Raw genomic sequence first — 83,022 nt, forward strand, 5'->3', positions numbered from 1 at the left:
CCTGGGGCCGCCGGCGCTCTTCTCGCCTGGCGTCTTGTTTGGGCCACCTGCCGATATTGGTCGGTTCGACATATGAGAGTCTGCTAGTTGCCTGTAAGGTCTCCCCACTGTCTGCGGGAGGGGGTCTGTCTTGGGCAACGAAGCGCTTGTCATGGGATATGAAACGGCTCTGGACTTCTGCACAGGGCCGCCGCGCCCGGGGTCGTCTTGCCCGGGCCTTCCGCCCCCAGCGCCTGTCCGTGCGCGCAACGCGGGAGAAACGAAGAAACCGCAGATGGCTGCTAGAATGAATATTTACGCCTGCGGTCCCACGCGTCCCGACCGCGGGCGCGTATAGGAAACCCGACCAAGGAGGTCGCGCATTCGCGCATGGACGTAGCAATTAGCATTGTCGTCACATTTCTGCTCACCCTCGTCAACGGCTACTTCTCTGCCTCGGAGATGGCCGTGGTCAACGCCAAGAGGGCCGTACTAGAACCCGAGGCAGACGAGGGGGACAAGCGCGCCAAGAGCGCCCTGGACCTCTCCTCCGACTCCGGCCAGTTCCTGGCCACCATCCAGGTTGCCATCACGCTCGTGGGCTTTGCCTCCTCGGCCTTTGCCGCAACGAGCCTGTCCGACCCGCTCGGCTCCTGGTTCGTGAGCCTTGGCATGCCCGCGGGCATTGCCGCTACGCTCGCGCCCGTCATCATCACGCTCGTCGTGGCCTACTTCTCCACGGTGGTGGGCGAGCTGGTTCCCAAGCGCATCGCCCTCTCCGACGCCGAGCGCGTCTCCAAGTCCGTCGCCGGTCCCATCCGCGCGTTCATGCACGTCGCGGCCCCGCTGGTCTGGCTCACCTCAAAGTCTGCCGATGGCCTCTCCAAGGTCATGGGCATCAAGTCCGCCGACGAGCGTCAGAACGTCTCCGAGGAGGAGCTCAAGTACATGGTCACGGACGCCGAGGAGCTGTCCGACCAAGAGAAGTCCATGATCCACGAGGTCATTGATCTGGGCGACACCATCGCCCGCGAGGTCATGGTCCCCCGCGTTGACATGACCGCCATGGAGGACGCCTCGACGCTCTCCGAGGTCCTGGCCACCATGCGCCGCACCGGCTACAGTCGCATCCCCATCTACCGCGGCTCCGTTGACCGCATCGTGGGCATTGCGCACATCAAGGACATCATCTCTCCCATCCTTGACGACGGCGAGGGCGCCGCGGCCATCTCGGGTCACATGCGCACGCCCGACTACGTGCCCGACACCAAGGACATCATCCCGCTGCTCTCCGAGATGCAGACCAGCCACGACCAGATGGTCATCGTGGTGGACGAGTACGGCGGCACCGCCGGCGTCATCACCATCGAGGACATCGTGGAGGAAGTCGTCGGAGAGATCGAGGATGAGTTTGACCCCGACAACAAGTACATCACGCAGCTCTCAGACCGCGAGTGGCTCGTCGACGGGCGCTTCCCCCTGGACGACGCCATTGACCTTGGCTGGCCCATCGAGGACAACGAGGAGTACGAGACCGTCGCCGGCTTCGTCATCGAGCGCGCCGACAAGCTCCCGCGTCCCGGCGACGTCGTGGAGAAGGACGGGTACCGCTTCCTCGTCCAGTCCATGCGCGGTCGCCGCATCGCCATGCTGCGCGTGACCGCCCCCGAGCCGCCTACGGACTCCGACCAGACCGCTCCCGGCCAAGCACCATCCGCTGGGGGCGAGAAGGACGTGGAGCCTGCGAGCAATTAGCGCCCCTCGCCGCCGGGTCGCTACAATGGTTTGAACGAAACGAATGCCCGCAATACGGGCCAGAAGGAAAGGCAGCCGCCGCATGGCTCAGCTGTTTGACATCAAGAAAGTCACCGTCGGCCCGCGCACCCTTGCGGCTGAGGTCGAGGTGGCGCCCAATGCGCCGCTGCTCACGAGCGATGACCCCGAGGGCACGCGCCTCATGGTCGAGCTCATGCCCCAGATTGCGGACCACGTCTGCCTGGGCGACGCCGGTCCCCACTTTGGCGAGGTCGTCGAGCAGACCGAGCTCGCCCACCTGCTCGAGCACGTGACCGTGGAGCTTCTCGCCCGCACGGACATTGCCGGCGACATCTCCACGGGGCGCACGGTCCAGACCGGCGAGCGCAGCTTTGAGGTCGAGCTCTCCTGCCCGGACGACGTGCTGGTGGCGGGCGCCCTCTCCAGTGCCGTCTGGATTATGCAGTGGGCCTACTCCGGCGGCGGCGACCCCAAGCCCGACGTGGACGCCATCGCAAGCGGCCTCGTGGACCTTGTAGCAAGCGTGAGCGAGCAGGAGCCTGCGGCGGACGAGCCGTCTGCCGAGGAGGAGCCCGCTGGGCAGCCCGTCTCGCCGGAGGCTGCTCCTGTCTCTGAGGAGGAGCCTGCCGCCGAGCCCGCCCCCGTCGAGGAGCAACCGGCGCCCGCGCCGGAGCCCGTGCCCGCGCAGGCCGAGCAGCCCGCGCCGGAGCCCGCTCCCGCGCCAGAGCCGGCCCAGGTCCAGGACGGCTGGGGTGCCTACAGCGGCCCTCGCCCCAAGTCAGTCAGGTAACACTCGCGGCCCTGCGGGGCCGCGTGGAGTTTGAACCACCGCGCACGGCGCAGCATACGTAGGACCAAAACAAGGAGGAACTCATGAGCAAGAAGGCACTCTACTTCACCCTCGGCACGCTCTTTGGCACCGCATCTGGCATCCTTGCCGGCATGCTGCTGGCTCCGCGCTCCGGCGCCGAGAGCCGCGCCATGGCCGCCGACGCCATGAACGACGCCTGGGACTCCGCCGTGGACACCTACGAGCGCGGCGCCCAGACCGCTGCCGACAAGTTCAGCGGCGTCCGTCCCGTCGTCGACGCCAAGACCGACGAGCTGCGCGCCAAGGTCGACCTCGCCCGCGAGCGCATGGACCAGCTGCGCGACTCCCTCTCCGACGTGGTGACCACCACCTCCGCCCAGGTCCAGGACGCCGTCAACGCCGTTGCCGACCAGGTGGCCGCTGCTGCCGAGGCCGCTCCCGCCGCCGAGACTCCCGCCGAGGCCGTCCGCGTCGAGGTCGTCGACGCCGAGGCTCCCGAGACTGGCGCCGAGGCCTAGCCCGTGGCCAAGATCGACGCCTACCAGGGCGTAAGGGTCTTTCTGACCAAGAAGGCCCGCAAGGACAAGAAGAACCCGGACGCCCCCACCGAGAAGCTCAGCAAGCTGGGCAAGATCCACATGGCGGTCTTTGCGCCCAACGGCCACCAGCTGGTGGGCTTCCTCGTGGCGCGTCCGGACGTCGTGGGCATGGTCAAGCGCGAGGATGCCTTCCTGGCGTGGGACTCGTTTGAGCCCTGCGAGCGCGGCGTTGTGGTGACCCGTCCTGACGACGGCCTTGACGATGCCGCTCGCAAGCGCCTTGGTCTTGACTGGGACAAGTGCATCATGTGGGCGGGTATGGACGCTCGCACCCGCTCCGGCAAGGTCCTGGGCTACGTCAACGACGTGGAGTTCGACCTCAAGACCGGTCGCGCCAAGACCTTCTATATCGGTGACGGCGGCATGGCCCGCGCCCTGGTGGGCAGCTTTGAGATTCCCGCCGAGATGGTCATTGGCTACTCGGCCGCAGACCAGTTCATGGTGGTCTCCGATGACGCCGAGAACCTCGCCGTGGACGGCGGCGTTGCCGCCAAGGCGGGCGAGGCCTGGGCAAGCGCCAAGGTCAAGGGCGCCGAGGTCGGCCACAAGGCTGGCGCCGCCGCGTCCGAGGCCGTGGACAAGGGCTCCTTCCAGGTGGGGCGCCTCATTGGCAAGGCAAAGCGGGCCATCGCCGACGCCACCGCCGAGGAGCCCCAGCCGACAGACCCGGCCGAGATTCCCGCGGCCGACGTGAGCGTCTCTGCCCCCATGGGGACCCTGCGGGCCTCCGAGGGGGAGCGCGCCGCCAGCGGCGAGCCCGTGACCTACGTCCCGGCGCCCCAGACGGCCGCGCCCCGGACGGCCGATGCCGCCCCCAAGGCGGACGCGGCCGCCAAGCCCAAGGTCAAGAAGCCGACGGAGGCCCAGAAGGCCGCTGCCAAGAAGAAGGCCGCCCAGGCCAGCACCGATGCAGCCCGCATGGTCGGCAAGGGCCTCGGCCGCATGGGCAAGATGTTCGGCTCCTTCAAGGAGGAGTTTGACAAGGCCAGCAAGTAGCGGCGCAAGTCCCGCGGCAACCCATCAAACATAAAAGCGGCCCGGACCTTCACGTGGAAGTCCGGGCCGCTTGCTTTGGCGCGAGGGCGGCTGCCTGCCGGCTACATCCCCATGGCCTGCAGCACGAACATCACGATGGTCAGGATGACCACGGCGATGATGGTGAACCACGTGAGGCCGTTCCAGATGCGGCCGTTGGCAAACCTGCCCATGACGTGGCGGTCCCCGGCGATGAGCACCATGAAGACCAGAAGCACCGGTAGCAGCACGCCGTTGATGACCTGGGCCAGCATCATGATGCCAAAGAGGTTGACGTTGGGCACGATGACGATGACCGCGGACAGGAAGATGATTGCGGTGATGATGCCTCGGTAGACCGGGGCCTCCTGCCAGCTGCGGTCTGCGCCGCGCTCCCAGCCAAAGGCCTCGCAGATGGCGCTGGACGTGATGCCCGGCAGCACGCAGGCGGCCAGGAAGCTCGCGCCCACCAGGCCGGCGCCAAAGAGCGCCTCGGCGTAGGGGCCCACGAGCGGCGCCAGAGCGCTGGCCGCGTCCTCGGCGCCGTTGACCGCAATGCCGGCGGGGAAGAGCACGGCGCCGGTGGTGAGGATGATGAACCAGGAGATGGCGCTGGCCACAACGGAGCCGGTTACGGTGTCAATGCGCTGGTAGGGAAGGTCCTCTGCGTGCGCGTTCTTCTCGACGACGTTGCTTTGGGCCAGGAAGATCATCCAAGGCGCGATGGTGGTGCCGACGTTTGCCACCAGCACGCTGAAGTACTGCGGGTCGGTGGAGAAGCGCGGGATAAGCGTGGCGTTGAGGGCGTCTCCCCAGTCGGGACCCACCATGACGCCGGCGACCACGTAGGTCACGAAGGCGCAGCTGATGAGAAGCAAGATCTTCTCGATGCGGTGGTAGGAGCCGCTCATGGTGAGCGCCCAGATGGCCACCGCCGCAATGGGCACGCTGACGTAGGCGGGGATGCCAAAGAGGGCAAAGCCCGAGGCAATGCCCGCGAACTCAGAGAGCGTGACCGTGGTGTTGGAGATAAGAAGCGCAAGCATTGCCAGCGTGCTCATGCGCACGCCGAACTGCTCGCGGATGAGCGAGGCAAAGCCCTTGCCGGTGACGCAGCCCATGCGGGCGGCGGTCTCCTGCGCCACGATGAGCAGAAGGCACATGACCGGCACGGTCCAGAGCTGGCCGTAGCCAAAGAGGGCGCCGGCGCTCGAGTAGGTCGCCACGCCGCCGGCGTCCGCGCCGGCAAGGGCCGCCACCATGCCCGGGCCCATGGCCGCGAGCACACGCTTGGGGTCAAGGTGCCTGCGCTCCGGCTTCTGCGTGTCGGCCGCGGCCGCCTGCGTCTTTGGCGCCTGGCCCTGCGGCTCCATCTGGTCTTGGTGCGCCACTACGCAAACACCCCAAGGATGCCCATGACGTTGGCAAGCTGGCCCACGGCAAAGCAGAAGACCAGGCAGGCAATGACCATGGCCGCCACAGAGAGGGCAAAGCCGGAGGTGTCCTCGTTCTTCTCGTCGCGCTTGCGCAGGACGAGAAGCCAGACGGGGCAGAGCACGAAGGCAACCAGCACCGCAATGGCCGCGGCAATGAAGCCGGCGTGGAGCGGCTTGGGCATTGAGGCGCCCGCGGCCGCCGTGACGACGCTGTCCAGTGCCATCTCGACCAGGACCACCAGCGTGGCAAAGGCAATGCCCAGGGCAAGGCTCTTGATGGTGAAGCCCAGCATGGAGGGGGAGTCCTCGTCGTCTGGGTCGTTCTCGAGGAAGAAGTTGGTGACGTAGCTCACCGAGTCGTCCGCCAGTACCAGCGCGATGGGCAGTGCCGAGCAGACCAGAAGGACCTCGTGCAGCGGCGCCTGGAAGGCCGGCGTCAGGTGAGAGAGGGCCACGAAGAGGCCCGCGCCCACCATCCAGATGAAGAACCAGGCGTTGCGGCGCAGGAGCCACAGCAGGTCTCCGCCGTGGGCGCTCTCGTCGTCGGAGGCAATGCCGCCCGCAATCTGCAGGTCCTCGGCGTGCTCCTCCTCCAGGACGTCAAGCGCGTCGTCGACGGTGACGATGCCCAGCAGGTGGCCGTCGTCGGCCACGACGGGCATGGCGAGCAGGTTGTACTTGGCGATGTCCTCGGCCACGTCCTCCTGGTCGTCCTCGGGGCTGGCGGTGATGACCTCGCGCGTGCAGATGTCTGCCAGCGGGGTCTGCGGCTCGGACACGATGAGGCTGTTGAGCGTGACCACGCCGGAAAGCTTGTTGTCCTCGTCGGAGAGGTACACGTAGCGGACGCTCTCGAAGTCCTCGTCCAGGCCGCGCAGTAGCTCCACGGCGTCGGCGACGGTCTTGCCCTCGGGGAGGGCGGCAAACTCGGAGGTCATGATGCGGCCTGCGGTGTCCTCGCGGTACCCCAGCAGCTGGCGGATGGCGCGCTGCTCCTGGACGCCCATGAGGCGCAGAAGCTTCTCGGCCTTGTCGTAGTCCAGCTCGCTCACGAGCTCGGCGGCGTCGTCCGGGTCCATCTCGGACAGCATGCGGGAGGCCTCGCGCTCGTTCATGCCGCCCATGAGCTCGGCGGCCATGGCGTCGTCGTCGAACTCGGCCATGGCGCCGGCGCGCTGCTCGTCGTCAAGCTGCGCAAAGACCTGGCCGCGCAGGCGCGGGTCAAGGCGCTCGATGATGTCGGCGATGTCGGCCGGGTGCATGTCGTCGAGCGTCTTGTGCGAGACGGAGAGCTTGACGTTGGAGAGGTCGCGCTCGACCAGGTCCATGTAGCTCCAGGCAATGATGCGCTCGGGGATGGGGTGGCCGAAGGTGCGGGCCACCTTGAGGGCAACGTGCTCCAGGGCGGGGGAGAGCGAGCGCAGGATGCCGCGCGCGCCCACCTCGGCGCCGAGCAGGCGCAGCTGGGTGGAGCTGGTGTCGGAGAGCTTGAGGTCGTTCACGCGGACGACGCGCATGCCGCGGGTGTCCACGATCTGCTTGTTGAGGATGTCCCGGGCAATGAGGACCTCGTCGGGCTGCAGGTACGAGAAGCGAATCTCGACGGCGGGCACCTTGAGGTGGATTTCCTTCTCGTCGTACGTGTCCACGTACTTGCGCCAGGAGATCATGAAGGGCGTGCGGCCCGGGCCCTTGAAGGCAAGGCTCGTGACGCGCGGGAAGACCTCGCCCGTGGCAATGCCGAGGTCAGAGACGGTGCCGATCTTCTCGCCGTCTGCGGCGTAGACCGGGTTTCCCATGAGCTGGGAGAGATAGATCATCTGTGCTCCTAACGGTTTCCCGGCATGGAGCCGGGTCGTTGGCGTCTTGCGTCCTGGGCACGCCCGTTGACGCAGAAAATCACACCCTCACGGCGTGACCTCGGGGGAGCACACCGCTTGGGTCATCGACTGGCAGGTCGAGGTTTCATGCGGACCCTTCTCTTTGCAGGCTTGACGGCGGCGCACGGTGCGCCGACCGCCCGCTATTTTACACGAGCCACGCCGCGCCCGTCCCACGTCAACATGCCTTTACAGAGTCAATACGCGCGGCTGTCGGGGGCGCTGACGTGGGTACTATCATTACTTCACGGTTGTTGTCAGGAGGTCGTGGTTTGCTTGGGAGCAAGAGGAACGCCAAGAAGGACGCGGGCCAGAGGGACGCTGGTCAGGAGGGCCAGAAGCGCGTGAGGCGCCGGGCCCTCGGGCGGCGCGTGGTGCGCGTTGGGTCTCGCGTGCTGGCGGTGGCGGCCGTTGTCGGCGTGGTGGCCGCAAACGTGGCCATGGCCCTCATGGGAGACACCGTCGAGTCCTACCTGGGCGGCGACAAGATCGAGGTCACCTCGGAGGAGAAGGACGCCACCATGCAGGCCGGCGCCCAGCTTGCCCAGCGCATAGAGGGCGAGGGTCTGGTCCTTCTCAAGAACGACGACGAGGCCCTGCCCCTTCCCGAGGGCTGCACCCAGGTCAACGTCTTTGGCTGGGCCTCCACGCAGTGGGTGGCCTCCGGCTCCGGCTCCGGCCAGGTCTCGGGCCAGACCACGGACCTGCTGGACGCCCTCAGCGAGGCGGGCGTCTCGTACAACACGCAGCTTGCGGACATGTACCGTAGCTTCTGCGGCGAGCGCCCGTACAAGAGCGCGGGCGCCCTCTCAAGCCGCGCTTCGGAGTTCTGCCGCCTGTACGAGCCCTCCATCTACGACAAGAGCTGCTACTCCGACGACCTCCTGTCCAACGCGCGGAAGTACTCCGACACGGCGCTGGTGGTCATCTCGCGCACGGCGGGCGAGAGCATCGACTGCCCGCGCGCCCAGTACAAGGTGGACGCCCGCGGCGGCGTGGTGGACATCGACGTCACCCGCAGCTACCTGGAGCTCTCCCAGGAGGAAGAGGACCTGCTGCGCTACGTGGGCAAGAACTACGAGCACGTGGTGGTCCTGGTCAACTCGACAAACGCCATGGAGCTGGGCGAGCTCGAGACCACGCCCGGCGTTGACGCCGCGCTCCTGGTGGGCTGCACGGGTGGCGAGGGCACGCGGGCCGTGGTGGACGCGCTCTGGGGGCGCACCAATCCCTCCGGTCGCACGACCGACACGTACGCATACGACCTCTCCACGGCCGCGAGCTGGGCAAACTCCGGCGCCATGGGCGAGGGCATCTACACCAACGGCCAGGGCCTCTACCCCGCCGACGGCACCATGAACGCCAACGTGGGCGTCTCGGAGCCCTATGACGCCGTGCGCTTCTGCGACTACGCCGAGGGCATCTACGTGGGCTACCGCTGGTACGAGACAGCCGACGCCGAGGGATTCTGGGATGGTGTGAGCAACCAGTACGGCCAGGGCTACGACGGCGTGGTCCAGTACCCGTTTGGCTACGGCCTGAGCTACACCAGCTTCAAGTGGGAGGTCACGGGCCGCTCCCCTGGGCAGGGAACCACCGTCGGCCGCAAGACCGACTTCAGCATCCGCGTGAAGGTCACCAACACCGGTGACGCGGCCGGTCGCGACGTGGTCCAGCTCTACTGCACCCCTCCCTACAGCAAGGGCGGCATCGAGAAGAGCGCGGCGGTCCTGGTGGCCTACGAGAAGACCCGCCTGCTCAAGCCCGGCGAGACCCAGGAGATCTCGCTCTCGTTCTCCATGGACGACGTGGCCTCCTATGACTTCGACGACGCCGATGGGGACGGCTTCACCGGCTACGAGCTGGAGCGCGGCGAGTACATGGTGGAGCTTCGCAGGGACGCGCACACGGTTGCCGACTGCGAGTTTGCCAGCACCATGCTGTGGATTCCGCGCACCATCCAGTGCCCCGACGACATCAAGACCGGCGCCGCGGTGCAGAACCGCTTCACGGGAGACTCCGCCTGGGACGGCGTCTCCATCGACGGCTCCAACTCCGGCGCGGGCATCACGTGGCTCAGCCGCACGGACTTTGCGGGCACCTTCCCGCGCCGTGGTGACGCGGACCGCGAGATGGCGGGCAACGTCGCGGCGCTCAACCTCTACGCGGACGGCCAGGCCCTTGTCGAGGCGCTCTCCGCGGAGCCGGACGCCTCGGTCAAGACCGAGTACCCGCTGACCACCACGTCCAGCGAGAGCCACCTGCTCTCCGACGACGGCGAGCTCACGGAGCTTGGCCGCCAGCTGGGCCTGAGCTACTCCGACGAGGCTTGGGACGACCTTCTCGACCAGGTCTCCATTGCCGACATGGAGCGCATCGTGCTCCACGGCTACATCTCCACGGGAAAGATCGACGGCATTGGCAAGCCGCGCACCAAGGAGGTGGACGGTCCCTCGCAGGTGGGCTCGTTCAACCAGCTGAGCACCGGCGTGGCCTACCCGGGCGCCACTGTTCTGGCGCAGACCTGGAGCAAGGAGCTGGCGCGCGAGTACGGCCGCCAGGTGGGCCTTGAGTGCGCGACCATCGGCGTGGACGGCTGGTACGCGCCGAGCGTGAACGTCCACCGCACGCCGCTGGGCGGCCGCAACTACGAGTATTACTCCGAGGACCCGCTGGTCTCCGGCGCCATGGCGTCGCAGGTGGTGGCGGGCTCTAAGGAGGCCGGCACCTATTGCTTCGTCAAGCACCTCGTGGCAAACAGCCAGGACACCTACCGTGACTCCCTCTACGAGTGGATGACCGAGCAGACCCTGCGCGAGGTCTACCTGCCTGCCTTCCGCATGCTGGCCCGCAGCGGGGCCACGGGCATCATGACCTCGTACAACCGTCTGGGGGCAACCTGGGCGGGCGGAAACGCCGGCCTCATCACCGACGTGCTGCGCGGCGAGTGGGGCTTTGCCGGAACCGTCATCACCGACTACGCCGACCACCACGCCTACATGAACGCAGACCAGATGCTGCGTGCGGGCGGAGACCTCTTCATGGACGGTGTCTTCCGCAACGGCGCCTTTGAGTTTGGCTACACGCAGAGCGAACTCTCGTCTGCCGCGGCGGCGGGCGGGGAGGAGGCCACGGACGCCATGACGTTTGCGGCCAACCTGCGGCGGGCCACCAAGGACGTGCTCTACACGTGGCTGAACGCGCGCGCCACCAACCTGACCTACAACCAGGAGGCCGCGCTGGACGGCTCTGCTCAGCTCACACGCCCCGTCAAGATCCCGGGCGTGCAGTACGTGAGCGTTGCCCTTGCCTGGGCCGACCTCGTCTGCGCCGTCGCCGTCATCAGGTGGGCCCACCGAACCTGGCTCCGCCACCGCAGCCGCCAGGCCGGAGCTGGCGAGAAGAACCCGGAGCGGTAGGCGCTAGGAGGCCGGCTGCTCCGTCGGGTCTGTGATGGCCTCCGCGCCGGCTTGGGCCTTTGCGGCCTTGCGGGCTTCTCGGCGCGCACGGAAGAAGGCGCGGAGCTGGCTTGCGGCCTCGTCGGCAAGGATGCCGGGCGTGACCTCAAACTCGTGGTTGAGCCGCGGGTCATGGCTGACGTCGTAGAGGGTGCCCAGGGCGCCGCCCTTGGGGTCTGCGGCGCCAAAGACGCAGCGGTCTATGCGGGCGTTGACCATGAGGCCGGCGCACATGAGGCAGGGCTCCAGCGTGACGTAGACGGTGCAGCCGGAGAGCCGCCAGCGGCCAAGGACGCGCGAGGCCTCCACCATTGCGCTGAACTCCGCGTGGGCCGAAGGGTCAAGGTCCAGCTCACGGCGGTTGTGGGCGCGCGCGACCACCTGGCCGTCGCAGACCACCACGGCGCCGATGGGCACCTCGCCCTCGGCCGCGGCGGCGTCCGCCTCGGCGAGCGCCAGGCGCATGTACTTCTCGTCGTCGGACATGTGTTGGGCTCCTCGGGTCTCTTGGGGTTCAAACGCGCTTCCATGGGGTACGATAGTACCGCTCAAACCACGGAGGAGTGGCAGAGTGGTTGAATGCAGCGGTCTTGAAAACCGTCGAGCGGTAACCCCGTTCCGAGGGTTCGAATCCCTCCTCCTCCGCCATAGAGCCCCTGTTGCCGGGCCATTGGGCTCACGGGCCGTGGCCGCCCCTAAGGAGGACCACCATGATTGTCGGAATCGTTATTGTCGCCCTGGTCGTAGTCCTGTTCTTCATCTGGGTGAGCATCAACAACGGCATCGTCCAGAAGAACAACAAGTGCGACGCCGCCTGGCAGACCATTGACGCGCAGCTCCAGCGCAGGAACGACCTCATCCCCAACCTGGTCGAGACTGTCAAGGGCTATGCCGCCCACGAGTCTGGCACCCTCGAGGCCGTGACCGCCGCCCGCAACGCCGTGGCTACCGCCACCACGCCCGAGGCCAAGATGGAGGCCTCCGGTCAGCTGACTCAGGCGCTGCGCGGGCTTCTGGCCGTCTCCGAGGCCTACCCTGACCTCAAGGCCAACGCCAACTTCTCTCAGCTGCAGGCCGACCTCACCGACACCGAGAACAAGATCAGCTACGCCCGCATGAGCTACAACGACATGGTCCTTGACTACAACGACGCCATCCAGACCTTCCCGGGCACGCTCGTGGCCGGCAGCAAGTACAAGCCGCGCACCGGCTTCACCGTGGAGGACCCGGCCGTCCGCCAGGCCCCGCAGGTCAAGTTCTAGGGGCTTTTGGCCGGGCCGGTTGCCTGGGCTTATCGCCTTAAACGAGGGGCGCGTCGGTCACTGCGACCGGCGCGCCCTTTTTGCTGCCGGCCGTGAATGCCTGGCGTAGCAAAACAGCCGTTCAGTGAACGCCTCAATTGAAGACAGGCGTTCACTGAACGGCTGAACTGAAGCCTCAGGCGTTCACGCCCGCGGCAATCTGCATCACCGCGGCGAGAAGCCCTTCTCGCCGGCGCCCTTACGCCAGGACGAGGGAGCCCACAAAGACCAGCGCGGCCATGGCGATGGCGAAGCCGAAGGCGTACTTGGCGATCTTGCCCAGGATCTCTCCGTCCTTGCCCACCAGGCCGCAGGCGGCGCAGCCGATGGCGATGTTCTGCGGGCTCAGCATCTTGCCGGCGCTGATTCCCAGGGAGTTTGCGGCCACGAGCCAGGTGCTGTCGGCGCCGATGGAGCTGGCGGCCTGAAGTTGCACGTTGCCAAAGAGCACCTCGCTGGAGGTGCCGGAGCCGGTGACGAAGGTGCCCAGGGCGCCCAACAGCGGGGCCACCACGGGGTAGGCCGCGCCGAGCGTGCCCACGAAGAACGCGGCTATGCTGACGATCATTCCGGAGTAGCCCATGATCTTTGCGCAGGCCAGGACGCCAAGCATAGTGACGACGGTCTTGCTCATCTGCTTGCAGGTGTCGCGGAAGACCTGGAGCATCTCGGGCGCGGGGCACTTCTGGATGACGCCGCCCACAATGCCGCAGAGCATGATGAGCACGCCCGGGGTGTTGATCCAGGTGAAGGTCAGCGTGGCCGTGGGGTCGCCGGCATAGATGTTGACCGTGCTGGCAATGCTGGAGAGCGGCCCGTTGATGAACGGGAAGAGCTTGCTGGTCAGGAGCAGCACCACAAAGATGAGGATAAACGGGCTCCAGGCGCGCACGTCCTCAGTCACGGTCTCGTTGATGCCGTCGTCGGAGAGGCTGGCGCGCAGGCAGTACTCCTCGGGCGCCTGGGCGCCCTTCTGGAAGAGCGCGAAGGCAAAGGTGATGACCAGGGAGCACACGGCGGCCACCACGTCGGTGAGGGCGGGGCCGATGAAGTGCGCGGCCGCGATCTCGGGCAGCGCGAAGGAGAGGCCGGCCACCAGCGTGACGGGCCAGGCGCCCTTGAGGGCGCGGGTGCCGCCGCCCACCAGCATCACGATGAGGATGGGGCAGGCGATGACGAACGGGAAGACCTGCAGCGCCTGGGTGGTGGAGAGCTGGATGGCGTCGATGCCCGTGATGGAGGCCAGGGTGGTGGTGGGGATGCCGATGGAGCCGAACATGGTGGGCACGCCGTTGGCGATGAGGCAGGCCAGGATGGCCGTCACCGGCTGGATGCCCAGCGCCACCAGCATGCTGGCCGGAATGGCCACGGCGGTGCCGAAGCCCGCCATGCCCTCCAGGAAGGCGCCAAAGCACCAGGCAATGAGTAGCGTGAGGACGCGCTTGTCGCTTGAGACGGAGCACAGCATGTGCTTGATGGTCTCCATGGCGCCGGTGTGCACCGTGAGGTTGTAGGTAAAGACCGCGGCGATGATGACGATGACGATGGGCCAGATGGCCATGGCAAAGCCCTCGAGCGCGGCGGTGGCCACGTTGACGGCGCTCATCTGCCAGCCGAGCAGGGCGCAGGCAACGGCCACCACCAGGGCGCCGACGCTGGCCTTGTAGGCCTCCATGTGCAGGCCGCACAGGGCAACGACGAGCCAGATGATGGGCAGAAGGGCAAGGACGAACATTCCCAGCAGTTCGAGCATGGCGACTCCCGAGGGCGTTGGAGTGTGCAGAAGGGGTGACGCTTGGCGAGAAACCCGCCGTTCACCGATGGTATCACGCCGTCTGTCGCTTATCCGTCTTGTGTCGCGTATAAGAAACAGGCGAGAAGGGCCGGCCTTCTCGCCTGACGTTGTGCCGCTAGACCACCTGGAAGGTGAGGAAGTCCAGATAGTGGGTCTCGGGTGCGCCCCAGAGGATGGGGTGGTCCGGCGCCTGCTGACGCTCCTCGATCTGCTTGAGCTGCACGTTTGCCTGGTGGGCGGCGTCGGCGATTGCGCGCTTGAGCAGCTCGGTGGTCATGAAGTGGCTGCAGCTGCACGTGGCTAGGTAGCCGCCGCGCGGGAGCAGCCTCATGGCCGCGTAGTTAATCTCGCGGTAGCCCTTGCTGGCGTGCTCCACGGTGCCGCGGCTCTTGGTGAAGGCCGGCGGGTCGAGCACGATGAGGTCGAAGGGGCCGCCCTCCTCGCGCAGGCGCTTGCGGTCGCGCGCCAGCTCGGGCAGGTACTCAAGAACGTTTGCGCAGGTGAAGTCCATGGTTGCCTCAAGGCCGTTCAGACGGGCGTTGGCGGCGGCCAGGTCTATGGCCGTCTGGCTCACGTCCACGCAGCGGACGAACTCCGCCCCGCCCGCAGCCGCGTTGAGGCCGAAGGGTCCCACGTGGCAGAAGCAGTCCAGCATGCGACGGCCGCCGGCCAGCTCGCGCACGGCACGGCGGTTGTACTTCTGGTCAAGGAAGAAGCCGGTCTTCTGGCTGTTCTCTATGTCCAGGCCAAACTTGAGGCCGTTCTCAACCACCATGATGCGCGGGGTCTCGGGCACCTCGGCGCCCTGGCCCTCCCACCAGCCCTTGTACTGGTCGAGGCCCTCCTTGGCGCGGGACGGGGAGTCGTTGCGCTCGTAGATGGCGCGGACGTCCTGGCCGTCCTCCCGCAGCGTCTTGAGCAGCAGCGGGTAGATGACGGGGCGCAGCAGCTCCATGCCGACGGTGCCCACCTGTGTGACCAGTACGTGCTCGTAGCGGTCCACGATGAGGCCGGGCATGCCGTCCGCCTCGGAGAAGAGCACACGGCAGCAGTTGGTGTCCGGCTCGCAGCCGGGCAGCGCGCGACCGCCCATGGCCACGCGGCGGTGCTGCCAGGCCCAGGCCACGCGACGCGCCCAGAAGGCCTCGTCAATGCGGTCGTTTGCGTTTCTCGTCACCATGCGCACGCGGATCTTGCTGTTCTGCGAGATGAGGCCCGCGCCCTGCCAGGTGCCGTTCTCCTCAAAGACGTCCACCACGCCGCCGTTAGCGAGGGGCGTGCCGTCCGCGGCCGGCTTCGCGCGCACGACCTCGCCCTCAAAGACCCACGGGTGGCCGGCCTTGAGCGAGCGGGCCGCCTTTCTGCTGATGACGACCTGGGGATACGGACGCGCCTGCTTCACGATGTGACTCTCCTTTGGGCTCTTTAGTAGTGCCTGCCGTAGCGGCCGCCGCTGATGCCGCGTCCACGGGCGCGCGACCCGCTGAACATGGTGCGGCTGGGCTTCTTGGTTGAGCGGCCCTCCTGCGGCACGATGCGCCCGGCGTCGTAGGAGAACCCAGGCAGGTCCCACACGGGGACGAGCTTCTTGGTGAAGTACTCGATCTCCCTCAGCGGGCTGATCTCGTCGGGAGCCACGAAGGTGTAGGCGTGGCCGGTGGCGCCGGCGCGGCCCGTGCGGCCGATGCGGTGCACGTAGTCCTCCGGGTCCATGGGCACGTCGAAGTTGACGACCGCGTCCACGCCCGCCACGTCGATGCCGCGACTCATGACGTCGGTGGCCACGAGCACCTGGACCTTGCCCTCGCGGAAGCGCTCCAATGCGCGGGCGCGGGCCTGCTGTGGGCGGTCTGCATGCATGACATCGACCTTGACCTGGGCGTTCTTGAGCATGGCGCTCACATCGTCCACGCGGTGCTTGGTGCGGCAGAAGACCAGCACGCGCTCGGGTCGCTGGCCGGAGGCGCCGCCGGTGTCCAGCAGCGCGCGCAGCAGCTCGGGCTTCTGCGCCTGGGTCACGGGGCAGAGGTGCTCCTCCACGGTGTCGGCCGTCTCGCCCACGCGGGAAATCTCCACCACGGCAGGCTCGTGCAGCATGGCATCGATGGTGCTCTTGATGGAGGGCGGAATGGTTGCCGAGAAGAGCAGCGTCTGGTGCTGCTCCGGCAGCGCGTGCATGATGCGGCGCACGGAGGGCCAGAAGCCCATGTCCAGCATGCGGTCGGCCTCGTCCAGGACGAGGACCTCCACGCCGGCCAGGCTCACGTGGTTGTGCTCCATGAGGTCAAGCAGACGGCCGGGGGTGGCGACCAGCAGGTCGCAGCCCTTCTCCAGCGCGGCGATCTGCTTGTCGAACTTGGCGCCGCCCATGACGATGACGGCGCGCTGCCCGGTCTTCTGGCAGACGACCTTCACTACGTCGTCAATCTGCGCGGCAAGCTCGCGCGTGGGGGTCACCACCAGCGCGTGGGGGCCGCGGCCGGACTTGTCGGCAATGCGCTGTAGCGTGGGCAGGGCAAATGCGGCGGTCTTGCCCGTTCCGGTCTGGGCGGAGGCAACGACGTCCCTGCCCGCCAGGATCTCGGGGATGGCGCCGGCCTGCACCGGCGTCGGCATGGAGAAGCCAAGGGCGTCGACCCCGGCCAGAATCTGCTCGTTTAGCCCGAGCTCGGCAAATGAAGTAGTCATAGCTGCAAGTATCCAACAAATCCGCAGCTCCTGCACGCGAGAAGGGCTTCTCGTCGTGCGAAAGAGAAAAAGGGACAGTCCCTATTTCTCATTCGCGGTCCGACAGCACGCCCGGGCGGCTCGCTATACTAGGAAGGCTGTAACTCGAAGCCGGCGGAGGACCGACCGGCGCATCGGGCGGCGGCGTGGTCCCATTTGCCTCGCCCGCGGCCCCGGAAAGGTACCCCGCACCATGCCCATCAACATCCCCGACGGACTCCCCGCCAAGCAGATCCTGCACCAGGAGCGCATCTTTGCCCTGGAGGAGGAGGTCGCCGAGACCCAGCAGATCCGCCCGCTTCGCGTCGCCATCCTGAACCTCATGCCCAAGAAGGTGGAGACCGAGACCCAGATCCTGCGCCTCATCTCAAAGTCCCCGCTGCAGGTGAGCTGCGACTTCATGCGCGTCTCCAGCCACGAGTCCACGCACGTCTCGGCCGACCACCTGGTGAAGTTCTACGACACCTTCGAGTCCTTCCAGGACAAGTATTACGACGGCCTCATCATCACCGGCGCCCCCGTGGAGCACATGGCCTTTGAGGACGTGGACTACTGGGACGAGTTCTGCAAGATCGTGGACTGGAGCCAGACGCACGTCTTCTCCACCATGTACCTGTGCTGGGGCGCGCTCGGCGCCCTGTGGCACCTGTACCAGATTCCCAAGCGCCCGCTGGGTGCCAAGCTCTTTGGAGTCTTCCAGCAGAAGCTCTGCGACGAGTACAACTTCCTCACCAACGGCTTTGACGAGGTGCACTACATGCCGCACTCCCGTCATGCCGCCATCGACACCACCGAGCTGGCCAAGCACCCCGAGCTGCACGTGCTTTCCGAGGGCTTCACCAGTGGCCCGGCCATCCTGGCCACGCGCGACTTCCACGAGGTCTACGTGACCGGCCACTTTGAGTACGGCCGCGACACCCTGGCCGACGAGTTCTGGCGCGACTTCCACAAGGGTCTGCCCATCCGCGTGCCCGAGAACTACTTCCCCGAGGACGACCCCGAGAAGCAGCCGCTCTTCACCTGGCGCGCGCACGCCAACCTGCTCTACCGCAACTGGCTCAACTGGATCTACCAGATGACGCCCTATGAGGTGGAGAAGATCCCGGAGGCCATCGCCGACCTGCGCGGCCGCGCCAACGGCCTCGTGGACAAGTTCTAGGGACTCAGGCATCAACTCCACCGTGGTCTACGACATCTTTGCTGGCAAGAGCCGCCCGCGCGGGAACCACGCCATCATGCTGGCGTTTGGCCTGCGCTGCGACCTGCGCCAGACCCAGCGGCTGCTCCGCCTGGCCGACGTCGCGGAGCTGTGGTGCAAGCAGCGCCGCGACGCGATTCTGATCTGGTGCATAGAGAACGGCCTCACCCGTGCGGAGGCCGATGACGAGCTCTTCCGCCTTGGCGAGAAGACCCTGCTGGGCACTGACCAGCTGGGCTAGCCCTCTTGCCTATTCAGCTGCCAACTGAGGAATCCCGCTGGTAAGGTGACTACGATTCAGGATTGGCCGCACGGCGGCCCGGAGTCACGCTGGATGGGGGAGAGCTTGAACGACGCTCAGGTCATGCATGCCATGGCGCTTGACGGCATGTACCACGTCCAGCGCGTGCTGGCCCGGGGTGCAGGAGAGCTCACCGAGCTGGTGACCATCGAGGACGCCGGGCCCTTCGTGCGCAAGAAGATCCCGGGCGAGATGGCCCGTCGCGGCGTCTGGTCCGCGCTGGGCCAGTGCTGCTCTCCGCTGGTGGCTCCAGTTTGCAAAATACGCCTTTCTCTCTAAATTTCGGTTTGCAAAACACAAGAATCAGGGCAAAATTAGGTTTGCAAAATACAGTTTCAAAGCCGTTTTTTGGTTTGCAAAATACAGTTTTGCGAGGTAGATATGCTTAAGCGTAAAGCCTGGGACAAAATGCTCTCGTGGAAGCAGAACCACACTGCACAGGCGCTTCTCGTCGCGGGTGCTCGACAGGTTGGCAAGACGTATCTCATTAGGCAATTTGCGGAGCAGAACTACCGTCATGTTGTTCACTTTGATCTTATTGACCAGAGCGATCTGCGAGATGCGCTCAACCTGGCAAGAAGCTCGCGCGAGTTGTTCCTGACGCTCTCCGCCTATGCGGGCGAGCAAATGGTTCCTGGGGAGACCGTGATATTTATTGACGAGGTTCAAGAGTGCTCGGAAGCTCTGACCCTTGTGAAGTACCTCGTTCAGCGTGAGGGGTTCGACTATATCCTCTCTGGCTCTCTTTTGGGTGTCGAGCTGAGAGACGTCCGCTCGCTGCCGGTCGGCTATCTGCAGATCGTTGATATGTACCCCTTGGATTTTGAGGAATTTTGCTGGGCGAATGGCCTAGGAAAAGAGGCGTGGGAAGAGGCTCGCGCGGCATTCCTGGAGGTGCGTCCCGTCTTCAATGCCGTTCATGAAAGGCTGGTATCCCTATTCCATTGGTATCTTCTGGTGGGGGGGATGCCTCAAGCGGTGTCGGCGTTTGTCGAAGACGAAAACATCGCTCAAGTCCGGGAGCTTCAAAACTCTGTGCTTCGTCTCTATAGATATGACATTTCAAAGCATGCGCCTGAGTCTCGTAGGCTGGCGATAAAGGAGATTTACGACCAAGTGCCGGCGCAGCTCGACTCGCAGTCAAAGAGGTTTAACTTTTCGGCCCTCGCGCCAAGGGGAACATACGAGCGGTATTCTGAGGGCTTCCTTTGGCTTGTCGACGCGGGCGTGACCATTCCGGTGAGGAACGTGTCTGAGCCGAAGCCGCCCCTGCGTCTTTCTGAAGATAGAAGCTTCTTTAAGCTCTTTATGAATGACGTGGGTCTTCTGTCGGCCGCCTGCGGCATGGAGGCGGCAAGAAGCATTCTTGCCGACGACGTGAACATCAATTACGGGTCCATATACGAAAACGCGGTTGCCCAGGAGCTGGTGGCCCATGGACGGGGGGCGCGGTTCTTTAGAAATCGCAAGCAGGGGGAGCTCGACTTTGTGACCGAGGTCTCTGGCAAGGTGGTTCCCGTTGAGGTCAAATCCGGAAAGAGCTACAAGCGGCACAGCGCTCTGACAAATGTCCTTGCAACGGAGAACTATGGAATCGAGAGGGCCATCGTTTTGTGCGAAGACAACGTGAGCAGTGAAGGAAGAATTACGTACTATCCAATCTATATGGTTGCGTTCATTTAGCCGGAAGGACACCCACATGAAGCTCGTCATTGCGTCTGACATCCACGGTGCCGCGGAGTGGTGCGAGCGGCTGATGGCCCAGGTCGAGGAGCTGAACCCCGACCGCGTGGTCCTGCTGGGAGACCTTCTCTACCACGGCCCGCGAAACGACCTGCCGTCCGACTACGCGCCCAAGCGTGTCATCGAGATGCTCAACTCCATTGCCGACCAGGTCATCGCCGTGCGCGGCAACTGCGAGGCCGAGGTCGACCAGATGGTCCTCTCCTTTCCCTGCATGGCTGACCACAACGCGCTGATTGACCCCGCCGCCGGCAGCAAGACCCTTTTCTTCACGCACGGTCACGTCTACGGGCCGGGCCTTCACAACAGCGTGGACAAGTGGCCCGCGCTGCCTGCTGGCTCCGCGCTGGTCTATGGCCACACGCACAAGAAGGTCCTGCAGGAGGTCGAGGGGCACCCGGGCATCACCGTCTTCAACCCCGGCTCGGTGGGCATTCCCAAGGACGGCACCCACAGCTTTGGCGTCTACGAGAACGGCGTCTTCTCCCACCGCATCCTCGGCGAGTAGCTCACAAATTGGGGACGTGTTGGGGGTGCGGACAATTTCTTAGACACTACGGAGAGAGTACCCCAGGTCCCTGCGGTACTGCTCCGGGCTCCTCCACCCCAGGCTCCGCTTGATCCTGCCCGAGTTGTAGTAGGCGAGGTAGCCCGCCAGGCGCCGCCGGAACTCCTCGAAGCCCACCCCGGACCAGTCCCTGCCGTGGTAGAACTCCTGCTTGAGCCGGCCGAAGAAGCCCTCGGCCGCGGCGTTGTCGGGGCTGCGGCCCTTCCTCGACATGCTGCGCACCAGGCCGTGGCGCTCGCATATCGCCGCCCAGCCCGGCCACCTGTAGTGGCAGCCGCGGTCGGTGTGGACCACGGGCCGCTCGCCGGCCGCGAGCGTCGAGGCCGCCGCCTCCAGCATCGAGTCGGCCATGCGGGCGTCGGGGGACTCCGACAGGGTCCACGCCACGACCGCCCCGTCGAAGCAGTCGACCACCGGCGACAGCCAGCAGCGCCCCGACCCTATCGTGAACATGGTGACGTCGGTGACCCACAGCTCGTTGGGGCGCGAGGCGGAGAAGTCGTGGGTGCCGTCGGGGCGCAGCGGCAGGTTGGGAGGGGCCTCGGAGACCTCGCCGGCATAGCTGCTCCAGCGCCTGCGGCGCCTCAGGTAGCGCACCTCGAGCCCCTCCTCGCGCATGACGCGCCTCACGACCTTCTCGGAGACCGCCAGGGGCTCGTCGGGGTCCAGGCGCAGCCTCGCCCATATCGTGCGGTAGCCCCAGGCCCCGCCCCCGGCCTCGAACAGGGCGCGCACCCGCGCCCTCAGGGCGGCCAGGCGGTCGGGGGCGCCCCTGCGGGCGCGGTGGTAGTAGTAGGTGCTGCGCGCCACGCCGGCCGCGCGCAGGGCGTCCTCCAGGCCGAACCCGGGCCTAAGGGCGTCGGCGACCAGCGCCCTCTCCGCCGCCGTCAGCGAGTCCGGGCCCCGCCCCGGGCCGCCTCCTTTTAGGACGTCCAACACCGCCTCGGCCCTGGCGAGCTCCAGCCTCAGGGCCCGGTTCTCGGCCCTGAGGGCCTCCAGGTCCCCGGGGTCGGCCGGCGGCGGCACGCGCGGGGCGCCCCGTCCGTTCGCGAGCGACACCTCGCCCTCCCTCCCCGCGGCGCGGGCCCAGCCGCGCACGGTCTCCGGGTGGCAGCCGATCGACGCGGCGACCTCGGCGGGGTCCTCCCCGGCGAGCGCCCTGCGCGCGGCGTCGGCCCTCTGGGCAAGAGTATAGGGGGCGTGCCAGCCGACGCCCAGGTCGCCGGACGCCCAGCGCCTGATCGACTCGGCGGAGGCGAGCCCCGACTCCCTGGCGAACCTGTGGGCCGGCCGGCCGGACTCGCGCCAGAGCCCCAGGATGGCGTCCCTCTCGTCGCTCGAGTACATTGCGGGCTCCAATCCGGACGCCTGTCGGCGTCCAACTTTTCGTCCGCACCCCCAACACGTCCCCAATTTGTGCGTCGCTACGGGCGGGAGGTTGAAGGCGAGGGTTGCAATGGCTCAGGCGGATGCGCTCCTTCTCGCTCAGTGAGGGGGGCGTTGATCTCCTGGTCAGAAAGATCATCGGAGAGACGTTGAGTGGGGTCGCCGGTCACGAGATCGTCAAGCGTGCAGGCAAAGAGCTGGGAGATTTTGATGAGCTTGTCCATCTCTGGGCAGCTCATCTCGGCCTCCCATTTTGTGACCGACTGGCGTGAAACGCCTAGCAGCATGGCGAGCTGCTCTTGGGCCATGTTACGCGTGGCGCGCAGGTGAGGGGTGAATTGCGACATTTGGAGGCCATGGGCATAACGTGCAGGCCGTTGGGGCGTCCGTCGGGCGGATGGGTGTCCAGGAGCTGCGCAGAAGTGGCCTTGGTGTGAGTCTGCGGCGCAACTTTGCGCGGAAGTGGCCTTCGTGTGAGCCCCTCTCCGGCGTCTCCGGAGCGGACCGGAGCAGTTTATGCAGCCGGACCTTCGCCGACCTGCTGTTTCAGCCTAATGTTATTCATTGATATTTTGATAATTGCGGCAGAATCAAATAACGGGCTCACACGAAGGCCACTTCTGCACGCTGCCGCTGAAAATGCTCACACCAAGGGGACTTCTGCGCAAGGCTAGGGTCCAATTCCGGCGCCGTCCCCGCCCCTAAAATCACGCCCTCAAAAAACCTCATGTGAAGAGACTTAGATTATGTATAGAATCAGAACGCAGGGGGCATAACCTCAAGCGTTAAGAGATTAAAAGCGCGCAAGGAGCGACCTCGGCCGCCCGCAAGCGCAGAAGGAAAGGACCACATCATGGGCAAGATCCTTGGCATCGACCTTGGCACCACCAACTCCGCCATGGCAGTTCTTGAGGGCGGCGAGCCCACCATCATCGTCAACGCCGAGGGTGACCGCACCACCCCGTCCGTCGTCGGCTTCCGCGCTGACGGTGACCGCATCGTCGGCAAGGCCGCCAAGAACCAGGCCGTGACCAACCCCACTAACACCGTGTTCTCCATCAAGCGCTTCATGGGCCGTCGCTACGACGAGTGCACCTCCGAGCTCAAGACCGTCCCGTACAACGTCAAGTCCGGCACCGGCAACCGTGCTGTCGTTGAGATCGAGGGCGAGGACTTCACCCCCGAGCAGATCAGCGCCATGATCCTCTCCAAGATGAAGGCCGACGCCGAGAAGTACCTGGGCGAGCCCGTTACCGACGCCGTCATCACCGTCCCGGCCTACTTCAACGACGCCCAGCGCCAGGCCACCAAGGACGCCGGCAAGATCGCCGGCCTGAACGTCCAGCGCATCGTCAACGAGCCCACCGCTGCGGCCCTGGCCTATGGCCTGGACAAGCAGGACAAGGACCAGAAGGTCCTCGTCTTCGACCTGGGCGGCGGCACCTTCGACGTCTCCCTGCTCGACCTCGCTGACGGCGTCGTCGAGGTCCTGGCCACCAACGGCGACAACCACCTCGGCGGCGACGACTGGGACCAGCGCGTCATGGATTGGATGGCCGACAAGTTCCAGCAGGAGAACGGCGTTGACCTCCGCAAGGATCCCATGGCCCTGCAGCGTCTGAAGGAGGCTGCCGAGAACGCCAAGAAGGAGCTCTCCGCCGCCCAGCAGGCCACCATCAACCTGCCCTTCATCACCATGAACCAGAGCGGCCCGCTGCACCTCAACTACACGCTGACCCGCGCCGAGTTTGAGAAGATCACCCGTGACCTGCTCGACCGCTGCAAGACCCCGGTCACCAAGGCCCTCAAGGACGCCAACCTCCAGATCTCCCAGGTTGACGAGGTCATCCTCGTCGGCGGCTCCAGCCGTATGCCCGCCGTCCAGGAGCTCGTCAAGCAGATGACCGGCAAGCAGCCCAACATGTCCGTCAACCCGGACGAGGTCGTTGCCGACGGCGCCGCCGTCCAGGGCGGCGTCCTGACCGGCGATGTCTCTGGCATCCTGCTGCTCGACGTCACCCCGCTTTCCCTGGGCGTCGAGACCATGGGCGGCGTCATGACCAAGATGATCGACCGCAACACCACCATCCCGACCTCCAAGACCGAGGTCTACTCCACCGCTGCGGACAACCAGACCTCCGTCGAGATCAACGTCCTGCAGGGCGAGCGTGAGATGGCCGCCGACAACAAGTCCCTCGGCAAGTTCAACCTGAGCGGCATCCCGGCTGCCCGCCGCGGCGTCCCGCAGATCGAGGTCACCTTCGACATCGACGCCAACGGCATCGTGAAGGTCACCGCCAAGGATAAGGCCACCGGCAAGTCCCAGCAGATCACCATCTCTGGTTCCACCGCCCTGTCTGACGACGAGGTCGACCGCATGGTGAAGGACGCCGAGTCCCACGCCGAGGAGGACAAGAAGCACAAGGACGAGATTGAGGTCCGCAACCAGACCGACTCTTTGGCCTACAGCGCCGAGCAGACCCTCGCCGACCTGGGCGACAAAGTCCCCGCTGACCAGAAGAAGGAGGTCGAGGACGCAATCGCCGAGGCCAAGAAGTCCCTCGAGGGCACTGACATCGACGCCATCAAGGCCGCCGGCGAGAAGCTGACCGCCGCCAGCCAGAAGCTCGCGCAGGTCGTCTACTCCGCCACGCAGGACGCCACGGCCGCCGGTGCCGACGCCGCCCCGTCCGACGACGACGTTGTCGACGCCGACTACGAGGTCGTCGACGACGACAAGGACAACAAGTAAGACCAGCTGCCGCGAGGCCGGCCCCGCGCCGGCCTGCGACTGAACTTCTTGGGGCGGCCGCAGGGCCGCCCCTCACTTCTACGAGGAGGGTGACGTGAAGGTGCCCATCGAGGTTGAGGGCGAGGAGCCCATGGACAAGGACGAGCAGGCCACGCAGGCCGCGGCCGAGCAGGACGTCGCCGAGGAGCCCGTCGCTCAGGACGTTGACCCCAACGACGAGCAGGCACTTATCGACGCGGCAAAGCGCGCGGGCGAGGAGGCTGCCGAGAAGGAGCTCGCCGCCGACGCGAGCAAGATCCGTGCCGAGCGCGACGAGCTGCAGAAGAAGCTCGCCGACGTCGAGGACCAGATCGAGGCGGCAAAGAAGCAGGCCACGGACGCCTCCGAGCGCTTGGTCCGCCTGCAGGCCGACTGGGACAACTACCGCCGCCGCACGGCGACGGAGCGCCTGGCCGAGAAGGAGCGCGCGGCAGAGAAGCTGGTCTGCGCGCTTCTCCCCGTGCTTGACGACATGGAGCGCGCGCTGGACCACGCCGGCAACGCCGACGGCGACGACCAGATGCAGAGCTTCGTCGACGGCGTCTCCGCCGTGCACGACAAGATGCTCGACATCCTGGCAAAGGAGGGCGTCGAGCCCATCGACCCCGCCGGTCAGGCCTTCGAGCCCCTCTCGCACCAGGCCGTCGGCCGCGTCGAGGACAAGGACGCCTACGACGAGACGGTGGCCCAGGTCTACCAGAAGGGCTACAAGATGGGCGAGAAGGTCATTCGCACCGCAATGGTGACCGTGACCTTCGGCGGCCCCAAGCGCCCCGCCGAGGAGCCTGCGGCCGAGGGCGACGCCGCGGACGCCGATGCCAGCAATCAGTAACGTTTAATCGGCGCCCGGGCCACGTGACCTGGGCGCCATCTTTGAGAGGGGGCTCGTGCAGAGACCATGGCAGGCAAGAGGAACTACTACGACGTTCTGGGCGTGAAGCGCGACGCCACCGATGATGAGATCAAGAAGGCCTTCCGCAAGCTGGCGGCCAAGAACCACCCGGACGCCGGCGGCGACGAGAAGAAGTTTGCCGAGATCAGCGAGGCCTACACCACGCTGTCCGACCCAAAGAAGCGTCGCGAGTACGACCAGCTGCTGATGTTCGGTGGCATTCCGGGCGCCGACTTTGGCGGCTCGGGCGGGCGCAACCGCGGCGGCTACACCTACACCACCAACATGGGCGGCGACTGGTCGGACATCTTCGGCGGCTTTGGTGGCGGGCAGGGAGGCTTTGACTTCTCGTCCATCTTTGGCGGGGCGGCCGGCGCCCGCGCGCAGAGCAGGCCCACCAAGGGCAGCGACCTCACCATGTCCATCGACGTGACGTTTGACGAGGCCTTCCACGGCGCCCAGCGCAAGGTGAGCTACCGCGTGCCCTCAACGGGAGAAGAGCACAACATCACGGTCAAGATTCCCGCGGGCGCCGTCTCTGGCGGCAAGCTGCGCTATCGCGGCCGCGGCGAGGTGGGCGCCAACGGTGGCCCGCGCGGAGACCTGGTCATCACCACCAATGTGGCCAACCACCCCGTCTTCAAGCGTGACGGCGCCGATGTGCGCATGGACTTCCCCGTGAGCATGTACGAGGCTGCGCTGGGCACCAAGGCCAGCGTCCCCATGCCGGACGGCAGCGAGGTCAGGCTCTCCATTCCGGCGGGCACCCAGCCCGGACGCACCTTCCGCATTCCCGAGAAGGGCGCGCCGGACATCAAGAACAAGGGCAAGATCGGCTCCGTGTACGTGACGGTGCAGGTCAAGGTGCCCACGATGCTCTCCAAGAAGGAGCGCGAGGCGCTTGAGTCGCTCCAGGCGGCGGACGGGCGCAACTACAGAGAGGAAGGCCACAATGGCGCGTAGCGACGGCGAGGGGCGAGACAAGCCGCTCTACATGATCAGCGTGGCCGCCGAGCTCACGGGCATGCACCCGCAGACCCTGCGCGTCTACGAGCAGAAGGGCCTGGTCACGCCCGGTCGCTCGCGCGGCAACACGCGCCTGTACTCCCAGAGCGACATCGACCGCCTGAACCTCATCTCTAAGCTCACGGACGAGGGCATCAACCTGGCCGGCGTCATCCGCATCCTGGACATGCGCGAGCGCGAACTGGAGCTTGAGCACGAGCTCGAGACTCTGCGCGCCCGCGTGCGCTCCCTCGAGGAGGAGGTTCGCGAGTACCACGTCCAGGAGAAGATCACGGCCCTCGCGCGCTACGAGGGCAACCCCGAGCAGGTCATGCACCGCTTGCTGCTCAATGGGAGCAGTAGGGAGTAGAGACGCAGGCACTTCTCGCCGCGCAGTGTACATTTACATGACCCGGTACCCTTCAGGCCCCGCATCGCCCCAGTTGGCGATGCGGGGCTTTGTGTTTATGTGCGCCGGCCACCGTCCGCACCCCTCCCACCCCTCCCAAAATCTAATATGAACAGACTTAGATTTGCGTTTATCGCCACACGTGCCTGGGAACAATAGGTCTTGATAAACAAGAAGACCCAAAAGGGGTGACCAGTATGAGGTTTGATAAGTGGGCAGTGACGGCCCAGGAGGCCCTGCAGGCCGCCATCGGCATTGCCACGGACGCCAACGCCGGCCAGGTGGAGCCCATCCACCTGCTGAAGGCGCTGCTCAGCTCTGGCGAGCGCAACCTGCGTGCCATCATCGAGCGCGTGGGCGCGGACCCCGCAGCCGTTGAGTCCCAGGTGGACGACGCCATCGCTCGTGCGCCGCAGGTCACGGGCGATGCCAGTCAGATGGGCGTCGGCCAGGCCCTCGTGCGCGTGGGTGACGCCGCGGAGAAGCTCGCCACCAAGCTCGGAGACTCCTACGTGACCTCCGAGCACCTGCTCTGCGCACTCGCCGACGACAAGACGGACGCCGGCAGCATCCTCAAGTCCGCGGGCGTCACGGGCAAGCGCATCCAGGAGGCCTACGACAACCTGCGTGGCGACGAGCGCGTGACCAGCCAGGACTCCAAGCCGGAGTTCGAGGCGCTCTCCAAGTACGGTCGCAACGTGACCGACATGGCGCGTCAGGGCAAGCTCGACCCGGTCATCGGCCGCGTCGAGGAGATTCGCCGCACCATCCAGGTGCTCAGCCGCCGCACCAAGAACAACCCGGTGCTCATCGGTGAGCCTGGCGTGGGCAAGACGGCCATCGTCGAGGGCCTGGCCCAGCGCATCGTCAACGGCGACGTGCCCTCCACGCTGCGCGACAAGGAGCTCGTCGAGCTCGACATGAGCGCCCTGGTGGCCGGTGCCAAGTACCGCGGCGAGTTCGAGGAGCGCCTGAAGTCCGTGCTCAAGGAGGTCGGCAAGTCCGACGGCCGCATCATCCTGTTCATCGACGAGCTGCACACCATCGTGGGCGCGGGTGCCACCGAGGGCTCCATGGACGCCGGCAACATCCTGAAGCCGGCCCTTGCCCGCGGCGAGCTGCACGCCATTGGCGCCACCACCCTGGACGAGTACCGTAAGTACATCGAGAAGGACCAGGCCCTTGCCCGCCGCTTCCAGACCGTCATGGTCTCCGAGCCCACCGTCGAGGACACCATCTCCATCCTGCGTGGCCTGAAGGACCGCTACGAGCAGCACCACCGCGTCCGCATCACGGACTCGGCGCTGGTCTCGGCCGCGGACCTCTCCAACCGCTACATCTCTGACCGCTTCCTGCCCGACAAGGCCATTGACCTGGTGGACGAGGCCGCAAGCCGCCTGCGCATGGAGCTTGACTCCATGCCGGCCGACATCGACGCCGTCGACCGCCAGCTCACCCAGATGCAGATCGAGGAGCAGGCCCTCATGAAGGAGGAGGACGAGGCCTCCAAGGAGCGCCTGGTCACCCTGCGCAAGGAGATTGCCACCACGCGCGAGAAGCTCGACGGCATGAAGGCCAGCTGGGAGAACGAGAAGGGCGCCATCGACCGCGTCCAGGACCTCAAGTCCAAGATCGAGGACGCCAAGACCGAGATGGAGCGCGTGACCCGCGAGGGCAACCTCGCAAGGGCCTCCGAGCTGCGCTTCTCGACGATTCCCGCGCTGCAGCACGAGTACGAGGAGGCCGAGCGGGCGCTGACCGCCAAGCAGGAGGCCGGCGGGCTGCTCAAGGAGGAGGTCACGAGCGAGGAGATCGCCGAGGTCGTGAGCGCCTGGACCGGCGTGCCCGTCTCCAAGATGATGCAGGGCGAGCTGGACAAGCTCAAGAACCTCGAGGGCGAGCTGCACAAGCGCGTCGTCGGCCAGGACGAGGCCGTCAGCGCCGTGGCGGCGGCCGTGCGCCGCAGCCGTGCCGGTCTGTCTGACCCCGACCGCCCCATCGGCAGCTTCTTCTTCCTCGGCCCTACCGGCGTGGGTAAGACCGAGCTGGCAAAGGCCCTGGCAGAGTGCCTGTTTGACGACGAGCGCTCCCTCGTGCGCATAGACATGTCCGAGTACATGGAGAAGTTCAGCGTCCAGCGCCTCATCGGCGCACCTCCTGGATACGTGGGCTATGACGAGGGCGGCCAGCTCACCGAGGCCGTTCGCCGTCACCCGTACTCCGTCATCCTCCTGGACGAGATGGAGAAGGCGCATCCCGACGTCTTCAACATCCTGCTGCAGGTGCTTGACGACGGTCGCCTGACCGACGGCCAGGGCAGGGTCGTGAGCTTCAAGAACACGATCATCATCATGACGTCCAACGTGGGCAGCCAGTTCATCGCGGGCGCCAACGCCAAGAGCGACCCGGACGAGGTCCAGCGCCAGGTCAACGAGGGCCTGCGCCAGACCTTCAAGCCGGAGTTCCTCAACCGCATTGACGACGTCGTGGTCTTCCACGCCCTGGGTCTCTCCGACATCGAGAAGATCGTGGACATCCAGCTCAAGGACGTCCGCAAGCGCCTTGACCGCGACCGCATCAAGCTCGAGCTCACCGGCGCCGCCGTGCAGTCCCTGGCCCTTGACGGCCTTGACCCGGTCTATGGCGCCCGTCCGCTCAAGCGCCTCATCCAGCGCCAGGTGGTGGACAACGTCGCCAACCTCATCATTGACGGCAAGCTCCACGAGGGCGACACGGTCCGCATCGACGTGGGCAGTGACGACCAGCTCTTTGCCGAGCGTGACGACGCGGCGTCCGACGCCGCCGCGCCCTCCGAGCCTGACGGCGAGGAGCCCGTCGAGCCGGATTCCGTGGAGTAAGCGGCTCGCTTTGACGATTTGGGTTCGCGGTTTTGGGGCACGCCGCGAGCCTGTGTGATAAAAGCCCAGGTAGGGGAGTCGCGAGTTTCTCGCGGCTCCCCTTTTGCTGCTGGGGCAAACCCAAATCGAGTTGCGATTTGGGTTCGGGCGGGGGGTGCGGACAATTTCTTAGACACTACGGAGAGAGTACCCCAGGTCCCTGCGGTACTGCTCCGGGCTCCTCCACCCCAGGCTCCGCTTGATCCTGCCCGAGTTGTAGTAGGCGAGGTAGCCCGCCAGGCGCCGCCGGAACTCCTCGAAGCCCACCCCGGACCAGTCCCTGCCGTGGTAGAACTCCTGCTTGAGCCGGCCGAAGAAGCCCTCGGCCGCGGCGTTGTCGGGGCTGCGGCCCTTCCTCGACATGCTGCGCACCAGGCCGTGGCGCTCGCATATCGCCGCCCAGCCCGGCCACCTGTAGTGGCAGCCGCGGTCGGTGTGGACCACGGGCCGCTCGCCGGCCGCGAGCGTCGAGGCCGCCGCCTCCAGCATCGAGTCGGCCATGCGGGCGTCGGGGGACTCCGACAGGGTCCACGCCACGACCGCCCCGTCGAAGCAGTCGACCACCGGCGACAGCCAGCAGCGCCCCGACCCTATCGTGAACATGGTGACGTCGGTGACCCACAGCTCGTTGGGGCGCGAGGCGGAGAAGTCGTGGGTGCCGTCGGGGCGCAGCGGCAGGTTGGGAGGGGCCTCGGAGACCTCGCCGGCATAGCTGCTCCAGCGCCTGCGGCGCCTCAGGTAGCGCACCTCGAGCCCCTCCTCGCGCATGACGCGCCTCACGACCTTCTCGGAGACCGCCAGGGGCTCGTCGGGGTCCAGGCGCAGCCTCGCCCATATCGTGCGGTAGCCCCAGGCCCCGCCCCCGGCCTCGAACAGGGCGCGCACCCGCGCCCTCAGGGCGGCCAGGCGGTCGGGGGCGCCCCTGCGGGCGCGGTGGTAGTAGTAGGTGCTGCGCGCCACGCCGGCCGCGCGCAGGGCGTCCTCCAGGCCGAACCCGGGCCTAAGGGCGTCGGCGACCAGCGCCCTCTCCGCCGCCGTCAGCGAGTCCGGGCCCCGCCCCGGGCCGCCTCCTTTTAGGACGTCCAACACCGCCTCGGCCCTGGCGAGCTCCAGCCTCAGGGCCCGGTTCTCGGCCCTGAGGGCCTCCAGGTCCCCGGGGTCGGCCGGCGGCGGCACGCGCGGGGCGCCCCGTCCGTTCGCGAGCGACACCTCGCCCTCCCTCCCCGCGGCGCGGGCCCAGCCGCGCACGGTCTCCGGGTGGCAGCCGATCGACGCGGCGACCTCGGCGGGGTCCTCCCCGGCGAGCGCCCTGCGCGCGGCGTCGGCCCTCTGGGCAAGAGTATAGGGGGCGTGCCAGCCGACGCCCAGGTCGCCGGACGCCCAGCGCCTGATCGACTCGGCGGAGGCGAGCCCCGACTCCCTGGCGAACCTGTGGGCCGGCCGGCCGGACTCGCGCCAGAGCCCCAGGATGGCGTCCCTCTCGTCGCTCGAGTACATTGCGGGCTCCAATCCGGACGCCTGTCGGCGTCCAACTTTTCGTCCGCACCCCCGCGGTATGGGGTTTGGGCTGCCCTCTCTTGGGGGTAAGCCTCTGACCTGGGATTTTGCTGTGGTGGCATTCTCGTGGTCCCCGGTCGGCGAACCCAAATCAGTTTTGGGCGCCCGCCGCGCTAGGATTAGGGGCGACAAGAGACGCCTTCTAGCGACCCTGGAGGCCGCCATGAGTTCCGAAGACCTGGACAAGACCGTTCTGGTCAGCCCCGACGCCAGCCCCGATGGCGCTGATGCCGATCCAGACGCCACCGTGCTCGCCGAGCCGCCGGCCGCCGCCGACCCAGACGCTACCGTGCTGGCTGACGCCCCCGCAGAAGTCGCCGATCCGGACCCGGACCCGGACCCGGACGCCACGCAGCTCGCCGACGCTGCCGCCACGCGCCTCAACCTCGCGCCCGGCACGCATAAGCTGGAGTCCCTGCCCACCATCGTGCTGCCGGAGATAGACCCCGCCGACCCGGATGACGTCATCGCCTCGGACGGCATTGACGCCCTGGATGACCCGTACTTCTCGCCGGCGGTGCCGGAGGACCTGACGGAGGCGCACGCCCCCGTGCAGATAGAGTCCCCGGTGCAGAGCCTGCCGGAGCGCAAGAAGCGCATGCCCAAGTGGGCCGTGGCGCTCTTGGTGCTGGCCCTGCTGGGCGCGGCCGGCGGAGCCGCCTGGTACACCTATCAGCAGGAATACTGGGGCGGCAGAACCGTCCCACAGGTGGTCGGCCTCTCCGAGGAGGACGCGCGCACGGCGCTCGAGGCGGCCGGCTTCAACGTGGAGGCCTCCTATCAGCTGGCGGACGACGGCTTTGGCAACGTGATTGCCTGCAGCCTCACCGCCGGAGAGCGCGTTGACCCCTCCGCGGGCGCGACCATAACCGTCGCCGCCCAGCGCATGGTTCCGCAGGTCGTGGGGCAAGACAGGGACGCCGCCCGCCAGGCGCTCCTGGACGCCGGCGCCCAGAACGTGGTCTTTGCCTACGTCAACTCCGACGCTCCCGACGGTACCGTCGTGGCCGTTGACCCCGCCGAGGGCTCGCCCTTTGTCTCCGCGGACACCATCACCCTCTCCGTGGCCGAGCCCTATGTGGTTCCAGAAGTGATGGGCCTCTCGGCTGACGCCGCCAAGGCCGCCGTGGAGAAGGCCGGCCTCACCGCAAAGATCACCTACGTGGAGTCCGACCAGCCGCACAACACCGTGGTAGCCGTGAGCCCCGAGGCCGGCACCCAGACCAGCGAGGGCGCCGAGGTCGAGCTCTCCGTCTCCAGCCCGTACCCGTCCGACCCCTTCCACCTGCTGCAGTACTTTGACTGCACCTCTCGCGAGGCGGCAACGTTCCTGGGGCAGGAGAGCTACGCGCTGGCCTTTGGCGGTACCCACTCAAACGGCGACGCCAACGCCTCCTACACCAGCCCCGCCGGTGACGTCTTGACCTTCACGGACAAGCCCGAGGCCCCCGCGGCCGGCTCCGGCGCAGACGACGTCCTCGCCAACGGCGCCACCATCGGCGGCGTGCGCCTGGCCTTCTCGGCGTCGTCGGTGCCTGCGGGCGGCACGGCGGAGACCGAGGCAGGCGTCCGCGCGGTCATGGAGGCCTGCGGATTCTCTACGCTCAAGACGCTCACCACGCAGGACGACCTCATTGCCCCCGAGCCCGCCGACGGCAAGCACTTCATCTGTGGCTACGGTGAGGACGGCGACTGGTCCTGGGCCGTCATCATCGGCGGAACAGATGAGGCCTCGCAGGTCATAGCCCTGGCCTGCCCCAAGAATCGCTTCAACGGCGGCGTCAACCTGTCGTCCTTTGGCGGCTACGCCGCGGACTACATTGCCTACACCAGTCTGTTCTAGGAGGCCGCACAAACATGAATGGCGCAACCAACTCCGTCCCGTCCCCAGGCGAGAAGCCCAACCTCCCCAAGCCCGCTGCCAAGGCCGATTCCACGCCCGAGGAGCGCGAGTTCATCCGCGCGGAGAACGAGGACGACGACGGCTACGATCCCTACTCCGACCGCCGTCCCGTCTCGGAGCCGCTCTTCGAGCGCGATCCCTGGGCGTAGGGGCCACCCAACCAGCTCCGGTCCAAAACAAAGCCGCCCGGCCACAACCAAATGCGACCGGGCGGCGTCTTGATGTAGCGATAAAATCGCCCTACCTGACGGACCCCCACGTGTTGGACATGAACTCCCAGAGGAAGAAGACCACCACCGCGAGAATGGCCAGCACCACGATGCAGGCAATGAGCGAGCGGCGGCGGCTCTTGCGCTCGCGCGAGACAAAGATGTCGCGCCTGCCCTTGGGAATCTCCAGGTACTGGCCGTAGTGCAGGTCTCGGCGCAGCTGCTCTCCCTGCTCGCGGGAGCGACGGTAGGAGCGGCCGCCCATGCCGCGGCTGCCTACGTAGTCGGAGTCGTGCGTGGTGGCCTCGGGGGCAATGTCTCCGGCGGCAAAGTCATCTATGGGGTCAACGGAGCGGTGCTGGGCGCGCTGGCGCACGTAGGGCGCGGGCTCTGCGGCGGGCACGGCAGGCGCGGGTGCCGGCTGCGGGGCCTGTGCCTGCGGGTTTGGCGTCTGCGCCGCGTCCTGGAAGTTGTTCTCGTCGTTCACTGGTGCCTCCCGTGGGTGGGCAGTTGAATCGCGTGTACCTGCGTAATGATAGTTGAGCCGGCACGCGAGCGCACTCCTGACCTGCGTAAACCCGCAAGGGTCGCACGTATCCAAATCTAATACGTACACACTTAGATATGATGAGTATGTGACGCTAAGAAAACCTTTGTTTTGAGGTATAAACCCCGCGAGCCGGGGAACATACAACAGTGTTCAAAGAGAGTGTCGGAGCAAGCAAAAGCCAAGCTCAAGGCACCCACAAGTCCGCTAAGGAGTGATCGTTATGGCTAGCATGATTCCGTATGACCGTTACGCAAGGGGTCTTCGCACGTGGCCGTTCGACGCTATCGATAACTTCTTCGACGCGCCGCTCGCGTCTCTTGCCACCGACGCCGGCTTCAAGATGAACGTCGAGGACGCGGGAGAGAAGTACGTTGTCACCGCCGAGCTTCCCGGCGTCACGCGCGACCAGATTGACGTCGAGCTCAACGAGGGCCGCCTCTCCGTCAGCGTGGACAAGAAGGAGTCCGACGAGGAGAAGGGCAAGAACTATCTGCACAAGGAGAGCTGCGAGTGGAGCGCCACGCGTGGCGTCTACCTGAAGGACGCCGCCACCGCCGGCCTGTCCGCCAAGCTCGAGGGCGGCATCCTGACCGTCAACGTCCCCAAGCAGGACGAGAAGGCCAACGTCACCAAGATCTCCATCGACTAGCTCGGCTGACGTGGCGCAGCGCGTCGGCCTTCTCCCTGGCAGACCGCATGTCGAGAAACGCAACGGGCCCGAAGGCAAGCCGCCTTCGGGCCCGTTTCTCTTCTGGGCGAGAGCCGTCCCTAGAGCTTGGACACCTGGACCGAGCCAAAGACCTCGTCCCAGCGCTCCATGGGCAGGTGGCCGGTCTTGGGGTCCATGGCGTTCAGGGTGCCGCAGGCGTTGCCGCAGCGCAGGACCTCGGCAGGCTCGGCTTCCGCGGCGATCGCGTGCGCGAAGCCGGCAACCGTGGAGTCGCCTGACCCCGTGGCGTTCACGCAGTCGATGCGCGGGGGCACGGCGCGGAAGATCTCTCCGTCGTGGAAGGCGGCGGACCCGGCGGCGCCCATGGACACGATGACCCAGGCCACCCCGTCAAACCGCCCATCGGACTCGATCGCGTCCCTGATGCCAAGCACGTCGTCGCTCGAGAGCTCGCGGCCGAGCAGCGCGCTCAGCTCGCTCAGGTTGGGCTTCACCAGGTAGGGCTTCACCGTGCCGACGAGGGCGGCGTCGAGCGAGGCGCCGGAGGTGTCGAGAAGCACCTTTGCCCCTAGCTCTCCCGCGATTTCCGTGAGACGGGCATAGCAGCCGGCGTCGACGCCGCGCGGGAGGCTGCCGGACATCGTGACGACGTCGGCCTTCGCCGCGAGGGCGCGGAACTTCTCGGTAAAGGCCTCAAGCTCCTTCTCGCTCACGACCGGGCCGCTCTCCAGGAACTCGGTCTGGCATCCCTCGTGAAGTACAGCGATGCAGATGCGAGACTCGCCGGTGATGGGAGCGAAGTCGTGCGTCACGCCGTCGGCGTCCATGAGGTCGGCGAGAAACTCGCCCATGTGGCCGCCCAGAAGGCCAGTCGCCACGACGTCGTCGCCCAGCTGCCCGAGAACGCGCGTGACGTTTAGCCCCTTGCCGCCGGCGGTCTTGACCGGCTCGACGCGGTTCACGTCGTCCACGGCGAGCTTCTCGAGGTGGTAGGCCGTGTCGATGGAGGGGTTCATGGTTACGGTGAGGATCATCTTTGCTCCTTAAGAAGACGGGCGGCCTCGCTCGACACAAGACCGCCCGCTTGGTATTTCTGGCTCGAGGGCCGGGCCGCTACGCCTTGTTGCTGGAGCCCAGGTTGTCCATGTGGGAGGCCACGACGGCGTAGATCTCGTCCATGCCGGGGCGGTTGGGCTTCTTGGGGTCGAAGCAGTCGGGGTTCTGATCCATGTAGCCCATGAACCCGCGGGTGAAGGCCTGACGGAGCTCGGTGGCGTAGTTCACCTTGCAGATGCCGTTGGCGATGGCCTCAGCGACCTGGTCATCGGGCACGCCGGAGGTACCGTGCAGCACCAGCGGGATGTCGAGGCGGGAGCGGATCTCCTTGAGGACGCCCTGCTCGATGTGCGGGGTCCCCTTGTAGACGCCGTGGGCGGTGCCCACGCCGACGGCGAGGGAGGTGCAGTGAGTGCGGGCAACGAACTCCTCGGCCTCGTCGGGGTCGGTGTAGGGGTTCTCGCCCTCGACGGCGGGGCCGTCGTCCTCCTTGCCGCCGACCTTTCCGAGCTCGGCCTCGACGGGAATGCCGATGGGGCCTGCGACCTTGGTCACGGAAGCGGTGAGGGCGATGTTCTCCTCAAAGGGGACGTGCGAGCCGTCAATCATGACGGAGGTGTAGCCGGCGTGCATCGCCTGGATGCAGCGGTCGAAGCCGTCTCCGTGGTCGAGGTGGATGGCCACCGGGACGCTCGCCTGCTCGGCGGCCACCTTGCACATGGCGGCGAAGTAGTCGAGGTTCGCGTACTTGACGGTGCCGGGAGTGGTCTGCATGATGACCGGGGACTTGCGGTCCTCGGCGGCCTTGATGACGGCCATCACGAACTCGAGGCTCTCGACGTTGAAAGCGCCCACGGCATAGTGGCCGGCCTGGGCATCGAGCAGCATTTCCTTGGTGGTTACGAGCATCTGAACTCCCTTCGTCTGCCGTTGTTTCGGCATCGGGTATCCCTGGCCGCAATTGTATGTGCGCGAGGGTCCCCCGGCTTGGCGCACTTGGCGCGGGTGTCACCAAATGCCTGCTAAACGGCACGCCAAAAGCAAAGAGAAGCACAGTGCCGCCGTTGGGCGAGAAGATTGAATCTTGGCCTTATTCGAGTCCGCCCGCGTGGTATTTTTCCAAGAGCAAGAAAAGGAAAAGCGCTGATTTACCTCTAGCGTAAGCAAACGAAAACACATTTCCATCACATTTGTGAGTCCGGCGACCAAGGGAGAAGAGCATGACCGCGTTGTCACCCGAAGAGCGTCGCATTGCCATTCTCCAGATGCTCGAGAGGGACGCCTCGGTGCAGGTGACCCAGATCGCCGATGCGTTCGGTGTCTCCCGGGTGACTGCGCGCACCGACCTCGACGCGCTCGCGCGCGATGGAAAGCTGCGACGCACCCATGGCGGCGCCACGTCCCTCTCCCGTACCCTCACCGTCTCGGTGCAGGACAGGCGCATCAATCTCAACGTTGACGCCAAGCGCAGGATTGCCCGGCGTGCGGCGTCCCTCGTGGAGGAGGGGGACTCCATCCTCGTCGACTCCGGGACCACCTCCCTCGAGTTTGTGAGGGCGCTTTCCGGGCTTGCCGGCATCACCGTGGTCACGGACGACTTCACCATCGCCGACTTCGTGGACCGGTCCATGCCGGCAACCGACGTCATCATGCTCGGCGGAGTCCTTAGGAAGGGGCACCGCTACACGGACGGCCCCTTGGCGCTGGCCTCCCTCGCGCGTCTCCACCCTGACAAAGCCTTCGTCACGCCGACGGCATACGCGCCTGGCCGGGGGCTTCTGACCAATAACCAGGCCATGGCGGAGCTCAAGCGGGCGTTTCTGTCCTGCGCCGAGAAGACCTACATACTCATGGACGCCAGCAAAGTGGGCGCTCGCGGCCTCATGTGGTTCGGCACGCTGGCGGAGTGCGACGCCGTTGTCATGGACGCGGACCCCGAGGGCAGGGTTGCCGCGGAGCTGGAGGAGATGAGCACGGAGCTGCTGCTCTAACTGGCCGTTTGCGTTTCTTTGTCTTTTGCTTCTCGCATTGTCCAAAAAGCAAAGCTAGGGCCGACATGGTTCTTTTCAGGTTGCCCTGGGCGGGCAACAAACGCCAGTCCATGAGCGTGCAGTCAATCATTTTGCAGGTGAGAAAAGATACCAGTTAGTGTCAACCTCTTCATAAAATGCAAAGAATAGGCAAGCTCACTTACTTGTCTTTTCTAATAAAAATCAAATCAAGACAAAACGTATCTAAGTAAAAGTACCAGTTAAATAAGCCAGTCCACCTGAACGGTATGAATTTAGCCGCAAGCGGTCAAAACGCAGAAATTTGCAGTTCCCGTGAAGATGGGGGCTCTGGTTCGGGCCATAATGGCACCACTGAGCATGACGTTATAACCAGTTAACAGCCACTCAACACAGGGAAACGTTCGGGGTACTTGCTTGAAACCAGGGTCCCGTAGGTTCTTCTCGTACAGCAGCTACGCGCTATCGGCGTTGAAGGAGACAAAGAATGATCGGATGCATTCTCACGGGACATGGTTCGTTTGCAGATGGCCTGGGTGGCGCCCTCGAGATGGTGGGCGGCCCCCAGCAGTGCTTTGAGACCGTGACCTTCTACGAGGACGAGGCCGCCGAGTTCCCCCAGAAGATCGCCGACGCCATTGCGAGCCAGGCTGCCGCCTGCGACGGCGTTCTGGTCTTCTGCGACCTGATGGGCGGCACCCCCTTCAACCAGGCAATGATGAACGCGGCAACCACTCCCGGCGTCGAGGTCGTCACCGGCGCGAACCTGCCCATGCTGCTGGAGACCCTCTCCTGCCGCATGCCCGAGAGCACCCTCGAGGAGCTCGTCGACTGCGCCGTGCAGGCCGGCAGGATGGGCGTCGACCATCGCAAGCTCGAGGCCGAGGATGACTCTGAGGACGACTTCAGCGAGGAGGATGGTCTCTAATGCCCGAGAACTTCATGGAGAACATCCTGGCCTCCTCCATCGTCTTCCTGGTCTTTCTCGCCGTCATCGGCGTCATCTTCACGGTTCTGAACTACCGCCGCATGAGCAAGCAGAAGGACTACTACAAGGACGTCCACACCGAGCTTGAGGTGGGCAAGAGGGTGGCCTTCTCCAATGGCCTCATCGGCAAGCTCGTCCGCGTGGGCAAGGAGACCTGCGACATCGAGGTCAAGTCCGGCGCGGTCATCGAGGTCTCCCGCTACGCCATCCAAGAGGTCATCAAGTAGCTCGCAGGCCCTACGCAGGGCAGAGCACGTCAGATACCGCCCCAAAAGGGTGCAAGGAGAGAGAGGAACACATTATGGCAGAGCCCAACATCGTTCTCGTGCGCATCGACAACCGCCTCATTCACGGCCAGGTCGCCACTCAGTGGACCAGCACCGTGGGCGCCAACCTCATCCTGGTGGCCAACGACGAGGTCTCCGGCAACAAGATGCGCCAGAACCTCATGAACATGGCCGCCCCCCAGGGTGTCGCCACGCGTTACTTCTCCATCCAGAAGACCATCGACGTCATCCACAAGGCCGCTGCCCGTCAGCACATCTTCATCGTGGTGGAGAACCCCGAGGACGCCCTGCGCCTCGTCGAGGGTGGCGTGCCCATCAAGAAGCTCAACATCGGCAACATGCACATGTCCGAGGGCAAGCGTCAGGTGGCTACCTCCGTGGCCGTCGATGACGCCGACGTTGCCGCGTTCAAGAAGCTCCAGGAGCTGGGCGTTGAGCTTTCCATCCAGCGCGTCCCGTCCACTCCCGTTGAGGCGACCGACAAGCTCTTCTCGTAGCCGCCTACCAGCGTAAATAGCTCCAAGAAGGAGGGGATAAACACCCCACCTGCGCGGTAGCTTACGCTTTTTACTTTAGGTTTTGATTCGCGAGAGCGGTCAAACATAGCACACTGGTTTCCCGGAAGGGAAAGACAAAAGGAAAGGAGGAGCAAAGATGGAATACTCAGTCATCCAGGTCGCACTGGTCTTCGTGGTCACGTTCATCGCGGCTATCGATCAGTTCAGCTTCCTCGAGTCTCTGTATCAGCCGATCGTCACTGGCATGGTGGTCGGCCTCATCCTGGGCGATGTCACCACCGGCCTCATCGTTGGCGGCACCTACCAGCTGATGACCATCGGTAACATGCCGATTGGAGGTGCCCAGCCCCCCAACGCCGTCGTCGGCGGCATCATGGCTGCGGTGCTCGCGATCTCCCTGGACCTCGACCCGAACGCGGCCGTTGCGATGGCCATTCCGTTCTCGCTCCTGGGCCAGTACGGCGTGACCCTGATCTTCACCATCATGTCCCCCCTGATGTCCAAGGCCGATCAGTACGCTGCTGAGGCCAACCCCAAGGGCATTGAGCACATCAACTACCTCGCCATGTGCCTCCTCGGCCTCATCTTCGGCGTCGTCGTCACCCTGTTCTTCATCGGTGGCGCCACCATGGGCCAGGCCGTCGTCAACGCCATCCCCAAATGGCTCTCCGCTGGCCTCTCCGCCGCCGGTGGCATGATGCGCTTTGTGGGCTTCGGCATCCTGCTCAAGTTTATGATGAGCCGCGATATGTGGGGCTTCTACTTCATGGGCTTCGGCCTCGCCCTCGTCGTGGCCAACATCCCGGCCCTTGCCACCCCTGCTCTGCTCATCCTGGCCTTCATCGGCTTCGGCATCGCTTTCTGGGACTTCCAGCAGCAGACCGAGCTGAAGGGTGCCGTTGCTCTTGAGGACGGAGGTGAGGAGGATGGCATCTAACGCCACGACCTATAAGAACCTCACGCCGGCTCCTGATCTCGATCAGAAGACCCTGAACAAGATGGCCTGGCGCTCCTGCTTCCTGCAGGCGTCCTTCAACTACGAGCGCATGCAGGCCGCTGGCTGGCTGTACTCCATCCTCCCGGGCCTGGAGAAGATCCACACCGACAAGGATGACCTTGCCACCTCCATGACCCACAACATGGAGTTCTTCAACATCCACCCGTTCCTGGTCACGTTCGCCATGGGCATCTGCCTGTCCCTTGAGCAGAACAAGGCCGACATCCCGACCATCCGCGCCGTCCGCGTCTCCCTCATGGGCCCGCTTGGCGGCATCGGCGACGCCCTCTTCTGGATGACCCTCGTGCCCATCCTGGCCGGCATTACCTCCCAGATGGCCATCGCTGGCAACATCGCCGGCCCAATCATCTTCCTGCTCATCTTCAACATCATCCAGTTCGCCATCCGCTTTGGCCTGATGAACTGGTCCTACAAGATGGGCACCCAGGCGATCGACGCCCTCATGGACAACATGAAGGCGTTCACCCGTGCGGCCTCCATCCTCGGCGTCTTCGTCGTTGGCTGCCTGACCGTCACCATGGGCGGCACCCAGATCGCCCTGACCATCCCCAACGGCTCTTCTGAGTCCTACGTGGCGCACACCGCCGTCGTCTCCAACGACGAGGTCTCCGACTTCGAGGTCATCTCGAAGAACGATGAGGGCGTCACCACGTCCGGCATGGTCGACGCCGAGGGCAACGCCCTCAAGACTGTCGATGCCGAGGGCAACAAGGTCGTCGCCGGCGCTACCGACCTGGGCAACGGCATGAGCGAGATCACCTACATGGAGATGGTGGAGACCCCGGTCACCGTTGACTTCGCCTCCATCCTCGACAGCATCTGCCCGAAGCTCATCCCGCTCGCGCTCGTCATGCTGCTCTACTACCTCTTCGCCAAGCACAACTTCACGCCTATGAAGGGCATCGTCCTCATGCTCGTCCTGGGCATCGTTGGCGGGTTCTTCGGAATCTGGGCTTAGCGACTAGGCTTTGCACCAATGGGAGGCGCGTGGGTTTCTCCCCACGCGCCTCTATTTTTCCTAATCGGCATTGGCCGCGCGGTATATTCAGACAGCACGCGTCGTAGCTCTCGGCACAAGACGAGAAGCCCGCGTACGGGGCGTGCTCTGCATATATGCGTGCAGAGGAAGAGAGTGGCTGGAAGGAGGTTCCGTGGGTACGGGGGCAAGGAAGCAGCCGCTGTACGACCAGCTCGTTGACGTCTTGACCGACAAGATCGAGAACGAGCTCGAGCTGGGAGACATGCTGCCCTCTGAGCGCGAGCTCACCATTCGCTATGGGGTCTCTCGCACTACGGTGCGCCTGGCGCTGCGCGAGCTCGAGGACATGGGACTTGTGGTGCGCAGGCATGGCAAGGGGACGTTCGTCGCTAGCAACTCGAGGAAGCCGGCCGACCTTGCCGGCACCTACAGCTTCACGGAGCAAATGAGAAGCATGGGCCGAGAGCCCAGAAGCCAGGTGCTCGAGTTCGAGGTGCGCGAGGCCACCAAGTTCCTGGCCGCCCAGATGGGCGTGAGCCTGGGTCAGCGCGTTTATCGCATGCGCCGCCTGCGCCTGGCGGACGACGTGCCCATCATGGTTGAGCGTACCTATCTGCCGGCGGCGCAGTTCATCGGCCTCACGCGCGAGCGCCTTTCCAGCAAACCGCTTTACGACGTGGTGGAGCAGGAGTACAACCAGAAAATCAAGGTCGCCGAGGAGGCCTTCAGCGCCCGCGCCGCCAACGCGGACGAGGCGAGGCTCCTGGAGATAGGGGAGGGCGACCCGGTCCTGCACCTGGTTCGCACCACCTACAACGACAAGAACGAGATCATCGAGTACACCCGCAGCGTCGCGCGGGCTGACCAGTTTGAGTACACCATCAAACACGTGCGCGGATAGCCTGCTCAAGCACGCCGCGCCGCGTAGATAGGCCATAGTTTCCGGATCCGGGCCCCGCCCGGCCAGGAGGAGGGAGTTTCAATGTTCGAGATCGATGCGGAGACCCTGAAGACCATGGGTGCCGAGATTACCACCCGCGAGATCAGGCAGCAGCCCGAGCTCTGGGAGGACACTCTCAAGATCTATGACGACAACGCCGAGGCCATCGCCGCCTTCCTGCAGCGGGCGGAGGCCCTGGGCGGCGCCGAGCGCACCCACGTCGTCTTCACCGGCGCGGGTACCTCTGCCTATGTCGGCGACACCTGCACCCCCTACCTGCGTCACCACGGGGACAACTCCAAGTTCCGCTTCAGCGCCATCGCCACGACCGACATCGTGTGCGCCCCTCTCGACTACCTGCGTCCCGAGGATCCCACCGTGCTGGTCTCCTTTGCCCGCAGCGGCAACAGCCCCGAGTCCCTTGCGGCGGTCGAGCGCGCGGGGCAGGTCGTGAACAACATCCTGTTCCTCAACATTACCTGCGCCCCCGAGGGCAAGCTCGCCCAGCAGTTCAAGGACGACGACCAGAACCTCACCATCCTCATCCCCGGCGCCAACGACCAGGGCTTTGCCATGACCGGCAGCTACTCCTGCATGGAGCTCATGGCCACCATGATCTTTGACACCGCCCCCCACGACGAGAAGGCCGCTTGGGTGGCCCAGATTGCCGCCATGGGCCGCGACGTCGTCAAGCGCGAGCCCGAGATCCAGAAGTGGGTCAGCTCCGACTTCAACCGCATCACGTACCTGGGTTCCGGCTCCTTCGCCGGCGAGGCCCGCGAGTGCCAGCTCAAGATCCTCGAGCTCACCCACGGCCTCATCGCAACCTCCTTCGACTCCTCCATGGGCTATCGTCACGGGCCGAAGTCCTTCGTCGACGACAAGACCCTCGTCTTTGATCTCGTCCACAACGACCCCTACACCCGCCAGTACGACCTGGACATCCTGAACGAGATTGCTGGCGACGAGATCGCCCTGCACACCGTTGCCATCCAGCAGGACGGCGCCACCAAGTTCGAGGGCGAGTCCTTCACCTTTGGTGCCGAGTACGCGGCGCTTCCCGAGGCCTACCTCGCCCTCCCGTACGTCATGGTCGCCCAGACCGTGTCCCTGCTGACCTCCGTCAAGGTCGGCAACACCCCGGACACCCCGAGCCCCAGCGGCACCGTCAACCGCGTGGTCAAGGGCGTTACCATTCACCCCTTTGAGGCTTAGGGAGGCAAGAGCATGAGCGCGTTTGCCGTCAAGGCGGACAAGTTCGTCCTCCCGGGATGCCTTAAGGGGCCGGGCTACCTGACCGTGGCCGATGGCGTCTTTGGCACGTACGCCGAGGAGGCTCCCGAGGGCGTCGAGGTCGTTGACCTCTCCGGGAAGTGGGTGGCCCCCGGCTTTGTAGACACGCACATCCACGGCTTCTTCAACCACGCGACCACGGACTGCGACCCCGAGGGCATCAACATCTCGAGCCGCGAGCTCGCCCGCCGCGGAACTACGAGCTGGCTGCCCACGACCTTCACCGAGTCAGTTGAGAGCATCGGCCGCGCCTGCAGGGCCATCGCGGAGGCCGACGAGTCTCGCGGAGACGACTTCGTGGGTGCCCACATCCAGGGCGTCTACCTTGAGGGCCCCTTCTTCACCAGCAAGCACGTTGGCGCGCAGAACCCCGCGTACCTCATCGACCCCAGCTATGAGGCCTTCTCCGAGTGGCAGCGCCTCTCGGGTGGTCGCATCAAGAAGAGCGCCCTGGCGCCCGAGCACGACGGGTCCATCGAGTATATCTCCGCGCTTGCCGCGGAGGGGGTCGTCACCTGCATCGGCCACTCGGACGCAACGTATGCCGAGTCCCTGGCGGCCGTCAACGCCGGCGCGTCCTGCTTTGTGCACACCTACAACGGTATGCGCGGCCTTCACCACCGCGAGCCGGGCATCGTCGGATGCGCAATGACGACTCCGGAGACGTTCGCCGAGGTCATCGCCGATGGTCACCACGTCATGCCCGCCGCCGTCAATGCGCTCGTGCGCGCCAAGGGCTGGGACCACGTCGTGCTCATCACCGACTGCCTGGGCTGCGGCGGCATGCCCGAGGGCGAGTACATGAGCGGCGGGCTGCCCGTCGTCATGCGCGACGGTGCCTGCTACCTCGCAAACGGCAGCAGCCTCGCCGGTTCCATCGCTACGCTTGACAGCGTAGTCAAGAACGTCTTTGACTGGGGCATCGTCACCGCCGAGCAGGCCATCCGCATGGCAACCGAGGTCCCGGCTCGCTCCGCCCACATCGACGACGTCTGCGGTGCCATCGCGCCGGGTCGCACTGCCGACTTCGTGGCGCTCGATTCCGACCTCACGCTCTCCGCGACGTATATGGCGGGCAAGCTCGTGGAGTAGCCCCACGCAGGTCAAAGTAGGCCCTGCAGAGAAGAGCGCCTCCCCGTGTCCTTGGGCACGGGGAGGCGCTCATTCACTCTTCTTCGTAGGCGCCGGGGCCAGTGGCCCCGGGCGTGTTTGTTAATGGCGGTCGATGAAGCCGAAGATGGTTCCGTAGTAGAGCTCGGGGTCGGCCATGGCGGCGCAGCAGTGGCCGGCGGAGGGGACCTGCAGGAGCTCGTGGTCTATGCCGGCGGCCGTCGCGGCCTCGTCAAGACGCACGGCGTTGTAGGGAGCGACCAGCTGGTCGTCCGCACCGTGGATGATGAGGACGGGAGCCTGCGCGTGCGCGATGGCTGCGACGGCGCTGGGCTCGGCGATGTCGTAGCCGCCCTTGCGAGAGCGCAAGATGAGCCGGACCACGTCCAGGAGCGGGTGCGCCGGAAGCGCCTTGCCGTTTGCCCCGAGAGTACCCATGGCGTGGATGGCCTCATTCCAGAAGTCGGCGAAGGCCGAGTCGCTGACAACGGCCTTGACCTGCTGCGGAAGGTCCTTCTCGCCAGCTGCTTCGAGGGCCGCGGCGCCGCCCAGGGAGCTGCCCATAAGAACGATGCCGGAGCCCTCGTCGGATCGCTCGGCGAGCCAACGGCACCACTGGACGAGGTCGCGGCGCTCGAGGTGGCCGCCACCGATGACGGTCCCGCCGGAGTCGCCTTGCGCGCGCATGTCGATGAAGAGCAGGTTGTAGCCCCTCTCGGCAAAGTGGCGAGCAATCCCGAGGCCGTTCTTCCAGCCGCCGCCAAAGCCGTGGGCGTAGATGAGCCAGTTCGCGGATCTGGGGTTCGACTCGAGGAGGTGCCCCACGAGGCGAAGGCCGTCCTCGGAGGTGATGCTCACCTCATCGAAGCTCGTGCGGACGTCGTCGAACCAGGCCTTCGTTGCCGCGGACTCGGTCTTGCGGTTGGCCTCGGCCACCGCGAGCTCGGGCTTGCTCAGAGCTTTGTTCGCGATGGCGAACGCCTTCTCGGCCTCGGGCCCAAAGCTCTCTGCGGAGGCCTGGGGAAAGAAGGCGCCCCTCGTGCCGTCCATGAACTGGGTCACGACGTTGTTTGCCATGGCAATGATGGCCAGGCAGGGGACGATGCCAAAGACGATGAGGCCGATGCCTACCGCGACCTGGCCCGAGGATATGCAGAACGCGCCGGCGGCAACGAGGCACGCCGTGAAGCCGGCGAGGCTTGCTACGCTCGACCAGCTCGCTTTTTCGACGGGCGTCTTCCCGGCGTTCTTTATGCGGTCCTCGTAGAGCCTGGAGCTCTTCTCCACGGGTTTCCTGCCAAATGGCCTCCCGATGGGCATGGTGGGTCCTCTCGTCGGGGATTAATAAGCAAACTATTAGTATACCCTCGGGCCGCGGCGGTCGAGGGGTGGTCGCGGTCACCGGGCGTCCTTGGCTGGCTAGCGAACAAAATAACGGACGCCCTTCTCGCCAGCTGCGCAAACGCAGGCGAGAAGGGCGTCCTGGTCGTTATTTTGTACGCTAATGCAAGTGCTGGCTCCAATGGCAGGCTGCCGTCCGCGTGGCCGCTCCTACCACACCGTCATGGGCCAGTCCTGGGCGGCGGCGCAGATGGTGAGGTGGCCGTCGGGCGTGCGGGCCTCGGTGAAGGCGTCATTTGCGGCGGCAGCCCCCACGGCCTCGGCCAGCGTGCGCACGCAGGTGCTCGGGCGGTTGTTCTCTTGCGAGAGGTGCATGGCAACCACGGTCTCCGTGTCCTCGCCCACGAGCTGCGTCAGCGCCTGGGCCGCCTGCGCGTTGGAGAGGTGGCCGCAAGCGCCGCCTACGCGCGCCTTGAGGTAGGCGGGGTAGGGGCCGCTTGCCAGCATGCGCTCGTCGTGGTTGGATTCCAGCGCCAGGATGCGCACGCCGTGGAGCGCCTCCAGGGCCTCTTTGCCCAGGTGGCCGGTGTCGGTGCAGTAGCCCAGGGCGTCGTCTTCAGTCTCAAAGCGGAAGCCCATGGGGTCGGGCACGTCGTGGTAGGTGGGAAAGGCCTGCACGCGCATGCCGGCCACCTCAAAGGCGTCCGAGTGCCCCACCAGCTCAAACGGAAGCTCGGCGAGGTACTTGCGGGCGCCCACGGTGCCCGCCGTGGCAATGAGCCGCCCGTCAAAGTGGTTGCAGAAGACGGAGAGGCCCGCCACGTGGTCGGAGTGGTCGTGCGTGAGCACCACCGCCTGGACGCGGCCCATGTCGACGCCCAGCTCCGCCGCCCGCTGCATGAGGGCGCGGCGAGAAATGCCGCAGTCCACCAGGACCGAACCCTCGGGCCCCTCCACCACGGCGGCGTTTCCCTTGGAGCCGCTGGCAAGGACGTGCAGGTGAATCTGTGGGGTCATGGGGGACTTCCGACCTTTCTGCCCGGCGGGCGCGGTTGCCGTACACTCAAGAGGTGCCCCTTGGGCGGGGCGCGGCCGCGGGGCTGCGCACTTCCTGCCAGGGGCACGCAAACAGGTTACACGTAGGGGAGGACAAGATGCCGAGCGTTTCTAGGCGCTACCCGGCGGGGGGCAGCCGCTTTGAGCGACCGAGCGCCCGCGTTGACCAGGGGCTGCGCGCCCCCGTGGTGCTCATGGTCTCCGGTGGCGCGGACTCCACGGCGCTGCTGGTGCTGGCCGCCACCTCCTCCCTGGACATTGACGACGGCCGTGGCTCCGCCCGCATTGCCCGCGAGCGCCTGCACGTCCTGCACGTCAACCACCAGCTGCGCGGCATTGACGCCGAGGAGGACGAGGAGTTTGTCCGCGGGCTGGCGGACCGCTACGGCATTCCCTGCACCGTCTGCCGCGCGGACGTGGCGGCGCTTGCCGCCCAGACGGACGGCAACGTCGAGAACGCCGGCCGCGAGCTGCGCTACCGCGAGGCAAACCGCCTGGCAAACGCCCTCTCCGCGGAGTTTGGCACGCCCCGCTCCGCCGCGCGCATCCTGACCGCCCACACGGCCGACGACCGCGCGGAGACCTTCTTCATGAATGCCATCCGCGGCACGGGCGCCTCCGGCCTCTCGTCCATTCCGCGGCGGCGCAACCGCATCGTGCGGCCGCTGCTGGACCGCACCCACGAGGACCTCTGCGACCTCCTGCGCATGCGCGGCATCATCTGGCGAGAAGACCAGACCAACTCCGACACCCGCTACCTGCGCTCCTTTGTGCGCCATGAGGTCATGCCCCGTGTGAGGGCCAGGAACCCCCGCGTCACGGCGAGCCTGGCCAACACCTGCGACATCCTCTCGGAGGAGGACGCCTACCTCACCGCGGTCTCTTCCCGCACGCTGCGCGAGCTAACGCGCCGCAGCTCGGAGGGGGTGCTCACGCTAGACGCGGCCCGTCTGGCGGCATGCGAGGTGGCCATTGCCCGTCGTGCGGTGCGCCAGGCCATCCTGCTGGTGTGCCCGGACGCGCGCCTTGAGGCTCGCCACGTGGCCGGGGTCCTCGAGGTGGTCTCTGCGGGGACGGGGTCGCTCACCATCCCCATGGGCGTGGACGCCCGTGTGGAGCACGGCCTGCTCACGCTGAGGGCCCGCGGGGCCGCGCCGGTGCCGGAGTCCGGCTGGCTGGACGTCCCCGGCCGCATGGCGCTGCCGGACGGCCGCGTGGTTGCGGCGCGCCTGCTGCCTGCGCCCGAGGCCACGGACGTCCCCGCGCTGGCCCGAAGCCACGGGCTTGAGTGGGAGGGCCAGTCGGTCCTGCTGGACGCGCAGGCCGCGGGCGTGGACGCCTCCCTGGGCGGCCGCCTCTGGGTGGACGTGCCGCACCCCGGCGACGTCATGTGCCCCCTGGGCATGCACGGGCAGAGCAAGAAGCTCTCGGACCTCATGGGCGAGGCGCACGTCCCGGTGGCGGAGCGGGCGGCCCAGCCCGTGGTGCACACCTCTCCCACCGGCTCGGTGGTGTGGGTGGCGGGCCTTCGCGCGGACGAGCGTATGCGCTGTACCCCGGCAACCAAACAGCTGCTAGAATTAAGAATCCTGCCCGCCTAGCGGACCGGTGTCCGACAGGCGCGGTATCCTAGGCACGCACGGCCGCCCAGGCGGCACGCAGAAACGCAGACCATCCCAGGAAGGGGACCTCATGGAGGCACTGCACCCGGACGTTTCCGAAGTCATTCTGAGCGAGGAGGACATCAAGTCCATCGTCAGCCGCATGGGTGCTGAGATCACGCGTGACTACAAGGACAAGAACCCCCTGCTGGTCACCGTCCTCAAGGGTGCCGTCATCTTCACGGCAGACATCATGCGCGCAATCGACTGCCCGGTGGCCGTGGACTTCATGGCCGTCTCCAGCTACGGCGACGGCGTGAAGAGCTCCGGCGTGGTTCGCATCCTCAAGGACCTGGACGCCAAGATCGAGGGGCGCGACGTCCTCATCGTGGAGGACATCCTCGACTCTGGCATTACGCTGTCCTATCTCATCAAGATGCTCGAGTCCCGCAATCCCAAGTCCGTCAAGGTGGCCGCCTTCCTGGTGAAGGACGTCGAGGGCAAGAAGCCCGCCGTCCACCCGGAGTACGTGGGTACCCACGTGCCCGACGCCTTCATCGTTGGCTATGGCCTGGACTACGCGGAGCGCTACCGCAACCTTCCCTACATCGGAGTGCTCAAGCCTGAGGTCTACAGCTAACAGACACCACGACCCGCTCCGGCGGGTCGTTTGCTTACCTGGGCCTTCCGGCGAGAGGCACTTCTCGCCTGGCGGGCCGTCGCAATCACGTGCAGCAAGGAGCTCCACCAGTGTCAGACAAGAACGACAGCAAGCTTCCCAACATCCCGGGCGGCGAGGGCCCCAAGGACCCGCGCGTCAACGCCATCACGGCCATCCTGCTTCTGGCCGTGCTGGGCTACCTCGTCTTTGGCATGGGATCCAACCCCTTTGCCGCCAGCGGTACGGACACCCTAGCCACCAGCGACTTCGTAGCCGCCGTCAAGGACGACCGCGTGAAGGACGTGACCTTCAAGTACGCCGACGGCAGCCTCACGGGCACCTACTGGGCAAACGGCTCCGACAAGGACTCCTCCTCGGCGCTCAAGAGCTTCAAGAGCGTCTACGTGGGCGCGGACTCCCTGGCGGAGCTCATGGCCGACCACCCCGGCACCACCTACCGCATTGACACCAGCTCCGATGAGGTACTGCAGACGCTGCTCTTCTCGGTGCTGCCCACCGTCATCATGCTGGTGGTCTTCATCTACTTCATGCGCCGCATGGGCAGCCAGAACGGCCAGACCATGTCCTTTGGCAAGACCAAGGCGCTGACAGCCGAGGGCGAGCGCCCCAAGGTCAAGTTCTCTGACGTCGCGGGCATCGACGAGGCCGTGGAGGAGCTCCAGGAGGTTCGCGACTTCCTCTCCGAGCCCGAGCGCTATCGCAAGATGGGCGCCAAGATCCCGCATGGCGTCCTTCTGGTGGGCCCTCCGGGAACGGGCAAGACCCTGCTGGCCAAGGCCGTGGCCGGCGAGGCAGGCGTGCCGTTCTTCTCCATCAGCGGCTCTGACTTTGTGGAGATGTTCGTGGGCGTGGGAGCCTCCCGCGTGCGCGACCTCTTCAAGCAGGCCAAGGAGGCCGCCCCCTGCATCATCTTCATCGACGAGATCGACGCCGTGGGACGCCAGCGCGGGGCCGGCCTGGGCGGCGGCCACGACGAGCGCGAGCAGACGCTTAACCAGCTGCTGGTAGAGATGGACGGCTTTGAGGACAACTCCGCCGTCATCCTCATTGCCGCCACCAACCGCCCGGACATCCTGGACCCGGCCCTGCTGCGCCCGGGCCGCTTTGACCGTCGCGTTACGGTGGACCGCCCCGACGTCTCTGGCCGCCAGAAGATCCTGGGGGTCCACGCGGCCAACAAGCCGCTGGCCTCCGACGTCGACCTTGAGCGCATTGCCAAGATCACCCCGGGCTTCACGGGTGCCGACCTGGCAAACCTCATGAACGAGAGCGCCCTTCTGGCCGCGCGCAGGCGCAAGGAGAAGGTCGGGCGCGACGAGGTGGAGGAGGCCATGGAGCGCGTCATGGCCGGCCCGGAGCGCAAGAGCCGCGTGATGAGCCAGAAGGAGCGCGAGGTCATCGCCTTCCACGAGAGCGGCCACGCCCTGGTGGGCCACGTGCTGGAGAACTCCGACCCCATCCACAAGATCTCGATCATCGCTCGCGGCCAGGCGCTTGGCTACACCATGCAGGTGCCGGAGCAGGACCACTTCCTGAGCTCGCGCGACGAGATGCTGGACCAGATCGCGGTGCTGCTGGGCGGCCGCACAGCCGAGGAGCTCTTCTGCGGTGACATCACCACCGGCGCAAGCAACGACCTCGAGCGTGCCACCAAGATCGCGCGCGAGATGGTCACCCGCTACGGCATGAGCGAGGAGCTGGGCACCCAGGTCTTTGGCGAGGCCCAGCACGAGGTCTTCCTGGGCCGCGACTACGCCCAGAAGAACGACTACTCCGCCGAGACCGCAAAGCGCATCGATGACGAGATCGAGCGCATCATGCGCGAGGCGCATGACCGCGCGCGCGAGGTGCTCTCTGCCCGCGGCGACCAGATGCGCACCATGGCCGAGGTGCTCCTTGACCGCGAGACCGTGGAGGGCCCGGCCGTGAACGCCCTTCTCGACGGCACCTGGGACCAGTACGTGGCCGAGCACCCGGAGGAGGGCGGCAAGCCCAAGACGGCTCCCGGCCAGATTGACGAGGACCTCGTCGCCGAGGCCGCCGCAGCCGCTGCCGAGCGCGAGAGCCAGTAAACGGGGACGTTGTTGGTTACCAGGTAAAAGGGACACCCCTTGCATTCCAGAGGCCCCGCGGGTACGCCGCCCGTGGGGCTCTTTGTTGCCCGTGCTGGTGGCATTTGGGTCTTGGTTTCTACAACATTCGGATTTTGGTATCTGAGCGATTCGGATTCTGGTATATATTTGATTCGGGTTTTGGTATAACCAAGGGTGAAGAACCGTGCGATGGGGGGTAAGCGTGTCGAACGGGAAGACCATTGGGGTGCCCAGACCGGCTGCATATACGCCAAGAATCGTCGACAGACAAATAGAGAAGTACCTCGGTCTGTTTGGTGCCGTTGAGGTGTCGGGCGCCAAGTGGTGTGGCAAGACCTGGTCTTCCCTTGCGCACGCGGCGTCCGTGACCTACGTCGATAGGGGCGCTAACCTGCAGATTATTCAGGCGGACCCTGCCTATGCCCTTGCGGGCGACCGTCCACATGTCATCGACGAGTGGCAGCGCGTCCCGGCCATTTGGGACACGGTGAGACACGCCTCAGACGAGCTGGGGGAAGCGAAAGGGGCTTGGATACTGACGGGCTCCTCGACTCCAAATAAAGACAAGACGGCTCACAGCGGCGCCGGGCGCATTGGACGAGTCAGGATGCATCCCATGACGCTTGCCGAGACTGGGGAGTCGAGCGGCCGAGTCAGTCTTGCGGGCCTCTTCCGCGGCGAGTTTGAGCCATGCCAGTGCGATAACGGCATTGAGTCCTTGGCAAGGCTTGCTGTCCGCGGCGGTTGGCCTGCAGAGCGCACAGCTCAGCCAGGGGATGCGCAGATTGTCCTCAGGGACTACATGGAGTCCATCTTTATCCAGAGCATTCCACGCCTGGGCGGAAACGAGAGCACGGCGCGGCGGCTTGCGCTGTCGCTAGCCCGTAATCTCGGCCAGTCCACCAAGGCAGATACGCTCATCCGGGATACCTACGCGTTGGGTTCAGCCGAAACGACTTCGGAGAGCCAGCGCAAGGAGGTGGCCGGTCTCCTGGATATATTCACGCGCCTCTTCCTTGTTGATGAGGTGCCGGGCTGGGTCCCGGCATCTCGTTCGCCCAAGCGCATGCGGGTCAAGCCAAAGCGATACTTTGCTGATCCGTCCCTTCCGGTTGCACTTCTCGGTTTGTCCTGTGAGGCACTTCTGCAGGATTGGCAGAGCTTCGGCCTTGTATTTGAGAACCTTGTTATGCGTGACCTCGACGTCTATTCCCGTGCACTGGACTTTGGCATGTCCTCTCCGCTGCGCTACTACCGTGATGATTCCGACCTTGAAGCCGACGCAATCATTGAGAGGCCCGATGGAAACTGGGCTGCCATCGAGATCAAGGTGAGCCTCGATAAGGTCGACGAGGCCGCGTCGCAGCTTTTGAGGATTCGGAAAAAGGTCTGTGGAAGCGCCGTCGCGCGAGTGAGGGAACCGGCGTTCCTGGCTGTGGTAACTGGCATGGGCGAGGTGGCATATCGCCGCTCCGACGGCGTATATGTGATTCCGATTCGCGCGTTGGGGGCATAGCGCGCCCGTCTGGTCGGAGGCTCTCCTTGCCAGGCAACTTGTGTCGGGTGGGTTGCGCGCCCGCTGGCGTGGGCGCCTGCTGCGCGACGCACGCCTACAATTGGCCCATCAGGCCATCAGAACGGAGCACCCATGACCATCAACGAGAAGAGCTACGCCTACGGCGCGCAGAAGTCCTCCATCCGCGAGATCGCCGCCTACGGCAGCGCCCGCAAGGCCCAGATCGGCGCGGAGAACGTCTTTGACTTCGGCCTGGGCAACCCCTCCATCCCGGCGCCGGAGTCCGTGCGCTCCTCCATCGCCCGCGCGCTGGAGCTGCCGCCCACGCAGCTGCACGGCTACACGCCGGCCCCCGGCCTGCCCGCCGCTCGCGAGGCCGTGGCCGCGAGCCTCAACCGCCGCTTTGGCACCAGCTACGCCGCCGGTGACGTCTACCTCACCTGCGGTGCCGCCGCCTCGCTCTCCATCAGCTTCCACACGACGGTGAACGTGGGCGACGAGGTCATTGTGATCGCGCCGTACTTCCCCGAGTACCGCGTGTGGATCGAGACCGCCGGCGCGACCTGCGTCGAGGTCATGGCAGACCCCGAAACGTTCCAGATTGACGTTGCCGCCGTTGCGGCCGCCATCACGGCCAAGACCAAGGCCATCGTCATTAACTCGCCGAACAACCCCGTCGGCTCCGTTTACGCCGAGCAGAACCTCCGCGACCTCGCCGCTGCGCTCGCCGCCGCCGAGGAGCGCCTGGGCACGCAGATCTACCTCGTGGCCGACGAACCCTACCGCGAGATTACCTACGGCGCCGAGGTGCCCTGGGTGCCCGCCATCTACGACCGCACCATCGTCTGCTACTCCTACTCAAAGAGCCTCAGCCTGCCGGGCGAGCGCATCGGCTGGGTGCTCGTGCCCAACACGAACCCTGACCACGACAAGCTTGTGCTCGCGGTCGCCGGTGCTGGCCGCAAGCTGGGCTTCGTCTGCGCCCCGGCCATTTTCCAGCGCGTGGTGATCGACTGCGTGGATGAGCCCACTGACGTGGAGGCCTACGCCGAGAACCGCCGCGCCCTCACCGAGGGGCTCTCGGCGCTCGGCTACGAGTTCGTCGAGCCGCAGGGGGCGTTCTACCTGTGGGTTAAGGCGCTCGAGCCTGACGCCAACGCGTTCTTCGAGCGTGCCAAGGCCCTTGAGCTGCTGCCCGTCCCGTCCGACAGCTTTGGCTGCCCCGGCTGGGTCCGCGTTGGCTACTGCGTGAGCAAGGAGACCATCGTCAACTCCATGTCCGCCTGGAAGAAGCTCGCTGAGAGTTACGAGTAGACGAGAAGCGCCACAAGGCCGAACGTTTGGCGCCCCAGGTGCGAGGCCATGCCTTCGCACCTGGGGTGCTTTTCTCGCCGGCGCTCGTGCCTGGTGGACGTTTCTCGCAGGTGCGATAGCGCCTGCCGCCCGCGGCTACAATGAAGTCGAGAAGCAACGAGCCCCCAGGAGGCGCACCACCCATGATTCGCATCAGCTGCGACGTCCACACGCACACGCTGGCCTCTCGCCATGCGTACTCCACCATCGAGGAGAACGTCCGAGCGGCGGCAGACCAGAACTTCGAGCTTCTGGGTTCCACTGACCACTTCTCGGACATGCTCTATCCCGACCAGGACGTCAGGAACTTCCAGTTCTTCCTCAACGTGAAGGCCTGGCCGCGCCAGTGGCACGGCGTCATGGTTCTGCATGGCTGCGAGGCGGACATCGTGGACGGCCAGGGCAACCTCTTCGGGCATAACATCACCGTTGACCACGAGATCAACGGCCAGGCGCTCCATGGCGCAACCACGCTAAAGAAACGCGTCTTCCGCAACTGCGACTACGTCATCGCGAGCATCCACCGCAAGGACTTTACCAACGACCAGACCCCCGCGCAGAACGCCCAGATGTACATCAACGCGCTGCAGGACAAGAAGGTGCTCATCCTCGGGCACCTCGGCCGTTCCGGCGTGGACTTCGAGCTTGACCCGGTACTCAAGGCAGCGCGCGACCTCGGCAAGCTCGTGGAGCTCAACGAGGCCAGCCTCACGAGCTCCGAGAAGCGCGACAAGTCCCTCCTGCCCTGCCACCACATTGCCGAGCGCTGTGCCGAGCTGGGTGTCCAGGTCTCCTTTGGCAGCGACTCCCATGTCAGCGCTGGAATCGCGCGCTGCGAGGGCGTCGGCTCCCTTCTGGAGGAGCTCGACTTCCCCGAGGAGCTCGTGGCCTGCCGCAGCAAGGAGGCCTTCCTGGCCGCGGCCCGCGCCGCGCTGCCGGAATTCTCGCTCTAGGGTCGTTGCCACGCCTGCCGTCGCCGGACGCCCGCGCCCTACAGCTCTATGGTCAGCTCCACGGGGCAGTGGTCGCTGCCAAAGACCTCCGGCAGGATGCTCGCGCCGGTCACGCGGTCCGCGATGCCATCGCTCACCAGGAAGTAGTCAATGCGCCAGCCCGCGTTCTTCTCGCGGGCGTGGAAGCGGTAGCTCCACCAGCTGTATGCGCCGGCCAGGTCCGGATGGCGAGCGCGGAACGTGTCGGTGAACCCGGCGTCAAGAAGCGCCGAGAAGCTCGCGCGCTCCTCGTCGGAGAATCCGGCGTTGCCGCGGTTGGGGCCGGGGTTCTTGAGGTCTATCTCCTCGTGGGCGACGTTGAAGTCTCCGCAGGTCACAACCGGCTTCTGCCCTGCCAGCTCGCAAAGGAACTCCCGGTAGCGCGCGTCCCACTCAAGACGCTCGTCAATGCGGGCCAGGCCGTTCTTGGCGTTGGGCGTGTAGACGTTCACAAACCAGTACCGGTCAAACTCCAGCGCGCAGACGCGCCCCTCGTCATCAGCCACCGGGCAGCTTATCTGCCGCACCACCCGCAGCGGCTCCTGGCGAGAGAAGACCGCCGTCCCGGAGTAGCCCTTGCGCTCTGCGTAGTTCCACGTTTGATAATAACCCGGCAGGTCGAGCTCCAGCTGGCCCTCCTGGAGCTTGGTCTCCTGCAGGGCAAAGACATCGGCGTCCAGCTGGCCAAAGATCTGCTCGAAGCCGGGGTCCTTCTTCATCACGGCGCGCAGTCCGTTGACGTTCCAAGAAACAAGTCGCAGCTCGCGGGCGGTAGACATGGGGCTCCTCACACGCGTGGGTCCAACGGGGCAATGGCCCCCAGTGTAGCGCGCCCGGCGAGAAGCGCGTTCTTCTCGCCGGGCGCAGCCGGGCCTATGCGATGGTGATGTAGCCGTCCCAGCCGTCGGGAGGCTGCGGCCCGCCGTCGGCGGAGCCAAACAGGAACTCGCGCCACCTCGGAAGCTCACGGATGCCCTGCGCGCGCCCGGCCTCAAACTGGGCGTTGAGCAGCGTCGCGTTGGTGGTGCCGGAAGAGACCATCATCTGCTCGGGCCACACCACGTAGACGCTACCCTCGTCGGCCAGCCGCTCGATGCGCTCCAGCTCCTCGTTGTACCGCTCCCACCTGGTCAGAAGCGCGTTCAGCAGGTAGGGGTAGTCTCCGGCCATGCGCTCGTAGGCGCGCTGCTCGGTGGCGGTTGGGGCCTGCTTGCGGTAGCCGCGCGGGCGCGTGGCCACAAAGAAGGTCCTCTTGTAGCCGTCCTTCTCGGCCATGCAGACGGGAAGGCCCGCGCCCTCGCCCAGGCCCCCGTCGTACAGCACGTGTCCGTCCACGGGGCGCGGGCGCATGGCGCCCGGCAGCGTGGAGCTGGCGCGCACGATGTCCATGAGGCGAACGCGGTCCGTCATGCCCTCCTTGCCAAACCGCAGCGTGCAGCCGGTGTCTCGCTGGAAGGCCTGGATGCGCACGTCGGCAGGGTTTGCCATGAAGGTCTCGTAGTCAAACGGCAGCGTGCCCAGGGTGACGGCGTCCTCGTAGAGCGCGTCCGCGTCAAAGTAGCCGTGCCCGCGCGCAAGGGAGCGCAGGCCCGTGGCCTCGCGGGCGGCCTCGTGCATCATGAAGGCCTCGCGCACGCGGAACTTGTCGTCAGACACGTAGTCCACGGTGTTGGAGGACCCTGCGGAGACGCCGCAGACGTAGCCAAAGCGAATGCCCACGTCCATGAGGACGGTGGCGATTCCCGCCGAGAAGGTCTCCCTGTACCCGCCGCCCTCAAAGGCGAGGGCGCAGTCGCAGACGTTGGGCGTGAGGTCTCTCATGTGGTCTCCCGTGTTTGGGCGCCCAGGGGGGCGCGGTTCAACGCAAGAGTTATTACCCCTTTTTCTGACGCTGATTCAAATGCCCTGTCTGCCGCCTCGCCCCGCACGACCTATACTTCCGGCAGCAGCCTAAGAGGGGAGAAGCGCATGGCAAAGGTGATTTCGGACGCCGCGCAGGCCGCGGCCGAGCTTTCCGCGGCGGTGGGCCAGGCAAAGTCGATGGTCTTCTTCGGCGGGGCGGGGGTCTCCACGGCCTCGGGCATCCCGGACTTCCGCAGCGAGGACGGCCTCTACTACCAGCACTTCAAGTACCCGCCCGAGGAGATGCTCTCCCACGACTTCTATGTCACGCACACCGAGGAGTTCTTTGACTTCTACCGCACGCGCATGATTGCCCTTGGCGCCAAGCCCAACCAGGCCCACCTCAAGCTGGCCGAGCTGGAGCGCGCGGGCAAGCTCGCGGCCGTGGTGACGCAGAACATCGACGGGCTCCACCAGGCCGCCGGCTCCAAGAACGTGCTGGAGCTCCACGGCTCGGTGCACCGCAATGTCTGCCAGCGCTGCGGCCGCGTCTACTCTGCCGAGTGGATCATGGGTACGGAGGGCGTGCCGCGCTGCCCGGAGTGCGGCGGAGCCATCAAGCCGGATGTGGTCCTGTACGGGGAGAGCCTGGACGAGCGCGCGCTTCTCGCCTCCGTGAAGGCAATCGAGTCGGCCGACCTGCTGATCATCGGCGGGACGTCCCTGGTGGTGTACCCGGCGGCCGGGCTGGTCAACTACTTCAATGGCTCCAGGCTGGTCATTGTCAACAGGCAGCCCACGCCCCAGGACGCCAGCGCTGACCTCGTGTGCGCCTGCGACATTGCCAAGGCGTTTGACTTCTAGGCAGCCCGGGCCGACTTCTAGTGTCTGTCTGACGTTTGCGGGGTGCCTGTCCGTGCCGGGTACAATGGTGGTTTGAATCACCCGGCCTGGAAAGGTTTGACCATGCTCAGAGAGAACTACGGCACCTGGCGCTGCGGCAGGCACGAGATCGGCCTGGCCCGCCCGCGCATCATGGGAATCCTCAACGTCACGCCTGACTCGTTCTCTGACGGCGGCAAGAACCTTGACCCGGAGGCGGCCATCCAGCGGGGCCTCCAGATGCTGGACGAGGGCGCCGACATCATCGACGTCGGCGGCGAGTCCACGCGTCCGGGCCACCGGCCCGTCTCGCCCAAGGAGGAGGCCGAGCGCATTATCCCCGTGGTGAGGGGGCTTGTGGCCGAGGGCGCCGTGGTCTCCGTCGACACGCGCCACGCCGAGGTGGCGCAGCTCTGCGCCCGCCTGGGCGCCTCCATCATCAACGACGTGACCGGCTTCACCGACCCGGCCATGGTGCAGGTTGCCGCCGAGACGGACTGCGGCCTCGTGGTCATGCACTGGGACCAGGGCGGCCTGGGCACGCACGCCCCTCGCCGCCAGGTGGTGCTGGACGAGAGCCGCCCTGCGCGCCCGGAGCAGCCCCGTCCAACCGTGAGCTCGCACCGCTTCACCCTGCCTGACGAGGCGCCCATCATGCGCCAGGTCATGGGCTTTTTGGGCGACCAGGCCCGTACCCTCATGCGGGCGGGTGTCCAGCGCGAGCGCATCTGCATTGACCCTGGCCCCGGCTTCGATAAGTTCGCCGACGAGGACGTGGTCATCCAACGAGCCACTCGCTCAATGGTCTCTATGGGCTATCCCGTGCTCACGGCCGTGAGCCGCAAGAGGTTTGTGGGCGCGGTCTCCGGCGTCGAGGACGCGGCCGCGCGTGATGCCGCCACCCAGGGCATCTGCATCTCCGCCGTGGCAAACGGGGCCCGCATCCTGCGCGTGCACGACGTGGCGGGCGCCGCCCAGGCCATCAACGCCTACTGGGCGGTGAGCCACAAGGACTCCCGCCAGGGCTTTGTGAGCCTGGGCTCCAACGTGGGCGACCGCCTGGGCAACCTCGCCCGGGCCACGCAGCTCATCGACGAGATTCCCCTTACCTGCGTCGCCGCCGTCAGCCACGCCTACGACACGGAGCCCGCCTACGGCATAGCCACCTCCGTGGCCAACTGCGTGGTGGAGATCCGCACGGAGCTCCACCCGCTGGTGCTCATCGACAAGCTGCTTGAGGTGGAGAAGAGCCTGGGCCGTCGTCGCGCCGATGCCAAGACGCGCGACCCCAAGAAGCCCGGCACGGCCGCCCGCACCATCGACTGCGACCTCATGTGGGTCGAGGGGGAGTCCCACCAGGGCGTCAAGCTGACGCTGCCGCACCCCCGCCTGGGCGAGCGCGACTACGTCATCGTGCCCATGGAGGACCTCATGCACGACCCGGTGCGCTTCCTCACCCATGGGGGCGTCACCGTCCTTCCGCGCGAGCAGCGCGTCGGCGCCGTCACGTCCGACCTTGGCCCCATTGTCTGGGAGTAAGAGGAGTTACTTGCATGTCTGATTTTATCGACATCGTTGAGCAGGCCCGCGCCGGGGCCCCTGCCGGCCAGAGGAACGTTCAGCTTGACGCAGACACGCTGCTGGTGGAGCTGGTCGTGCGGCCCGCGGTGGGCATGGCCTTCCTGACGGGCGCGCCCTATGCGGCGGCGCTTGGCGTGGCGGACGCCCTGGCTGGCCTGGGGGCCACCGGGATCGGCGTCGCCTGGCCGCACGACGTCTGCGGTCCCGATGGCGTCATGGCGACGGTCCGCACCACGGCTGGCTACGGCGAGGGCATGTTCGTCGTCTGCCACGTGGCCCTTGCCGGCGTGACGCCGCAGACGGCCGACGCCCTGGCGGGCGCCGTGGCCGAGGGCGTGCTTGCCCGCGTTGACCAGTGGGCGGAGGGCATCTCCCAGGCCGGACGCGCGGCAACGCCCCTCGGTCCCATCCTCAACGAGCTCTTTGACCGCATGCCGCTCATGGGCAAGCCGGCCGAGGTGGTCTATCCCAACGGCAAGGTGGCCATGAGGGGCACCCTGGTGGGCATGGACGTCTGGGGCCGCGCCACCATCAGAAACGAGTTCGGCCGAGACCTGGACATTGCCCCGGAGCACGCGAGCATTCGCGCCGCCGCCGAGTAGGGGAGGGCGCCCTACGCGCCGCCGTGCTGCTGAAGCCAGATCTCACGGATGCCGCGCAGGGTCAGCGTGGGGTCCACGGCGTCAAAGAGGTCCGTCGCGCGGCTGACGGTGCGGGCCAGGCCGCCGGTGCCAATGACCTTTGCCTGCTCGATGCCCAGCTCCGCCTTCATGCGCGAGACGAGGCCCTCGGCCTGGGCCGCGGCGCCAATCACCAGGCCGGACTGCATGGCGGTCTCCGTGGTGTCCCCCAGCGCGTGCTCGGGCGCCTCCACGGGGATGCTGGCCAGCTTTGCGGCCTTGCTGAACAGCGCGTTTGCAGAGAGCATCAGGCCGGGCGAGATGGCTCCGCCGCGGTAGGCGCCGCGGCCGTCCACCACGTCGATGTTGGTGGCCGTGCCAAAGTCCACCACGATGACGGGCGAGCCGTAGGCGTTCCTGGCGGCTATGGCGTTGGCGATGCGGTCCGCGCCCACGGTGCGGGGGTTGGGCATGTCGATGGGCATGCCGTAGTCGTGCGTCGCGTTGACCAGCAGCGGGCTTCTGCCCAGCAGGTCTCCCAGGCAGCGCCACCAGGCGCGCGTCAGCGCGGGCACCACGCTGGCCACGGCCGCGGCAGAGACGTCTGCCAGCTCGTAGCCGTCCTTGAGGAAGTACGAGAACAGGCGCGCGTGCAGCATGTCGGAGGTGTCGCTGGCGTTGCTCGTCATGCGCCAGCCCTTGGCCAGCTGCCCCTCGTCGTCAAAGAGGCCGAGCGTGGACTGCGTGTTGCCGACGTCGATGGCAAGGAACATGGTGACCCTCCGTAGGTTGCTGGCGATGTGACCAGTATGGTGCAAGGCCGCACCCGCCCGCCCTGGCATTTTCAGACGAGACACGCGCGTTTCTCCACACTCGGACCACATGCTTTCTGATACACTCAGACAGCTTGACCGTCCTGGTCGGAACCAGGACACAAACCCCCGCTCTGGTCGGAACCAGGGCACGAGAAGAGGAGTCCTGCAATGAAGCAAGGTATCCACCCTAACTACGTGGAGTGCACCGTTCGCTGCACCTGCGGCAACACCTGGGTTACCCGCTCCACCAAGAGCGAGATGACCCTAGACCTGTGCGACAAGTGCCACCCGTTCTACACCGGCCAGCAGAAGCTCGTCGACACCGGCGGCCGCGTCCAGCGCTTTGCCGACAAGTTCGGTGGCGCCGCTGCCGCCCAGCTCAAGAAGGCCGAGGAGGCCAAGGCCGCCAAGGCCGCCAAGGCTGCTGAGGCCGAGGCCGCCCGCAAGGCCGCCGCTGAGGCCAAGGCTGCCGCCAAGGCCAAGCGTGCCGCCGAGTACGCCGCCAAGGCTGAGGCCGAGGCTGCCAAGGCTGCCGCCGCTGCCGAGGCTGAGGCTCCCGCCGAGGAGGCCCCTGCCGCCGAGGAGAACGCCGCCGAGTAGCGCGCGTCCCAACGCAACCAAGCGCAACGCAAAGGAGCCCCGCACCCATCCCGGTGCGGGGCTCCTTTTTTCTCCCTCAAATTGGGGACGTGTTCAAATTTGCGCAAAAAGGGGACAGGTTCGTCTCGTCGCACCATTACGTCGGCGCAGTCGGGCGAACCTGTCCCAACTTTGCGCAAAAAGGAACACGTCCCCAATTTGCGGGCTAGCTGACCTTGCGGAGAAGGTAGACGTCCGTGTAGGTGATGGTCTGGTCGTAGGGGATGAAGAGGAACGTCCCTTTGTGCGGGTAGGTGGTCTGGACGCGGGCCACGGCCTGCGTGGGGTCGCCGCCGGCGCCAAAGCCAAACGTCACGGTGACGGTACCGCCCACCTCCTCGGGAAGGGCCGCCACAAAGGCGAGGTCGGAGTCTACGTCGTCGTTGTGGCCCCCGTAGTAGTTGGCCACGAGCCTGACGTCGGCAAGGGCCTCATCGCCGTCGCACGCGGCGCTGTCGGCGGAGGGGTGCTCGTGGAAGTGCGCCAGGGCGGAGATGCTGCCGGTCAGACGCGCGCCCGCGTCCCCGTCGGCCGTCTCGGCCGCCTCGAAGGTGACGGAAAGCGGGCTCGCCCCGGCGCCCAGGCACTTGGCGCCATCGGTCTCCTGGCTCTGGAAGGTGCCCTCCCAGGTGCCCACCAGGGGCTGGAAGGTGCGCGTCTTGGCGTCGTCGTTGACCTCGACGGACTCCACCTCCCAGACGCCGTTGACCGGCCTGAAGGCAAAGTGCGCGGTGAGCCTGCAGGTGTAGGACTCAAAGCTGCTTGCCTTCACGCAGGTCAGAGACACCGTCTCGGTCTGGGCCTCCCCGTCAAAGTCCTCGGACTCCACGCTCACCTTGGCCCCGTCAAAGATCTGCGCCAGCGTGAGCTCGGTGCCGCCCGTGGAGCCGCCCGCGGTCTTTGCCGCCGCCTTGAGCGAGCGCTCGCCCTCGGCCAGAAGGTCGTCCAGGTTGGCCAGGACCTGCGTCCTCGGCACCCCGGCCACCGCCTCGTAGGAGACGCTGACGTCCGCCTCCCCGCCAATGCCCTGCCAGGTGGAACCTACCTTCGCGTAGGAGAGGATGGCCGTCTTGGTCGCCACCACGGAGCCGTTGCCAAACTTGGCGGTCACGTGCGCCTCGGCGTAGCCGGAGGCGCCAAACTGGGCCTGCGAGCTGTCGTTGGTCCGCACCACCCGGCGCTGGCTGTCAACCTTGACCTCGCTCATATATAGGTTGTCCTGGCTCCCAAAGACGCCCGGGGCGTACTCGGGCGCGCTCAGGCGGGCCCACGCGTCCTTCTCCACAAAGTCCGCCCCGGGGACGTTTCTGGCGTGGAGGGCGGCGGAGGCCAGTATGAAGACGCAGGCCACGAGGATGGCCCCAAAGGCCAGACATCCCCCCTTGTGGCGCTTGCACGCGGCGAGAAGATCGTCAAAGCTTGCGCGCAGGTAGCTGCCCGTGATGCCCGTTACGTCGCTCAGGTGCGGCCGCACGTGGGCGGCGGCGTCGTCGCGCGTGGCCTGCCCCTGTGCACGGCCAAGCTCCTCGGTCGGCGGCTCTGCGGGCAGCGGCCGCTCCAGGGTCTTCTCGTCTTCCTCGTGGCTCTTATCCATGTGGTTCCTCGCAAGATATGGACTGATGCCAATAGTTTGGCATAGCCCGGGGGCTTTGGGCGGGTATCATGGAACCCGTATGACACTATGAGCACAGGAGTCACCATGCGCGAGAGGCTAGAGAAGATCATCGCGGCCTACCAGGAGCTTGAGCAGAAGCTCATGGACCCGGCCGTCGTTTCAAACCCCAAGGAGTACGCCCGCCTTGCCAAGGAGCACGCCAGCCAGGGCGAGCTCGTGACCAAGGCCCGCGAGTACCTGCAGGCCCTCGATGACATCGAGGCCGCCAAGGAGATGCTGCACGAGGCCGCTGACGCGGACGAGAAGGCAATGCTCCAGGAGGACATCTCCGCCAACGAGGAGAAGCTCCCCGCCCTGGAGGAGGACATCAAGTTCCTTCTCATCCCGGCAGACCCCAATGACGAGAAGGACACCATCGTCGAGATTCGCGCCGGCGTCGGCGGCGACGAGGCGGGCATCTTCGCGGGAGACCTGTATAAGATGTACGAGCGCTTCGCGGCCTCCAAGGGCTGGAAGATCGAGGTGCTCTCCAGCTCCCCGTCCGACGCGGGCGGCTTCAAGACCATCGAGTTCAAGGTCACTGGCGAGCGCGTCTACTCCGTCATGAAGTACGAGTCCGGCGTCCACCGCGTCCAGCGCATCCCCAAGACCGAGGCCCAGGGCCGCATCCAGACCTCCACGGCAACCGTGGCCGTGCTGCCCGAGGCGGATGAGATCGACATCCACATCGAGCAGTCCGACCTGCGCATTGACACCTACTGCGCCTCCGGCCCCGGCGGTCAGTGCGTCAACACCACCTACTCCGCCGTGCGCATCACGCACCTGCCCACCAACACCGTGGTGCAGTCCCAGGACCAGCGCTCCCAGATCCAGAACCGCGAAGTCTGCATGCAGATGCTGCGTGCCCGCCTGTACGAGATGGAGCTCGAGAAGCAGCAGGCCGAGCAGGGCGCCGAGCGCCTCTCCCAGATCGGCCACGGCAACCGCTCCGAGAAGATCCGCACGTACAACCAGCCGCAGGACCGCGTGACCGACCACCGCATCGGCTTCAACAGCACCTACAACGGCGTACTTCTGGGCTCCAACCTCGCCGACGTCATCGACGCCCTCGCGGCCGCCGAGCGCGCCGAGAAGCTCGCCCAGGCCGTGTAGCCCTCGGCTCCAGAGATCTGTCCCCGCGCCCGTCGGCACCAGCCGGCGGGCGTCATGCCATCCGGGCCCGCCTGCCGGGCCGTCCCGTCAGAAAGGCCAGCCATGACGCAGCAAGAGCCCTGGACCGTCAAGCGAATCCTCGAGTGGACCTGTGGCTATCTGGGGCGTCGCGGCGACGAGCACCCGCGTCACTCGGCCGAGTGGCTGCTGTGCGACGCGACGGGCCTTTCTCGCGTGGAGCTCTACGTCAACTTCGACCGCCCCCTGGCGCCCGAGGAGCTCGACCGCATGCATGCCGGCATCGAGCGTCGCGCCGCTGGCGAGCCCCTCCAGTACGTCACGGGCGAGATGCCCTTCCGCCACATTGTCCTGCGCTGCGAGAAGGGCGTGCTCATCCCGCGCCCAGAGACCGAGGTCCTGGTGGACGCCGCGCTCGAGGGCGTCGACGCCGCCGCGCACGCCGCCGGCGGGCCCACGCGCGTGCTGGAGATTGGCACCGGCACCGGTTGCATCTCGCTCTCCGTTGCCTCCGAGCGCCCGGGCACCCGCGTCGTCGCCACGGACCTCTCGCCCGTCGCCGTCGACCTGGCAACCCGCAACCGCGAGGCCCTGGGGCTCGCGGACGCCGTGGACATCGTCCAGACCGACCTCGCGGCCGACGTGGACCCCGCCCTCATGGGCACGTTCTCCGTCTTGGTCTCCAATCCGCCCTACATTCCCACGGCCGTCCTGGCAAATGAGGTCCCGACCGAGGTCAAGGACAACGAGCCGGAGCTGGCGCTTGACGGCGGCGCAGATGGCCTCGATGTCTTCCGCCGCATCCTGGAGCTGGCGCCTCGCGCGCTCTGCCCCGGCGGCATGATGGCGCTCGAGCTCTTTGAGGGCCACCTCGACAAGGCGGCCGAGCTCACCCGCGCCGCAGGCGGCTGGGCCAGCGTGGAGGTCCGCGAGGACCTCACCCACCGCCCGCGCGTGCTTGTCGCCGTGAGGGAGGGGGAGCTGCCCGCCGCCTCCCCGGTCATCGCCCAGAAGGTGGTCAAGGTCAATCCAGCCGCCCCCGAGCCCGAGGTCGTCTCCCGCGCGGTGGAGGTTTTGCGCCGTGGCGGCGTCCTTGCGGTGCCCACCGACTCCGTCTACGGCCTGGCCTGCGCTGCCACCGCAGACAACCCCGCCCACCGCAAGATCTTCTCCATCAAGAGGCGCGAGCTCGCCCAGACCCTCCCGTGGTTCGTGAGCGGTGAGGACGGCCTTGGCTGCTGGGGCTCCGACGTACCCGACTACGCCCGTGACCTGGCCCGACGCTTCTGGCCGGGCGCCCTCACCCTCGTGGTCACGGCAGGCGAGAAGTGCCCGCCGGAGTACGTGCAGCCCGGCAGCCTCGGCCCCGACGGCCTGCGCGGGCCCGCGACCATCGCCCTGCGCGACCCGGCCTCCAAGGTAGTCGAGGCAATTCTCGCCGAGCTGGGCGAGCCCCTGGCGCAGACGAGTGCCAACCTCCACGGCTGCCCCGCGGCCACCTGCGCGGCCGAGCTCGCCCCTCAGATCCTTGCCGAGGCGGACCTCGTGCTTGACGCGGGCGCCGCGCCGCTGGCCGTGTCCTCGACCATCGTGGACTGCGCGGGGGCCTCGCCCCGCGTCCTGCGCGAGGGCGCCATTCCAGCGGCAGACGTCCTGTAACCCGAGGCCCCGTCCCCCGGGGTCCTGGGTCTTTATCGCTGCTTTATGCAGAGGCTGACTCGGGTTGCAGCGTGCTAACCTAAGTGCGACTGTGAACAAGCGCGAGCTAATTGCCGCACGAAGGGAAGGAACTCACATGCGCATTGCCGTTGCCTCCGACCACGCGGGCTTCATCCAGAAGGCCCCCATCATCGAGCACATCCGCTCCCTGGGCCACGAGGTCATCGACCTTGGCCCCGCCACGGACGACCGCGTCGACTACCCCGACTTTGGCGACAAGGTGGGCCGCATGGTGGCTCGCGGCGACGCCGACCGCGGCGTCGTCATCTGCGGCACTGGCCTGGGCATTGCCATGACCGCCGACAAGGTCCCCGGCATTCGCGCCACGGCAATCCAGACCGTGCAGTTTGCCGAGCTCTGCCGCGAGCACAACGACTGCAACGTCATCGGCCTCTCCGGCCGCTTCGTGCCGCTGGAGCTCAACGAGCAGATCGTCGACACCTTCCTCACCACCGAGTTCGGCGGTGGTCGCCACACCGGCCGCGTCCAGAAGATCATGCGCGAGGACGACCCCTCCTTCGAGGGCGTTCCCGTCGACTTTACCGGTCAGGAGTAGGCATGGACGCCCAGAGCGCCGCGTTTGACCCCAAGCGCTTTACGGTGGTTGACCACCCGCTGGTCCAGCACAAGCTCCACATCCTGCGAGACGAGCAGACCGGTACCAACCAGTTCCGCCAGCTCGTGACCGAGCTCGCCATCTTTGAGGGCTACGAGGCCATGAGGGACTTCCCCCTGGAGGACGTCGAGGTCAAGACCCCGCTCGAGACCGCCAGCTGCAAGCGCCTGGCCGGCAAGAAGGTCGCCGTCGTGCCCATCCTGCGCGCCGGCCTGGGCATGGTTGACGGCATCCTGCAGCTCGTCCCCTCCGCGCGCGTAGGCCACGTGGGTATGTTCCGCGACCCCGAGACCCACGAGCCGCACCCGTACTACTGCAAGCTCCCGTCCGACGTGGGGGAGCGCACCTGCCTGGTGGTCGACCCCATGCTGGCCACCGGCGGCTCGCTCGTCGCGGCCCTCAAGTACCTCCGAGAGGCCGGCGCCAAGGACATCCGCTGCCTCACGCTGGTCTCGGCGCCCGAGGGCGTCGCCACGGTGCTCGAGACAGACCCCGACGTCCGCCTCTACACCTGCTCGCTCGACCGCTGCCTCGACCAGAACGCCTACATCAGACCTGGCCTCGGCGATGCGGGCGACCGCATCTTCGGAACGTTCTAGGGCAGCGAGAAGCGCGCGCTTCTCGCTGCCCAGCCTCCTCAGGTCTCCGCTGAGGGGGCTTTTTGGAACCGTTTGGAGCACCAAGGATTGACAGCGTCCCGAATTGTGACGAAACGGAGCCATGGAGAAGGTTCTTGTTGATTTTTGACCCGCGTTCAATTACTGTACATGCGGTCAAAAGAGACACGCCCGGACGGGAGGTGCCCGGTGGACATAGCGCCCGAGGTCATGGCCGGAGTTCTGTGCGGTCTGGTCGGTTGCGCCGCCCCCGGATTTCTGTTTGAGCGTGCCTTGAAAAAGGGTACAAGGGTGAGCGTCGGCCTTGGGGTGGCCAGCATCCTGGCGTCGTTTCTGATGCTCTCCCTGGCCCTGCTCGCGGTGAGGGTCCTTGCCGCCGAGAAGGTCCTGCCCTTTGGCTGTGCGATGGTTGCGGCCTTCCTGCTCTTCTGGGCTGTGGAGGCCGTGAGGGGTTGGATGGCTGCCAACGGCAGGCTCTAGCCCGCCTGATAAGGAAAGGAAGCGCAAGTGAATCCTCTTGACGCCCTGAGCGGTGAGGTCGACGAGCTCGTCTCGAGCTTTACGTCTACGCCCATCGTGGGCAACCTGGACACCATTGGCTTCACCCAGTACTCGTTCTGGTTTGCCGTGGCCGTGGTGCTCATGCTCGTGCTGCTCTTTGCCTTCAAGAAGAAGCAGTCCGCGAGCCTCGTGCCGCAGGGCCGCTTCGTGAACGCCATGGAGTACCTGGTCGAGTTCGTGCGTGACGACATGTGCAAGGGCCTTCTGGGAGACACCTGGCGCAAGCACTTCCCGTTCATCGCCTCGCTCTTCCTGGTGGTGCTTGCCAACAACATCGTCGGCATCATCCCGGGCTGCAAGCCGGGCACGGGCACCATCTCCACCACCGGCGCCCTGGCCATCGTGTCCTTCGTGTACTTCATCGTCTGCGGCATCAAGAAGCACGGCGCCCTGGGCTACGCCAAGAGCCTCGCCCCCGCCGGCGTCGCCTTCCCGCTCAACGCCGTGGTCTGGCTCATTGAGGTCTTCTCCACCATCCTGCGCCTGATCACGCTTGCCGTTCGTCTGTTCTGCAACCTCTTCGCCGGCCACGTCGTCATGGGCACCTTCGCCATCCTGGCCTCGCTCTTCTTCCAGCCGGTGCTGACGGCCTTCTCCGCCGCCGCCGTGGCTCAGGCGGGCGCCTCGGTCATGTGGGTGCTCATCCTGCTCGTCATCTACGTGGTCGAGATCATGGTCGCGGCCATCCAGGCCTACGTCTTTGCCCTTCTCTCCGCGGTCTACATCCAGATCGCCGAGTCCGACGAGGAGTAAGGCCCAAGCAAGGCAACTCGCGGGCGCACGTCCGCAGTTCATAGCACGTCGCAAGTTTGTTTTTGGAACTCGCCCCCACAAAACAAGAAAGCAATGGGGCGAATGACAAAGGAGGAACAGTGGGAGCTCTCGGTGTCGTTGGTTATGGTCTTGGCGTTATCGGCGCTGGCATCGGCATTGGCCTGGCGGCCAGTGGTGTCGCACAGGGTATGGCTCGCCAGCCTGAGGTCCAGGGCCGTCTGTTCACGGTCTTCATCCTCGGCTCTGCATTCGTCGAGGCACTCGCCCTCATCGGCTTCGTCGTCAGCCTTATCGTTAAGTAACTGACGCGGAACCCTTTGGAGGCACTTATGAACAGCAATACGAGAGGTCTTCTCGCCCGTGCGGGCGCAGCAGCTGCCGCGGCCGTCCTGGCGACGCCGACCTTCGCCTTGGCTGAGGGGGTCGGAGCAGACATCCTCATCCCCAAGCCCGCGGAGTTCATCCCGGCGCTGATTGCCTTCCTCATCATCTGGATCGTCCTGGCCAAGCTCGTGTGGCCGCAGGTCCTGCAGATGATGGACAAGCGTCAGCAGAAGATCCAGGACGACCTTGACGCTGCTGCCAAGTCCAAGCAGGAGGCGGCGGAGCAGGCCAAGGGCTACGAGGACAAGCTCGTCGAGGCCCACCGCGAGGCCGAGGCCATCATCGCCAAGGCCAAGAAGGAGGCCGAGGAGGAGCGCTCCCACGTGCTCGCCAAGGCCCAGCGCGAGGCCGCCGACATCATCGCCAAGGCCCACGGCGCCGTCGACTCGGAGCGCCACAAGGCCATGATCGAGCTGTCCGGCTCCGTGGTCGATCTCTCCGTCGAGATCGCCACCAAGATCATCGGCAACGACCTGAGCGAGGCCGAGCAGCGCAAGCTCGCCGAGAAGTACCTCGCGGAAGTGGGCGCCCCCGATGACAAGTAAGCGTGCGGAGGCCGAGAAGGTCGAGGCATACACCAGGGCGCTCATGGAGGCCGCCCGCTCCGAGGGACGCGCCAACGCCGACCTCGTGCAGTGGCAGCACGCCCGCAAGTTCTCCCCGGAGGTCCTGGAGACCCTCGCCGCCATGCAGCGCGAGGACGACCTCGATCTCGTGTCCCAGGTCGCCAAGCAGTACAAGGAGTACCTGGACGCCGAGGACAAGACGGTCTCCGTGACGGTCACCACCGCCGTCCCCCTGGACGACGACCTTCGCGAGAAGGTCCGAGCCAAGGCCGAGGCCGACCTCAAGGCTCCCGTGTACCTCGTGGAGCGCGTCGACCCCAGCATCATTGGCGGCATCATGCTCGAGGCGCGCGGCAAGCGCTATGACGCTTCCGTCCGCGCCCAGCTCGCAAACATCCGTAAGACGCTCTCCTCTTCTTTCATCGGAGGTGAGGAATAATGTCAGACTCCATCAGCTCTGCCGCGATCATGGATACGCTGCGTGACCAGCTGTCCCAGATCAACGCCACCGTCGACCACCAGGAGGCCTCCGTCGTCACCGAGGTCGGCGACGGCATCGCGCACGTGACGGGCCTCAAGACCGCCATGGCGGGCGAGCTTCTCAAGTTCACCAGCTCCGCCACGGGCCGCGACGTCTACGGCCTGGCCCAGAACCTCGACCGCGACGAGGTCGGCGCCGTCCTCTTCGGCGACGTTGAGGACATCAAGGAGGGTGACGAGTGCCGTACCACCGGCCGCGTCATGGACATCCCGACCGGCCACGCAATGCTTGGCCGCGTCGTGAACCCCCTTGGCCAGCCCATCGACGGCCTTGGTCCCATCCCGACCACGCACCGTCGCCCCATCGAGTTCAAGGCCCCCGGCATCATGGAGCGCCAGCCGGTGTGCGAGCCCGTCCAGACGGGTCTTCTTGCCATCGACGCAATGGTGCCCATCGGCCGTGGCCAGCGTGAGCTCATCATCGGCGACCGCAAGACCGGCAAGACGGCCATCGCCATCGACGCCATCGTCAACCAGCGCGACACCGACATGCTCTGCATCTACGTCGCCATCGGCCAGAAGGCCTCCACGGTTGCCGCCATCAGGGAGTCCCTTGCCCAGCACGGCGTCCTCGACAAGACGGTCATCGTGGCCGCCACCGCCGCCGACTCCGCGCCTATGCAGTACATCGCTCCCATGGCCGGTGCCGCAATCGGCGAGTACTTCATGTACAACGACCAGTACGGCAACCCCGCGGATGAGACCCATCCCGGCGGCCACGTCCTCGTTGTCTACGATGACCTGTCCAAGCAGGCCGTCGCGTATCGTCAGATGTCGCTTACGCTGCACCGTCCGCCCGGACGCGAGGCCTACCCCGGTGACATCTTCTACCTGCACTCTCGCCTGCTCGAGCGCGCCTGCAAGCTGTCTGACGCCAACGGCGCCGGCTCCCTCACGGCACTCCCGATCATCGAGACCCAGGAGGGCGACGTCTCCGCGTACATCCCGACCAACGTGATCTCCATCACCGACGGTCAGATCTACCTGCAGTCCAACCTCTTCTTCCAGGGCCAGCGCCCGGCCGTCGACGTGGGCATCTCGGTGTCTCGAGTCGGCGGAGACGCGCAGGTCAAGGCAATGAAGCAGGTCTCCGGCACCCTCCGTCTGGACCTTGCCAGCTACCGAGAGAAGCAGGCCTTCTCCCAGTTTGGCTCCGACCTGGACGCCACCACGCAGTACCAGCTCAACCACGGCGCCCACATGATGGAGATGCTCAAGCAGCAGCGCTACTCCGCCCTCGACGTCCGCGACCAGATCACGGCGATCTTTGCCGCCAAGGAGAACTTCCTTGACGACATCGACCTCAATCACGTGAACCTGTTCCGCGACGGCCTGGCCAAGTACATGGCGGAGAAGCACCCCGCCCTGAGGAAGTCCCTCACGGACGGCAAGCTTTCCGATGACCAGCAGGCGCGCCTCAAGACGCACATCGCCAGCTTTAAGCGGGAGTTCCTCCTGGAGCACCCCAACAAGAAGCAGCAGAGCGATGTCGCCCACGCCGCCGAGCAGACCACGAGCCCAGATCAGTCCGAAGCCGAGAAGGGCCAGGAGTAACAAGACATGGCGAACCTTCGCGAGATACAGAGGCGCATGAGCTCCATCAAGAGCACCATGCAGATCACTCGCACGATGGAGATGATTTCCACCGCGAGGATCCGCCGTGCCCTCGAGAAGGCGGAGCAGGCCGAGCCCTACAAGGACGCCGTCACCCGCATGCTGGCCAACGTGGCCAGCGCGGGCTTCGACGCCTCCCAGCCCCTGCTGGCCAAGCACGGCGCCGAGAAGAACGTCCTGTTCGTTCTCGTCGCCTCCGACAGGGGCCTGGCCGGTGGCTTCAACATCGGCCCGCAGCGCTACGTGGAGCACGAGATGGAGCGCCTTGCCGAGCAGGGCATCAACAGCTCCGTCATCACGTGCGGCCGCAAGCCCACGGAGTACTTCACGTTCCGCAAGGTGAAGCCGGCCATGTCCTTCGTGGACATCTCCTCGGAGCCCAACATGGACGAGGCGGACCGCATCGCCTCCTTCGTGATGGAGGGTTACGCTCAGGGCGCCTATGACCGCGTGGTTCTGTGCTATTGGCACGCCAAGAACCGCGTCGAGCAGACCCAGGTCACCGAGCAGCTGCTTCCCATCACCAAGGAGCAGCTCACGATGCCCAACAAGCCCCGTACGCCCGAGGCCCTCAGCAAGATCGAGGGTCACGAGTACACGGACTTTGCCTTCGACCCCTCCCCGGAGGAGGTCTTGGGCCAGCTTCTCCCCGCCTACTTCAGGACGGTCATTTTCCACGCGCTGCTCGACTCGGCCGCAGCAGAGCACGGCGCCCGCCGTCGTGCCATGCAGTCGGCCACCGATAACGCAAACGAGGTGCTGGGCACCCTCTCGCGCACGTACAACCGTGAGCGTCAGGGAGCCATCACCACCGAGCTCAACGAGATCATCGGCGGCGCGTCCGCATTGGAGGACTACTAATGCCAGAGAACACCCAGGAGACGCGTACCGCCCTCGAGGAGGCCGCGTACCACAAGCTCAACAAGAGCGTGGGCGAGGGCACGGTCGTTCGTGTCGTCGGACCTGTCGTCGACGTCAAGTTCGACGGCCAGGTGCCCGGCATCTACACCGCGCTCATCGTTGACGGCGACACCCCCATGGGTCACGTCCACACCGTGCTGGAGGTCGAGTCCCAGCTCGAGGGCGGCGTCGTCCGCACCGTCGCCATGTCCTCGACCGACGGCCTCACCCGTGGCCTCAAGGTCAAGGACACCGGCCACCCCATGATGATGCCCGTCGGCCCCTCCACGCTGGGCCGCGTCTGGAACGTCATCGGCGAGCCGGTCGACGGCGGCCAGACGCCTGACGACGTCCAGTACTATCCCATCCACCACCCGGCTCCCGCCTTCGAGGACCTGACCACCCAGACCGAGATCTTCGAGACGGGCATCAAGGCCATCGACCTGCTGGAGCCCTACGTCCGCGGCGGCAAGACCGGCCTGTTCGGCGGCGCCGGCGTCGGCAAGACCGTCCTCATCCAGGAGCTCATCAACAACCTCGCCCAGGAGCATGGCGGCACGTCCGTCTTCACGGGCGTCGGTGAGCGCACCCGTGAGGGCACGGACCTCTTCCTCGAGATGACCGAGTCCGGCGTCATCAACAAGACCTGCCTGGTCTACGGACAGATGAACGAGCCGCCCGGAGCCCGTATGCGCGTGGCCCTCTCCGGCCTGACCACGGCCGAGTACTTCCGTGACCAGGGCCAGGACGTGCTGCTGTTCATCGACAACATCTTCCGCTTCTCCCAGGCCGGCTCCGAGGTCTCCGCACTTCTCGGCCGCATGCCGTCGGCCGTCGGCTACCAGCCCACGCTGGCCACCGAGATGGGCGAGCTGCAGGAGCGCATCACCTCCACCAAGGAGGGCTCCATCACGTCCGTCCAGGCCGTCTACGTCCCCGCAGACGACCTGACCGACCCGGCACCTGCCACCACGTTCACGCACCTGGATGCCACCACGGTCCTCTCCCGCTCCATCACGGAGCTGGGCATCTACCCGGCCGTTGACCCGCTGGCGTCCTCCAGCTCTGCTCTTGACCCCTCCATCGTGGGCGAGGAGCACTACCGCGTGGCCATGGCCGTCCAGGAGACGCTGCAGGAGTACTCCGACCTGCAGGACATCATCGCCATCCTGGGCATGGACGAGCTCTCCGAGGAGCAGCAGAACGTCGTTGCCCGTGCCCGTAAGATCCAGCAGTTCCTCTCCCAGTCCTTCCACGTCGCGGAGAAGTTCACGGGCAACCCCGGTGCCTACGTCACCGTCCAGGACACCGTGCGCTCCTTCGGCGAGATCGTTGACGGCAAGTGCGACGACCTGCCCGAGCAGGCCTTCCGCTATGCCAGCAACATCGATGACGTCCGTCAGCGCGCCGCCGCCATGGCAGCCGCCGACCAGAACTAGGAACAAGCAATGGCAGAGCTGAACGTTCAGTTCGTGAGGCCGGACAGGGCCCTCTTCCAGGGCCCTGTCGCCAGCCTCGTCCTGGTGACCTATGCTGGCGAGCTGGGCGTCTACCCCGGCCACGCGGCAGAGATCGTTGCCCTGGGCAACGGCGTCGTCCGCATGAAGAAACTGCCGCAGGATGGCGGCGGCGAGGAGGACGTCGTCGTTTCCGGCGGCTACGCCGAGATCCAGGATGACGAGGTCATCGTGCTGGCGGACCACGCCCGTCGCACCGACGACATCGACCCCGACATTGTCCGTCGCACCCGCGACGAGGCCATCGAGGCCCGCGAGGCGTGTGACGAGGGTGATCACCGCCGCGCTTACTACGATAACAAGGTCAACTGGTGTAACCTTCTGCTGAAGCAAACGATGAAGGACTAGCGCAGAAGTCCAGTTGATACGGAGGACGCATGGACGTTATACAGGTTGAGGGCGGCTATCCCGTCACCGGTACGGTCACGGTCGAGGGAGCAAAGAACTCGGCCCTCAAGCTTATGGCGGCCACGCTCATGGCCTCGGGCGTGACCACGCTCACCAACGTCCCCAACATCGCGGACGTTCACGTCATGGGCAAGGTGCTCAAGAACCTCGGCGCCAAGATCGAGGTCGTTGACGAGCACGTTCTCAAGATTGATACCACTGGCGTCGACTCCTGGGAGACCCCCTACGACCTCGTCGTCCAGATGCGTGCCTCGACGGCCGTGCTCGGACCGCTTCTCTCGCGGTTCGGCAAGGCCGTCGTTGCCATGCCGGGCGGCTGCAACATCGGCGCCCGCAAGATCGACATGCACATCCTCGGCCTGGAGGCCCTGGGTGTTGAGTTCAAGATCGATCACGGCAACATCCACGCCTCCACGCCCAACGGCATCCACGGCGAGACCGTGACCCTTGCCTTCGCAAGCGTCGGAGCCACGGAGAACCTCATGATGGCCTCGGTCTTCGCCAAGGGCACCACGGTCATCGACAACGCGGCTCGCGAGCCCGAGATCGTCGACCTCGCCAACATGCTCAACGAGATGGGCGCCCACATCAAGGGCGCAGGCTCCCCGGTCATTGAGATCGAGGGCGTCTCCGAGCTTCATCCTGTCACGCACGCCGTGGTGGGGGACCGCATCGAGGCCGGCACCTTCCTCGCCATCGGGGGCCTGTGCGGAGAGCCGGTCACCGTCCGCGGATTTGACCCCAAGCACCTTGGCCTCGTCCTCAAGAAGTACGAGCAGATGGGCATCTCCATCGAGCGTGGCGAGCGCGAGTGCACCGTCTGGCGAGAGCGCCCCCTGCGCCCCACCGACATCCAGACCCTTCCCTTTCCGGGCTTCCCGACCGACATGCAGGCCCAGTCCATGTGCCTTCTGGCCATGGCCGAGGGCAGCTGCATTATCACCGAGAACGTCTTCGAGAGCCGCTTCATGTTCGCGAGCGAGCTGCAGCGCATGGGTGCCAACATCGTCATCGAGGGGCACCACGCCATCGTTCACGGCGTGCCGGCCTTCTCGGGCACGCAGGTGAAGTCGCCCGACCTTCGCGGCGGCGCGGCGCTCGTCATGGCTGGCCTCGTTGCGGACGGCCTCACCACCGTCTCCGCCATCCACCACATCGACCGTGGCTACGAGGGCTTTGTCGAGAAGCTCCGCTCGCTTGGGGCCCACGCCCAGCGCGTGAGCGTGCCTGACGCCACTGACCTTCTCGACTAGGGCTGGTGAGCGCGATGGGGCGTCACGCAAGAAGCAAGAACGCGATGTCCGGCGGTCACTTTGCCGGTCAGGGGCCGGATCCCTACAGTCGTGCGAGCGCGAGGGACTACCATGACCGCCTGGCAAAGAGGCGTCGCCGCGGCTTTGCGCTGAGGACGCTGCTCATCGCACTCGTCGTCCTTCTCGCCGGCTCGGGCGTCGCCGTGGCCGCATGGGTGGGCAACATACAGTCAAGGATGAACAACAGCGAGGTCGTGACCACGGAGCTGCGCGAGGCGCTCACAGAGCGCGATGCTCCCAACGACCCGTACTACGTCCTGCTCCTTGGCACGGACGGCCGCCCCGGAGAGACCCAGTACCGCTCCGACACCATCATCCTGGCAAGGATCGACCCCCAGCAGAAGGTGGCAACCCTGCTCTCCATCCCGCGCGACACCATGGTCACGTGGAAGGGGTCCACGATGAAGATCAACGGCGTCCACGCCTATGACGGTGCGGCCGGAATGGTCCAGATCGTGAGCGACCTGTGCCACGTTGAGATCTCGCACTACGCCGAGGTCAACTTTGACGGCCTCTCCGGCATCACCGATGCCCTGGGCGGCGTGACCGTCGACGTCGACATGGACATCAAGGACACCGAGCACTTCGACGACGTCACCGAGCTCCAGAAGGGCGAGCAGGTCCTCAACGGCGCCCAGGCCCTCTTCTATTGTCGCTGCCGCTACTTTGCCGATGGCGACTACACCCGCATGCGCCACCAGCGCACCTTCGTCAAATCCCTCATCGCGCAGGTCCTTTCCACGACAGACCCCACCAAGCTCGTGGGCGTGGTCAACTCATGCGCCGACATGGTCATCACCGACATGTCGGTCACCGAGATCGCGAGTCTCGCCAACGAGATGAGGGGCATGAACACCGAGGACGGCATTTACACTGCCTTTGTGCCGTCTGTCCCGCAGATGGTCGACGGCGTCTCCTACGTCGTCGCCGACTGGGACCAGCTGGACGAGATGATGAAGGTCATCGATGCCGGACAGGACCCCTCAAGCTTCAACGAGGGCGGCTACGGCAACAGCTCTGCTGAGTAAACCCGGCGGCTCTTGCCGCCCATGACAGGAGTTGAGCATATGGCAACTAGTGCAGCTGACCCCCAGGGCCAGGAGGGCCACTCCCTTACCAGGGCGGGGGAGGACTACCTCGAGTCTATCTACCGCCTCTCCCTCGAGAGCGCGGAAGGCGACAAGTCCGTCCGCTCCGTGGACGTGGCCGAGCAGCTTGAGGTCTCAAAGGCCAGCGTGAACAAAGCCCTTTCCCAGCTCAAGGAGATGGGAATGGTTGTTCAGAGCCGTTACGGCAGGGTGGTCCTCACCGAGGAGGGCGAGGCCTATGCCAAGGTGGTCTGGCGCTCCCACAGGGCGCTGCGCACCTTCCTGGAGCATGACCTCGGCGTGAAGCCCGAGGTCGCCGACGAGGAGGCCTGCCTCATGGAGCACGTCCTTTCGGCAGACACCATGCAGAGGCTCATTGGATACCTGGAGCGCCAGGGCGTCGAGATTCCCAAGGACTAGCTACAATACTGCCGCTGAACTGCTGTTTTATCCGCCATTGGTTGGGTTTTGCCCACGAGCGGCGTGCAATGTAGTAAGACGGTGAAGCGCGTTTCCGCCAACTGCGGAGACGCGCTTTTCATCTTTGGGGCGGCCTGACGGCAACAAATCAATCTGCCGTTTTGGGTATGTTGTCAATGCGCCGGGTACCCGGTGGGCAATGCCGCCTGGGCGGCAGAAGGGCAAAGCATCCTTGGAAAGAACGACCCCCATCATCCGCTTTGGAAACGACGGCTGGCACGCGCGCTTTGACGAGGGATTCGACTCTCAGAACGTGATTCGCGTGGCGGACGCCCTTGGCCTTTTGTGGGCAGATGCGGCTCCAGATTCCGGTGGGTCCGTCTACGTCGGGTTTGACACGCGTCATAGGTCGGAGGAGTTTGCCCGCGAGGTGGCCGGCGCCATTGCCTCCTACGGCCTTGCGGTTAAGGTCTCCTCCTCTCCCTGTCCGACGCCGGTCGTTGGCTGGAACTGCGCACATGACCCCAAGGCGCTGGGTGGCGTTGTCATCACCTCAAGCGAGCGGTCCTGCGAGTACGGCGGCCTCATAGTGAGGGGTGCCGACGGAGGCACTTGTCCCCGCGAGTTTCTCGACAAGGTCGAGCAGGAGATATTCCAGCAGGCCAGCACCGAAGCGGGTCCCTTTGAGGTCGCTGACTTTACGTCCCCGTACATTAGGGCGCTTGCCGAGTTTGTCGGAGAGCCCGCAATCAGGCCGCTCAAGGTGGTCGTCGATCCCATGTACGGGTCGGCCACGGGCGTTCTTGCGGACCTCGTCCGCTCGCTTGGCCATGAGGTCATAGAGATACACGCCGAGAAGCTCGAGGACTTTGACGGCATTCATCCCGACCCAAAGGACCCCTGGGCAGACGCCTGCGAGCAGGCGGTAGTTGCCACGGGAGCTGACCTCGGCATTCTTGTTGACGGCGACGGAGACCGCGCCGCGGCCGTGGACGAATACGGAAACATCCTTGCGGTTCGCGAGCTCACGCCGCTTCTTCTCTCCTATATAGGAGGGGAGCTCGGAATGAGGGGCCGCGTCGTCACTACGCTGACATGCTCGGCAAGCGTCGAGCTCGAGGCCCGGAGGCTCGGGTTCGAGTACACCTCGGTCCCCGTCGGCTTTGGTCGCATATATAGAGAGCTGCAGGAGGGTGACGTCCTCTTGGGCGCGGAGGAGTATGGCGGAATTAGCATTCCGGCGCACCTCAAGGAGAGAGACGGCCTGCTGGTGAGCCTTCTTCTTGTCCAGATGGTCTCAAAGAGCGGCCTGACCCTGAGGGAGCTCGTCGACAAGCTTGACGCAGAAATCGGCAGCCGTCGCTATATCAGGCGAGACGTGCGCCTCGAGCCCGCACTCACCCAGGCGTTCAGAAACGTTCTTCCCGGCCTGAACCCCCAGGAGATTGCCGGAAGGGTTCCGGTGGAGGTGAGTCACGCAGATGGCCTACGCCTCCAGTTCGACGATGACTCCTGGGTTCTCATGCGCCCCTCGCGAACGGACTCCGTGGTCCGCGTCTATGCAGAGGCGCCGACGGCACGCGAGAGGGACGAGCTGCTGGAGTCAGCCTGCTCCATCGCCCGCGGCGGCTTCTAGCCGCCCGCCCCCCGAGTTGTGTAGGAACCGTGAACCCGCCGATTCCCGCCCCGGCCCGGCGGGAGGCAGCGTATATTAACTCCTCGCGCGGCGGCGGGGCACAGAGCCCGGCACGAGCGCGGCGAACCTTGAAAACCGGATACCGCGGCCCGAGAGGGCCGACAACCAGGACAGACTATAGGACAGGTTCTTGATACATGAGTGGAGTGTCATATCACTCCCGTCGAGTTCCTTGTCCCAAGGGATCCGAGTTAAACGACATGGCGCTCACCGGCCGGGACGGCTCGAAGCGAAGACTTATCCAGGCCCTAGGCCTGGTTCTTTGAACGGAGAGTTCGATCCTGGCTCAGGATGAACGCTGGCGGCGCGCCTAACACATGCAAGTCGAACGGTTAAGGCGCCCTTCGGGGCGCGAATAGAGTGGCGAACGGCTGAGTAACACGTGGGCAACCTGCCCCCCGCACCGGGACAGCCTCGGGAAACCGTGGGTAATACCGGGTACTCCGCCACCCCCGCATGGGGGAGGCGGGAGAGCGTATGCGGCGGGGGATGGGCCCGCGGCCTGTTAGCTAGTTGGCGGGGCAACGGCCCACCAAGGCGATTATGGGTAGCTGGGTTGAGAGACCGACCAGCCAGATTGGGACTGAGACACGGCCCAGACTCCTACGGGAGGCAGCAGTGGGGAATCTTGCGCAATGGGGGCAACCCTGACGCAGCGACGCCGCGTGCGGGACGAAGGCCTTCGGGTCGTAAACCGCTTTCAGCAGGGACGAGGCCGAAAGGTGACGGTACCTGCAGAAGAAGCCCCGGCTAACTACGTGCCAGCAGCCGCGGTAATACGTAGGGGGCGAGCGTTATCCGGATTCATTGGGCGTAAAGCGCTCGTAGGCTGCCCGCTAGGTCCGGGGTCAAATCCGGGGGCTCAACCCCCGCACGCCCCGGATACCGGCGGGCTTGAGTCGGGTAGGGGAAGGCGGAATTCCAGGTGTAGCGGTGGAATGCGCAGATATCTGGAAGAACACCGGTGGCGAAGGCGGCCTTCTGGGCCTCGACTGACGCTGAGGAGCGAAAGCTGGGGGAGCGAACAGGATTAGATACCCTGGTAGTCCCAGCCGTAAACGATGGACGCTAGGTGTGGGGGGAGATGCCCTCCGTGCCGCAGCCAACGCATTAAGCGTCCCGCCTGGGGAGTACGGCCGCAAGGCTAAAACTCAAAGGAATTGACGGGGGCCCGCACAAGCAGCGGAGCATGTGGCTTAATTCGAAGCAACGCGAAGAACCTTACCAGCGCTTGACATTATGGTGAAGCCGGGGAGACCCGGTGGCCGAGAGGAGCCATAACAGGTGGTGCATGGCTGTCGTCAGCTCGTGTCGTGAGATGTTGGGTTAAGTCCCGCAACGAGCGCAACCCCCGTCGCGTGTTGCCAGCGGTTCAGCCGGGCACCCGCGCGAGACCGCCGGCGTCAAGCCGGAGGAGGGTGGGGACGACGTCAAGTCATCATGCCCCTTATGCGCTGGGCCGCACACGTGCTACAATGGCCGGCACAACGGGCTGCCACGCCGCAAGGCGGAGCGAATCCCCAAAGCCGGCCCCAGTTCGGACCGGGGCTGCAACCCGCCCCCGCGAAGTCGGAGTTGCTAGTAATCGCGGATCAGCACGCCGCGGTGAATGCGTTCCCGGGCCTTGTACACACCGCCCGTCACACCACCCGAGTCGCCTGCACCCGAAGTCGCCGGCCCAACCCGCAAGGGGGGGAGGTGCCGAAGGTGTGGCTGGTAAGGGGGGTGAAGTCGTAACAAGGTAGCCGTACCGGAAGGTGCGGCTGGATCACCTCCTTTCTAGGGAGAGACAAGTCTCATCTAGAGAATCGATTATGACGACGGGCCGTCCCGTCAGGCCGAGGCGCCATGCCTCGGGTCCCTTTCGTCCCCTGGTTGCTCGCGGGCCTGCGCCCGCGCGGTGTCCGGTCCCCGGGGCTCGCCCTGGCCGTACCTTGAGAGCTGCATAGCGTGACCAACGAAGATTTTCTTCTAGAAGATCGCATCTCATGCAATATGACACCCAGGGCCCCGCAAGGCGGGGCCCAATGAGTCGTTTAACCATACCGTCTGAGATAGAAGGAAGATGGTAAGGGCAGGCGGCGGATGCCTTGGCACAGGAAGCCGACGAAGGACGCGGCAAGCTGCGATAATCCGCGGTGAGGGGCACACGCCCTTTGACCCGCGGGTCTCCGAATGGGAAAACCCGGCGCGCCGTCGAGGCGCGTCGCCCTCCCCCCGAACACATAGGGGGGAGGGGGGCAACCCGGGGAACTGAAACATCTAAGTACCCGGAGGAAGAGAAATCAATCGAGATTCCCCAGTAGTGGCGAGCGAACGGGGAAGAGGCCAAACCGGCCCGAGCGAAAGCCGGGCCGGGGTCGTGGGGCCGTCAAGTGTGCGGTTACAAAGCGACGCGCGAGCGGAACCGGATGGGAAGCCGGGCCGAAGGGGGTTAGAGCCCCGTACGCGAAGCGCGACGCCCGCCTGACGGTGCCCGAGTACCGCCGGACACGTGAAACCCGGTGGGAAGCAGGGGGGTCCACCCTCCAAGCCTAAATACTCTCCTGTGACCGATAGCGCACTAGTACCGCGAGGGAAGGTGAAAAGCACCCCGGAGGGGAGTGAAACAGCACCTGAAACCGCCTGCCCACAAGCAGTCGGAGCATCGCCTTCGGGCGGTGTGACGGCGTGCCTTTTGTAGAATGAGCCAGCGAGTTGCGGCGCGTGGCGAGGCCAAGCCACGAAGCGAGCCGTAGCGACAGCGAGTCCGAACAGGGCGCTAAGTCGCGCGCCGCAGACGCGAAGCCGGGTGAGCTATCCATGGGCAGGCTGAAGCGGGGGTAAGACCCCGTGGAGGGCCGAACCCACCTAGGTTGAAAACTGGGGGGATGACCCGTGGATAGGAGTGAAAGGCCTATCAAACCCGGAGATATCTCGTTCTCCCGAGAATAGCTTTAGGGCTAGCCTCGGGCGTTTACCATGGGGGGTAGAGCACTGGACTGCCGCGGGGGCCTCACCGCCTACCAACGCAGACCAAACTCCGAATACCCATGGTCCACAGCCCGGGAGTCAGAACATGTGGGCTAAGCTGTGTGTTCGAAAGGGAAACAGCCCAGACCGCCCGCTAAGGCCCCCAAGTCGATGTTGAGTGGCAAAGGATGTGCGTCCGCCCAGACAACCAGGATGTTGGCTTAGAAGCAGCCACCCATTCAAAGAGTGCGTAATAGCTCACTGGTCGAGTGGACATGCGCCGACAATACACGGGGCTAAGCATCGCGCCGAAGCGGCGGACCGGAACCATGCGTTCCGGTGGTAGGGGAGCTTCCCGTGCGCGGGAAGCCGGGGGACGACCCCCGGTGGAGCGCCCGGGAGTGAGAATGCTGGCATGAGTAACGAGAGCGGGGTGGAAAACCCGCCGCCGTAAACCCAAGGTTTCCTGGGCGAGGCTAATCCTCC

Annotated in this window: 73 protein-coding genes, 1 tRNA gene and 2 rRNA genes; 58 read left to right on the top strand and 18 right to left on the bottom strand. The window is 65.8% G+C overall.

The window, feature by feature from the left end; all coding sequences use genetic code 11:
- Positions 1-369: 369 nt before the first annotated feature.
- The 4 genes from DXV50_RS08975 to DXV50_RS08990 all read left to right on the top strand — a co-directional run bounded on the left by DXV50_RS08975 (position 370) and on the right by DXV50_RS08990 (position 4,161).
- Positions 370-1,734, top strand: coding sequence for a hemolysin family protein (locus DXV50_RS08975; protein WP_117205855.1), 1,365 nt, complete (start codon positions 370-372; stop codon positions 1,732-1,734).
- A gap of 82 nt (positions 1,735-1,816) precedes the next feature.
- Positions 1,817-2,545 (top strand): cyanophycin synthetase family protein, encoded by a 729-nt coding sequence (locus DXV50_RS09750; RefSeq protein WP_117205856.1) that lies wholly within the window; start codon positions 1,817-1,819, stop codon positions 2,543-2,545.
- A gap of 83 nt (positions 2,546-2,628) precedes the next feature.
- Positions 2,629-3,084, top strand: a complete 456-nt coding sequence (locus tag DXV50_RS08985) for a YtxH domain-containing protein (RefSeq protein ID WP_117205857.1) — start codon at positions 2,629-2,631, stop codon at positions 3,082-3,084.
- Positions 3,085-3,087: 3 nt separating this feature from the next.
- The gene (locus DXV50_RS08990; RefSeq protein ID WP_232817504.1) at positions 3,088-4,161 is read left to right on the top strand and encodes a PRC-barrel domain containing protein; all 1,074 of its coding nucleotides are present in this window, start codon (positions 3,088-3,090) and stop codon (positions 4,159-4,161) included.
- A 101-nt stretch (positions 4,162-4,262) separates the two neighbouring features.
- On the opposite strand, the gene DXV50_RS08995 is transcribed toward DXV50_RS08990, so the two are convergent.
- Both DXV50_RS08995 and DXV50_RS09000 read right to left on the bottom strand, forming a co-directional pair.
- Complete coding sequence (locus DXV50_RS08995) at positions 4,263-5,552, bottom strand: Nramp family divalent metal transporter (protein WP_117205858.1); 1,290 nt, start codon at positions 5,550-5,552, stop codon at positions 4,263-4,265.
- Positions 5,553-5,569: 17 nt separating this feature from the next.
- Positions 5,570-7,435: a magnesium transporter gene (locus DXV50_RS09000; protein WP_117205859.1), complete on the bottom strand. Its 1,866-nt coding sequence runs from the start codon at positions 7,433-7,435 to the stop codon at positions 5,570-5,572.
- Between the two features lie 332 nt (positions 7,436-7,767).
- On the opposite strand from DXV50_RS09000, the gene DXV50_RS09005 reads away from it, so the two are divergent.
- Positions 7,768-10,914: a glycoside hydrolase family 3 protein gene (locus DXV50_RS09005; RefSeq protein WP_117205860.1), complete on the top strand. Its 3,147-nt coding sequence runs from the start codon at positions 7,768-7,770 to the stop codon at positions 10,912-10,914.
- Between the two features lie 3 nt (positions 10,915-10,917).
- Here DXV50_RS09005 and tadA read toward each other — a convergent pair whose 3' ends face one another.
- Positions 10,918-11,439, bottom strand: coding sequence for a tRNA adenosine(34) deaminase TadA (gene tadA / locus DXV50_RS09010; protein WP_117205861.1), 522 nt, complete (start codon positions 11,437-11,439; stop codon positions 10,918-10,920).
- A 71-nt stretch (positions 11,440-11,510) separates the two neighbouring features.
- Between tadA and DXV50_RS09015 the strand changes: the two genes are divergently transcribed.
- Both DXV50_RS09015 and DXV50_RS09020 read left to right on the top strand, forming a co-directional pair.
- Positions 11,511-11,601: transfer RNA gene (locus DXV50_RS09015), tRNA-Ser, on the top strand.
- Positions 11,602-11,663: 62 nt separating this feature from the next.
- Complete coding sequence (locus DXV50_RS09020) at positions 11,664-12,215, top strand: LemA family protein (protein ID WP_117205862.1); 552 nt, start codon at positions 11,664-11,666, stop codon at positions 12,213-12,215.
- 238 nt (positions 12,216-12,453) lie between these two features.
- Here DXV50_RS09020 and DXV50_RS09025 read toward each other — a convergent pair whose 3' ends face one another.
- The 3 genes from DXV50_RS09025 to DXV50_RS09035 form a co-directional block, all read right to left on the bottom strand.
- On the bottom strand, positions 12,454-14,007 hold the full coding sequence (locus tag DXV50_RS09025; protein WP_117205863.1) for an L-lactate permease: 1,554 nt from the start codon (positions 14,005-14,007) through the stop codon (positions 12,454-12,456).
- Positions 14,008-14,164: 157 nt separating this feature from the next.
- Positions 14,165-15,451 (bottom strand): class I SAM-dependent rRNA methyltransferase, encoded by a 1,287-nt coding sequence (locus DXV50_RS09030; RefSeq protein WP_117205864.1) that lies wholly within the window; start codon positions 15,449-15,451, stop codon positions 14,165-14,167.
- Positions 15,452-15,474: 23 nt separating this feature from the next.
- Positions 15,475-16,737 (bottom strand): DEAD/DEAH box helicase, encoded by a 1,263-nt coding sequence (locus DXV50_RS09035; RefSeq protein WP_117205865.1) that lies wholly within the window; start codon positions 16,735-16,737, stop codon positions 15,475-15,477.
- Positions 16,738-16,969: 232 nt separating this feature from the next.
- On the opposite strand from DXV50_RS09035, the gene DXV50_RS09040 reads away from it, so the two are divergent.
- The 5 genes from DXV50_RS09040 to yfcE all read left to right on the top strand — a co-directional run bounded on the left by DXV50_RS09040 (position 16,970) and on the right by yfcE (position 20,526).
- Positions 16,970-17,935: a homoserine O-succinyltransferase gene (locus DXV50_RS09040; RefSeq protein ID WP_117205866.1), complete on the top strand. Its 966-nt coding sequence runs from the start codon at positions 16,970-16,972 to the stop codon at positions 17,933-17,935.
- Positions 17,936-17,957: 22 nt separating this feature from the next.
- On the top strand, positions 17,958-18,215 hold the full coding sequence (locus DXV50_RS09045; protein ID WP_198666454.1) for a hypothetical protein: 258 nt from the start codon (positions 17,958-17,960) through the stop codon (positions 18,213-18,215).
- 105 nt (positions 18,216-18,320) lie between these two features.
- On the top strand, positions 18,321-18,554 hold the full coding sequence (locus tag DXV50_RS09050; RefSeq protein ID WP_117205867.1) for a hypothetical protein: 234 nt from the start codon (positions 18,321-18,323) through the stop codon (positions 18,552-18,554).
- A gap of 102 nt (positions 18,555-18,656) precedes the next feature.
- Positions 18,657-19,958 (top strand): ATP-binding protein, encoded by a 1,302-nt coding sequence (locus tag DXV50_RS09055; protein ID WP_117205868.1) that lies wholly within the window; start codon positions 18,657-18,659, stop codon positions 19,956-19,958.
- A gap of 16 nt (positions 19,959-19,974) precedes the next feature.
- Positions 19,975-20,526 (top strand): phosphodiesterase, encoded by a 552-nt coding sequence (gene yfcE / locus DXV50_RS09060; protein WP_117205869.1) that lies wholly within the window; start codon positions 19,975-19,977, stop codon positions 20,524-20,526.
- A 39-nt stretch (positions 20,527-20,565) separates the two neighbouring features.
- Here the strand turns inward: yfcE and DXV50_RS09065 are convergent, their stop codons facing one another.
- The gene (locus DXV50_RS09065) at positions 20,566-21,933 is read right to left on the bottom strand and encodes an IS3 family transposase (RefSeq protein WP_117204237.1); all 1,368 of its coding nucleotides are present in this window, start codon (positions 21,931-21,933) and stop codon (positions 20,566-20,568) included.
- A gap of 77 nt (positions 21,934-22,010) precedes the next feature.
- Positions 22,011-22,319: a helix-turn-helix transcriptional regulator gene (locus DXV50_RS09070; RefSeq protein ID WP_198666455.1), complete on the bottom strand. Its 309-nt coding sequence runs from the start codon at positions 22,317-22,319 to the stop codon at positions 22,011-22,013.
- Between the two features lie 506 nt (positions 22,320-22,825).
- On the opposite strand from DXV50_RS09070, the gene dnaK reads away from it, so the two are divergent.
- The 5 genes from dnaK to clpB all read left to right on the top strand — a co-directional run bounded on the left by dnaK (position 22,826) and on the right by clpB (position 29,927).
- Entirely contained in the window at positions 22,826-24,724 is a 1,899-nt protein-coding gene (gene dnaK / locus DXV50_RS09075; protein WP_117205870.1) for a molecular chaperone DnaK, read from the top strand.
- A 94-nt stretch (positions 24,725-24,818) separates the two neighbouring features.
- Positions 24,819-25,595, top strand: coding sequence for a nucleotide exchange factor GrpE (locus tag DXV50_RS09080; protein ID WP_232817505.1), 777 nt, complete (start codon positions 24,819-24,821; stop codon positions 25,593-25,595).
- 66 nt (positions 25,596-25,661) lie between these two features.
- Positions 25,662-26,618 (top strand): DnaJ C-terminal domain-containing protein, encoded by a 957-nt coding sequence (locus DXV50_RS09085; RefSeq protein ID WP_117205871.1) that lies wholly within the window; start codon positions 25,662-25,664, stop codon positions 26,616-26,618.
- Positions 26,608-27,030: a heat shock protein transcriptional repressor HspR gene (locus DXV50_RS09090; protein ID WP_117205872.1), complete on the top strand. Its 423-nt coding sequence runs from the start codon at positions 26,608-26,610 to the stop codon at positions 27,028-27,030. Before DXV50_RS09085 ends, DXV50_RS09090 begins: the two co-directional genes overlap by 11 nt.
- Positions 27,031-27,266: 236 nt before the next feature.
- Positions 27,267-29,927: an ATP-dependent chaperone ClpB gene (gene clpB / locus DXV50_RS09095; RefSeq protein WP_117205873.1), complete on the top strand. Its 2,661-nt coding sequence runs from the start codon at positions 27,267-27,269 to the stop codon at positions 29,925-29,927.
- 168 nt (positions 29,928-30,095) lie between these two features.
- On the opposite strand, the gene DXV50_RS09100 is transcribed toward clpB, so the two are convergent.
- A complete protein-coding gene (locus DXV50_RS09100; protein WP_117204237.1) occupies positions 30,096-31,463 on the bottom strand; it encodes an IS3 family transposase in 1,368 nt (455 codons plus the stop codon).
- 223 nt (positions 31,464-31,686) lie between these two features.
- Between DXV50_RS09100 and DXV50_RS09105 the strand changes: the two genes are divergently transcribed.
- Positions 31,687-33,366 (top strand): PASTA domain-containing protein, encoded by a 1,680-nt coding sequence (locus tag DXV50_RS09105; RefSeq protein WP_198666456.1) that lies wholly within the window; start codon positions 31,687-31,689, stop codon positions 33,364-33,366.
- A 14-nt stretch (positions 33,367-33,380) separates the two neighbouring features.
- Positions 33,381-33,575 (top strand): hypothetical protein, encoded by a 195-nt coding sequence (locus DXV50_RS09110; RefSeq protein WP_117205875.1) that lies wholly within the window; start codon positions 33,381-33,383, stop codon positions 33,573-33,575.
- 91 nt (positions 33,576-33,666) lie between these two features.
- Here DXV50_RS09110 and DXV50_RS09115 read toward each other — a convergent pair whose 3' ends face one another.
- Entirely contained in the window at positions 33,667-34,122 is a 456-nt protein-coding gene (locus DXV50_RS09115) for a hypothetical protein (protein WP_117205876.1), read from the bottom strand.
- 283 nt (positions 34,123-34,405) lie between these two features.
- Here DXV50_RS09115 and DXV50_RS09120 point away from each other — a divergent pair, with 283 nt between their 5' ends.
- A complete protein-coding gene (locus tag DXV50_RS09120) occupies positions 34,406-34,834 on the top strand; it encodes an Hsp20/alpha crystallin family protein (RefSeq protein ID WP_117205877.1) in 429 nt (142 codons plus the stop codon).
- Between the two features lie 119 nt (positions 34,835-34,953).
- Here DXV50_RS09120 and DXV50_RS09125 read toward each other — a convergent pair whose 3' ends face one another.
- Positions 34,954-35,889: a hexose kinase gene (locus tag DXV50_RS09125; protein WP_117205878.1), complete on the bottom strand. Its 936-nt coding sequence runs from the start codon at positions 35,887-35,889 to the stop codon at positions 34,954-34,956.
- A 79-nt stretch (positions 35,890-35,968) separates the two neighbouring features.
- Complete coding sequence (locus DXV50_RS09130) at positions 35,969-36,820, bottom strand: class II fructose-bisphosphate aldolase (RefSeq protein ID WP_117205879.1); 852 nt, start codon at positions 36,818-36,820, stop codon at positions 35,969-35,971.
- 311 nt (positions 36,821-37,131) lie between these two features.
- Between DXV50_RS09130 and DXV50_RS09135 the strand changes: the two genes are divergently transcribed.
- The 9 genes from DXV50_RS09135 (at position 37,132) to nagA (ending at position 45,035) form a co-directional block, all read left to right on the top strand.
- Positions 37,132-37,902 carry a DeoR/GlpR family DNA-binding transcription regulator gene (locus tag DXV50_RS09135; RefSeq protein ID WP_117205880.1) on the top strand — a complete coding sequence of 257 codons (771 nt, stop codon included), beginning with the start codon at positions 37,132-37,134 and terminating at the stop codon, positions 37,900-37,902.
- 505 nt (positions 37,903-38,407) lie between these two features.
- On the top strand, positions 38,408-38,848 hold the full coding sequence (locus tag DXV50_RS09140) for a PTS sugar transporter subunit IIA (protein WP_117205881.1): 441 nt from the start codon (positions 38,408-38,410) through the stop codon (positions 38,846-38,848).
- A complete protein-coding gene (gene yajC, locus DXV50_RS09145) occupies positions 38,848-39,135 on the top strand; it encodes a preprotein translocase subunit YajC (RefSeq protein WP_197713870.1) in 288 nt (95 codons plus the stop codon). The genes DXV50_RS09140 and yajC overlap by 1 nt, the downstream gene beginning before the upstream one ends.
- A gap of 74 nt (positions 39,136-39,209) precedes the next feature.
- Positions 39,210-39,692 (top strand): PTS N-acetylgalactosamine transporter subunit IIB, encoded by a 483-nt coding sequence (gene agaV / locus DXV50_RS09150; RefSeq protein WP_117205882.1) that lies wholly within the window; start codon positions 39,210-39,212, stop codon positions 39,690-39,692.
- 157 nt (positions 39,693-39,849) lie between these two features.
- Entirely contained in the window at positions 39,850-40,650 is an 801-nt protein-coding gene (locus DXV50_RS09155) for a PTS mannose/fructose/sorbose/N-acetylgalactosamine transporter subunit IIC (RefSeq protein WP_117205883.1), read from the top strand.
- Complete coding sequence (locus DXV50_RS09160; RefSeq protein WP_117205884.1) at positions 40,640-41,689, top strand: PTS system mannose/fructose/sorbose family transporter subunit IID; 1,050 nt, start codon at positions 40,640-40,642, stop codon at positions 41,687-41,689. The genes DXV50_RS09155 and DXV50_RS09160 overlap by 11 nt, the downstream gene beginning before the upstream one ends.
- Before the next feature lie 193 nt (positions 41,690-41,882).
- On the top strand, positions 41,883-42,611 hold the full coding sequence (locus DXV50_RS09165; RefSeq protein WP_117205885.1) for a GntR family transcriptional regulator: 729 nt from the start codon (positions 41,883-41,885) through the stop codon (positions 42,609-42,611).
- An 81-nt stretch (positions 42,612-42,692) separates the two neighbouring features.
- The gene (locus tag DXV50_RS09170; protein ID WP_117205886.1) at positions 42,693-43,865 is read left to right on the top strand and encodes an SIS domain-containing protein; all 1,173 of its coding nucleotides are present in this window, start codon (positions 42,693-42,695) and stop codon (positions 43,863-43,865) included.
- 12 nt (positions 43,866-43,877) lie between these two features.
- Positions 43,878-45,035, top strand: a complete 1,158-nt coding sequence (gene nagA / locus DXV50_RS09175) for an N-acetylglucosamine-6-phosphate deacetylase (RefSeq protein ID WP_117205887.1) — start codon at positions 43,878-43,880, stop codon at positions 45,033-45,035.
- Between the two features lie 120 nt (positions 45,036-45,155).
- Here nagA and DXV50_RS09180 read toward each other — a convergent pair whose 3' ends face one another.
- Together DXV50_RS09180 and DXV50_RS09185 are read right to left on the bottom strand one after the other, a co-directional pair.
- Complete coding sequence (locus DXV50_RS09180) at positions 45,156-46,340, bottom strand: alpha/beta hydrolase (RefSeq protein ID WP_157967002.1); 1,185 nt, start codon at positions 46,338-46,340, stop codon at positions 45,156-45,158.
- 264 nt (positions 46,341-46,604) lie between these two features.
- Entirely contained in the window at positions 46,605-47,411 is an 807-nt protein-coding gene (locus DXV50_RS09185; protein WP_117205889.1) for an MBL fold metallo-hydrolase, read from the bottom strand.
- A gap of 137 nt (positions 47,412-47,548) precedes the next feature.
- Between DXV50_RS09185 and tilS the strand changes: the two genes are divergently transcribed.
- From tilS to DXV50_RS09215, 6 genes are all read left to right on the top strand, one after another.
- Complete coding sequence (gene tilS / locus DXV50_RS09190; RefSeq protein WP_198666457.1) at positions 47,549-49,051, top strand: tRNA lysidine(34) synthetase TilS; 1,503 nt, start codon at positions 47,549-47,551, stop codon at positions 49,049-49,051.
- A gap of 91 nt (positions 49,052-49,142) precedes the next feature.
- Positions 49,143-49,691, top strand: a complete 549-nt coding sequence (gene hpt / locus DXV50_RS09195; protein WP_117205890.1) for a hypoxanthine phosphoribosyltransferase — start codon at positions 49,143-49,145, stop codon at positions 49,689-49,691.
- A 110-nt stretch (positions 49,692-49,801) separates the two neighbouring features.
- Entirely contained in the window at positions 49,802-51,805 is a 2,004-nt protein-coding gene (gene ftsH / locus DXV50_RS09200) for an ATP-dependent zinc metalloprotease FtsH (protein ID WP_269801652.1), read from the top strand.
- A gap of 223 nt (positions 51,806-52,028) precedes the next feature.
- The gene (locus DXV50_RS09205) at positions 52,029-53,342 is read left to right on the top strand and encodes an ATP-binding protein (protein ID WP_117205891.1); all 1,314 of its coding nucleotides are present in this window, start codon (positions 52,029-52,031) and stop codon (positions 53,340-53,342) included.
- Positions 53,343-53,474: 132 nt separating this feature from the next.
- Positions 53,475-54,656 carry a pyridoxal phosphate-dependent aminotransferase gene (locus DXV50_RS09210; protein ID WP_117205892.1) on the top strand — a complete coding sequence of 394 codons (1,182 nt, stop codon included), beginning with the start codon at positions 53,475-53,477 and terminating at the stop codon, positions 54,654-54,656.
- A gap of 182 nt (positions 54,657-54,838) precedes the next feature.
- A complete protein-coding gene (locus DXV50_RS09215) occupies positions 54,839-55,648 on the top strand; it encodes a PHP domain-containing protein (RefSeq protein WP_198666458.1) in 810 nt (269 codons plus the stop codon).
- A gap of 38 nt (positions 55,649-55,686) precedes the next feature.
- Here the strand turns inward: DXV50_RS09215 and DXV50_RS09220 are convergent, their stop codons facing one another.
- Positions 55,687-56,466, bottom strand: a complete 780-nt coding sequence (locus tag DXV50_RS09220) for an exodeoxyribonuclease III (RefSeq protein WP_117205893.1) — start codon at positions 56,464-56,466, stop codon at positions 55,687-55,689.
- A gap of 94 nt (positions 56,467-56,560) precedes the next feature.
- Positions 56,561-57,508 carry a patatin-like phospholipase family protein gene (locus tag DXV50_RS09225; RefSeq protein ID WP_117205894.1) on the bottom strand — a complete coding sequence of 316 codons (948 nt, stop codon included), beginning with the start codon at positions 57,506-57,508 and terminating at the stop codon, positions 56,561-56,563.
- A gap of 147 nt (positions 57,509-57,655) precedes the next feature.
- Between DXV50_RS09225 and DXV50_RS09230 the strand changes: the two genes are divergently transcribed.
- From DXV50_RS09230 to DXV50_RS09240, 3 genes are all read left to right on the top strand, one after another.
- The gene (locus tag DXV50_RS09230; RefSeq protein WP_117205895.1) at positions 57,656-58,393 is read left to right on the top strand and encodes an NAD-dependent protein deacylase; all 738 of its coding nucleotides are present in this window, start codon (positions 57,656-57,658) and stop codon (positions 58,391-58,393) included.
- Positions 58,394-58,495: 102 nt separating this feature from the next.
- On the top strand, positions 58,496-59,950 hold the full coding sequence (folP, locus tag DXV50_RS09235) for a dihydropteroate synthase (RefSeq protein ID WP_117205896.1): 1,455 nt from the start codon (positions 58,496-58,498) through the stop codon (positions 59,948-59,950).
- A 14-nt stretch (positions 59,951-59,964) separates the two neighbouring features.
- Positions 59,965-60,594, top strand: a complete 630-nt coding sequence (locus DXV50_RS09240; protein WP_117205897.1) for a hypothetical protein — start codon at positions 59,965-59,967, stop codon at positions 60,592-60,594.
- Between the two features lie 11 nt (positions 60,595-60,605).
- On the opposite strand, the gene DXV50_RS09245 is transcribed toward DXV50_RS09240, so the two are convergent.
- The gene (locus tag DXV50_RS09245) at positions 60,606-61,385 is read right to left on the bottom strand and encodes a type III pantothenate kinase (protein WP_117205898.1); all 780 of its coding nucleotides are present in this window, start codon (positions 61,383-61,385) and stop codon (positions 60,606-60,608) included.
- 210 nt (positions 61,386-61,595) lie between these two features.
- On the opposite strand from DXV50_RS09245, the gene rpmE reads away from it, so the two are divergent.
- On the top strand, positions 61,596-62,027 hold the full coding sequence (rpmE, locus tag DXV50_RS09250) for a 50S ribosomal protein L31 (RefSeq protein WP_117205899.1): 432 nt from the start codon (positions 61,596-61,598) through the stop codon (positions 62,025-62,027).
- A gap of 205 nt (positions 62,028-62,232) precedes the next feature.
- Here rpmE and DXV50_RS09255 read toward each other — a convergent pair whose 3' ends face one another.
- On the bottom strand, positions 62,233-63,660 hold the full coding sequence (locus DXV50_RS09255; RefSeq protein ID WP_117205900.1) for a hypothetical protein: 1,428 nt from the start codon (positions 63,658-63,660) through the stop codon (positions 62,233-62,235).
- 105 nt (positions 63,661-63,765) lie between these two features.
- Between DXV50_RS09255 and prfA the strand changes: the two genes are divergently transcribed.
- The 19 genes from prfA to DXV50_RS09350 all read left to right on the top strand — a co-directional run.
- On the top strand, positions 63,766-64,833 hold the full coding sequence (prfA, locus tag DXV50_RS09260) for a peptide chain release factor 1 (RefSeq protein WP_117205901.1): 1,068 nt from the start codon (positions 63,766-63,768) through the stop codon (positions 64,831-64,833).
- Between the two features lie 102 nt (positions 64,834-64,935).
- Positions 64,936-66,510 carry a peptide chain release factor N(5)-glutamine methyltransferase gene (prmC, locus tag DXV50_RS10025; RefSeq protein WP_117205902.1) on the top strand — a complete coding sequence of 525 codons (1,575 nt, stop codon included), beginning with the start codon at positions 64,936-64,938 and terminating at the stop codon, positions 66,508-66,510.
- Between the two features lie 136 nt (positions 66,511-66,646).
- Positions 66,647-67,126 (top strand): ribose 5-phosphate isomerase B, encoded by a 480-nt coding sequence (gene rpiB, locus DXV50_RS09270; protein WP_117205903.1) that lies wholly within the window; start codon positions 66,647-66,649, stop codon positions 67,124-67,126.
- 2 nt (positions 67,127-67,128) lie between these two features.
- A complete protein-coding gene (gene upp, locus DXV50_RS09275) occupies positions 67,129-67,785 on the top strand; it encodes a uracil phosphoribosyltransferase (RefSeq protein WP_117205904.1) in 657 nt (218 codons plus the stop codon).
- Positions 67,786-68,094: 309 nt separating this feature from the next.
- On the top strand, positions 68,095-68,283 hold the full coding sequence (locus tag DXV50_RS09635) for a hypothetical protein (RefSeq protein ID WP_124107384.1): 189 nt from the start codon (positions 68,095-68,097) through the stop codon (positions 68,281-68,283).
- Between the two features lie 27 nt (positions 68,284-68,310).
- Positions 68,311-69,117 (top strand): F0F1 ATP synthase subunit A, encoded by an 807-nt coding sequence (atpB, locus tag DXV50_RS09285; RefSeq protein WP_117205906.1) that lies wholly within the window; start codon positions 68,311-68,313, stop codon positions 69,115-69,117.
- Positions 69,118-69,236: 119 nt separating this feature from the next.
- Positions 69,237-69,440: an ATP synthase F0 subunit C gene (gene atpE / locus DXV50_RS09290; RefSeq protein WP_075278954.1), complete on the top strand. Its 204-nt coding sequence runs from the start codon at positions 69,237-69,239 to the stop codon at positions 69,438-69,440.
- Between the two features lie 27 nt (positions 69,441-69,467).
- On the top strand, positions 69,468-70,067 hold the full coding sequence (gene atpF / locus DXV50_RS09295) for a F0F1 ATP synthase subunit B (RefSeq protein ID WP_117205907.1): 600 nt from the start codon (positions 69,468-69,470) through the stop codon (positions 70,065-70,067).
- Positions 70,057-70,527, top strand: a complete 471-nt coding sequence (locus DXV50_RS09300) for a F0F1 ATP synthase subunit delta (protein WP_117205908.1) — start codon at positions 70,057-70,059, stop codon at positions 70,525-70,527. The genes atpF and DXV50_RS09300 overlap by 11 nt, the downstream gene beginning before the upstream one ends.
- Positions 70,527-72,182, top strand: a complete 1,656-nt coding sequence (atpA, locus tag DXV50_RS09305) for a F0F1 ATP synthase subunit alpha (RefSeq protein WP_117205909.1) — start codon at positions 70,527-70,529, stop codon at positions 72,180-72,182. The genes DXV50_RS09300 and atpA overlap by 1 nt, the downstream gene beginning before the upstream one ends.
- Positions 72,183-72,188: 6 nt before the next feature.
- Positions 72,189-73,103, top strand: a complete 915-nt coding sequence (gene atpG / locus DXV50_RS09310) for an ATP synthase F1 subunit gamma (protein WP_117205910.1) — start codon at positions 72,189-72,191, stop codon at positions 73,101-73,103.
- Positions 73,103-74,581, top strand: coding sequence for a F0F1 ATP synthase subunit beta (atpD, locus tag DXV50_RS09315; protein ID WP_117205911.1), 1,479 nt, complete (start codon positions 73,103-73,105; stop codon positions 74,579-74,581). The genes atpG and atpD overlap by 1 nt, the downstream gene beginning before the upstream one ends.
- Positions 74,582-74,590: 9 nt before the next feature.
- Positions 74,591-75,007, top strand: coding sequence for an ATP synthase F1 subunit epsilon (atpC, locus tag DXV50_RS09320; protein WP_117205912.1), 417 nt, complete (start codon positions 74,591-74,593; stop codon positions 75,005-75,007).
- A 29-nt stretch (positions 75,008-75,036) separates the two neighbouring features.
- Positions 75,037-76,320 (top strand): UDP-N-acetylglucosamine 1-carboxyvinyltransferase, encoded by a 1,284-nt coding sequence (murA, locus tag DXV50_RS09325; RefSeq protein ID WP_117205913.1) that lies wholly within the window; start codon positions 75,037-75,039, stop codon positions 76,318-76,320.
- Positions 76,321-76,364: 44 nt separating this feature from the next.
- Positions 76,365-77,408, top strand: coding sequence for an LCP family protein (locus tag DXV50_RS09330; protein WP_117205914.1), 1,044 nt, complete (start codon positions 76,365-76,367; stop codon positions 77,406-77,408).
- A gap of 39 nt (positions 77,409-77,447) precedes the next feature.
- A complete protein-coding gene (locus DXV50_RS09335) occupies positions 77,448-77,888 on the top strand; it encodes a metal-dependent transcriptional regulator (protein WP_117205915.1) in 441 nt (146 codons plus the stop codon).
- A 232-nt stretch (positions 77,889-78,120) separates the two neighbouring features.
- Complete coding sequence (locus DXV50_RS09340) at positions 78,121-79,524, top strand: phosphohexomutase domain-containing protein (protein ID WP_232817506.1); 1,404 nt, start codon at positions 78,121-78,123, stop codon at positions 79,522-79,524.
- 323 nt (positions 79,525-79,847) lie between these two features.
- Positions 79,848-81,363 (top strand): 16S ribosomal RNA (locus DXV50_RS09345).
- 279 nt (positions 81,364-81,642) lie between these two features.
- Positions 81,643-83,022, top strand: a 23S ribosomal RNA gene (locus DXV50_RS09350); the annotation flags it as partial.

Origin of the sequence: Paratractidigestivibacter faecalis, from assembly GCF_003416765.1 — a bacterium.
GTDB classification, from domain to species: domain Bacteria; phylum Actinomycetota; class Coriobacteriia; order Coriobacteriales; family Atopobiaceae; genus Paratractidigestivibacter; species Paratractidigestivibacter faecalis.

What these genes read in the sequence shown, in the direction of transcription:
- DXV50_RS08975 (WP_117205855.1), top strand. Translation starts at nt 370, where the DNA reads ATGGACGTAGCAATTAGCATTGTCGTCACATTTCTGCTCACCCTCGTC.
- DXV50_RS09750 (WP_117205856.1), top strand. Translation starts at nt 1,817, where the DNA reads ATGGCTCAGCTGTTTGACATCAAGAAAGTCACCGTCGGCCCGCGCACC.
- DXV50_RS08985 (WP_117205857.1), top strand. Translation starts at nt 2,629, where the DNA reads ATGAGCAAGAAGGCACTCTACTTCACCCTCGGCACGCTCTTTGGCACC.
- DXV50_RS08995 (WP_117205858.1), bottom strand. Translation starts at nt 5,552, where the DNA reads ATGGAGCCGCAGGGCCAGGCGCCAAAGACGCAGGCGGCCGCGGCCGAC.
- DXV50_RS09000 (WP_117205859.1), bottom strand. Translation starts at nt 7,435, where the DNA reads ATGATCTATCTCTCCCAGCTCATGGGAAACCCGGTCTACGCCGCAGAC.
- tadA (WP_117205861.1), bottom strand. Translation starts at nt 11,439, where the DNA reads ATGTCCGACGACGAGAAGTACATGCGCCTGGCGCTCGCCGAGGCGGAC.
- DXV50_RS09020 (WP_117205862.1), top strand. Translation starts at nt 11,664, where the DNA reads ATGATTGTCGGAATCGTTATTGTCGCCCTGGTCGTAGTCCTGTTCTTC.
- DXV50_RS09025 (WP_117205863.1), bottom strand. Translation starts at nt 14,007, where the DNA reads ATGCTCGAACTGCTGGGAATGTTCGTCCTTGCCCTTCTGCCCATCATC.
- DXV50_RS09035 (WP_117205865.1), bottom strand. Translation starts at nt 16,737, where the DNA reads ATGACTACTTCATTTGCCGAGCTCGGGCTAAACGAGCAGATTCTGGCC.
- DXV50_RS09040 (WP_117205866.1), top strand. Translation starts at nt 16,970, where the DNA reads ATGCCCATCAACATCCCCGACGGACTCCCCGCCAAGCAGATCCTGCAC.
- DXV50_RS09055 (WP_117205868.1), top strand. Translation starts at nt 18,657, where the DNA reads ATGCTTAAGCGTAAAGCCTGGGACAAAATGCTCTCGTGGAAGCAGAAC.
- yfcE (WP_117205869.1), top strand. Translation starts at nt 19,975, where the DNA reads ATGAAGCTCGTCATTGCGTCTGACATCCACGGTGCCGCGGAGTGGTGC.
- DXV50_RS09065 (WP_117204237.1), bottom strand. Translation starts at nt 21,933, where the DNA reads ATGTACTCGAGCGACGAGAGGGACGCCATCCTGGGGCTCTGGCGCGAG.
- DXV50_RS09070 (WP_198666455.1), bottom strand. Translation starts at nt 22,319, where the DNA reads ATGTCGCAATTCACCCCTCACCTGCGCGCCACGCGTAACATGGCCCAA.
- dnaK (WP_117205870.1), top strand. Translation starts at nt 22,826, where the DNA reads ATGGGCAAGATCCTTGGCATCGACCTTGGCACCACCAACTCCGCCATG.
- DXV50_RS09085 (WP_117205871.1), top strand. Translation starts at nt 25,662, where the DNA reads ATGGCAGGCAAGAGGAACTACTACGACGTTCTGGGCGTGAAGCGCGAC.
- DXV50_RS09090 (WP_117205872.1), top strand. Translation starts at nt 26,608, where the DNA reads ATGGCGCGTAGCGACGGCGAGGGGCGAGACAAGCCGCTCTACATGATC.
- clpB (WP_117205873.1), top strand. Translation starts at nt 27,267, where the DNA reads ATGAGGTTTGATAAGTGGGCAGTGACGGCCCAGGAGGCCCTGCAGGCC.
- DXV50_RS09100 (WP_117204237.1), bottom strand. Translation starts at nt 31,463, where the DNA reads ATGTACTCGAGCGACGAGAGGGACGCCATCCTGGGGCTCTGGCGCGAG.
- DXV50_RS09105 (WP_198666456.1), top strand. Translation starts at nt 31,687, where the DNA reads ATGAGTTCCGAAGACCTGGACAAGACCGTTCTGGTCAGCCCCGACGCC.
- DXV50_RS09110 (WP_117205875.1), top strand. Translation starts at nt 33,381, where the DNA reads ATGAATGGCGCAACCAACTCCGTCCCGTCCCCAGGCGAGAAGCCCAAC.
- DXV50_RS09120 (WP_117205877.1), top strand. Translation starts at nt 34,406, where the DNA reads ATGGCTAGCATGATTCCGTATGACCGTTACGCAAGGGGTCTTCGCACG.
- DXV50_RS09125 (WP_117205878.1), bottom strand. Translation starts at nt 35,889, where the DNA reads ATGATCCTCACCGTAACCATGAACCCCTCCATCGACACGGCCTACCAC.
- DXV50_RS09130 (WP_117205879.1), bottom strand. Translation starts at nt 36,820, where the DNA reads ATGCTCGTAACCACCAAGGAAATGCTGCTCGATGCCCAGGCCGGCCAC.
- DXV50_RS09135 (WP_117205880.1), top strand. Translation starts at nt 37,132, where the DNA reads ATGACCGCGTTGTCACCCGAAGAGCGTCGCATTGCCATTCTCCAGATG.
- DXV50_RS09140 (WP_117205881.1), top strand. Translation starts at nt 38,408, where the DNA reads ATGATCGGATGCATTCTCACGGGACATGGTTCGTTTGCAGATGGCCTG.
- yajC (WP_197713870.1), top strand. Translation starts at nt 38,848, where the DNA reads ATGCCCGAGAACTTCATGGAGAACATCCTGGCCTCCTCCATCGTCTTC.
- agaV (WP_117205882.1), top strand. Translation starts at nt 39,210, where the DNA reads ATGGCAGAGCCCAACATCGTTCTCGTGCGCATCGACAACCGCCTCATT.
- DXV50_RS09155 (WP_117205883.1), top strand. Translation starts at nt 39,850, where the DNA reads ATGGAATACTCAGTCATCCAGGTCGCACTGGTCTTCGTGGTCACGTTC.
- DXV50_RS09160 (WP_117205884.1), top strand. Translation starts at nt 40,640, where the DNA reads ATGGCATCTAACGCCACGACCTATAAGAACCTCACGCCGGCTCCTGAT.
- DXV50_RS09170 (WP_117205886.1), top strand. Translation starts at nt 42,693, where the DNA reads ATGTTCGAGATCGATGCGGAGACCCTGAAGACCATGGGTGCCGAGATT.
- nagA (WP_117205887.1), top strand. Translation starts at nt 43,878, where the DNA reads ATGAGCGCGTTTGCCGTCAAGGCGGACAAGTTCGTCCTCCCGGGATGC.
- DXV50_RS09185 (WP_117205889.1), bottom strand. Translation starts at nt 47,411, where the DNA reads ATGACCCCACAGATTCACCTGCACGTCCTTGCCAGCGGCTCCAAGGGA.
- tilS (WP_198666457.1), top strand. Translation starts at nt 47,549, where the DNA reads ATGCCGAGCGTTTCTAGGCGCTACCCGGCGGGGGGCAGCCGCTTTGAG.
- hpt (WP_117205890.1), top strand. Translation starts at nt 49,143, where the DNA reads ATGGAGGCACTGCACCCGGACGTTTCCGAAGTCATTCTGAGCGAGGAG.
- DXV50_RS09210 (WP_117205892.1), top strand. Translation starts at nt 53,475, where the DNA reads ATGACCATCAACGAGAAGAGCTACGCCTACGGCGCGCAGAAGTCCTCC.
- DXV50_RS09215 (WP_198666458.1), top strand. Translation starts at nt 54,839, where the DNA reads ATGATTCGCATCAGCTGCGACGTCCACACGCACACGCTGGCCTCTCGC.
- DXV50_RS09220 (WP_117205893.1), bottom strand. Translation starts at nt 56,466, where the DNA reads ATGTCTACCGCCCGCGAGCTGCGACTTGTTTCTTGGAACGTCAACGGA.
- DXV50_RS09225 (WP_117205894.1), bottom strand. Translation starts at nt 57,508, where the DNA reads ATGAGAGACCTCACGCCCAACGTCTGCGACTGCGCCCTCGCCTTTGAG.
- DXV50_RS09230 (WP_117205895.1), top strand. Translation starts at nt 57,656, where the DNA reads ATGGCAAAGGTGATTTCGGACGCCGCGCAGGCCGCGGCCGAGCTTTCC.
- folP (WP_117205896.1), top strand. Translation starts at nt 58,496, where the DNA reads ATGCTCAGAGAGAACTACGGCACCTGGCGCTGCGGCAGGCACGAGATC.
- DXV50_RS09240 (WP_117205897.1), top strand. Translation starts at nt 59,965, where the DNA reads ATGTCTGATTTTATCGACATCGTTGAGCAGGCCCGCGCCGGGGCCCCT.
- DXV50_RS09245 (WP_117205898.1), bottom strand. Translation starts at nt 61,385, where the DNA reads ATGTTCCTTGCCATCGACGTCGGCAACACGCAGTCCACGCTCGGCCTC.
- rpmE (WP_117205899.1), top strand. Translation starts at nt 61,596, where the DNA reads ATGAAGCAAGGTATCCACCCTAACTACGTGGAGTGCACCGTTCGCTGC.
- DXV50_RS09255 (WP_117205900.1), bottom strand. Translation starts at nt 63,660, where the DNA reads ATGGATAAGAGCCACGAGGAAGACGAGAAGACCCTGGAGCGGCCGCTG.
- prfA (WP_117205901.1), top strand. Translation starts at nt 63,766, where the DNA reads ATGCGCGAGAGGCTAGAGAAGATCATCGCGGCCTACCAGGAGCTTGAG.
- prmC (WP_117205902.1), top strand. Translation starts at nt 64,936, where the DNA reads ATGACGCAGCAAGAGCCCTGGACCGTCAAGCGAATCCTCGAGTGGACC.
- rpiB (WP_117205903.1), top strand. Translation starts at nt 66,647, where the DNA reads ATGCGCATTGCCGTTGCCTCCGACCACGCGGGCTTCATCCAGAAGGCC.
- upp (WP_117205904.1), top strand. Translation starts at nt 67,129, where the DNA reads ATGGACGCCCAGAGCGCCGCGTTTGACCCCAAGCGCTTTACGGTGGTT.
- atpF (WP_117205907.1), top strand. Translation starts at nt 69,468, where the DNA reads ATGAACAGCAATACGAGAGGTCTTCTCGCCCGTGCGGGCGCAGCAGCT.
- DXV50_RS09300 (WP_117205908.1), top strand. Translation starts at nt 70,057, where the DNA reads ATGACAAGTAAGCGTGCGGAGGCCGAGAAGGTCGAGGCATACACCAGG.
- atpA (WP_117205909.1), top strand. Translation starts at nt 70,527, where the DNA reads ATGTCAGACTCCATCAGCTCTGCCGCGATCATGGATACGCTGCGTGAC.
- atpG (WP_117205910.1), top strand. Translation starts at nt 72,189, where the DNA reads ATGGCGAACCTTCGCGAGATACAGAGGCGCATGAGCTCCATCAAGAGC.
- atpD (WP_117205911.1), top strand. Translation starts at nt 73,103, where the DNA reads ATGCCAGAGAACACCCAGGAGACGCGTACCGCCCTCGAGGAGGCCGCG.
- atpC (WP_117205912.1), top strand. Translation starts at nt 74,591, where the DNA reads ATGGCAGAGCTGAACGTTCAGTTCGTGAGGCCGGACAGGGCCCTCTTC.
- murA (WP_117205913.1), top strand. Translation starts at nt 75,037, where the DNA reads ATGGACGTTATACAGGTTGAGGGCGGCTATCCCGTCACCGGTACGGTC.
- DXV50_RS09330 (WP_117205914.1), top strand. Translation starts at nt 76,365, where the DNA reads ATGTCCGGCGGTCACTTTGCCGGTCAGGGGCCGGATCCCTACAGTCGT.
- DXV50_RS09335 (WP_117205915.1), top strand. Translation starts at nt 77,448, where the DNA reads ATGGCAACTAGTGCAGCTGACCCCCAGGGCCAGGAGGGCCACTCCCTT.